A 111,120-nucleotide genomic window follows, 5' to 3' on the forward strand; every position below is an offset into this window, starting at 1 on the left:
GAAACCGTGCATAATGAACTGATCAAAGACATCCGTTTTGTCCTGATCGGGAGGGGGATATATGCGCTTTCGGAATGGGGTTATACTAAGGGAGTCGTGGCGGATGTCATCCGTGAGATCCTAAAATCTTTTGGCCGGCCGCTGACCCGGGATGAGATCATAACCGAGGTCATGAAGCGCCGTTTGGTGAAACGAAACACAATTTTGGTGGGCCTATCTAATCGGAAAAATTTCCAAAAGGTCGGCAAAGATAAATATGCATTGTCCCAAGGAGAACCAGTGAATTAATGTCAGTTTTAGGCGATTTTTTCCATTATTTGATAGATGTTGTTTTAATAAACTACTATGGGTGGACCCTGTTTGCGGGTTTGCTGTTCTGGATGATTTTTTATTTGAAGAGGGAAGAGAACAACCACGTCTATCTGTCCGGGATCGAATGGGTTTTTTTGGAGGTAAAAATTGACGAGCTGAACGAAAAATCTCCTTTGGCCATGGAACAGATTTTTACTGCCCTGCATGCGATCCATCAAAATTTTACGTTCGGCGAGAGGTTCAACGGCAGGTCCGTGCTCAATGTTTCCTGCGAAATTGTCAGTTTAGGCGGCAAGGTTTCTTTCATTTTTAGAATTCCCGCGCGCTTCCGCAATTTATTGGAAAGCGCGATCTTTGCCCAGTATCCGAAAGCGGAAGTTTTCGAGACTGAAGATTATCTCCGCAACTTGCCTCACGATTATGACCCCAAGCACGCGGATTTTGATTTTTGGGGTACGGAGTGGCTGAAAAAGAAGGACAACGCTTATCCGATCAGGACTTATATGCTGGACTCTTCGTTCGAACATGGAGCTCAAGAAACGTTCATTGATCCGCTTTCCAATGTCATTGAAGTTATGAGCAACCTTCAGCCTTATGAATTGTTGGTTTTTCAGCTCGTAATCAAACCCGTCGATGATTCTTGGAAAGAACACACAAAACATCTGGTGGACAAATTGAAAGGCGTTCCGGAAAAGCATGGAGATGATTGGGTTTTCAGGATCATGCATTTCATTCCTGATCTGCTGGCCCGGATTTTAGTCGGGATAGTGTCGGGCCCCGAGGAAGGACACACAGCTCCTGTCAAGGTCCAGGAAGAGCCTCCAACCTTGATGATACACAAAACCGACGTGGAGAAGAGCGTGATCAATGCCATCGAGCATGCCGTCTCAAAGATCGGCTATGAAGTCCGCATCAGGACATTTTATCTGGCTCCCAAAGATAAGATCAACAAAGCCGTGAGAATACCTGAGATAGTCGGCGCGTTCCGGAATTTCGACGAAGTGAATCTGAACGGTTTTAAGCCGGATATCGGCCACAGCTGGACAGAAGGGCCGAGTTATAAACTTTCGGAAAGGCTGGAGAGGCCGTATGTCGAAGCTAGCAAACTGACCCGGAAAAGACACATGCTGCACTGGATAACCTCGCGCAGCCATTGGCGCGGAGTGGGCAAGGTCATCATGAATACCGAGGAGCTGGCCACGATCTTCCATTTCCCGCAAGTGCCTCATACCCGCATTTCGCAGATGGAAAGAGTGCAAACGGTTAAATCAGCGCCTCCGATGGATTTACCAATAGGATAAAATAAAAAAATGAACGACGATAACGATATAACTTTATTTGCAAAAACGAATTTCCGGAACCGGGAAGTGTCTTTCGGCATACGCCGTGATGACCGCAGACGCCATATGTACATCATCGGGAAGACCGGTATGGGTAAAACTACGCTCATTGAAAATATGGTCATCCAGGACATTCAGGCCGGCCATGGCGTGGCCTTTGTGGACCCGCACGGAGACTCTATAGAGAAGATCCTGAATTATGTCCCGTCAAACCGGGTAAATGACGTGGTGTATCTCAATCCGGCAGACAGCGATTTTCCGATCGCATTCAATCCGCTGGAATCGGTTGATCCCAAATACAAGCATTTGGTGGCTTCAGGGTTGATGGGCGTATTCACGAAGATCTGGGCCGGGGTCTGGTCCGCTCGTATGGAATACATTTTGAACAATACTATTTTGGCCCTGCTTGATTCTCAGGGCAGCACTCTGCTCGGTATCGCCCGCATGCTGGTGAACAAAACTTACCGTAAACGGATAGTTGATAACATCAAGGACCCGGTGGTCAAGTCTTTCTGGGTTGATGAATTTGCCAACTACAACGACAAATTCCGTAACGAAGCCATAGCTCCGATCCAGAACAAAGTCGGGCAGTTCTTGTCTTCCGCAATCATCCGCAATATTGTCGGCCAGACAAAAAGCTCAATTGATCTGCGGGAGATCATGGATAAGAAAAAGATCTTTCTCATCAACCTGTCCAAAGGGCGCATCGGCGAAGACAACTCAGCTTTATTGGGCGCGATGATCATCACAAAGATCCAGCTGGCCGCCATGAGCCGCGTGGACATTCCGGAAGAAGAGCGGGAAGATTTTTATCTGTACGTCGATGAATTTCAGAATTTTGCCACTGAATCGTTTGCCAATATTTTGTCCGAGGCGCGCAAATACCGACTGAACCTGATCGTCGCGCACCAATATATCGGGCAGCTGGTCCAGGGCAAGGACACAGTGGTCCGCGATGCTATTTTCGGCAACGTCGGAACCCTGGTCTGTTTCCGGGTCGGCGCTGATGATTCGGAATTTTTGGAAAAAGAATTTGAGCCGACCTATATGATGCACGATCTGGTCAACCTGACCAAATATCATGTTTATCTCAAACTTATGATCAACGGCGTGTCCTCAACTCCTTTTTCGGCTACGACCTTGGCGCCAATTGCCGAATCAACCGGTAATGAGGAAAAAGTCATCAATGTTTCGCGCGAGCGCTATGCCAACAAGCGGGAAACAGTTGAAGAAAAGATCAACAGATGGATGGGTTCGGAATTCCATGTGGCTGCTGCGGAAGCCGAGAGCAGCGCCGTGGAGCAAGAAGATTTGCAGGAAAATCTGCGCTATCATGAAAAAATGGCCACTCAGCCGACTCCGCCGCAGGTCAGGCCCGCTGTGCAGCAACAGGCAAGTCCGATCGTCCAGACTCCGGTCAGAACCGAGCGAAGGCAGGAAGAGCGCCACGATGAAAGAAGGCAATTTGAGCGACGCACAAGGCAGGTAGATTCACACCCAAACAGGCGCGCGTCCGATAAAAAACCTGTAAACCCGGTTTGGGATACCGTAAATAAGATAACGGCCGAGAAAGTGACTGAGCGAGTGGAGAAAGCAACTTCAGCTATTGCAAATTTAAGCAAATCTTTGGAGCAGTCTCTGAATAGGAACCAACCAACGCCTCAAAACACTGCGCCAAAACCTGAATCCTTGCCCCAACCGCCGAAACAGCAAGCACCTAAAGTCCAAGAAGAAACTCCAAAACCGACACTCCAGGTACAATCCGGAACCATAAAACCCGGTGATAAGATCCAATTCTAGTTGTGGATAAATCGAATTTTGTAGAAAACAAGCCGACAAAAAGTCGGCTTGTTTTAGCAATAGATTGACTGTTGTAGGTAAAATTTTGACCAACCTGGTAAATACAAATAGGATGTAAAAGCAATTAATCGGAAATTTATGGAATTAAACAATCTTTTGGAAGAATTCGGTTTATCCGACAAAGAGACAAACGTTTATCTCGCGCTTCTGGAATTAGGACCGGCCCCGGCCAGGGTGGTTGCCCGCAAATCCGGCGTAAACAGGGGGACTGCCTATGATATCCTTAAAAAATTAGTGGATTTGGGCTTGGTCAGTTTTTATAGGAAGGGCAAACAGCACTTTGCAGCCGAACCGCCGGAACGCCTGGTGGAAGCCGTGGAGGACAAACAAACCCGGCTGCAAAGGCTGAAGGTCAGCATTTCCGAAAAACTGCCTGAGCTCAAGACCATGTTCGTGGCCCAAGGGGGCCGCCCGACGATCCGGGTCTACGAGGGGTTCAAAGGGGTTAAAAAAATACTGGAGGATGTGCTCAATACGTTAGGCGAGGCAGCGGAAAAGGAATATGTTGTGTATTCCGCAGCCACGGCTAAAGACCGTAAGAGCATTTACCAGGAGTTCCCGGCGTTCAACCAAAGAAGGGTAGAAAAGGGCATCCGTGTCCGCACTATCTCTCTTGGTGAGGGCGGCTTCCTTTCGGGCCTGGATGAACGCAAGTGGCTGAGTGGAGGTCGCAATCGCACAACAGCCACTCACGAGTTGATCTACGGAGGCAAGATCGCGCACATTGGCCTAGACTCTTCCGAGATAGCTTTCGGTGTGATTGTCGAAAATCGCGACATTTATTTCACACAGAAGCAGATCTTCGAAAGTTTGTGGGGCAAGCTTAAGAGCTAAAAATTTCGCGGAGGAACAATGAGGCAGCAAAACGACCAGAAAGCGCTGGTTAAGAAGGCTGTGGTAGCGAGTCACTTGGAGTTTTTTTCCTTGAGCGATTCACCGTCGGCGCCGTTGACCCAAGACGCAGTCAATCTGCATTTTGAGACGTGCTCAAACTGCTTTGCGCAGTTTCAGCATCTCGAAGCCCTCGGATTCAGCCCGCAGACCAGATACGAGCGCAGGATCATGGCGCGCGTTTCTATCCTAGAACATCGCCCGAACGTCGGTTTGCATGAGCTTCTGGAGTCTACATAAGATCCAGGCAGAGCGCACATCTTTAAAAAAGGTACGCTGCTCTGCCTTCTTTTTTTGCCTATTTTTTGATATACTTTCATGCATGAATGACAAGAAAAAAACAGTTGTAGTGGGAATGAGCGGGGGAGTGGATTCTTCTGTTACAGCAGCTTTGCTGAAAGAGCAAGGCTTTGATGTGATCGGCGTGTTTATGAAAAATTGGTCGGAAGATTTTGGCGATCACGGCTGCACCTGGGCCGAGGATTCGGAAGATGCCAGAAAAGTGGCGCAAATTCTGAACATTCCGTTTTATATCTGGAATTTTGAGAAAGAATATTATGACAAAGTTGTAGAGTATTTTTTCCGCGAGTATGCGGCTGGGCGCACGCCGAACCCGGACGTGATGTGCAACACTGAGATTAAATTCAAGGTTTTTCTGGAAAAAGCGCTGAGTTTGGGAGCAGATCATGTCGCAACAGGACACTATGCCCGTATTGAAAGGGGAAAGCTTTTGAAGGGGATTGACCTTTCAAAAGATCAAAGCTATTTTCTCTATACCTTGAAACGATCACAGCTTGAAAAGATCATGTTCCCGATAGGGCACTTGAAAAAGTCAGAAGTGCGCCTGCTGGCAAAAAAGTTTAACTTGCCGAATGCCGAGAAAAAAGATTCGCAAGGCATTTGTTTTATTGGGAAGATCAACGTCACGGAATTTTTGAAAGCTCACGTGAAAGCTGAGGTTGGCGAGATCGTAACGGCTACGGGAAAGGTTTTGGGAAGTCATGACGGATTGCCCTATTACACCATCGGCCAGCGCGAAGGCATGAAACTCGGCGGTTCGGGACCTTATTATGTAGTGAGCAAAGATTTTAGCGCGAACCGGTTGGTAGTAACAAATGATAAACAGGATGAACAGCTATGGAAAAAAAGCTTTACAGTTTCAGAATTATCATGGGTGAACACCAGTCCTGATCTTCCATTGCATACAGGTGTGACGATCCGGTATCACCACCCGGAATATTCGGCTAAGCTGGAACAGATATCAGGTAACAAATTGAAAGTAATTTTTGATCAGCCGCAAAGAGCCATAACGCCGGGACAGTCAGCCGTAATTTACCAAGGAGAAGAGTTGCTTGGCGGCGGCATCATAGAACAGATTTTTTAAAGTTACACAAAATTTTGGCATAAAAAAAGAAGAGGTTGACAAGTAGTGGGACTTGTCCGCCTCTTCTACACGATCATTTCTTCCGGTTCATCTTCAGGTTCGAGATTGTCTACTCCATCTTCGAACGGAAAGCCCATGAACGGCTGAAGATCCGCGATCATGGACACGTGCTCGAGAACCCAGCCGTTGTAGATGACGAAGATATAGACCTCCGGGCAGCTGGGATCCTCTTGAAGAAAAGAAACTTGGACATGCTTCTGCCAGTTCCGGAAACCGGAACCCGGTTTGCAGAAATCGCGGCTATCCACGCCTTCGCTGAACACGATCAATCGACATTGATCGCCGCTGCGAAGGGTGACGGCCGGATGCAGTCTTCCTGCATCATCCATGACGAGGTCAAGGTAGCGGGACGTGTGGGGCTTGGGCTCAATGCCAAAGTCGCAGTCGTCAGCAGAGAGTACCGTCTGACACTGACTCAACGTTAACCGTTGCCTCATTATCACCCTCCTGGGTAATTACGGGAACGAAAACAATTGCTACAAGTATAGCCTAAATATAAAAATCTTCCAAAACGAGCAAACGGATCAGGCCAAAAAACTGATTATAAGAAGAGCCACGATATTGATGATCTTGATCATGGGGTTGATGGCAGGGCCTGCAGTATCTTTGTAAGGATCGCCGACAGTATCACCCGTGACCGCGGCTTGATGCGCCAAAGAGTTCTTGCCGCCGTAATTGCCTTCTTCAATATATTTTTTTGCATTATCCCAAGCCGCCCCGCCGGAGGTCATGGAGATAGCCACGAACAGGCCGGTAATGATCGAGCCGACCAGTACGCCTCCCAATGCTTTGGCGCCCAAGAACGGGATTATGCCGACCAGGATCGGCACCACAACCGGCAATAAAGCAGGCACGATCATTTCTTTAATAGCAGCCTTGGTCACGATGTCGACAGCTTTGCCGTAATCGGGTTTGGCCGTGCCGGCCATGATGCCGGGAATTTCCTTGAACTGTCTGCGGACCTCTTCCACTACGGCGTGTCCCGCTTTACCTACTGCCTGCATGGCCATGGAAGCGAACAGGTACGGCAGCAAGGCCCCGATGATCAATCCGGCCAAAACTTTTACGTCAGACAGATCAAACGTCAGATGTTTGCCAAGAGCATTTAACTCTTCCGTGTAAGAAGCGAATAATACGACTGCGGCCAATCCCGCTGATGCGATCGCATAACCCTTGGTCACAGCCTTGGTCGTATTGCCCACCGCATCCAAAGCATCAGTTGATTCGCGTACAGATTCCGGCAGGCCCGCCATTTCCGCAATGCCGCCCGCATTGTCCGTGATGGGTCCGAAAGCGTCAATCGCTACGATAATGCCGGCCATGGAGAGCATGGAAACCACGGCGATGGCTGTGCCGTAAATACTGGAGCCGGGAAGGCCATCGAGCCCGCCAAAGTGATAAGAAAGCAAGATCCCGCTGATGATTGCAAGCACCGGCAGCGCCGTGGCTTGCATGGATACAGCCAGGCCCGTGATTATATTCGTGCCGTGCCCTGTTGTTGAGGCTTCGGCAATTGACCGGACGGGCTTGAATTTTTTTGACGTGTAATATTCGGTTATCAGGACCATGGCCGCGGTAACTCCCAAGCCGACTAGAGTTGAATAAAAAAAGCCTTTGCTGAAAAGCGGAATGAACAGGCTTTTGGTGACCCAGTAAAATCCGAGCGCCGCCAGAATAGCGGATACTGCCAGGCCCTTATAAAGCGCAGTCATGATGGCTTTGTCCACAAGCCGGACAAAGAATGTGCCGATAATGGAAGCAAAGATCGATACGGCGCCCAGTGCCAGAGGATAAAGAATGAAAAGAGAGTTGCCTTTAAATATAATGTTGCCCAAAAGCATGGCCGCGATGGTGGTCACGGCGTAGGTTTCAAACAGGTCCGCGGCCATGCCGGCATCATCCCCGACATTGTCGCCGACATTGTCCGCGATCACCGCAGGATTCCTGGGGTCATCTTCCGGAATGCCGGCTTCAATTTTTCCGACCAGATCAGCCCCGACATCCGCGCCTTTGGTAAAGATCCCTCCGCCAAGCCGGGCAAACACTGAGATCAGGCTCGCTCCAAAAGCCAGGCCGACCAGGGATTTGATGTCCCCTGTAAATTTATAAAATAAGGTCACTGCCAAAAGCCCTAAGCCCACAACAAAAAATCCCGTGACCGCCCCTCCTTTGAAAGCCAGCGAGAAAGCAGGCTCTAGCCCGGACTTGGCCGCTTCGGCTGTGCGGACATTGGCTCTCACGGCCACGAACATTCCGATAAACCCGGCGCATGCCGAGGCTATCGCTCCGACTGCGAATCCTTCCGCGGAATGAACACCCAGATATTTCCAGATTATCAGATCCAGGACCACTGCCACCACTGCCACAGTCGAATATTGGCGGAAGAGAAATGCATTTGCGCCTTCCTGGATGGCGGCTGCGATCTCCTGCATTTTTTTATCGCCCGTAGGTTTTCCCAGGACCCAATAAGTGATGATCAGTCCGTAAGCAATTGCAGCCAACCCCGCGACGACCGAAAGCATGAAAATACTTGATTCTGAGAGCATAGTAAAAAGATATTAAGTGTTAAACCTTAGCAATTATAGCATGCCCTGAAACTTTTCGGCCAGAAGTTTCTTAAGCTTTTCCTGCGCTTCCTGGTGGGCTTCCTTGATATTTTTTTCTATTTCCGGATGATGCAGATCTATTTCCTGGGAGATGTCGACCTTGATAAGTTCATGATTGCCGTTTAAGGTCACGCTGAAAAAGCCGTCTTTTGAAGAGCCTGTGACTTGTTCAAAAGCCATTTGTTTTTGGATCTCCTGCGCCTGCTTCCGCAGATTATACAGGTCTTTCAGCTGGTCAAACATGCGCTGATTATAGCACGTTGATTTGCCATCCCAAATCCTCTATAGTGTGGACAAGGAGCGGCAGTCAAGGGAGGAATGTTATGAACGGATTGTTTGCGGAACAAGCCCCTGTGCAGACGTCGGGTCAATGGAAGCGGATCGCGCTTACAGTCGTGCTGATCGTCATCATCGCAGGGCTGATGCTTTGGCTGGCTCTGGGGAACAGGGCGTCCAGCCAATCCAGCTCGCCGCAGAAGGCACCATCACCAAGCAGCGCGATCTTCTCACTGCCGTTCAACACCTGAAATTTCAGCCACGCAAGTGCAAGGTTGCCTGACCTGTGCGCTTTTTCTTTTTAATTCTATTCACCGGGTTGTGCTAAACTTAGGTTATGGACTATAAAAAAGTCAGCATAATCATCCCGGTTTACAATGAGCGCGCGACGGTCCAAATAGTTCTCGATCAGGTTAAAGCCGTTTCAATCGGCAATATGGAAAAAGAGATCATTTTAGTGGACGACCATTCTACTGACGGTACGACTGAGCTTTTAAAAAATTTGAATGACCCGCAAATAATAGTATTCACGCATGAAATAAATCTCGGAAAAGGCGGGGCACTCCACACGGGTTTTAAGCAAGCCTCAGGGGATATTGTGGTAATCCAGGATGCCGATCTGGAGTATGATGCCAGCGAAATAGAAAAAGTAATAGCGCCTTTTTTGGAACAGAATGCCCATGTGGTTTACGGCTCCCGGTATCTTGAAAAGCAAGGGTTAAGTTTTTGGCACAGTTTTTTTAACAGAATATTTACCGGGTTTTCCAACCGGTTGACAGGCCAGAACCTGACGGATATCATGACTTGCTACAAAGCCTTCAACCGGCAGGCGCTGAGCTCTGTAGTTGACAAACTGGAATCAAAACGATTCGGGTTTGAGCCTGAGGTCACAGCCAAACTACATCGGGCCGGGTTTACTATCATTGAAGTGCCGGTCTCATATCGGCCGAGATCGCGCGGAGAAGGCAAGCATATGAATTTTAAAGGCCAGGTAGAGTCGTTATGGGCCTTGGTCAAGTACTCACTATTAAAGAAATAATATGACTGAAATATTTTCCAGAAAAAAATATTATTATTGCCGCGGTTATTATACTCGTGGTATTAGCTGCAGTGTTTTTCAGATCCCAGATGGTTCCGTCGTCAGTAGTTTTGCAAGTACCGTTTACACCGCAGGCTCCTACGGACAATTGGAGCCGGAACGAAGACTGCGAAGAAGCCAGCGTTACCATGGCCAATGCATATCTTAATGGTCAGACTCAAGACCAGATGTCGGCGGACGACGCCCAGAATGCCATAAATCAGCTCAAGAATTGGGAAAATATCAATGCAGGCTATAATATGAACACTGGGGCTGATGCCACGACGCATATGGCGCAAGGTGCCTTTGGGATATTAGTCACGCCTATTCTAAATTACTCAGAGCAGGATTTAAAAAAAGCGCTGGCTGAAAAGCACGTGGTTTTATTGCCGCTGAACGCTAAAATATTAAATCCGGCAAAGTACAATGACAATGGCCCTTTGTATCATATGATCGTGGTCCGCGGCTATAATGAAAAAGAGTTCATTGTTAATGATCCGGGAACCAATTCGGGCGACGGTAATACGTATACATTTGATACTTTAAAAAAAGCTTCGGCAGACTGGGATCAGGCAGCCAAGGCTATGGATCCCAACAGAAAAGTCGCGCTGATATTATCTAAGTAACAGGTTGAAAACTTGGCCTAAAAATGATAAAATAAAAAAAACTGTGGGGAGTAGCCAAGTGGTAAGGCAATGGACTCTGAATCCATCATCGAAGGTCCGAATCCTTCCTCCCCAGCCAAAAAAACCAAAGAAAAATGAAAATCATCGCAGGACAATTCGTTCCCAAAGATCTGCCTAAAAGACGCGATGTTATTTTTCTTGGCGCGAGGTCTTCTAGAGCCAGAGAAAATTATAATACTACTGCTGCGGATTTTGTTCTGCAAAACTGGATCCGGAAATATTTTAAAAAATCCGGTGTTTGTGACTGACATGATCAAAACCAAAGGCAGAGCCGGCAAACGTTTCAGAGAATGGGAAAAAGATGCAACGTTCAAAAACATTCTTCTAAAAGAACTTAAAACTATAAACCCGCACATTATTGTCGTCATGAACCGTAAGGCTGAGGAAATATTAAAAAATGACCCGTTATTTTTAAAGTACAAAAAACGGGTCCGATCAATTTATCCGCCATATTATGTTGCGCGGTGGAATAAATTCAGGGATTGGGATTCTCAATTTAAAAATATTGTAAAAGCCTTAAAGTGAAACTATTTTTTGCTTTAGTCGTATAATTAATAAAACAATGAAAAAATATCTGATTTCGATTGCCGTGGTTCTGATTTTTGGGTTCTATGTCGCCTACGAGAGAGGCGTTTTTAAAAGAAATGATAACAATATAGCGGTTTATCCTGATCCGGTAAGCCAGGTTCCGCCCGCTCCGGCACCCTCTCCGACACCTGCACCAACCCCGACGCCGGTGGCGTCAGGGCAGTATAAGGATGGAGAATATACAGGTAATGTAGCTGACGCGTTTTACGGCCCTTTGCAGGTTAAAGCTGTAATCAGCGGCGGTAAGATCACTGATGTGCAATTTTTGCAGTATCCGAATGATAGGCCTGAATCAATCCAGGTCAATACTGCTTCTAACCCGATACTTAAGAAGGAAGCGATCGCAACCCAAAGCGCGAAAGTAGATATTGTGTCCGGAGCCACGCAAAGCAGCGAAGCGTTTCAGCAATCACTGGCTGCAGCGCTGGGTCAGGCCAAATAGCGCATGAAACAAACGAAGATAATAATGGGCATGCCGGTTACGGTTGAAATAATCGATGATAAAGACCCGGAAGTTTTAGGCCGGGTTTTTGATTATTTTACCGAAGTTGATGAAAGGTTCAGTACCTATAAAAAGGAAAGCGAAATCAGCAGGCTCAACTGCGGCGAAATTGCGCTTGCTGACGCAAGCGGAGAAATGAAGACCGTATTTGAACTGGCGGAAAAAACAAAAAATGAAACTCGCGGATATTTTGACATTAGAAAACCGGACGGCAATTTCGATCCATCCGGACTTGTCAAAGGCTGGGCGATCAATAATGCCGCAAAATTATTAGACCGGGAGGGAGTTAAAGAATTTTATGTTGAAGCCGGCGGCGACATCCAAACCGCGGGCAAGATCTGGAAAATCGGGATTAAAAATCCGTTCAATCAAAAAGAAATTATCAAAGTTGTTCATCTGCGCGGCCAAGGGATAGCAACATCGGGGTCATACGAGCGCGGGAACCATATTTACAACCCTCACCAAAAAGGGCAAAATATTGACGAGATCGTCAGTTTAACTGTCATCGGACCGAATGTGTATGAAGCCGACCGGTTTGCCACAGCCGCGTTTGCAATGGGCAGGGACGGGATTATCTTCATCGAAAACCTTTCCGGGTTTGAAGCATACATGGTAGATAAAAAAGGGATCGGTACAGAGACAAGCGGGTTTGGAAAGTATACAAATGCTTAATTTCATAGATAACTATCTGAACAAGATCACGATGTACCGTCTGGTGCTGTATTTTTTGGCGGCACTTATGATCTGGGCTATCGGTCTTTGTTTTTTTGGTGTTCTGGCGTTCAAACCACTTGATCTTATTTTTTCAGCCGTTATTTTGATAGCGGCCTCGTGGATAGCCAACGCCCTGTTCGCCGCGGCTTTTAAAGTTCCTGCCAACGTTGAATCAGATTATATTACAGCTCTGATTTTAGCGCTGATCATCACACCGCCGTCAGCCACCGGCTCTCATTATTTTTCGGGATTGGCTTTTCTGATCGCAGCAGCTGTGCTGGCGCAGGCTTCCAAGTATATTTTGGCTTACAAGGCAAAACATATTTTTAACCCGGCGGCATTTGCTCTGGTCGTAACCGCATTTACTATCAACCAGTCGCCCAGCTGGTGGATCGGAACGCTTTGGATGCTGCCGGTGGTGCTGATCGGCGGGCTTTTGGTCGCGCGAAAGATCCAAAGGTTTGACCTGGTTCTAAGTTTCCTGGTCATGGCTCTAGTTTCAATTATTGCCCTGTCTCCCTCCAAATCAGATCCGGTATTTTTGGTTCGCAAGATCCTTGTTGATTCACCGATCGTGTTTTTTGCCTTTATCATGCTGACCGAGCCTGTCACAACACCGCCGACCATGAGGCGGAGGATCTTTTATGGCGCATTCGTCGGGTTGCTGTTCGGCCCTTCGGTCCACATCGGCAATATTTACTCCACGCCTGAGCTTGCGTTAGTGGTGGGAAATGTTTTTGCTTATATTCTGAGCCCAAAAGTAAAGCACCTTCTAACCCTTAAATCTAAAGAAGCCGTTGGTGCGGATACTTATGACCTCGTCTTCCAATCCAAACACCCGATGAAATTTGAGCCGGGCCAGTATCTGGAATGGACCGTCGGCCATAAAAAACCCGACAATCGGGGCAACCGCAGATACTTTACTATCGCCTCGTCGCCTACGGAACCGGAAGTGCATCTTGGCGTAAAATTTTATCCTCAAGCAAGCAGCTTTAAACGAACTTTGTTCGATCTGCCTGCCGGCAGCCATGTTCTGGCCGGTCAACTAGCAGGTGATTTTACCTTGCCCCAAGATCAGGCGAGAAAACTGGCTTTTATCGCAGGAGGCATAGGCATCACGCCTTTTAGGAGCATGGTCAAATACCTGTCGGATAAAAATGAAAAGCGCGACATTGTCCTGTTCTATTCGAACAAAACCGAGGGAGAGGTCGCGTATAAGGACGTTTTATCGGCAGCTTCCGAAAAGATAAACTTGAAAACGATCTACCTGATAACGGAAAAAACAGGCTATTTGACTGCTGAAAAGATCAGGGCGGAAGCGCCGGATTTTTTTGACCGGACTTTTTATGTTTCCGGCCCGCGCGGCATGGTCCGGGCTTTTGAAAAGACCTTAAATGATATGGGCATTCCCAGAACGCAGATCAAGACAGACTTTTTCCCGGGTTTTGTTTGAGGGTTGTGGATAAAATCCGTTTGACTCAGAAACCATTTTTGCTAGTATAGGGCATAATTAAGAAAGAAATCTATGCCAAAAATAATGGCGGAATATATCTGGGTTGACGGGGGAAAACCGACGGCCAGCCTGCGCTCAAAGACAAAAATTTTGGATTATGAGGTCAGGATCTTATCTGACGCACCGGACTGGGGATTTGACGGCTCTTCCACTATGCAGGCCGAAGGCCCACAACAGCGATTGCGCACTGAAGCCCGTGTTCTTTGTCCCTGACCCGATCCGCGGTGCGCCGCACGTTTTGGTTTTATGCGAAGTTTTTGAAGCAAGCGGCATGGCGCATCCGAGCAATACCCGTGCGAGACTTCGAACTCTCGCAGAAACATACAAAGACCTGGAACCGTGGTTTGGCATAGAACAGGAATACACTTTATTTAAAAACGAGCGACCGCTGGGATTTCCCAAGGATGGGTTTCCTGCTCCACAAGGGCCATACTATTGCGGCGTCGGTGCGGAAAAGATCTTCGGCAGGGGATTGATAGAGGACCATATGGGCGTTTGCATAAGAGCCGGCCTTCAGATCTGTGGCATCAATGCCGAAGTTATGCCGGGGCAATGGGAATTTCAAATAGGTCCGTTGGGCTCTCTGGCGGTTTCAGATCACATGATGGTCGCCCGATGGCTTTTGGAAAGGCTGGGGGAGAACTACGGCATTGCGGTTTCTTTTTCACCCAAACCGGTCTTGGGCGACTGGAACGGTGCCGGGGGCTCACGTAAATTTTTCCACCAAGGCCATGCGAGCGCCGGGAGGAATAGAAGCCGTCAAAGAAGCCTGCGAGAAACTGAAATTGAAGCATACCGAGCATATTGCCGTTTACGGGGGCGGGAAATGGACACCAGGCTGACCGGAAAGCACGAAACCGCAAACATCAACGAATTTCGATATGGCGTTTCTGATCGCGGAGCATCGATCAGAATTCCCATGTCCACCGCCAACAATAAATCCGGCTATTTGGAGGACAGAAGGCCTGCCGCAAACATGGACCCTTATCAGGTTACGGCACGGTTGATCGAAACCGTTGCCGGCTGATGGGGAAATCTCAAAGTCGCCTAGTAGGCGGCTTTTTGGTATGATTATGTATATCGCAAGCGTAAGTATTTGAAACTCATGAAAGAAGACAAACTGGCCAAAGAACTGGAAACTTACAGGCAATTGGCCAAAAATGATAAAAAGATCGATGTTGCAAGCCTGGCGATAAGCGCCATGCTGCAGCAGGAATCCAACCGTGCTCACCGCTTAAAGAAAAGCGCTGGGCTTATCTGATCTCCATCGGCGTGCCGCCGTTTGGGCCTGTTCTTTGCCTTTAAGTTCTATTTCAGCGGCAAGGACGACGGGGAACAAGCCGCCTGGATCTGCGCGTTGCTGACAGCCGTGTCGCTTCTGTCATTTGTGCTGATCGGCAAGATCCTTTTATCATCAAGCGGCACAAATGTAAACCAGATCACGCCGTCGCTCATTCCGCAACTGCAGCAGATTACGAACTAGCACTTCCATTTCTAAATCGAAACTACCTAAAAACCCCGTCATAGGCGGGGTTTTTAGCAAAAAGGTTGACGTTTCCATTGTATGTAGGCAACACTCCTAATTAATTTATTAGGCCAAAGGCCTAGCCGGCCTGCTGGCTGGTTGCTACGAGGAAACGCATACTTGCGCTACTTCATTTAGCATCCTTATATCTCTCCCTTCAAAGTTATCTTAATACCAGGCTATTAATTGTCAATTAGTACGAATGCACAACTAGTAAGAATCCCGGTCATTGCGATAACTGATACGGTTCGAGTCAAAAGGCTTCCGGTGATTGGCATCAAAACCCTGGTCCTGCGGCGCTCCCGGCTTGTGCGCGGAAACTGCTCGCGTTGTTTGAAGCGGCTTTTGGATTTTCTGCCTCCTGAGGGGAAATTGCCTTGGCCTGTCGCTTCTTGGGAAGCGTTCATTCCTCTGCTGGGTTTGCCGCACATAACCGTGCCTTGGCTGTTCGGGCTGCGTAAACCCTGTTGCCAGGTCCGGGGATTGTTTTACGGGCAGATTGATCTTGATCAGGCGCTCAATGGACCGAACATCCTGCCTCTGGTCGGGAGTGGCAAACGACACAGCTTTGCCCGACATTCCTGCTCTGGCCGTTCGGCCGATGCGGGTGCACATAGTCCTCCGGATTTTCCGGCAGGTCATAATTGATAACCAGTTCAATTCCGGTGACATCAATGCCGCGCGCTGCAATGTCTGTGGCGACGAGAACTCTATGCCGGCCGATCTTAAATCCCTCCAAAGCTTCCTTTCGCTGGCCCAAAGATCGGTTTGAATGGATCTCTGATGCGGTATGCCCCATATTTCTTACGGCATGCGCGATCTTTTTTGCGCCGTATTTCGTCCGGGTAAAGATCAGCACCGAACCTTTATGTTCAGCCCAGAACTTTGGCAAGCAACGCCAGTTTTTTTTCGCGGTTAACAAAAAATACTTCTTGGGTCACATCGCTCGCAGTGGATCCGGCGGGGGCGACTTCAATCCTTATCGGAAGAGACATGTATGTTGTGGCGATCCGCACGATCGGATCAGGCATGGTGGCGGAGAACAGCATGGTCTGGCGCACCTTCGGGACCTTTGCCAGAATTTTCCGGATCTGCGGCTCAAAGCCCATATCCAGCATTCGGTCAGCCTCATCCAGGACCAGAATTGAAACGTTTGACAGATCTAGCGTGCGCTGTTCCAGATGGTCGTTCAACCGCCCCGGCGTGCCGATGACGATATGAGGGTTCTGCCTTAGCGCGCGGATCTGGCGGTTTATAGGTTCGCCGCCGATGAGCACTGCGGTTTTAAGCCCGAGCGAACGGCCGATCTTTTGTAATGCTTCGTCCACCTGGATGGCCAGTTCACGGGTCGGCAAAATAACCAGACCGCGGCCTTTATGCTGGACCAGCCGCTGGATCATAGGAATACCAAAAGCCAGGGTCTTGCCGGTCCCTGTTTGAGCAATGCCCATGACATCCTTGCCTGCGATCGCGATCGGTATTGATTGATGCTGGATCGGAGTCGGGGTAATAAATTTTAATTGCGCTAAAATCTCCAGAAGCTTAGGCGCAATTCCTAAGCCTTCAAATGAGGTAGTCTGCAACGCTTGAGCGTTCATAAAAAAATTCTTGACCCGAGCTCCAATGGGTCAAGAAAGACAATATTGGTTTCGAGTCGGTATAAATTGAATGACAACTAATTTTAACTTTTTTTGGCCGTTTTGTCAATACTTTGATAAAATGGCTAATATGGAACGAAATCAAAAATCTCTCGCGGTAGTAATCCTGATGCTTATCTTCACTGTTTGGTTTTTGCATAACACCAAATTGGATTTTCATTTGATCTTCCAAAAAGACCTTCTGGCGCAGGATGAGTCTTCCAATTCCGTGGTCGAAGCCAACATTACGCGCAAATTTTTTCCGCCCATGGTTCGGGTCAATCCGCTGAATGAACAGCAGGGGAACTGGATGGAAGGACCTTACTGGCAGCATATCCCGCCCCTGTTTGCATATGTGCCTTATTTATTTTTTAAACTTGACGGGCAGGTGACGATAGAGGTCAAAAGATTATCTTATGCGTTTGTAGTTTTGCTCACAGGCTTTTTGTTCATCTGGAGCATTTATCGGTTCAAAAAAAGTTTGCTCGCAGCCGGGGCTGCAGCCTTGGCAGCATTTTTTTGGATCAGCACGCCTTTCACGCAGGAACTGATCACAGGTTATGCATTTGGGGTGTCAGATATTGTTTTGGCGTTCACCGCAGTCTGCGGATTTTCTGCAGTTCTTTGGTATCTGGAAAGAGAGCGGGAAGAACGCATTAATTATCCTTTTTGGAAACTAGCTGCTATCGGTTTGATCGTTGCTTTGCCGATCATGGCCAAAAACATACTTGGGGCAATACCGGGCGCCGCATTTTTTGGCTTGCTTTTGTGGGATAGGAAAATGATCGACAAAAAAGTTCTTGCTGCAGCCGGCTCGTTTCTGGTTTTTTTGGCGCTTTATTTTCTGCCCCTATATTTCGCCTCGCCGCAAACTTTCAAAATAGAATTCTTAGTTTCATTCCTGCATTTCAAGCAGTTGGAAGGATGGGGCAGGCCCTGGCATTGGTATGTGACGAATTATCTGCCGCAAAGATACTTGGGGCGCTGGACATGGGTTTATTATCTTGGGCTGATGCTTGGAGTGATCTTAAATTATAAATTTGAAATTATAGATCGCAAAGACAGGATTCTTCTCTGGCTGTCCGGCGGCTGGTTTATTTGGAATTTAGTCGCAATTTCCTTGGTCACGTCCAAAGTCCCGAATTTTATTTACCAAAGCTATTTGTTCAGTTTATTTTTTGTAATTTACGCCATACTCGCATTTGCGAGGAGGGCAGCGACGCGGCAATCGGCTCTCGGCAGGATAGAGGGAGCTCCGCAGTTTAGACTGCCACGCCTCGCAAGCGAGGCTCGCAGATTCGTAAACAAAGCGATAGTCGCTGGTTTGATTTTATCAATGCTTGCAACCGCCTATGAAAGCGTCAGATTTATCCAGCAATTCAAGGTACAGCGCGCGCAAGCCTACGATTATCAGACCGAGCACGAGAAATTTTATCAAACCGCGGAAGAACTGCGGACTATGGGATTGAACACAAAGGATTTAATTATCGTCCGCGTTTCTGACAATGATTGCTGGTTCCGCTACTATCCGCTGTTTTTGACAGGCACAGAGTCAAAAACTCTGCTTGAGATGAATTTTGGTTATGATCCCGATGCCATCAAGCAGCAATATTCGCGCATGTTTTTTGTGGAAAATAAATCAGAGCCCGACTTTAACGAAAACCGCCGGATAGAATTAGCCGATTATTCGCTGCTTGAATTTGATCTGGGCCAGCTGAACCCCGGCCAAATAAAAGCATTGGTTGATTCATTTGTCAGTTTTCATGCTCAGGACATCCAGCAGGATATTTTACGCATAAAAAAAGACAAGACCTCTTGCCAGTGGCTGGTTCCTGATCCGATATTGAACGCCCCGTGATCTATTCTTCAGTAACCTTATCGATAAAGCAATATTTCCAATGCTCTCCCGGCTGAAATGACCTGATCACCGGGTGTTTGGTTTTTTGGAAATGCTTGGTCGCGTGCTTGTTTTTTGACTGGTCACAGCAGCCGACATGGCCGCAAGTCAGGCAAAGCCGCAGATGAACCCATTCATCCCCGGATTTGAGGCATTCCTCACATCCTTCGGGAGTTTTGGGAACAACATCGTCGTTTGCAACCTCCAGATGTTTGCAAGTATCCATAATCATTGCTTTTACTTGGAATTTTGTTTAAAAATCCAATTGATTTCTTACAGGATTATTTTAGCATAATATTATGGCAAAGTACGGAAAAAAAGCCCAACAAAAAGTCAAGCGCGCCATCCATGAATTCAAAAGAGGCGAGCTTGAATCCGGAGTGTCGGGAAGAAAAGTAAAAAGCCGAAAGCAGGCGATCGCTATCGGTCTTTCTGAGGCGCGAAAAAGAGGAGCAAAAGTTCCCGCGCCAAAATCCCGCGGTTAGACATTTCCGAATATCCTCAAGCATTGTTGACGCTGCTTGGGTCAACTGCTATATTTTGCGTGAAAGCTTTTTGAGGGAGGGCGGCATGGCACAGATGCACTCGCCATTTCAAAACAAAGGAAGGATTAAGAAAGGCACGCCAAAAAAAACAAGCTCAAGGCCGCCCCATCAGCAGTCCCGGCGGCCGGATCAGCGAGGGTATGCTGCAGATCGAAGAGCCAACTGCGCGTCCCCCAGCCGCGGGAAGCACCAGATGCTTCGAAAAGCTTCAGCCGCGTAGCACATGTTCACACAGGCGGCGGAGTGCGGTAACTTTTCGAGCCGCAGGAGAGCGGAAACACATAACAACCAGGCATCCGGCGCTATCGGATGCTTTTTCTTTTTGCTATAATCACAAAGCAATTAATCATATTCTTATGGAAACTAATATCAAACCATGGCTTTGGCAGACTTTAGCGGTTTTATTGAGCTTGTTTTTGGCTTTAATCGTCGTGGATAAACTTTATGCTGTTTATCAGGATTTTCATCCCTCCGTTTCGAAAAATACGATCTCTATGGCCGCGGACGGAAAGGCTTCGGCAGCGCCTGACCTGGCCACGATCAATATCGGGGTTATTTCCAGCGGTTCAACCGCCAAGCAAGTGCAGGATGATATGACCGCGAAAGCGAACAGCATCACGGATTTCGCAAAACAGCAGGGGATCGATCCAAAAGACATCACAACTTCCAATTTCAGCGTTTCTCCGACCTATGATTATCAGAACGGTAAAAATACGATCAACGGCTATCAGGGCAACCAGAGCATCACCGTGAAGGTCCACGGAGTGGACAAATCTACCGATACGCTGAGCAAGATCTTGGGTGGGGCTGCGACCAATGGCAGTAATCAGATCCAGGGCGTATCGTTCAGTTTTGAAGATCCGGATAACCTGAAACAGCAGGCCCGCCTTATGGCAGTGGCTAAAGCCAGGGCGAATGCCCAGGACTTGGCTTCGGCCTCCGGGTTAACGCTGGGGAAAGTTATCAGCATCTCGGAAGGCAGTTCAAATATCCCGGGCCCGATCCCGTACGGCATAAGCCCGGGAGTAGCTGCTGATGTCAAATCATTGCCTACGATCGAGCCCGGCAGCCAGGATGTAACAGTTACCGTAAATGTTACGTTTGAAATAAAATAATTAACTGGATTTATGGAAAAACATTATGTCTGTCCGGTTTGCGGCGGTGTATCATCTACGCCCAAGAATTGTGATACCCAGGGCTGCTCCTTAAAAGGACAACCCATGAGGCTTTGCACTTGCACGGACGGCAAGCATGAAGCCGTTATCAGCGACCAGCTTTAGGCATGGAGAATCGGGAAATTGAGGTTAAATTTTTAGAGATCGACAAAGCTGTTTTGATTGAAAGACTTTTGGATTTGGGATCTCAAGACCTGGGCGAGGAGCTAATTACCGAGCAGATCTTTTATGACAAGGAAAAAAAATGGATCAGTGAACATAAGTTTATCCGCATCCGCACAACCGGCAAGGGAATTTTTCTTACATATAAGCACAAGGAAGACAGGACTGCCACAGGCACTCTTGAGATAGAATTTCAAATAAATGAGCCGGGGAAAGCCTCTGCTTTTTTGACAGCGTTGGATCTGGTCATGTTCAGAACCCAGGAAAAAAAAAGGCACAAATTCAAGCTTGGAGATATAACCGTCGATATCGACACATGGCCTAAAATCCCGACGTATGTGGAGCTTGAGGGCCCTACAGAGGAGGCAATCATGGATGCATCAAAAAAATTAGGCTTTGATTGGAGCAAAGGAGTTTTCGGCACCGCCGCGTACATAATCGAAGAGGTTTACAATATACCGGTTCGTCAGCTGCGTTATTTTACTTTTGACCGCACGGAATAAAAAAAAGCGCGAGCTTTATGCTCAGCGCTTCTTAAGTATTATGAAGCATTTTGCTATAAGGATTTACGGCCAAGTGCAGGGGATAAATTTTCGTTGGAACGCCCGGAAGCAGGCGGAAAAATTAAAGATCACCGGCTATGTCAAAAACCTGCCGGACGGCTCAGTTTTGCTGGAAGCGGAAGGAGAGCCGGCAGGCCTCGCAGAACTGGTTAAATGGTGCAAAAAAGGCCCTTGGCTGGCAAAAGTGGGGGTCTGTGGAGGTTGTTGAAGGGCCGATCCTGGGTTATAATAATTTTGAAATTAAATCTTGAACATGAAACAAAACATCAAAAGGCCTATTTATTTGATCGCGTTCACTTTTTTGGGATTTTTGCTGGGATTATTGATCGAAGCCATAGTCGAGTTTTATTATACAACCCTGCTCTTGGCGGACTTCAACCGCTACAGCTTTGGTTTGAGCTGGGCGGATCTGACCCAGATCCGGGATTTTTTTGCGGTGCTGGTCTTCCTCGCAAGCGCTTGGTGGGGATACCGCGCAGGCATATATTGGTGGCATCAAATTTACGAACTAAATAAGTACGGGAGCAAGCAATGGTTTAAAAGGGACTACACGAAAAAACTGGGTTTGGTTTACGTGATCGCGATAATCGCGGCAATCCTTTTCGTTTATGTAAGCTCAAACAGCGAACTTACAGGAAATAATCCCGCTAAATATATCAACAACCATGAAAATCACCAGCACTTCGTTTACCGAGGGGGGCAATATTCCCGAAAAATATACCTGTAAAAATCCCAATCCTGTCAATCCGGAATTGAAATTTTCCGGGGTGCCGCTTGAGACGAAAAGTCTGGCTTTGGTCCTGCATGATCCTGATGCGCCGGTAGCCGGCGGATTTACGCACTGGGTAGTTTATGACATGCCGCCCCAGACCCGGATGATCGCGGAAAATTCCGCGCCGGCGGGCATGCAGGCAAAAAACGGAGCCGGAACAAACAAATATATCGGCCCGTGTCCGCCTTCGGGAACCCACCGCTACTTTTTCAAGCTCTACGCGCTGGACACAGTGTTGGCCGCCAATTCGATCCAAAACGAAGACAATCTTATCACAGCCATGCAGGGCCATATTTTATCGGAAGCGGAACTCATGGCAAAGTTCAGCCACTAAAAAATTCGGTTAAACAATCTAAAAGCCTTCTGCTATAATAAGAGGGCTTTTAATTTATCTCATAATATGAAACTTTCTGAAAAACGCTGCGTTCCCTGCGAAGGCGGAATGCCGGCGTTCTCAAAACAAAAAACTGCCAAATATATTTCAAAAATAAACAAAGCTTGGAAGGTCGTCGGGAATAAAAAATTGCGCCGCGAGTTCAAGTTCCTTAATTTCGTTGAAACCATGGGTTTTGTGAATGAAGTTGCTCTGATCGCACAGGCAGAGGACCATCATCCTGATATGCAGATTTCGTATTCCAACGCCGTCATCGAACTCTGGACCCATGCGGTCGGAGGATTGTCGGAAAATGATTTTATTCTGGCAGCAAAGATCGATGAATTATGAGAATCGGATTTTTTGACTCGGGTTTAGGGGGTTTATACATGCTTAGAAGCATGCTCGCTAGTCGCGACATGAGCAAATACGATTATGTTTTTTTTAGGCGATACAAAGAACCTTCCTTACGGCGAGAAAAGCCAAAAACAAATTTACGCACTGACTGCCAAGGCGGTTCAGTTCTTATTTGACCAGGACTGCGGTTTGGTCATAATCGCCTGCAATACTTCTTCTGCCCAGGCCCTGCGGAAGATCCAGCAGGAATACTTGCCAAAATATTATAAGGACAGAAAAGTTCTGGGCGTGATCCGACCGACTGTCGAGCTGATCAGAACGGGAAAGGTTTGCGTTTTGGCAACCACCGGCACGGTCAGGGCGCTTGCCTACACCAGGGAGCTTAAAAAGCTAAATCCCGGCCTGAAAGTTGTTGAAGTAGCCGCTCCGGAACTGGTGCCTTTGCTTGAATCAAACCAATTAGCTAAACTTAATAAAGCAGTGGCTAAGTACTCGCAAATAGTCGCAGATCATAAAGTTAAAAATTTGATCCTTGGCTGCACGCACTACGCCGTAATTAAGGATAAATTCAGCAAAAAGCTCGGCCGAGGCATTAAATTGATCAGCCAGGATGAGATCATGCCGGCAAAGCTGGCCAATTATCTGGACAGGCATCCGGAAGTAGAAAAACGGCTTTATAAAAAACGAGAAAGAAAGTTCTATGTGACGAAGCTTAATAAAGATTTTTTGGATGCTGCCAAAAAATGGTTTGGTGAAAAAATAAATTTAAATTTGGCGAGGTATTGATATGAAACCATCACTTAAAGAATCATTATTGGTCGGTGCCGGCATTGTTGTTTTATTGGGAATATTTTTCTTTTCTAGAAAAGTAGGTCCGGTAACCCAAGTACCGACTACGCCGTCCGACCAGGCCACTGCGCCTGCACCCGCGCCTAGCTCTGTTGTTCCATCTGCTAAGCCAGACCTAAATACAACCGGCTTGGGGTTGAAGCTTCCTGCCGGATTTTCAATTGAAACTTTTGCGAAAAACCTTTCCGGAGCACGGGTGATGGTGTTCGATCCATCGGGCAATATGTGGGTTTCCAGAACTTCCAAGGGAATAGTAAGCATGCTTGAAATAAAAGACGGGAAAGTCGCTTCGCAAAATGATGTTATGCACGGCCTAAGAAACCCTCATGGTTTGGCCTTTAACCCCAGTGAGCCCAATGTTCTATATGTTGCTGAAGAAACCAAGATAAGTAAAATTTTGCTTGGCACTGAAGCTGCGCCTAAAAAAATAGCTGATCTGCCCGACTCGGGCGGCGATCATATTACACGCACGCTCGGGTTCGGGCCGGACGGCAGGCTCTATGTTTCCATCGGTTCAGCCTGTAATGTCTGCAATAATACTGATGCGCGGCGCGCGGCGGTCTCTTCCATGAAACCGAACGGCTCGGATTTCAAAAGTTTTGCCACAGGCCTGCGCAATACCGTATTTTTTATCTGGGATAAAATGGGCCGGATGTGGGGCACGGATATGGGCCGGGATAACCTCGGCGACAATGTCCCTCCGGATGAAATAAATATCATCCAAGAAGGCAAGAACTACGGCTGGCCGATCTGTTATGACGACAATATTCACGACACGAATTTTGATAAGAAGCAATATTTCAGAGACCCGTGCGCTGATTCGGTAAAGCCGCAGGTGAAGCTGCAAGCGCATTCAGCGCCATTGGGCCTGGCTTTTGTCCCGCAAAAAGGCAACTGGCCCAAAGATTATCAGGGCGATCTGATCGTGGCTTTCCATGGTTCTTGGAACCGTTCTGTAGCCACCGGTTATAAGCTCGTAAAAGTTAATTTGGATGCCAATGGCAATTATTTGGGCGTGGAAGATTTTATCACCGGCTGGGCTAAGGGAAATTCAGCTAATACTGCGCTTGGCAGGCCTGCTGGTGTACTCATGGGGGCGGATGGGGCTTTGTATGTGTCTGATGACAAGGACGGCGTGATCTACAAAATAACTCACAGCTAATGGAAATTAAGGATAAAGTTTTTATTTTGACGGGCGCCGCACGGATCGGCGTGGATGTGGCCAAGGAATTGACTGCGAGAGGAGCAAAGTTTGACCCACGACATATCTTACCACCGAATCAGACGTCGGCGATCTGAAGATCAAAGCGGACGTATCCAAACCCGACGAAGTTGCAAGAGTGGTTTCTGAAACTAAGGCAAAATTTGGCCGAATAGACGGACTGATCCACATGGCAGCGATCTACCAAAAGACCCCGTGGAAATCCTTGGCTGAAGCGGACTGGAATAAAAATATGGATGTGATCGCAAAGAGCGCGTTTCTAATGTCCAAAGCTGCCGGCGACGAGATGACGATAGGCGAAGATCATTCTTATCTCAGACTGGTCAGTTTTGACCCAGCCGTACAAAGATTATTTACCGTACAACGTGGCAAAAAGCGCCATTGAAGGTTTAACTAAATCGCTGGCCAAAGAATTGGCGCCGAAAATTATGGTCAACTGCATAGCACCCCGGCCCTATTCTGAAACCGGCGGATCTTTCGGATGCGGATAACGCAGAGGTTTTAAAAAATACCCCTCTGGGAAAATGGGGCGGCGCTCATGAGATCACTAAAGCGGTCTTGTATCTTTTGGATTCGGATTTCGTCACCGGGCAAATTTTGTACGTTGACGGCGGACGGTCGATAGCTTAAATAAATAATTTATTCCCAAGCCTAAGCCCGTTCAGGAAATCTTTTCCGGACATGGCTTTTTTCCTTCAGGCTGAAGTTCCCCCGATCAGCATGCTCCCGTCAATGCATTTGACGGCGAGCTCTCCCGAATGAACATAAATTTTCCCGGGCAATTCTATTTTCGGCTCATTGATAATTTTTGCCGATAGAATCTTTATGGTTTTTCCGTCCAGGGTAGTCCAGGTTCCGGGCTCAGGGGTTTAAGGCCCGGATCTTTTGATCGATCTCTTTGACCGAAGTGGTCCAATCGATCCTGCCCGTCAGAATGATTTAGCAGTTTTGTATAGGGTTGCCTGCGCATGAATTTGCTCCGCGGTTTTGATCTTCCCTGCGAACCAGTCAGGCAGAGTATTGCTGACCAAGTCAGCAGCGGCGGCGAGGCTTAATTGGCTTATATAAACCGGTAAAAGTTTCATTGCCTTTAAGCCTAAGAACACTTTTGGCAATGATCTGACCGTGGTCCATCTTTTCATCCATCCTAATCAGCGTGATGCCTGTTTCATTATCGCCGTTCAATATCACAGCTTGGATGGGCGAAGCGCCCCGGTATTTCGGCAAAAGGGACCCGTGGATGTTGATCGAGCCAAACTTAGGGATGTCCAGGACTTCTTTGGGAATTATTTGGCCGTAGGCTGCAACCAGCAGAAGGTCAGGCGCCAGATCTTTGATCCGCGGAAGATCATCCAGGATTTTCGCAGGTTGAACTACCGGTATCTTATTTTTTTCCGCCCAGAGCTTGATCGGCGGGGGAGTCATAATCTGCTTTCGACCTACAGGTTTATCCGGCTGAGTTATGATCAGAACAAGCTCATGATCTTTTTTGAGCATTTCTAACGTAGGAATTCCAAACTCCGTTGTGCCTGCGAATATTATTTTCACATTTTTTCATCCGGGTTGCCGGATGTTTTTCTGTTCATTTTTGAAGTGAATAAGATTCCGTCCAAATGGTCCACCTCATGCTGGATGACGCGCGCCAAGAGGCCATCCGCCTTAAAAGCGTGGTTGACGCCTTGCAGGTTCTGAGCCTCAACTTTAATATTTTCCGGGCGTTTGACCATGCCGTATATTCCGGGGATCGAAAGGCAGCCTTCTTCCATTTCCACTTTTTTCCATGATCTTCTGGAAATTTTTGGATTGATCAGAGCAAATGGAGCCAATCCCAAGTGCTCCAGATTAATGATGCAAAGTCGGATCGATTTGCCGATCTGAGGGGCAGCGAGGCCTATCCCATTTGCAGCTCTGCAAGTTGCGATCATTTCAGCAACCAGTTTTTTAACCGAAGAGTCTACATCCTTGATCAAGGATGTTTTTTTCGTCAGTATAGGGTCCGGTATTGTAACGATCTTAAGCATTTCTTTCATTATTAGATTTTTTTATCAGGAAAGCAAACAAAGCGCCGGGTTTCTTTGGCTTTTGTTCCAAGACCTCGCCGGCCAGACGGCGCAAAAAATCATGGTTGTAACTTGTGGCCATCTTCAAATAAAAACCAAAATGTTTTCTATCCGAAAATTTATTTGAAAGTTCATCCGCCAGCGCGTGGGCAGGGGAGTGGATATGCTGTTCTTTGCGCTTTTTAAGATAATCTTTTTCAACTTTCATCGGCCTAATCATAACAGAATTGTGTTATAATTTAAAGACATTATGCGCATATTCACTGCAATCCCGCTGCCTAGGCAAACCAAAGACAGCATTTCGGAAATGCTTCGCGGACGTTTACCGATCCCGTATATTAACACGACCGACCTGCACATTACCCTTAATTTTTTTGGCGAGCTGTCGGATGCGCAGGTTGAGAAGGTCAAGAACGATTTTTCCCGGTTCACAAGTGATCAAAATGGATTTCAAATTGAATTTGACTCTATCAAAAAGATCAATCACCAATTGCACCTGGCGGTAAAGCCATCAAAAGAACTTATGGAACTTCAAACAAAGATGGAAAAGGAATATGTGTCAGTTGGGTTTACATTCCAGGACCGGGCTTTCTACCCTCATGTAAAACTGGGCAACCTCCATATGGATAATGTTATGAACCGGCAGCGCAAAATGGAAAATTTTCCCAATCAGGAACTGTCAAAGGTAAATTTCCGCGCAGTAGAAATCGCCCTTTACGAAAGCAAATTATTGCTTCACCATCCCAAGCATATTTTGCTGTTGGAGTCCCACCTGGCATGAAAATAAACGTCGGCGGCGTAAATATTGACAATGTCACCAAATCAGAAGCGATCGAGAGAATTGATGGGTTCATCAAAAGCGGCGAACCTCACTACGTAGTCACGCCGTACTCGGAAATGATCGTTTTCGCCTCAAACAGCGAAAACTACCGCCAGGTTTTGAATGCGGCTGACCTGTCGCTCGCTGACGGGGTCGGAATTTTATGGGCGGCAAAATATCTCTCGCTTAAAAACACATTTTTTTCAGTGTTCATAAGTTTGGCTGCTATTGTTTTTGATCCCAATTATATCCGTTCCGTCATCCGCGAACAGATCACAGGCAGCCGCCTTATTTACGACTTGGCAGAATTAGCGCAAGAAAAAAATTATAGCGTGGCCCTAGTAGGAGGACAGGGAAATGTCGCAGCGCAAGCGGCCTATGAATTGAAAAAACTTTACCCAAACCTGAACATCAAGCTGGCGCTCTCTGGGCGGCCTTTTGACGCACAGATCGTTAAAGAGATTACCGACAGCAATTCTGATATACTGCTAGTGGCCTACTCGCCGCCGAAACAAGAGATCTGGCTGGCCCAAAACCTGCAAAATTTGAACAATAAAGTGGCAATTGGGCTGGGCGGGACATTTGACTATCTGGCGGGAATTAGGCGGCCAGCGCCTAATTTTATGCATTATACGGGTTTGGAGTGGCTATGGCGGCTGATGACGCAGCCCTGGCGCTTCAAGCGGATGTGGAACGCGGTCCCTGTTTTCATTTGGAAGATCTATATATTTAAATTAAAACATAATGCCGCAAGAAGTACGAACTAGATTTGCCCCGAGCCCGACGGGATTTCTGCATGTTGGGGTGCTGCGCACCGCTCTGTATAATTTTTTATTTGCGCGGAAAAACAACGGCAAGTTTATTTTGCGAATTGAGGATACTGATCAGAAAAGAACGGTTCCCGGAGCTTTGGAAAACATCACTCAAACTCTGACTGATTTCACTCTCGTCCCGGATGAAGGCCCGTACTGGGAAAATAGCGTCAAAGAACGCGGCGACAAAGGCCCGTACTTCCAGTCAAAGCGCTTGGATATTTATAAAAAATTTGCTGAACAGCTGGTTGAAAGCAATCATGCCTATTTTTGTTTCTGTACGACCGAGCGGTTGGAGGAGCTGCACAAACAGCAGGAAGCAGCGCATGAACCTCCAAAATATGACAAGCTTTGCCTTAAGCTTTCAAAAGAAGAAATTAAAGCTAAGCTGGAAGCAAATCAACCGCACGTTATCCGGTTAAATGTCCCGGCTGACCAAAAGATCAGGTTTACTGATCTGGTGCACGGGGAAATAGAGATTTCCAGCAACGAGGTTGATGATCAGGTGCTTTTGAAATCGGACGGATTTCCGACCTACCATTTGGCGAATGTCATCGATGACCATCTCATGGAGATCACTCATGTCATCCGCGGCGATGAGTGGATCCCTTCCACTCCTAAACATATCTTATTGTACGCGGCTTTTGGTTGGGAATCTCCTCAGTTCGTCCATTTGCCTTTGCTTCTGTCAAAGACGCGGAAAAAATTATCCAAGCGCGAGGGAGATGTGGCAGTTAAAGATTTTCTTGAGCAGGGTTATTTGCCGGAAGCACTTTTAAATTTCGTCGCACTGCTTGGCTGGAATCCGAAAACCGAACAGGAAATTTTTTCGTTACTGGAGCTGGTCCAGCAGTTCTCGCTTGATAAAATAAACAAGGCTGGCGCCGTTTTTGACCTTGATAAACTGGATTGGCTCAACAGCATATACATCAGGCGGATGAAGGTAGAAGAACTGTTCGCGCGGATCGTTCCTTATCTGGTCAAAGCGGGAATCAAAACAGCTGATTATCCGAAGGAATTCCTTGAAAAGATCCTGCTTCTGGAACAGGAACGGCTGAAGAAGCTGTCCGAGATAGGGGAGAGGGTCAAATATTTCTTTGAGGAGCCGAAATACGAGCCCGCTCTCCTGATCTGGAAAAAATCCGACAAAAAAATAATTTTGAATAATTTGGAAAGTTTGCAGATTTTCCTGCAATCTTTGCCTGCAGAAAAATTCAAGAAAGAGATTTTGGAAGCTGAAGTCAAAAAATTCATTGAGACGAATCAGCTGAAAACCGGAGAAGTGCTGTGGCCCTTGCGAGCGGCTTTAACCGGACAGCAAGCCTCGCCCGGCCCTTTTGAGATCATGGATGCTTTTGCAGTTTTGCCCGGAGGCAAAGAAATCATCATAAAACGCATAAGCAACGCAACCGAAGCCCTGTTTTAGTCTTTACAAGGTTCGTTTAATCTGCTACAATATGCGGACAATGTTCAATTATTTGAAACAAAATAACAACTCATGGAAAACATTGATTTCATGCTTGCTGATTGTTGGCGTTGTTGTGGCTTTCAGCTCAGACCCTAAAGCCGCGGGTCAGACCGCTGATGATCTGTCCCAGCAAAAACAGGACAAGCAAGCGCAGCTGGATGCAGTTCTTAAAAAGATCGCCGATTATTCCACTGAGATCAAACAGGCCCAGTCCCAGGCCAACACGCTGAAAAACGCTTTGAACATCATAAATCTTCAGATCGCGGAAACCACAGCCCAGATCGAAGCCACTTCCGACAAGATCGACGCTGCAAATCTGGAGATCGCCGATGTCACGGATAAGATCGTTCAAACCCAAGCCAGTATCGCTAAAGAAAAAACCGTCCTAAAGACCCTGGTCTCTGATATCAATGACCTGGACCAGCGCAGCCCTCTGGAAATTGCCCTGGAGAATGATAATTTTCAGCAATTTCTGGATCAGGTGCAGTATGTATCCTCTATCCAGGAGCAAAGCCAGGAGGCGCTGACGAAGATCAAGCAGCTCGAAGCTGATCTGCAGATCCGCCAGGCAGATCTAAAAGCGGAAAAATCATCACTTGATGATCTTTTGGCTCAGCTTGACCTGACCAAATCCGGTCTTGCCGACCAGAGAACCCAAAAACAGCAGATTTTGGACCAAACCAAAGGTCAGGAAAAAGCATACCAGAGACTGCTTACCGATTCACAAGGCCAGGAAGAACAACTGGCAAAAGAGATCAATGATCTTGATGACGCGATCAGCGCCAAGCTCGGCAACAAGCGCTTGTCCGCCATTCATGGACTATTGGCATACCCGATGGAAGGTACGCTGACGCAAGGTTACGGCAATACTGGTTTTACCGCCTTAGGCTATACGTTCCATAATGGGATTGACCTTGCAGGACCGCCCGGCACTCCTATTTATGCTGCCGGCGACGGGACTGTAGCCGCGACCGGCACCGGCTCAGGAGCTTACGGCAACTGGGTTGCGATCAAGCATGACACGGGAAAATTTGCAGCGCATCCGATCATAACTTTGTACGGCCATATGGAAAGCTTCCGGATGAGTACCGGCCAGACAGTAAAACTTGGCGACCTTGTCGGGTTTGAAGGCAACACGGGCAATACCACAAGGCTGCTTTACGGGCCTCATCGCGGATACCATCTGCACTTCACCGTGTTCGACGCAGACGGATTTGGAGTTGCTGACGGAGCTTACCCAAAAATCTACGGCCCATACCAGGTGCCTTACGGCGCAACATACAATCCCCTAGATTTCCTCTAAACGGTAGGGGAGAGCAAGCAAAAGCCGACCAAGAAGGTCGGCTTTATTATTTTGAAATAAAAATATAAGAAATTAAAGTGCGGCGCGCCATTTTACGACAAGAGGCTAGGGAACAGTTAAAACTTATCGTAACAATGGCGCGTACGTTATGCGACAGCTTTAAAAGAAACTAATTTATGCTGTCGCATAAGGTACATTGTGCGACTATGTCTTATTCTCGAATTAGGGCCTTTTAAGGCCTTACCCCCTAAACCCGTCGTTACCTGTTTTCCCGGCTTATATCAGAAAAGCTAACCTTATATTTTATATTTATTTCTATATCCCCTATAGAATTTTTGATAAACAAAATGGAACCGTTTATTTCATGAAACTTTGTAGCCTTATTACCTTGAAATTATAAACGTTGTATAATGCTTTACATATTATGAGGAGGTTCGGGATGAGGCGTCCAAACCTTGGCCTAAGCAGATTTGCGGGAAACGAAAGGTTGAATTCCGCCAGCAGACTGTCGGAACAAGTCCTTTGGGAGGCTGAACAACGGGCACATCCTGACGACCCTTCGGTCATCGTGCTGGAGCGAATAAAGAGGCTTTCGACGCGGGAAGGCACACTCGCGAATCTACTTCGTCAGCTGCTGACCGCAGAAGACATAAAAGACCTCGATGCCGCAATTCCGTCGCTTACCGAGCGTTGCGCACGCTCCGGCAGAAAGATCAAACGAAGCCACGTCAGGCTTACGCTATCGCAATTGAAAGAAGAAGCAGGCTTATAGTCTCAACTATTGGCCTTTTTATTTCGTAACCACGATCATGGCCTTGGGCCGTCCGGCCTGGCTTTCATGATGTCCGCTGGGATAATTGACCAGCGCGTCGTAAAGAACTTGATATTTATAAGTATAATCTTTTCCATACTGCGTACCGGCATCATTAGTGATGAAAATGCCTTTGGAATCATCAAACCCTTTTATGACCATGAAATGGGTCAAGGGGCCGGGCGCCGTATAATGCGGGTTGCCCAGTTTTTGGCCATTGGCCGGAGCCAGGACCAGTTTGCCTGCACGCAGTTCATTTTTAATGTCGTCGATAGAAGGATCGATCTTAACTTCCAAATTTGTGTAGCCGTAATAATCGGTAAAGAATTTGGCCGTGTCCTGAGCATCAGTATCGTCGTAATTGCCGTAATGTGCTGTTTCAAAGGCAGACATATCAAGGATCGTCTTCAGCGCATCCGTGGGATTTAAGGGCTGGTCTTTTATCCATGACCAAGCCATAAGCACTGAGGCTTCTTCACAGCCGTCTTCTTCACGGGGGTCGGCCCAATTGCCGGTTGGGGCCTGGGAGGTAAAGGGCACATTTAATTTAACATAGCTGGCTTGTACTGCGTCCGGGACCGTGGGGTTAAAACTCGTGTCAGGCGGCGGAGGCGGAGTTCCCGTGATCTTATCTACTACTTTTTGTCCAAGCTGCGTTTTTGAGCGCAGCAAATAAACGGCAGTGAAAGCTGCTACTATTATAATGATAATTGCGAAAAATTTTATATAAGATTTATTCATTTTTATTGCGCAGTTTTAAAATTATCTTATTTAATGCTTTGACCGCATATTCAATGTCTGAGGTTTTTGTATAACTACTTATTGTAACACGAATAGTAGCCGCTTGTCCAGTGCCGGTTTTACCGAGCGCTTCAATCACATGTGAAGGCTCGGAAGAGCCCGAAACGCAGGCTGAGCCTGTTGAGGCAGCGATCCCGGCCAAATCCAGGGAAGTCATCAGCGCATCCTGATCCGCGCCGTAAATGGTGAAATTCACAATATCCGGCGAACGTAAATCCCCTATTGGCCCGTTCAATTCAGTTTTTTTTATCTTTTTTATTTCTGAAATAAAAGTATCGCGGAGCATGGAGATTTTTTTTCCGGATTTTTGCCGTTCTTCCAAAGAACCGAGCAGTTCCACAGCCTTGGCAAAGCCAATGATCCCAGCCGTGTTTTGAGTGCCCGGGCGCTTACCGTATTCCTGAGAGCCTCCATAAAACAAATTATTGAGTTTTTTGCCGGATGTGATGTAAAGAGCGCCGATTCCTTTCGGCCCATAGATCTTATGCGCGGAAAGCGTCATCATGTCACATCCGAGCTTATCCGCGTTGCAGTTAAAGAACTTTGCCGCCTGTACCGCATCAATATGGTACATGATCTGATATTTTTGGCGTTTATTGAGCTCCTCCAGCTTTTGTCCGATCTCCCTTACCGGCAGTACCGACCCGATCTCGTTGGAAACATAAACAACGCTAACTAAAATTGTGTAGGCGGTAATGGCTCGGATGATATCATCAGGATCTATCAAACCGTCCGAGGTCGGATCGACGAAAGTCGCGTCCACTATCCCCTGCTCGCTTAATTTTTTGACTGTGTTGTAAACTGATTGGTGTTCCAATTTAGTCGTGATTATATGAGGCTTCATTTGAAATTCTTTGATGTAGAAGGCTGCAGTTCCTTGAATGGCCAAGTTATTGGCTTCAGTTGCTCCGGAAGTAAAAATTATTTCCTGCGGCTTGGCATTGATAAAATCAGCAATCACGCCGCGCGCTGTGTCAATTCTGGCCCTTGCCGCTTGTCCTTCGCGGTGAGTGGAGCTGGGATTGCCAAAATATTTCAATTCAAAATCACGCATCGTTTTTTCGACGCGTTCATCGAGAGGTGTGGTGGCGGCGTAATCAAGATAAATTCGTTTCATAAACACAGTTTAGCAAATAAAATAAGGGGTCGGCTAACCAACCCCTCAGGTAAACGCTAGACCTCGGGGTCCTCATAAGTAACTTCCCACCACGGCAACTCGTCGACCGGGACCGTCGTTTCGCCCAGAGTTCTTGCGGCACGACAGCAACTGATGATGTTCAAAAGATTTTTCTCGTCATTTAACTGGAGAGAAACATGCCGTGACAGTTGTTCCAGGTTGCAAACAACGGTCTTCGCGATCTGAAGCTTAACGGTCTTGACCATTCACGCCTCCATTGGTATGGAATTTTTTAATCTTCAATTCATCGGCTTGATTTCCTAAATCCCGCGGCCTTGGCTTCAGCTTCCGTGGTAAAACAGCGGATGGGATGAGTTGTCTTATTATAAAAAGCTCCGCCGGGCATATGGTATATCATACTTGAGGAACCTTTGATCTTTCCGGTGCAGTTCAAACTGCCTGAGCTATTGGGTGCCGCAACAGTTTTCGTGCTCGCAGATTGTATTGACGGCTCGTTTGGATTATAATTATCAGGTATTGAGGCCGCTTGCTCAATATGTACTTGCGACACCGATGGTTGAACCGGAGACTTTGGTGAAGAAAATCTGCCCAGTCCGAATGCAAGCACCCCGACTAGCACATAACCTACTGACAATACGATTATGTGTTGGTGGGTTTTTATATAATCTTTCCAATTCATATGCAGTATGCCTTTATTTTAGGGAGGGTATATACGCTGTCCTTGGCCGAGCTCCTTGGCGTTTTAGCATTGCTCGGAGTAACGTCCAAAGTTTTGGCATGCTCGCCCGAGGTGGTAGTGATCGAAACGGACAAACCTCTTAGTGCTGACTCGCTTCAGGCCCGTTTGGGCGGAACCATTAAAATTATACGCTTATTCGACACTTTTCAAAAGAAAGGCAAGGAATACCCCACGGCTGTTCTGACCAACTATTTCACTTTTAAACGCATAAAAGAATATTTCCACGAATACACGGGCAAGAAACAATTCGGCGTGTCCATCTATTCGCTGGATCCCGCTATCCGGTTTCGCGAAGAACCGACCAGGATCGCTTTTTTGATAAAGAAAATTTTACAGGACCAGGCGCAAAGCGTGCGGGCGGTCCTTCCTCAATTCCCCTCTCAAGCTTTGTCCTCGGTCCAGGTCACGGAAAATCAGCTGCTGCAAAAGGGCGCTGAGGTTGTGGTCATCTCCGGCAATCAGCGCATCTTTGTCGGTAAAACTCTTGTGGTGCAAAACTACGAAGATTACGGCCGGCGCGATTATCAAAGACCGGCCAGGGACGAGAAGGTCGGCATGATCCCGCCGAAAGTGGCCCAGACCATGATCAATCTGGCCGGACCGCTCAAGCCCCTGGAATTTATTTTAGATCCGTTCGCAGGCTCGGGTACGATCCTGCAGGAAGCAATTCTTATGGGCTACCGCGCCATAGGCTCGGATATTGAACAGAAGATGATCGAGAACAGTGAAAAAAATCTTGAATGGTTTCGAAACCGTTATGATGTGGCTCCAAACCGATACAAACTGTTTAAGGCCAATGCTGCTGAAATTTCCATTCAGATACCCAAGCAAAAAGTGGCGGCTGTCGTGACTGAAGGTACCTTGGGCCCGATCTACGGAAAATTGCCGAAAAAAACTGAAATGCAAAGTAATTTTAAAGCCTTAAGCAAACTTTATGACCAGGTCTTCAAAGAGTTTAAAAAATTCCTGGCAGAGGGCTCGAAAGTAGTTATCTGTCTGCCGGCATATAAGCTGAACATGTCTGACTATGATTTCATGCCGAATCTTGACTTTATAGCCGAAAACGGGTATATTGTTCTGGAACCTTTGCCGGAATATTTAACAGTGAAATATAAGTTTCTGAAAGTTACGCCGAGAAGATCGATAATTTACGACAGAAATGACCAGCTGGTGGCAAGGGAAATATTCATGATCCAGTATGGTAAACAAGAAAATAATCAGGAAACTGTAATAGAAAACGCGGATGCGTTGGAGACAGGATCCGAAGAGAAAGGGTTGGAATAATACTGTTTTTACGAAAAAATTGAGTCGCAGTCCAGCTCTTGCACGCAAGGGCTGGGCGAGAACAATTTTTTCGGGAGGAGCAGTATGGATACCGTAGCGTATTTGCGAAGCAAATCGCGAAGTGTATCCCCAACTGCGACGAATGGCTCATAAGAAAGCCGGCGGCTCTACAGCTTTAGGCCGGGATTCGCAATCACAAAGACTAGGCATTAAATTATTCGGCGGCCAAACTGCCAAAGTTGGCTCAATTCTGGTCCGCCAGCGCGGCACCAAATGGCATGCCGGCAAAAATGTCCGCAAAGGCTCTGACGACACGCTCTATGCCGCTTCGATCGGCACCGTAAAATTCACAGGAAAAAAAGTCCGCGGCTTTGACGGCAACTTGCATCACCGCCGTTTTGTTCACGTAATTTCAAAATAAACCGCTTTCCTCTAAAAATTTCGGGAGGAACAATGTTTGTTGACAAAGCCTTGGTCAATATTGCCACGGTTGTGGTGGATATTACGCCGCTGCAAGCCATCCAGATCGCCGGCACCAAAAAAGAGCTCGCGCGCACACTTCAGAAAACTTCTGACCTGTCCAAGACAGGCAACTTTGAGAATTCCCGGGTCATGCTCTGCACAAATGCGCATTTGCACCGTCACGGCAACGAGCCGAATTTCCGCTACCAGATACAAGGATCAAGCCGAGAGGTCTCTCAGATAATCAGCCTGTTGGAGCTGGGCGAAACGAAGCTGTTCAAGTTTCAAAGGCCTAATTTCAATACGGCGACCCCGCAAACTTCGTCCACTACGCAAGACATTGCCTAGGAACCCTTCCCTGCTTCCCGAAGCCGGGTTTTTTATTTGCCAAAGACTCCGTTTAATGCTTAAATAAGCTTAGAATGAATTGTCCGAACGGGCACAAATTAGATCAGCAGATATCGCTCGGCGCAGTCAAAGTCGGGCGCTGTTCCAAATGCCTGGGATTATGGTTCGATCAGGATGAATTGAAAAAAGCCGAAGACAACCAAACCGATTATGTCGGCTGGTTTAATGATGAGCTCTGGGATGATCCGAATAATTTTAAAGGCGCCAAAGGGACCCGTGTTTGCCCCAAAGACAGCTCGGCTTTGTATAGTGTTCGTTATGGCGACTCCGATATTGTCATTGATGTTTGCCAAAAATGCCATGGCATCTGGCTGGATAAAAACGAGTTTGATAAGATCGAAGAATGGCTAAAGGGCAAATCATCTTACGATCTGCTCAATAATTATTTTAAAACTCTAGTGCACGCGGGAAAAGATATTTTTACCGGTCCTGAGGATCTGAAATCCGAACTGCATAATTTTATGATCGTAGCCAAATATCTCCAGTTCCGATTGGTTGCCGGCAGCCCGGGATTGACAAATCTTCTGATCAATCTGCCCCTGACTCCGGAATTGTAATTTATAAGTTGCAAAAGTTGGCGTTTAGTGTTTTAATATCAATAATGATTAACAAATAATCAACAATATATGAAGAAAATAGCTATTTTGAGCCTTGCTTTGCTGGCGTTTGCGTTTACGGCATCGGCTGCGGAATTTATTCAACCACCGAGCAAAATGCAGGGAAGCGTGTCCACAATGGAGCAGGATGTTCATAAGAACCTGTATATCGCAGGAGCCAATGTCACTGTAAACAGCAAGACACTGGACGATCTGGCTGCAGCCGGAGGAATGGTCACGATCAACGGGGATGTGGAAAAAGATCTTCTTCTGGCGGGAGGCAATCTGACCGTAAACGGCGCTGTGGGAGATAATGCGCGGATCGCTGGCGGCAATATTTCTATCAGCGGCCCGGTTTTGGGCGATCTTGTTGTAGCGGGCGGAAATATTACTGTCGCAGAGAAAGCAACAGTCGGCGGTGATTTGGTGGTCGGCGGAGGAAATATCACGGTTGACTCTGACATCAAGGGCAATGTGAAGATCGGCGGCGGAGCTGTCATGATCAACAGTACTATCACCGGCAATGTGGATGTCATGGCCAACAAAAGCCTGACCTTTGGCCCAAACAGCGTTGTAATGGGCAGGATCGTTTATAAAGGCCCAAGCGAGGCAATAATCCAGGACGGCGCCAAAGTCAGCACAATTGATTTTACAATGATCGCCTCTAGAAATGTCGCAGGCAAAATTGCGGCTTTGATCACAATAGCAACTCTGATCAAATTACTGGCATTATTTATCGCCGCCTGGGTGCTCAACAGGATTTTCAAAGGAACTTTCCAAACTTTATCCGAGCATATCTATGCCAAACCCTGGCATAGTATGGGTATCGGCGCATTGGTTCTGTTTGGCGTTCCGCTCCTCGCTGTGATCCTGATGATCACGGTTCTGGGCTTATACCTGGGACTCTTTCTGCTCGTATCCTACTGCTTGATCTTATTGACCTCAGCCTTGCTGATGCCTTATTTTGTCGGCGCATCTGTGGTAGCCATGTATAACAAAACTTCCAATCTCAAACTTGGCTGGCAGGAACTGGTCTACGGCTTGCTCATCGTCACGCTTGTAGGATGGATCCCGTTCATCGGCTGGCTGGCTGTGCTTCTGGTGTACCTGATGACGATCGGGGAAGTCGCCCTTCATTCTCTTCAAAAAGAGCACATAAATATTTAAAATTACGCAACAAAAAACCGCCCCGGATTGGGGCGGTTTTTTTAACTGTCATAATATTTTAACTTGTAGTCGAAACTTCTGTTGGTTTTTTCTTGATACTGTTTCTTGAGATTTTCTACTTCTGTTGAATCTTGATAACGGGAAAGATCTTGCATCAGTTCAACTCTTTTTTGTTCAGCAATTTTCAAGGCCTCTCCGCACTTTTGTCGGGTTTCTTTAATCTTGACTTGCAAATCATAATACCTCTGTTCTATTATCGGGACATTTTTAAGAATTACGGCAATTGCCTCTCTGTCACTGCCCGCAAAAGATCCAAGTGTCTTCCTTATTTTTTTCAAATTTTCTGAAACCAGCAACCAATTTTCTGAATCCACCATCCAATTACGATGGTGAATCATGTGGTTGAGAGTCTTACGTAAATCCTTGTTCACGGCTTTAGCGTTGGCAGATCTTGTAAGCAACAAGATTTCATTACTCATTTCACTGATTTTAGCCGTATCATTATTGACTTCCTGCCATAATGAGCGGGATTGTTCCAATAACTCTGCAATTTCATCGATGCGGCCGGTTGTTTCCGCAACTATTTCTTTAACATCCTGGACTTTTTCCGCTTCATTCTGCTCGGCTTTGGGAGACGGTTCAGCGCTTTCTTGATCTGTATGATTTGGTTCAGATTCTTTCATACTATTTTAAAGCTGGAAGATAATATTTAAAGTCAATCCCTATATTTATCTTTGAATTCTGCTTCGGTCATTTGCCCATTTATCACTTTTTCCCGGTCTTGCTGCTTACTTATTTCTTTTAATCTTTCGGTAGCCTGCGCATTCCCTTTGATGCTGCCATCGCGGTAAAATTCCCAAAGCTGTTCGGATGCGGCATCCTGCTCGGTTATGCCGGCTTCTCTTACCATAGCTTCCCAGCTTTTAAACTTATCCTGCTCAGCTTTGTCGGCTGCTTCAAATTCATTATGCGCGTCAACCGGAGGGCTTTCTGCAGCAGTATCCAGATCTTTTCTAAGATAGCTCTCTTCATGAGGCGCTTCGCTTTCAAAACTGATGGGCATTTATTTTTTGATGCTCGCTTTAATGAATTCGCGGAACAACGGCCCCGGATCTAAAGGACGGGATTTAAATTCCGGGTGGAACTGCACGCCTACAAAGAAAGGATGATCGGCAAGCTCGATTATTTCCACCAAATGTCCGTCCGGAGAAGTGCCAGAAAAGATCATGCCTGCATTTTCAAACATCTTGCGGTATTTATTATTGAATTCATAGCGGTGGCGATGACGCTCCTCTATTTTCCGGGTGCCATATGCCTTTTCCGCTCTTGAGCCTTGTTTCAGAACACAGGGCCAGGCGCCCAACCGCATGGAGGCGCCATAATCTTTTTTCAAAAGCTTTTTTTCCTGGTCAGGCATGATATGGATTACGGGGTGGGGCGTGTCATCATCAACTTCTTTGGTATTGGCATTTTTTAACTTTAAAACATTGCGCGCAAATTCTATGGTCGCCATTTGCATGCCGTAGCATAATCCTAAATACGGGATATGGTTTTCACGGGCGTAAGTGATGGACGAAATAAGCCCTTCTACTCCCCTTTTGCCGAAGCCCGGAGTGATGACTATGCCGTCCATATTATCTAACAGCTGAGTGCCTTCTTTTTCGATTTTCTCCGAATCGATCCAATGCAGGACCGGTTTGGCTTTGTTATGCCAGGAAGCGGCCTTCAGCGCTTCAATAATGGAAACATACACATCAGCAAGGTTGTAATTGCCGGTGCTGAAATATTTGCCGACAACTGCTATATGCACTTCTTTCTTAACGGTCTTCATGGTCTTCACCAGTTTCCGCCATGGCCCCAAGTCTTTTTTGCCCGGGGCAAAATCGAGCTTTTCCAGGATCTTCTCGCCCAATTTCTGCTTTTGCATGACCAGCGGCACTTCGTAGATCGAAGCCATGTCCGGGTTTGCGATGACATCTTCTTTTTTCACATTACAAAAAAGCGCAATACGCTCTTTGCGCTTATCGTCCACATAGTGTTCGGCCCGGGCAACTATAAAATCCGGCTCAATTCCAAGCGAGTTGAGCAGTCTGACCGACTGCTGGACAGGCTTGGATTTCATTTCGCCCAGGTTCCCCGGAATCGGCAGATAGGCCACATGAACCTGCAGAACGTCATCAGGCTCGCGCAGCTTCATGATGCGGGAGGCTTCAAAAAAAATGCCGTTTTGGTATTCACCCACAGTGCCGCCGAGCTCAATGATCACAATGTCCGCGTCCTTGCCGGCTTTTTTGAAACGGCGGATGATCTCGTCAGTGATATGCGGGATGGCTTCCACATCCTCGCCGTTGTATTCAAAAGCCCGCTCACGGCGCATAACCTCGGCGTAAACCTGCCCTGTGGTTATGTAATTGACCTTGGAAAGGTTTCTGTCCAAAAACCGCTCGTAATGCCCGAGGTCCTGGTCGGTCTCTATCCCGTCATCGGTGACAAAAACCTCGCCATGCTCCTGCGGCCTGATCGTGCCGGCATCAAAGTTCAGATACATATCCACCTTCACCGGAGAGATCTTGTAACCTTTGCCCTTTAAAATAGCGGCAATCGATGCCGCTGTGATGCCTTTTCCGAGGCCTGAGATAACGCCCCCGGAAACAAAAATGTACTTTGTTTTGCGAGTCTTTGCTTTTTTTATCATTTAAGTTGTCCTAGCTTTCCGCCACTACGTCTAATTTTACATCAGCTTTAAGCTTTTCCGCAAATCTAATCTGGACTTTGTGCAAACCCAAGCTTTTTATCGGTTTTTCTATCACAACCTGGTCAGGCGTCAGTCCCAGGTCCAGCTTCTCGTTTATGGCTTTCGCCACCTGGTCCTCATGAAGGGCGGCGAACAAGTTCTGCTTCTGGGCGCGGCCTTTGATCGTGAAGACCTTGCTTTCCATTTTGTTCTTCAAGGACAAAAATTTTTCTTCCTGCCGTTTAACTTTGGCTTGTAGTTCCTGTTCTTCTTTCTGCAGCCTGTCCAGCGCAGCTGCAGTGGCCGGCAGGACCAGGTGCTTGGGCAATAAAAAATTCCTGGCATGTCCGTCAGAAACTTCTTTCACATCCCCTGCACGGCCCAAGCCTGCAACATCCTTTGTTAGTATGACTTTCATATTATATTCGCAAATAGCGTCGGATGGCGATTGTAGATGCGATCAGGCACAAACAAACGCTGGCAGCAAGATTGATCAGCAAGATCTTCCAAAAAATGGCGTTGAACAAAGTTGTTCCCAGGCTTGAAATGGACAGAAATTGTTCGATCCTGCCGGAGAGCAGGAACAGGAGGACCAAAACCACGATAGAAACGAAAATTGTGGCAAACAACGCATATAAGATGCCTTCGATCATGAAAGGCCAGCGGATGTACCAATTGGTCGCGCCGACCAGGCGCATGATCTCCACTTCTTCGCGGCGATTGTAGATCGTCAGGCGGATAGTATTGAACGTCACCATGATCGTGACCAGGATGAATATGCCGGCCAGTATCAGGCCGAAGCGGGTGATGAAATTGATGATGCTGTGCAATTTATCTATGACCTTCTGATTATCGCGCACGGTTTGAAAATACGGAGCATAACGGTCCGAGGTCAGGGTGCTGTAAATCTGCGGATAATCCGACAGCTTGTCCGCGCGCACGGCCAAAGAGGCCGGAATCGGGCTGTCAGCGGCGGTAAATTCATTTAAAGTTTCAAGCAGAACCGGCTCGTTCTGATGCCTCTGCTTGAAAAGATCCTCAGCCTGGGCTTTGGAAATGTATCCTACGGAACTTACGCCCGGCAGAGCTTCAATTTCAGCCCTGACATTGGTGATCTCGCTGTCAGTGGTCGTGTCGTTAAAATAAGCTGTGACCACGCCGACCTTGTCAGTGGAATTCTGGATGGCCAGCACGGTCAGGGTATAGAAAACCAGAATGGTTGAAATGATAAAAAGAGTGATGGCCACCATGGAAGTCGCGGCAATAGACACCCAAATATTCCGGAAGAAATTGGTTACGCCAGATTTTATCAGGCGATTGGCGTTGGTGGCTGGCATTTAGTAATTAGAAATTAGAAATAAAAAATTTTATAAAACGTACTTTCCTTTTTCCTGGTCATAGACTATCTCGCCCTTTTCAATGGTCACGACGCGTTTTTTCACGCTGTTGACCAGATCTTTGGCGTGCGTGGCCAGGATCACAGTCGTCCCCGCCTTATTGATCTTCATCAGCACCTGGATAATGTCCCAGGCGTTGATAGAATCCAGGTTGCCTGTCGGCTCATCAGCTAAAAGCAGCACCGGATTATGCGACAATGCCCGGGCAATGGCCACCCGCTGTTTTTCTCCGCCTGACATTTCATTGGGAAACGCCTTGGCTTTATCCGTCAGCCCCACCAATTCCAAGATCCTCGGCACTTCTTTTTTTATGTGATTATGGTTTTCTCCGGAAACCTCAAGAGCAAAAGCCACGTTCTCATAAGCCGTTCTCCTTGGCAGGAGTTTGATATCCTGGAACACTACTCCGATCTTGCGGCGCAAGTAAGGGATGTCGGTGCGGCGGATCTGAGACACATCTATGTCATCGATCAGGATCCGACCCGAGTCTGCCCGTTCCTCGCCGATTATCAGAGATATCAGAGTGGACTTGCCGGCGCCGGATTGGCCGACAAGCGAAATAAACTCGCCTTTGTGGATGTCCAAGGTGATATCCTTCAGCGCCATGACTTTATTGTATGTTTTAGTTACTTGGTCGAATTGGATCATTTGAATACATTATAGCAGAAAATAGCATTAAACCTTAGCATTTCTGTTTTTCTCCAAGTATTGCTTCACAAATTCGGAAAGATCGCCTTCAAGCACCGATTCGGCATCCGAAGTCTCATAATTTGTGCGGTGATCTTTGACTAGCTTATAGGGATGCAGAACGTATGAGCGGATCTGGTTTCCCCACTCGGCGCTGTGGAATTCACCGCGGATCTGGAGCTTTTCTTCCTGCTGCCGCTGTTCTTCGAGCTGCGCCAGTTTGGCAGTCAGGATCTTCAGGGCCTGTTCTTTGTTCTGGGTCTGGGACCGTTCGTTTTGGATGGTCACAGTCAGGCCTGTGGGTTTGTGCGTGGCGCGGATGGCGGAATAAGTAGTGTTCACTGATTGCCCGCCGTGGCCGCGCGAGGTTTTGGCCTCTATTTCGATATCATCCATGTTCATTTTAAACTCGCCTTGCTCAATGATCGGCAAAACTTCAACCAAAGCAAAAGATGTTTCTCTGGTATGCGTAGAATTGAACGGCGATTGCCGGACCAGGCGATGCACGCCGGCCTCGCTTTTAAAATAGCCGTAAGCGAACGGGCCGGAAATTTCCACAACAACACTTTTGATCCCGGCTTCAGCTCCGCGGCTTTCGTCGATGACCGCGGCCTTAAAATTATTTTTTTCCGCGAAGCGCAAAAACATGCGCAGCAGCATCTCGGCCCAATCCTGGGCATCCACACCGCCGGCGCCCGCATGGATGGAGAGTATCGCGTCATGATTATCGTATTTTGCCGAAAGAAAGGTGGTCAGCCGGATTTGTTCGTACAAAGCCTTTAAAAGCTTAAATTTTGACTTTAAATCTGTCTCCAGAGCCTTATCCGTCTCTTTGACCGCCTCAGACGCAAAGGCCTCTAAATCGTGAATTTCCTGCTCAAATTTAAACCAGTCCTCAATTTGCTTTTTTAAGCTGGAAAGCTGTTTGGACTTGGCTTTGGCCGCGTTTTGGTCTGACCAGAACCCAGGATCAGACATTGCTTCTTCAAGTTCTAGGATCTTTTGTTTTTTTTGAGGCAGGTCAAAGATGCTCCTTCAGATCGAGCATCTGTTTTTTTAAACTTTTAATTTCTCTGAGAAGTTCTTCCATATGATTGTTTTAAGCTCCTTAAGGTTATGGATCAGGAAATCCGGCTTTGCTGCCTTAAGTCTCGCTGTGCTTTGGTAGCCTTGGGTCAATGCAACCGTAGTATAGCCGAATTTTCGCCCAATTTCTATTTCTTCAGTAGTATCTCCGACTGTCAAAACCTCACGCGGACGCAAACGCAAACCCTGAACATATCGACGAAGTTTTTCCGCTTTGCCTTGAGCCGTCATATGCGAAGAATCAGCAATTGAGCTTCTGGCCAAAATTCCGTCAAAATATCCGTCGATATGCAGCCGTCTGGCCTGCTTTTGTATGTGAGGAACGATGTGATTGCTGAAAATTATACTTTTGATCTTTTGTGACCGCAACCATGCCAATATGCCCCGAGTGCCTGACCTTGTGCGGCAAAAAGCTTCCCGCGGTTCATAATGCTTTTGGAACACTAAATGGATTTCGTGAGATTTAGCATTAAATACTTTTGGATCAAATCCCGCTTTGATCCAATACGTTTTGATCGGGATGTCATATTGGTCTTGGAACTCTTTGAGGTTCGTTGCCTGTAACCCAAAGTGCAAACGGGTCGCGCTTTCGGCGCGAACCACTGCATTCGTGTCTGATAAGATCGTGCCGTTCCAGTCAAAAGCAACTAATTTGATCATATTTATTTCCCGGCATTCGGGTCAGTCAGCCATTTGTTCATTTTCATATGCCATTGATTTGGATCTGAGGTTTGAATTTCATCCCAGAGTTTTTTTGCCGATTCAGTATATAGTTTTTCTTCCCGCACAAACTTTCTGTTCTCTTTCCATTTTCCGGGAAGCTTGGACCCCATCTCGTCGATCTCCTTTAGTTCCAGATCGATATCCAAATTATCTGCATCCTTTACGATCTTAGCCTCGATGGAATCCCTTTTTTCATAGTCCTCGATAATTTTCCGAAAATCCTGAACTATCGTTCCGGCAAACATATCATCAGCCGCCCTATGTTCGTCGGCTTTGACGTAGACTTTTTGCACATAACTTAGATCCGATGTCCTGGTTTCTGCCACATCATGCACGAGGGCCATTTTAATGATCGTATTTTCATCGCCTTTTTTCTCCATCCGTGAAATGATCAGCGCCAGCCAAATGAGGCGATAAGTATGCTCAAGATCGGAAGCCACGTCAAAACCCAAGTGCTGACGCCAGCCTCTCGGGACGTTCCGCAGGGACCCGATCTCGTATAAAAAATCTATATCCCGGTTCATATTATTTTATTCTTTCATAGGTTGTCCATGAAAATTCCTTATGCGGCTTTTCAGAAACCTTCTTCCATTTGGCCGGATCGATCTCGGGAAACAGAACATCGCCGTCAATTTCTCTATGGATGTGCGTAATAATTAATTTATCGGCCTGATCGATCAGTTGAGCGTAGATCTGTCCTCCGCCCGTCACCATCACTTCGTCCTCAGCCTGCAGATTCTCAAGCGCATCTTCCACACTGCTGTAAACCTCAACTCCATCCGGTACCTGCCAGTCGGTATGCCTGCTGATCACGACATTCTTCCGGCCTGGCAGAGGCTTGCCTAATTTTTGCATGATCGAATCAAAGGTATTCCGTCCCATCAGGCAGGTCTTGCCTATAGTGACATCCTTAAAATGCTTCAAGTCTTCCGGAATGTACCAAGGCATAGAGTTCTGGCTGCCGATCACGCCATTTTTGGCCACCGCGGCAACGAGTGTTAGTCTCATGGGTTTAAAAACTTAATTGCGGCATCTATTGCCTCTTTAACGTTCACCACTAAAGTCATTTCTTTTAGCTGATCTATAGGTACCCACTCGGGTATTGTTTCTTCAGAAGATTTTAATTCTCCCTGGTACTGTTTCACTAGAAAAAATCTTATAGAATATTCTACTTTGCCCTCTTTTCGGTCAAGCTCTGCAACGTAAAAATTATTTTCAAATTCTTCGAGACTATCTTCTGTTGTGTTTAAACCAGTTTCTTCTTTGAGTTCTCTTAACGCTGCTTGTTTTTCATTTTCATCTTCTTCAAGTCTACCCGCTGGTGCTCCGTATATTTCGTGAGCGTAACCAGACTTTTCAGTATTTTTTACTAGCAATACTTTATCGCCTGCCAACACAATCATGCCAACAGAATGTTTGCTCATTGCTTTTCAAAAAATCCGCCGGATACGCTTAACTCAGCTTTCAAGCCCGGATGAGGGTCATAATCAACAAGTTTAACAAGTTCCGGTTTGAAGTCATCAATGTTTTTGACGGACGGGTCCAGTTCGATCTTTGGGAACGGTTTCGGCTCGCGCTTGAGCTGTTCTTTGACCGGCTCAAGGTGCTTTTCGTAAATATGAAAATCTCCGAGCGTATGCACAAATTCTCCAGGCTCGTATCCGGTTACTCTCGATAAAATAATTGTGAGCAAGGCATAACTTGCGATATTGAACGGCACACCCAAGAACATATCCGCGCTTCTCTGATAAAGTTGCAAGTTCAATTTGCCCTTGATCAGATCGATCTGATACATATTGTGGCAGATCGGAAAACGAGACGCGTCCTCGTATGCGGCCATGGAATAAAGATATTCCGGGTTCCACGAATTCACTATCAAATTATGCGCGTTCGGATCGTCCTTGAGTTCTTGGATCGCCCAGGCCAACTGATCGATCGTACGTCCCGGCGTTCTCGTGGGCCAGCGGCGCCACATTTCGCCGTAGATTCTCGGCAATTCTCCGTGCTCTTTTGCAAATGCATCGTCATCGATCATTTTTTGGACAAATTCTTCTTTCGTCAGGCCGGGATTTTTTTTATTGTAAATTTTATAAGGATAATCGTCCCAGATATGAACGCCTTTTCGCGTCAGATACGAGACATTGCTTTGGCCGGATATGAACCAATACAACTCTTCGACCACGCCCTTCCAAAAAACTTTTTTTGTAGTCAGCATGGGAAAACCCATGGAGAGATCAAAACGCATCTGCGCGCCGAACAAGCTGAAAGACGCATCGCCCGTCCCGCGGTCGACCTTCCTGTCTCCTTTTTCCAGGATTTGTTTGAGCAAATCCAGATATTGATATTCCGGGTGTCTGTTTTCCATACTTATTCAATATTAAATGTTTTGTCAGTTCCGTAATAATCCTGCCAATGTTTGTTGTAGTAGTCAAACATCCGCGCCAGGCGCGCTTGATTCAGTTCTTGTAAGCCAAGCTCTTCGATAATTTCCCTTATCTTGGCTTTTGTCACGTCCGCTTTGGCTGCATCATCAATTACTGATTCGAATTCGGCCAGATAGCCGTAGCCTGCGTTTTTATCGACCGTAACACTCAATCCTTTATATTTATATTCTTCCCGCTCGCGCGACCATTTGGCCTGATATTCAAAACCGCAATCAACTAAAATCTGATCAAGCTCGTCAAGGGTCAAATATACTCCTGATTCAAATTCTTGCCGGGCCGTACCATTGCTTGAGGTCGTATCATCTATAGCTACTTTGATCACAAAGATGACTTTTCCGTCAGCTGAGCGCGTTCTTACGGAAAATTCTTTAAAGTCTTCTGCGTGAGCCAGCAGATCATCAAATTCTTGCTGTTTGTCAGCCATAAGATGCGGTTCCAATTTGCTGCGGAGCACCATAAGGTTGCCCTTTACGAAATAATGGTTGAGCTGGTTATGTTTGCCGGCAAAAAACAAGGCAGGATCGGACTGCTTCATTTTTTCAACAAGCGCCTGGGCCTGAAGTTTTCCGCCGACCAGGCTTTTAATTTCTATTTCATAATTTACCATGGAGATATTTTTTTACGATCGGATAAATTTTGTCGCTGACTTCCGCTGGGGTCAGTAATCTTCCGTCCACAAAGCTTTCAACCAATTTATAACCGAATTTTTTGGCGATATGGAGGTAGATGCTTTCTGCGATGATCAAATGCTTGGTATCTTTTTCGTGAATGTCCATGCGTTTGGCTCCTAAGTAATGCCTGGGCCCGCGCTGCCTGATCAGTTTCATGGATACTTTCGGCGGGAGATGCAAGATTATCTCCAGGTCAGGCTTCGGGATCTTCATGAAATTGTATTCAAAATCAGCAAGCCACTTGAAATATTTTTCACGCTGTATCGGACTTTTTATCTTGCCGCCCTGGTGGGCCATGTTTGCCGTGACATACCGGTTGGAGATTACAACGTACCCTTCCGACAAATGCTTTTTGATCCTTCGCGATGCGGCAAAACGGTCAACCGCGTAGAATATCGACGGGATATATGCACCCAGTTCTTCCGCAGAACCGTATTGCCCGGTCAGGTAATCTTCAACCGGTCCGGCAGATTTTTGACCATATTGCGGGAAATCTTCAATTTTGACCTTGACTCCGGTTTTTTCCAGGCGCTTGACCAAAAGTTTGGTCTGCGTGGCTTTGCCCGAGCCGTCCGTGCCGTCTATGACAATGAATTTGCCTTTTTTCATTAGATTTTTACTCCTGCTATTAAGCCGCGGTCCAATTGCAAATGCAGCCAGCCTGTTTTAAAACCTGCTTCATTCATCCAATGCATTTCGTCTTCCAAAGAGGCTGGATAGTCTTCTTTGGTGCTGATTTGCTCTTTATATTTATCAAAGGTCTTATTACTTTTCAATTTTGCCTGACGCTCCTGCCAGTTCCATGCGCCTTTGTAAATCTTGAACATCGGCTCCGCGTCAATCTTGAACCGGTCTAGAAGAAAATACATACCTCCCGGTTCCAATGCATCGGAGACAAATTTAAAAATCTGTTTCTTTTTTTCATGAGCAAGTTCATGCAGGACCTGGCAAGTGATTGCAAATTGGTACTTATTTTCCGGCAGAACCAGGGAATTTATCTCTTCCAGGTTATGTTTGATCATGGTCACCTGCGACAAAAAAGGTTCAAGGCGTTTTTTGGCTTTTTCGATCATTGCATCCGAAGAGTCAACGCCAACTATTTCCGCATGAGGGATTTTTTTCAGAATAAGGTCTTCGACCTGACCCGTGCCAAAGCCCAGATCTAAAATTTTATTACCTCTCTCGTAGTTATCAACAATTATTGAAGTCATCAGGTCCAGCTGGGCCAGGCGTGATGGATTTCCTTTGTGGGTGTCTGTATCCCAGTCCGTCGCAAATTCCTGATGGTGCCAATTATCTTTCATTATAGTCCTCCCAAAACGCTTCCGACTGTTTTATTCTGATGTTTATACTTGGAACTTTCACGGTCCGCGTATGCTTGAGAAACTTCAGAGCTGATCTGTTCAAAAAGAAGCTGGCAAATTCTCATCCGGGGATGAAGCACGATCGGCACCGTTCCGATATTAGTGATTTCTAAAACCAGATTTCCTTTAAAACCCGGGTCAACCTTTCCGGCGGTAGAATGAATGACCAACCCGAGTCTTCCTAATGAGGACTTCCCTTCTAATCTGCCGGACAGAGTGTTCGGCAATTCAATTTTTTCATAGGTCGACCCTAGTACGAAGTCTCTGGGCCGAATTACCAGCGTATCATTATCAGATATCGTGATTTGTTCTTCCAAACCTTCCGGGATCTTTTTATCTACGGCATCAATAAATGAATGCGAAGAACTTCTGTACAATATAAATTCATTTCCCAGCGTTAGATCAATAGACACTGTGCCAAGCACTTCTGCCAAGTTTGGCACCGGGTTTATTTTGATTTCTTGACTTTCCAGCTTAGCTTTTATGTCTTTGTCGGAGAGGATCATTGTCCAATAATTAATTCTTTTCTATTTTAGCATATTTTTGCCAAACAAAAAACGCGGCATAAAACCGCGTTTGGTTATCAAATTTTTACCTTAATGCCAGGCCCCATGGTGGCATGTACTGTCACTGCCATAATAAACTCTTTCTTCAGGCCGGCTGGTTTTGATTGATTTAAAGCGTCCATAAAAGTATTGAGATTCTCAACGATCTGCTCATCCGGAAAATTGCTTTTGCCCAGTATCATGTGAACATTGCCTGATTCGTCATTTTTAAATTCCGTTTTGCCGGTGGCGAATTCCTTGATCGCCTTGGCAATATCAGCGGCCACAGTTCCTGATTTCGGGTTCGGCATCAAGCCTCTTGGCCCCAAAAGTTTGGCAATCGCGGCCAATTTCGGCATCATGGCGGGCTCGGCCAAAGCGATGTCAAAATTCAACTGCTCCGTTTCCTTGATCTTTTTTATCAGCTCCTCGCCGCCAACAACAACTGCCCCGGCATCGGTTGCATCTTTTTCTTTGCCCGGCATGACGAAAGCGGCGATGCGCTTGGTCTTGCCCGTGCCGTGAGGCAATGTCACAGTGGCTCGCACAGTCTGGTCTGTTTTTTTCGGGTCGATCCCGAGCCGCACGTGGACTTCAATATTGCCGACAAACTTGGTGGTTGCGGTTTTTTTCGCCAAGGCCACGGCTTCGGCAATTGGATAAGACTTGGAAGCATCCACTTCCTTTAAAGCATTTTCTAATCTTTTGCCCATATATCTCCTTTGCGGTTCAAACGGCTTTTGGCCTTCCGCTTATTATTACTATTTAATCTCTACTCCCATTGATCGCGCGGTTCCTGCCACGATCTTTTCCGCGGCCTCAATAGTATTGGCATTGAGGTCAGGCATTTTTTGTTCGGCGATTGCGCGCAACTGAGCTTTGGAAATCTTGCCGACTTTATTTTTCAGCGGATTACCCGAGCCTTTTTCAATTCCGGCAGCTTTGGAAATCAGCGCCGATGCCGGAGGGGTTTTCAGAACAAAAGTATAAGTACGGTCCTCAAAGATCGTAATTTCCGCCGGGACCACGGTATCACCCATGGAGCCGGTGCGCTCATTGAACTCTTTGACGAATTGCCCCAGGTTCACGCCGTGAGGGCCCAGCGAAGTCCCCAATTGCTGGCCCGGAGTGGCTTTACCTGCAGGTAAGACGATCTTGATAATTGTTTTTACTTTCTTGGCCATTAGGTTTTCTCTCCATCAATGAATTTTTTAATATCCTGCACTGTGCCCATGAATTGGGCCGGGAAAATGATAGTGGAATTCTTCTCAACGCTGATCTCAGCCATGGTCTGTAAATTGCGCAACTGCAGAGCGATCGGATGGGCAGCCATGATGTCAGCAGTTTGGGCCAATTTTTCGGCGGCCAGCAGTTCCCCTTCGGCTGCGATGACTTTGGCCCGTTTTTCTCTTTCAGCCTCGGCTTGCTTGGCCATGGCCCGCTGCATATTTTCCGGCAGCTCAATATCCTTGATCTCAACAGTTGAAACGACCACACCCCATGGTTCAGTATGGCCGTCAAGCACGGTACGGATCTCGCCGTTGATGGAGTCGCGTTCGGAAAGTATCTCGTCCAGCTGGAACCTGCCGACTATATTACGAACAGTTGTTTGTGCGATCTGGTTGATGGCATTCATAACATTTTCAATTGCGATGATGCTCTTGATCGGGTCTGCCACGCGATAGTATGCCACCACCGAAACATCCACAGAGACATTATCTTTAGTGATTATCTTTTGCGGCTGAACCGGAAGAGTAATGGTCCTCAGGTCCACTTTTCTTACAATATCAATATATGGAATGACCCAATTCAAACCCGGCTGTTTGGTGCCGACAATTTTGCCCAAACGAAACACGACGCCGATCTGATATTGCTGGACAATGCGCAAACCCGGCAGGACCACAAAAATTATTATAAGTAAGATCCAATAAAAGATCATAAGTTCATAATTTCTTAATTTGCAAAAAATCCAATTCTATCGGGGTTTCCCGGCCGAAGATGGAGACCAAAACCTTGACTTTGCCTTTTTCGTCGTCGGTTTCGGAAACTTTGCCTTCGTAATCCTTGAACGGCCCGTCCATGATGCGCACCAGGTCATTGGCTTTCACATCGATCTTGTATTTCGGCTCCTCCACGCCCATGCGCTTCTGAAGCGAGGTAATTTCAGCGTCTGAGATCGGGGTCGGGACCGTGCCGGAACCCACGAAACCCGTGACATTGGGCGTATTCCGCACCACATACCAGGAATCATCGGTCACTATCATTTCTACAATAACATATCCCGGGAAAATTTTCTCCTCAACCGTCACGCGCTTGCCGTCCTTGATCTTGATCTTCTTTTCCTTCGGCACCAGGACATTGAAGATCTTATCCTCCATGCCCATGGATTCTATGCGCTGATTGAGGTTGAACGCCACACTATCCTCGTAACCGGAATACGTGTGGAGGACGTACCAATGTTTTTCACCTGTAACTTGCTGACGTGCCATTCTTATTTGCTGAGAATTAAAGTTATGAATGCGATGACAATAATAGCTGTTTCCAATTTAAATGAGATTAGTTTTGAATATTGTTTGACAAAATCCGTCCAGAAATCCCAAAACTTCCGGTCCACGAGAGGGATTTCCGGGTCCGGACTCAGCCCGAACCTTTTTTTACTGAAAGGATACAGCCACGCTATGCCGTCTGTGGTTATGGTGTCTATCACAAAATGCGACCATGTGCCGAGAATAAACGTAGTAGCTACGAGCCAAGTTTGAGGGAACAGGGCAAACCACGCCAGAAATACTGCCAGATACAGAAGCGGCGCATGGCTTACAAATTCATGGTGGTTGATCTTCTCATCCGCAATGAATTTACGTTTTTTGTAAAAAACATAGAAGAAATCCAGATCCGGAAAAAAACCAAAAAGTGCGCACAAGGCCAGATATTCCGGCTGGTTCAGCTGCGGGATCCAGATGGCGGCGACCTTGCCGGCCAGATAGCCGCCCGCAATATGTCCCGGTGGCAGCATGCTTATCTGTGGTTAACAATGTACTCAAACAACGCGGTCAGGCCGTAATCCACAGCCCCCAAAAATGCGGCGACTGCCAAAGAAAGCAAGACTACGGCAATCGTAATTCGGATGGTCTCTTTCCGCGATGGCCAGACCACTTTGGTCAGTTCCACGCGGGCTTCTTTAAGGAATTGGATAGGATTTGTCATTTTTGCCTTATTTAAAAGGCCTTTCAGGCCTTATGGATATTATAAAGTAGCTTACTTAAATTTGCAAACATCTAGAGTAGCCTAATCAATCTTTAAAGCGCAATCTATAAAATTAGGATCAACAGCATCAGCCACTCCCGCACCACAAGAACCAGAAGGTTCAACGCGGTAATTAAGATAAGCTCCGGTAACACCAGAGACGGTGGCAGGGTTAAGGTATAAATATCCGCCTGAACCTCTGTTTCCTTCCGGAGGATCCTGAGGCTTAAGCGGTAAACTTGGAGCCAAAAAAGCGTCCACAGTCGCATCTGCTGAATATCCGGACCAAGCGCCATCACAAGTCGCACTTACACAAACCCAAGTACCAGTGGTAGGCAACGGATTATTATCACTTAAGCTTAAATTAAATGCTTTTACCAAGAGCTCAATATCTGCCAGTCTTCTTGCGTTTCGAGCTTTTACGCGTGCATTGCCAAGATAAACCAATACAATGGTAGCCAAAAGACCGATGATCGCAATTACTACCAAAAGTTCAATTAAGGTAAATCCTTTTGTTTTTAAGCTAGGTTTCTCCGTCACTTTTTTATATTCAATTTTACCGGCCCAAAACTAATCAATTTTAATTTCACACCAAACATAATCTGAAGTAGAGGAAGAAACAAACCCCGAACCGCAAGAACCGGAAGGTTCGATCAAATATTGAAGAAAGGCTCCGGTTAATCCGGAAAAAGTAACTGGATTTATATATAAATATCCGCCATTGCCTCTAGTGCCTCCGACCGGATCTGAAGGCTTTAGGGTCAAGCTGGGTGCCAAAAAAGCATCTACCCCTGGATCTGCGGCAAATCCTGACCAGCCTTCGTAACACGTTGCGCTGACGCAGACGTTTGCCCCACCGGTGTCAGGCAGCGGACCGCCGTTATTTTGGCTTAAATTAAATGCCTTTTCCAATGTCTCAATATCCGCAAGCCTCCTTGCATTCCTCGCCTTTACGCGCGCATTGCCAAGAGCAACCAAAACAATTGTAGCCAAAAGACCGATGATCGCAATTACTACCAAAAGTTCAATTAAGGTAAATCCTTTGTTTGTTTTTGTTTTTCGCATAACTCTTTTTTTATATATCCAGATTTTTTACCATCTTGGCGTGAGTTTGAATAAAGTTCTTGCGCGGCGCCACTTCATCACCCATGAGCATTTCAAAGATCTTGCTTGCTTTCTCCGCGTCTCCCACATTGACCCTGAGCATGACGCGCCTTTGAGGGTCCATAGTGGTTTCCCAAAGCTGGCTCGGATTCATTTCTCCCAAACCTTTATAGCGCTGGACATTTGCACCTTTGATATTGACCGCTCCTTCGGCGCCTTCAGCTTCCGGCGCGGCAGCTTCTTCTTCTTTCTTTTGTTTGCCGGCTTTCTTTTCTTTGGCTTCTCGCAAGAATTTCTCAATTATCAGATCGCGTTCCTTTTCGGAAAAAGCATAGGCCGACGATTTACCGTGCTGGACCTTGAACAGCGGCGGTTGAGCGATGTACAGGTAGCCTCTGTTGATAATCTCGGGAAAATACCGGTAGAACAAAGTCAGAAGCAAGGTTCGTATATGGGCTCCGTCCACATCCGCATCCGCCATGATAATGATTCTATGATAGCGTATCTTTTCTATATCAAACTGATCGCCAACGCCAGCGCCCAGAGCTATGACCACGTTCTTGATCTGTTCTGAGGACAGCATCTTGTCCAACCGCGCCCTTTCCACATTCAAAATTTTACCGCGCAAAGGCAAGATAGCCTGAAACCGCCGGTCGCGGCCTTGCTTGGCGGAGCCGCCGGCTGAATCACCTTCCACAATGTATATTTCAGAAAGCGCCGGATCTGATTCCGAACAATCAGCAAGTTTACCGGGGAGAGCAAGCCCTTCCAAAACGCCTTTGCGGATAACAGCATCGCGCGCAGCTCTGGCCGCAAGCCTGGCTTTGGCGGCCAATAAAACTTTTTCCAAGATCTTGCCCGCGTCAGCCGGGTGTTCTTCCAGCCAAAATTCCAAGCCCTGTCCCACGACGTCTTCAACAATGCCGCGGACTTCTGCGTTGCCCAGTTTGGCCTTGGTTTGGCCTTCAAATTGCGGGTCCGGAAGTTTGACCGAAACTATGGCGGTCAATCCTTCGCGCATATCCTCGCCCGTAACTTTATCGGTTTCTTTGAAATAATTATTTTTTACTCCGTAGTTGTTCAGCGAGCGGGTCAGGGCCGAACGGAATCCGGTCAAATGCATGCCGCCCTCGGCAGTGTAAATGTTATTGGCAAATGTCAGCACGGTTTCGGTGAACTCGTCAGTATACTGAATAGCGCATTCCACCATGACATTATCAACCGTCTTGCTTACGAACATAGGCTGAGTTTTGACATTCTTGTTGCGGTTGATGTTCAGAATGTAGGAAACCAAGCCGCCTTCAAAATAAAATTGATATGAAAAACCCGAGCGCTCATCCCGGATGATCAGATGAACCCCGCGGGTCAGATACGCCTGCTGGCGGTAATGGTCCAAAACATATTTAATATCAAACTCCAGAACCGTGAACATTTCAGGATCCGGCTTGTAAGAGATCTTCGTCCCCTGTTGCCAAGGATCTTTGGAAGGCACTTTGCCGATCAATTTAACTTTGGTCGTCGGTTTGCCGCGTTTGTATTCCTGAACGTAAATATTTCCGTCACGCCGCACCTCAGCTTTGACCCATTCCGAAAGAGCATTGACCACTGACACGCCTACGCCATGCAAACCGCCGGAAACTTTGTACCCGGAAGCCTCGCCGCCGAATTTGCCGCCTGCGTGGAGAACGGTCAGAACTGTTTCGAGTGCGGATTTTTTCGTCTGCTTATGCACATCTACCGGAATTCCCCGGCCGTCATCCGTAACTGAAGCTGAGTTGTCTTTATGGATCACGATCTCGATTTTTTTCGCATGCCCAGCCATAGCTTCGTCAATGGCATTGTCCACGACTTCTTTCAGCAGATGATGAAAGCCTTCCTTGGCAGTATTGCCGATGTACATTCCGGGCCTTTTCCGGACAGGTTCAAGACCCTCAAGGACAGTGATCTGTTCAGAGGTATATGCTTTCTCTTTTTTTATATCTTTTTCGGGTGTTTTATCCTTTGCCATATGTATATATTATAGCATATAATAGGCCTTTTTAGAAGCGCTTTAATCCCTTATTTCAGCATGGAATTTGGATTTCAGTTCATTCAATATTTCTTTATGAATTTTGGTTACTTCCTCATCTTTCAGGGTTCGGTTATCGGCTTGGTAAACAATCCGGAAACCCAGGCTTTTTTTGCCGGGCGAAACATTTTTGCCCTGGTAAACATCAAACAAAGTTGCCGATTTTATCAGCTGCTTGTTTGATTTTAGGATCAGCTCTTTAATTTCTCCCCAAGGCAAGTCTTCGCGCACCAAGATCGCCGCATCCAACTCCTCTGCCGGATACTTGCTTGGAGGCACGAACTGCTTGGGTTTGATATGCTTGATCAATTTTTCAAAATTAAGTTCAGCCGCGGCCCATTTCAATTCCTCATTCACGGCACGGATCGGGCCCAATTTTTCGCCGTCGGCCGAAACTTCGCCCATCTCTTCGTCAACCTGCGCTATCGACATTTCTACTCCCAACCGCCCGAACAGCTCCCTGATGCTGCCGATCAGTTTGCCGGCCGGCTGCCGAGTTTTAGAAAAACAGATCAAGAACAAATTAGTATGTTCCTCCACGCTGCCGTTGGTCTTGCGATAAACATTCCCGATCTCGAACAGGCTTTCTTCGGAAACGTACCTGCCATTCTGCCCGATCAGCCGTTCGTAATTCATACCCAGACCCTGCCGCAAATACTGCTGATCCGAACTCATGGGGTTGGCGATCTCCACGGCCTGCTTGCGGTCGATGCCGTATTTATCAAAAATACTTTCAGGAACAAATGAATATGTATACGCTTCATTAAATCCCATACCCGTCAAAAGATCGGCAACACGTTCGTGCTCATCCACGATCTGATCGGTCATACCGGATGAATTCGGCAACGGAGCAAGAGCGTCAGGGATCTTATCCAAACCCTCGAATCGGACAATTTCTTCAGCCAGGTCCTCCCAGATCCGCACGTCAGGCCGCCAGAAGGGAACCGTAACTTGTAACGTGGAATGTGAAGCCTGTAACGCAAAGCCAAATCGCTTCAAGATCCTTTCCTGCTCACTGACGGAAATATCAGTGCCTAAAAGAGCGTTGACTTTTTTGGCATCAACTTTAACTGTAATCGGTTTTTCCTTTTTTATGCCGGCCTCGGCGTATTCCAGCGGTTTTGCGGATGCATATTTGACCAGCAACTCAACGGCATATTCAGCCGCAGCCATTGCCAAGCCCACCGGCAATGATTTTTCAAAACGGCTTGAAGCATCAGTGCGGAGCCCCAAATTTCTTGCAGTTCTTCTTATGGAGACGCTATTGAAATTGGCTGCTTCCAGAATAACTTCACCGGTAAAATCGATGACCGCACTTTCCGCGCCGCCCATAACGCCGGCGATGGCTAAGGGTTTTTTCGCATCCGCAATAACCAGCATATTGGTGGTCAATTTCCGTTCCACACCGTCAAGCGTTTTTAGGCTCTCATTAAGGTAAGCCTTACGGACATTGATCGGGCCGGTAACCATGGTTGCGTCAAAAGCATGCAAGGGCTGGCCTATTTCCAGCATGACATAGTTGGTAATATCCACCACGTTGTTTATCGGCCGCATTCCTGAAAGTTTCAACCGGTCTTGGATGAATTTCGGGGACTCTTTGATCTTTATATTTACCAAACGCACGCCGATATATTTACTGCAAAGAGCCGGGTCCGATATCCGAACTTTCAAGACTTTGGACGGTAAATTGGCCAGTTTTGATTTTTTATTCTTTATTTTATACTTGGCGCCGGTCAGAGCGCTGATCTCCCACGCCACGCCCCGATACGAAATAAGGTCCGGGCGGTTTGCCGGCACTGAAACGTCAAGCATCGGCTCGCTGGAACTATTTTTTATTGCAAACGGTTCTCCAAGCTTACTGCCGGAATCCAGGAGCAAAATCCCGCCGCCGTCTGCGCCCAGACCCAATTCTTTCGCCGAGCAGATCATGCCCTGCGACTCAACCCCGCGGATAATTGCTTTTGACAGCGTAAAAGGCTTTCCGTCCGGATCATGCTGATCATGGGGAATGATACCGCCCGGCAAGGCCAAAGGAACTGTAGCGCCAACATCAAAATTCCATGCGCCGCAAACCACCGGCCCGAACGTATTCCTGCCGTCAGTTAAAGTGATTATCCGCAAACGGTCCGCATTCGGATGTTTTTCTATTTTTGTTACTTTGGCGACTATGATCCCTGAAAATACTTTTTGATCTGCATCCGCTTCCGTTTCAAACGCATGCAATGACAAAAACTCAGCCAGTTTATCAGGCGATAATCTAATATCAACTAATTCTTTAAGCCATGAGTAGGCAAACTTCATTTAGTGAGCACGAAGCTGGAGAGCAGATGAATAAATATTGGATCGTTCACGTCGGTGGAAAGCGTCGTACCTTGTCGGGCACTGATTTCATAAACTTTTCCCGAACTGTAAACGTAACTGGCCAAGCCGCTTCTCAGCGTATACGCTGTTTGGCCGTTAATCAGTATTTTTGTGTAATTGTTCAAGCTTGGATCCTCGCTTAATCCACTAGAATTCTCGATCCATGCTTCAATTGAAGTTTGGGTAACATTTAGATAAACCCTGACCACATATGTAACAGTGCTGTTTGCAAAAGTGACAGCATCAATATTAGGGGAAGCGCTTGAGGGGTATTGGATCGATTGAGCGGGAAGAAGCGTTAAACTTTGGGCCGGATACTCGAACGTATATCCGATCGAAGAATTGGTATATGTCTTCCAGGCAGTCGTTTGAGCGGGACTCTGCGTTGATAACGTTGTGATGGTCGGCTCATGCAGGCTGTATTTAGCTGTATCGCTGGCGATCTGCTGGTTGCGGACGTCGGTAAATTTCAGGCCGGGTGTCAGCGGATCATATCCGCTATTGATCTGAAATCCGTCTGTCCAATCGTTTTGCGCTACGATGTCCCGCCTATCCGTATATTTCAACGTCGGCTCTGTCTTGTAAATATTGACCTCGTCGCCGTCAGCCAGCCCATCCGAGTCGCTGTCGGCGGTTACAGGATTGGTGCCTGCCACAAATTCATTGTAATTGCTCAGCCCATCATTGTCAGGATCCGCATCATCGCCGCAAACGGTTTGATTATCGCAGACCTCTTTATTGAAGTACTGATTCAGCCAGACCTTGGGTAATTTAGTGGTAACAGCCGTAACTACAGGCGCGGCGGTCTTTTTTGCGCCCAGCAGGAAGTAGGCAAGCAATCCCAAAACTATCAGCACGACAATCCCAACAACTATGTAAATCCACTTGCTCCGAAAGAAAGACGGTTCAGATTCTTCAGGCATAAGATTAGGCGAACCATATTCCGGCGGCGGCGGGACGGAGGGCACTGAAGCCGGCCTTGACGGCAAGGGCGAAGGGGCAATAGAAGATCTGACGGGAGCCGGAACGGGCGGCTGAACAGCCGGATCAAAGCGCCCTTCCTGCGGCATGACCTGAAAGGAAAGATCGGATGGTTCGACCGGCAAATTAGCTGGAGTTGGTTTTTGAGGGTCCATATTTATTTTTTAATTTTAATTAATTATTAATATTATTTTAAAACTGATTTAAAAAACGAACATCATTCTGGTAAAACATCCGGATGTCGGGAATGTTGTATTTCAGCATAGCAATTCTCAATGTTCCTAATCCAAAAGCAAATCCGCTATATTTGTCTTTTGGGTAGCCAGCATATTTAAACACTTTAGGGTGGACCATCCCAGAACCCAAAACTTCAAGCCAGCCGGATTGACTGCAAATTGAACAGCCTTTTTGGTTGCAAAAAATACAACTCATCAAAACCTCAATACTCGGTTCAGTGAAAGGAAAATATGACGGACGGAACTGGACTTTAATCCGATCGCCAAATAAGGACTTAAATAATCGCGTTAATGTGCCTTTCAAATCTGCTACGCTAATTTTTTCTCCAACAACCAAGCCTTCAACCTGATAAAAAGTATGTTCGTGCCGGGCGTCAGTTGCCTCATTGCGGAAAGTCCTACCGGGTATTATAACAGAAAAAGGCGGTTTGCGGTTTTCCATGATGCGCGCCTGCATCGGGCTGGTATGGGTGCGCAACAGCAATTTACTGTCCTTTAAATAGAAAGTATCAAACATATCCCGTGCAGGATGGTCACTCGGAATATTCAACGCTTCAAAATTATAATAATCGGTTTCGATCTCGTCACCCAACATCACGCCGAATCCCATAGACTTAAAAATATTCACAATCTCTCGTTGAGTCTGGGTGATCGGATGCAAATGGCCCAAGGACGGCTTCTCGCCGTCAATTGTCAGGTCAATAAACTCCTTCTTGCCGGAATTCTTAATGCTGCGGCGCTTTTGATCGATCAGGCGCCAGATCTCGATCTTAACTTCGTTGGCATCTTTGCCTAAAGATTTGCGCTGACGCTCATCAAGGTTTTTTAAGGAACGCAAAATATTCGTAAGTTTGCCCTGTTTCCTTCCAAAATACTTAACAACCAGCTCATCAAGACCGGCCAGATCTTTTACCGGCCCGAGCTCCTGGATCGCCTGGTCGTGAAGTTGCTTAAGACTTTCTATCATTTTTAGTCAATAAATAAGATTCCAAAAAAACCAGCGTTAGGACAAGCAATCCGCCGGAAAGCCAGCTGAATAAACCGCGGCTTAGCAGAAAAAGAGAAAGCACTAAAAGTATCGTAAACCACAATCCCTGCCTGGCGGCTTGCGTCAAATAGCGGTTCAGCAGTTCCCTTTGGCCGAGGCTCCTTCGGAGGAAGAATCCGGCTAGCGTTATTAAGGAAAAAATAAAACCCGCGAACAAAAAATAAAACAGAATTATATTGCCTGTCCGGTCGGGTCCCAGAGATCTTATCAGTACTATGAGCCCCGTTCCAAAACCCAGGCCGGCAATAATTAAGCCCAAAATAGATAGTTTGATTTTCTGCAATTTTTTATGTCCGAGTAAGTTTAATTATGCCAGTTTTAGCAATTTAATGCAAAACTACCCCTCCAAATGCCTAAATTTACGTTCGCGCCTTATGGCGCTCACCTTGGGCAGCGCCGGAAGCTACCGCACTCGCTTCCGTCGACGCTCGACGCAGGCTTAGGCCTCGTCTCGCTTCTGCCCGTGTAAATTCAGGCCACAATATTACTCTCCAAATGCCTAAATTTACACTCATGCGACTTTTCCATGTCTTTTTCCATAAAACCGTCGGTTTTTATGGTTTCCACGATCTCTTCAATTGATTCCAACAGCTTTACTTTAAGTTTTTCAATATCTTCTTTCGTTCCAAGGAATTTCAAGGGATCATCCAGCGCTTTAAAATACCAATAACTTAAGCTGTTGATCTTCTCCTTGAATCCTTCTTCGGCAGCCCATTGATAGATCAGAAGCTGGTCGCGGTCGACCTGTTCAAGTTTAACCCTGGGTTCGCCGGTTTTATAATCAATGATATCGATCGAACCGTCAGAATTCGCGTCAGCGCGGTCAATGCGGCCTTTGAACTTATATTCCCCCAGTTTCAGCCGGAACGATTGTTCCAAATATTTTGGGAGCTTTGGGTCATTACAGAATTTTTCGTAAAATTTATCAAGATATTTAAGGCCATCGGCGCGGTAGGCCTGCTTGTTGATCTTATCCGGATACCAATCATCCACCCAGGATTCGCTGTAAAACCTGACCAATGTTTCTTTTTTGGGTATCTGAATGCCGGTCTGTTTCTGGCCGAACAGGTCCTGCTGAGAAAAAGTGTTCAACTGAACAACATGCGTTAAAAACTTTTTGAGAGTATTGTGCATGGTTTGGCCGAACGACAACGCTGCCGCACCGGGCAAAGGCAATTTGTAAATATATTTATATTTGTATTCAAGCGGGCATTTTTTAAATGTGGAGATCTGCGAAAAATCAAATGTTTCCGGAACCTGAACCTGATATTCCGGTTTGAGGATCGGCAAGGCAGGCTGTTTTATAAAAAATACTTCCCCTGAGGGCTTGGATCTTTCAAACGGCTTCTCCAGGCCCAGTTCCACCAAGAATGAAGAAGGCTTTTTCTGAGCCGTTCCTCCATAATCGTCAGCCCATGTCAAAAATAAATATTGCTTTGCACGCGTGGCGCCCACATACAGCAGCCGGCGCTCCTCCATCAAGTGAGCATCCCCCTCGGGCAGGATCTCCTTTACCAAGGAATCCGGAAGTTCAATCTGCTCTTTGCGGTCTCTGGAAGGGAATCTTTGATCCACCATGTTAACAATAAATACGCAGCCGAACTCCAAACCCTTGGCTGAGTGGATGGTCATGACCTTCACGGCCTCAGGGCCCATCTCAGGCGATGCCGACAGAGTACCCTGATCGCCTGCTTCAATTTCCAGATCCAGATCAAGCAAAAACGCTTTCAAATTCTTCTGGTCGCTTTCACTTTCAAAATCCTGGACTTTGCGGTAGAACTGCTGCAGTAGGCCGCGGTTCTCCACGTTTTCGATTGTGTCATTCATCAGGTTGTCCCTAATTCCTAAATCTACAATAACTTCATACAAAAGCTGAGTAACAGGAGTTTCGGATATCTGCCGGCAATGCTTGTCCATCAGCCTGAGCAGCTCCGAGATTTTTGGGTTGAGCTTCAATTCCTGAAGCACTTCATAAACAGACAAGGCCTTTTTGTGGGCAGTATGCGAAATATCAATTAATGCATTATGGTCAAGCTTAAATTTAGGCAAAGTCAAAACCCGGAACATCAGATCATTCTTGTGATAGTTGTCCAGCAAGCGAAGATAGGCCAAAAGATCAAGGATCAGAGATTTTTTATACAAACCCCTGCTGGCCACAAAAATATACGGAATGCCCCTGCGCGAAAGCTCCAGCAAAAACGGTTCAGCATGGTCATTGGCGCGGACCAAGATCGCAAACTCGTTAAACCCCACTCCTTGAGACTCGTTAAGCTCCGCAATTTTATCCGCTACGGTTTTTGCCTCATCGTGTCCGGTCAGAGCATGAATAACGCTGATGCTTGCCGTCTCCGGCTTATGCGAGGTCAATTTTTTTGAGATCTTCAGTTTGGCCTCAAGCCGCTCGGGATTGTTTTGCTGGATGAACTTATACGACAGGTCCAGGATCTGCTGGCTGGAACGGTAGTTATCGGTCAGAGTGACTTCGGCGGCACCAGGAAAATCCTCCTGGAACTTCAAAATATTCGACACGGAAGCGCCGCGAAATTTGTAGATCGACTGGTCGTCATCCCCGACCATGGTGATATTATTTTGCGGCAAGGCCAGAAGCTTGATCAGCTCATATTGGGCCAGATCAGTATCCTGAAATTCGTCCAGCAAGATGTATTTATATTTATCCTGGTATGATTTCAAAACCTTTTGTCTGGCCCGGAACAATTTTAGAGTGTAACTGATCAGGTCGCCAAAATCCAGATAGCTGTTATCAAGCAAAAGTTTCTGGTATTTGTGATAAGCATTTGCCACTTCGGCAATTCTTGAAACTTCCGCAGGGTCTGCCTGCAGATCATCTTTGATGATTTTCTTTTTCCGCGCCTTTTTAGTTATCTCCACATTATCCAAGTTCATCTGCAGGCTTTGAGCGTACGCAAGATATTCTTCAGGCGAAATCTCTTCGCGTTTAGCTCTGTCAAAGTGCTTGAGCAGGGCATAAATAAATTTGTTCGGGTTGCCTTTGGGCAGATAATAATCCAGGTCAAAGTCATAAATATGCTGCTTGACGAGCATCCAGGCTTTGACATCAGTCAGAATTTTAAAATCACCCGGCAATCCTATATCCAAGGCATGCTGCAGCAGGATCTTTTGCGCAAACGCATGAAAAGTTGAAATTGTAATTTCGGAATAGCCCAAAGGCATGAGCAGATCCACTCGCTCCTCCATTTCGTTCGCTGCTTTTTCCGTGAAAGTCAGGGCCAGAATTTCATCCGGTTTTGCCAGGCCTTGCTCGATCAGCCAAACGATACGGCGGGTCAAAACCGTGGTTTTGCCAGTTCCCGCTCCGGCAATAATTAATAATGGACCATCGCCAAAAGTCACGGCTTTTTCCTGCTGCTCGTTCAAGCCTTCTAAAACTTGGGATTTTTCTTTCAAATTCGCTTTCATATGGATGATTATAACATTTTTGGCAAAAGAAAAAGGATCGGTATAAACCCAATCCTGTTTTAGTATTTTGGTATCTTTTCAGTTCATTTTAGGCTGGCGCACGAGCTTGCCGTTGACGGGTACGAATTCGGCCATCGTTTGGGCGATGGCCGCATCATAGGCCGCCGTGTGCTCAAAAGCCTTGCGCATCATCTCGAACCGGAATTCCAAGCGCACACCACCGGGCAGATCGCTTTCAAACAAGAACCTCGGATAATCCAACGGATCGACCAGAACCACGACATCGCGGGAGTTTTTGGCCGCCGCGCGTAAGAGCGTGGGACCGCCGATGTCGATATTCTCAATGAGATCGTCGTATCCGGCGTCAGGCTTGGCCGCCGTCTGCAAAAACGGGTAGAGGTTCACCACGACCAGGTCGATCGCCCCCATGTTGAGCTTTTCTTCCAGCTGTTTCATGTCCTGGGGATTATCGCGGCGGGCCAGAATGCCGCCTGCGATCTTGGGATGGATCGTTTTTACCCGTCCACCCAGCATTTCAGGCACGCCAGTGATGGATTCGATCTTGACCACCGGCACTTTCGCAACAGCCAGTGCTTCCTTGGTCCCGCCGGTGGAGATGATCATCCATTCTCTGGCCGTCAGCGCCCGGCCAAGCTCCGGCACTCCGGTCTTGTCCGAAACGCTGATGAGCGCGCGTCGCACTGATCCTCCCATAGCTCCTCCTTGCAAAGTTGAATGTATACTAACATCTTTGGCCAAAATAAAAAACAGCCGAAGCTGTTCTTTATTTGAGTTCCTGGTGCGCCTGGCAGGAATCGAACCGGCAGCCTTCTCCTTCGGAGGGAGACGCTCTATCCATTGAGCTACAGGCGCTCGTCAAAATGAATATTCTTGTACGCGCTTTGATTTTGTAAACTATCTTTTACCTCTGTTATTCCTTATCGGCATCAGGTACTTGCGCGGGTCAGTATCCAGGTCCAAATAACTGTCCACAAGGTCCCGCATCTTGGTTGAAGTGCTTTTGCCGAACGAGACCAATTCCACTCTTTGACCCAAAACCTGTAAGTATTCCAGAAGCGGAATAAAGTCGCCGTCGCCGGAAGCCAAAACCACCACATCCAGTTTCGGGTTCATTTTAATGATATCCATGACTATCCCGACATCCCAGTCGCCTTTTTTCGCTCCGCCGTAAAAACTCTGCAGGTCTTTCAGCCTGACCTCAAACCCGGCTTTTTCCAGAGCATCAAAAAATTTCTGCTCCTCAGGCATATCGGCCTTGATGCCGTATGCGATCGCTTTGACCAAGGGCCGTTCGCCCACTGCGTCCCTTAAAATATTGGTAAAATTCACCCGCGCGTTATAAACATTTCGCGCCGTATAATAAAGATTCTGCACATCCACAAACACTCCAACTCTCTGCTCGGCTTTCATTTATTTTGAGTTAATTATTTATAAAAGTTTATCCATGCTTGCTTGGGGCAATTCTTCCGTCTTTGTATCTAACTGCAGATTGGAAGCGTTCGTAATCTGGTTTTTCAACTTAGCATAGCTGTCAGTCACGGTGCCCATGGTATTATTGGTGTTTTTCACATGATTGGCAAGCGTGTCCAGGGTCCTATTAAATTTATCGCTCTCCTGCTTGATGCCGTTGATCATGGCCAAAACCTGCTGGGCTGCCTTGCTGATCTGCTGGCCTTTCAGCGACAAAAGGATGGCCCGCAAATTTATGTTCAAAGTATTCGGGCCCACGATCACGACTTTTTTGCCTCGCGCATAAGCCTGGGCATCCATATCTTCCGCCACCTCCATATATACTCCCTCGCTCGGAATGAACATAAAAGCATAGTCCAAAGTGCCTTCCTGGGGCAGGATGTATTTTTTATGAATTTCATCAATGCGCCTTTTTACATCTTTCAGGAATGATTTTTTCAGGCTATCCGCCGCTTCGTCTGTCTTGGCCTCTTTGTAAAGCCTATAATTCTCCATGGAAAACTTGCTGTCGATCGGGATGAGAATATCCCCGACCACCAGGGCTGCGTCCACGACATCGCCGTTCTTGAACCGATACTGGAATTTGCACAGTTCTTTCGGGAAAACATCGGTCAGAAGATTTTCCAAAATTTCTTCGCCAAAGTTGCCGCGCAGCTTGGGCGAAGTTAAAGTTTCCGTCAACCTGCGGATGTCCGGCCCTATCTGCGACACTCCGCCCAGTTCCTTGGTCAGCTGGGCGATCACTCGGCCCGCATTATCCAGCCGTTCATTGATCGCTTTGTTCGTTTCATCAATGCTTTTTTGCATGCCGACGCGGGTCGTTTCGGTTCCCTGCTTTATTTCCTTCATCCATTCCATCATGACCTTCAGCGAGTCGTCCTCTTTCTTTATTTCGTCTTTTTTCCGGAATTGCAAATATGCCAGGAAGGCAAATCCGGCAATAACCACGATTAGAAGTAAATTTGATTGGTTCATAAAACTATTTCCTGCGCCTCCGAATTAATAAGTTCAACGATTTTCGCGGCTACATCCTCGGGTTGATCCACCGAAGGCATGCCGCCGGGGCGCTTGGTGAAATCAGGTCTTTGGCCTACGGAATTGGCGCCAAAATCCGTCGCAGTCATTTTCGGCAGAATCGCGCTGACAATAATTTTATCCTCCGCCAGTTCGGCGCGGGCGGTGAAAGTCAGGGCATTCAGCGCGTGTTTGGTGGAGGCATATGCTGAAAGACCGGGAATAAACATTCGTGAGAGGCCGGAGCTGACATTTACAATCATCCCGCCGCCTTGCTTGCGCATCAGCGGTATCACAGCCTGCATCATTTCGACTACCGCAAAAATATTTAATTCCATGACCTGCCGGAAGTCATCTACATTGATGTTTTCTAAATTACCGTAAATCCCCTGTCCCGCGTTATTAATCAAAATATCAACCCGGCCAAATTTCTCGATTGTTTTTGCCGCTAAGTTTTTAATGTCCTTGAGTTTGCGCAAATCCGAAGGTACTGCCAAAGAACCAGACAGTTCCGCCTGGAGTTTCTGAAGTTTATCTGCAGAACGAGCCGCCAGAACAACTTTGGCTCCTGCCTGGCTTAGGATCTTTGCCGTGGCCAAACCGATCCCTTGCGAAGCACCCGTAATAATAATGACTTTGTCTTTTATTTGCATGGGCTAATTATACTTGATTTTGTGAACTAAGAGTAGTATAATCACAAAGCTACAGGATTTCGATTTTCGAGGTGACATAGGAAATCCGAACCTGTTTTTGTTTTAATAACGACGCGGGGTAGAGAAATGGCATCTCGCAAGGCTCATAACCTTGAGATTGTGGGTTCGAGTCCCACCCCCGCAACCAAAAAATAGAATACATAGGTTATAATATTTACGGAATAACTGAGTCGCAGGCCGAAGGCGATAACGGCTGGGTAGCTCAATCGGTAGAGCGTGGGACTCATAAGCCCGAGGTAGTGGGTTCGAAACCCACCCCAGCCACCATGGGTCCGTGGTGTAGCCCGGTTAACACGTCCCCCTGTCACGGGGAAGATCGAGGGTTCAAATCCCTTCGGACCCGCCACAAAGAGCATCTCATTTATTTTGAGGTGTTTTTTGTTCAATATTCTGCTCGTACGAGCAGAAAGTGGGACAAAAATCATTTCAAATAGGCGCGAAGTTCCTTCTCATTCTTTATTTTGCCTAAGACAATTTGGATTTTTACATCTTCAATTTTTTGTCCAACCTCAATACCGGGCTTAAGCTTGGTGTATTTCATGATCAAACCTCCCCGAGCCAGCTTATCTATTATTGCTTGCTTGCTTGCGACAAGACCAAAAAGTTTCTTACCAATTGTATAAGCTGACGAAACTTGATTCAAAAGCTTGCCTCTGATCGAACGCGTATTTGCCAGAGAGTCTACCCGCCACAATTCCAAAAGCAACTCAATGTTCGGAACCATCAAATATTTAAGCTGCTGACTCTCATTCCAACTTTTAAACGGGGATCTGTCATCGTGATGCTTAATAAGCCAGCTGGTCAAATTCGCTTGTTTGCTTGGAAACCTGAATTTCAACGCAAATTTATCAAAAATTTCTTTAGATAAATCAATATGCCCGATAAAAGAAAACCTTGTTTCATTATCTTTAAACACTTTCGTCGGCTTGATGATTTTTCCCGTATCATGGAATAGCGTTGCGTAAATAAGCTCGGTCGGGCTATTGTCCGGCAAGAGCTCCAATGCTCTATTCGTATGCGTAAGCACATCTCCTTCCAAATGATGGAGCTTGGATCTGTGCTGAACAGTTTTCAGTTTTTCAAATTGCGGGATAATAAATCTCAGCAACCCGCTTTTATCCAACAATCTCAGCCCTTCGACTCGGTTCTCTGAAAGCAAAATTTTATCCAATTCCGCTTTTACCCGCTCACCCGATATTTCCTGGATATATTTAGCCCGCGTTTTGACCGCGGCGAACGAATTTTTTTCCAGTTTGAAGCCAAGCTGAGTTGCCAATCTGACCCCACGAAGCATGCGCAAAGCATCTTCGTCAATGCGTTTCTTGGGATCACCCACAAATCGCAATATTTTGCCTTTCAAATCCTTCAATCCGTTTGCCGGATCATAAAGCTCTTTTTTGACCGGGTCAAAATATAAAGCATTGATGGTAAAATCCCGCCTTTTTGCATCATCCAAATATTCCCGGATAAATTGCACCTGGTCAGGGTGGCGTTTATCGGAATACCGCCCTTCGGAGCGGAATGTTGTGATCTCAATAGGAAACGAGTCAACAATTGCTAAAATCGAACCGAATTGTTTGCCGACAGGTTTAGTTTTTATGCCTGTCGCTTGAAGCGTTTTTTCGATCTCATCCGGCAGAGCGTCAGTGGCAATATCAACATTATCACTTTCGCGCTTCAGCATAATATTGCGGACAATTCCTCCAACCCAAAAGGCCTGAAAGTTGTTTGCGTGGAGGAACTTTACAACTTTCAGGCCTGCTTTATCTAATTCATTTCTTAATTTGAAACTGATTTTCATTATTCTTTCAGTACTCCTGATTCCAGATTCTGATGCGTATGCGTGCGGTGCTTTCTGGCCACGCGCAGGCGCGCGCTGTTTTTTGAGAGCTCGGCCGCTGCTCCCGCAAATGCTGTTTCATCTCTAACGGTTTTCTGCATCAATTTTTTGGCCGCTTCTCTTGCCTGTTCCGCTCTTTGAATATCTATTTCCGGGCCAAACTCCGCAGTGTCAGCCAAAACCACGACCTCGTTGCCGTTCTTGACCTCTATCACGCCCCCGGAGACCACGAAAAAATTCTCTTTGCCCCCGGATCTGTATCGGATCTCGCCTGCGGCCAAATTCGCCACCAAAGGAATATGATGAGGCAGGATCGTGATCTCTCCCATGGTTGTAGGCAAAGTTAAAGACTCAACCTCGGTTTCCAGCATGATGCGCTCTGGTGTGGCTATTTTGAATTTCATAGAATTTTTCTGTCATTCCCGCGAAAGCGGGGATCCAGTTATTAAGCCTAATATCTGGATCCCGGATCATGTCCGGGATGACATGCTTCGCATGTCATCTTAAACTTCATCAATTGAACCTTTCATATAGAATGAGCCGTCTTCTTTGGCATCGTGTTTGCCGTCAAGAATTTCGCGGAAGCTTCGGATCGTGTCTTTCAGAGGCACGTATTTTCCCGATCTGCCGGTGAATGTTTCGGCTACGAAGAACGGCTGGGATAAAAATTGCTGGATCTTGCGCGCGCGATTGACCGTAAGTTTATCGTCATCAGACAGTTCTTCTATACCCAAAATGGCAATGATGTCCTGCAGATCCTTATACTTCTGCAGAACTTTTTGCACACCGCGGGCAACATCATAGTGCTCTTTGCCGACAATGTTCGGGTCAAGCACGGTTGAAGTTGAATCCAGCGGATCCACAGCCGGGTAAATTCCGATCTCGGTCAGGGCGCGGGACAGCTGTACAGTGGAATCCAGATGGCCGAAAGTTGTGGCGGGAGCCGGGTCGGTCACGTCATCAGCCGGCACGTACACCGCCTGGATAGAGGTGATGGAGCCGTCGGTCGTGGAAGTGATGCGCTCCTGCAAAGCGCCCATGTCAGTGGCCAAGGTCGGCTGATATCCTACAGCCGAAGGAATACGGCCAAGCAGAGTGGATACTTCGGAGCCTGCTTGGGTAAAGCGAAAAATATTGTCTATGAACAAAAGCACATCCTGTTTTTCCACGTCGCGGAAATATTCCGCCATGGTAACGCCGGTTAGGCCTACGCGCGCGCGAATGCCCGGCGGTTCGTTCATCTGGCCGAAGACCAGGGAAGTTTTCGCCAAGACACCCGACTCCTTCATCTCATAATAAAGATCGTTTCCTTCGCGCGACCGTTCGCCGACGCCGGCGAAAACCGAAACGCCGCCGTGCTCCGCCGCAATGTTCCGGATAAGCTCGGTGATAATGACTGTTTTGCCGACCCCTGCGCCTCCGAATAAGCCGACTTTGCCTCCCTTAACTATCGGCGCGATCAGGTCAATAACTTTGATCCCGGTTTCCAAAAGCTCGGCTTTTGTGGATTGTTTGGCAAATTCCGGAGCCTGTCTGTGGATCGGATAATTGGTTTTGCTTTTTATGGCTTCCTTGCCGTCGATCGGCTCGCCAAGCGCGTTGAACATGCGGCCCAACGTCTCCTTGCCGACCCCGACAGTGATCGGCGCGCCCGTGTCCGTGACTTCCAGATTTCTTTGCAGCCCGTCGGTTGCGCCCATGGCGATCGTCCGGACCTGGCCGGCTCCAATGTGCTGCGCGACTTCCAGAACCAAAGTCTTATTTTCATTTAGAACTGTTAATGCATTGCGAATAGCCGGCAGGTCGCGCTCAAACTGCACATCCACAACCGCGCCCGTAACTTGTGTAACTTTTCCTTTTGACACTTGATTCCTTTCAGATTAATTTTATCATATATTGCCATGAAACAAATTGCGGATGAACGACGTTTCAATAATATGGCAAGCGCAGCCAAAGCACAATTTCATGGAGGTTCCTATGGCCAGTAAAGCCCCCGCCGGCCCCCTCGATAATTTCTGCCGGAAGTTGGCGGCGGCAGAAGGAAGCAAATCCACTCCCGAGAAATACCGTCAGGCTCTCGACGATATATTCGACGCTGCGGGACGCGATCCGCAGATCGAATTGGTGGTCATGCTCCGCAAAGGAAATGATGTCACTCTTCTGGGGGTAAAAAAGGGTGAGGTAATCGCCAACGACAGCAGCGAATTCAGGAAGATCCTTCGGCCGATCCTTACCCGGCTCATCGACGAGACCTTCTGACCTTAGGGCGCGGTTCGATTTTGGCTTTCAAAGCCATCAATCCTCTGCGCCTATTTTTTTACAAAAGAACTCACTCTTCCATCGCCAATTTAGCTGCGGAGATCTCAGATAATTCTCTTGTAATCCCCGCCTGTCTGGCCTGGTTAAAACTTAACGACAGATCTTCGATGAGATCCGCGGCCGCATCATTGGCGTTGCGCATGGCCACCATGCGGGCGGAATGTTCGGAAGCAGCCGCCTCAACCAGTGTCTGGTAAACCGCAAATTCTACGGTCCTGGTTATCAAACTTTCCAGCACTTCAGCAGGACTCGGCTCAAACAGCAGATCCTGCTTTATCTCCTCCCCTTCGGATGAAAACGGCAAAAGCTGGAGAATATTCGGGCGCTGAACCAGAGTTGAAACGAAATCCGTATAGATTATGAAAACTTTTTCGTATTTGAACGCCAAAAAATCCTGGATGGCGATCTGCGCGATGGCCTTTGAATCAGTGAAGCTGACCTTGTCTTTGGCCGGGAACGCGGCCACGATATTGTGCCCTGACCTTCTGATCGCATCCGCGCCTTTTTTGCCGATCGTGATAAAATCGAATTTTTCGGAACCGTTCTCTTTCAAAAGATCTAAAGCTTTACCGATGACATTGGCATTGAACGCTCCCGCCAGACCGCGGTCTGAGGAAACCAGAATGGCCAGGATCTTTTGGACCGGGATTTTTTGATCATCAGGCAAAACGCGGTTGATCAGCGGATTGCTGCTCAGATCGGATTTTGCCGCCAGATTTTTCAAAAGCTGGGACGACAAAGTCGCATACGGACGGGAAGAAGTGGCCGCAACCTGTGCTTTGCGCATTTTGGCGGCCGATACTAATTCCATAGCTTTGGTTATCTGGCCGATGCTGGTGACGGATTTTATCCGGCGTTTGATCTCCTTGGAATTAGCCATAAGATTTTTTAAACTCCTCGATCGCTTTCTTTAATTGCGTTTCGCTCTTTTCATTCAATTCCTTTTCAGTGGCAATTGATCGAAGCAGATCTTTTTTCTGGATATCCAGGAATTTGTGGAAATTAGTTTCCCAATCTTTGACCTTATCAACAGGGACGTCATCCAAAAGGCCGTTAACACCGGCATAAAGAACGGCTACCTGATGTTCCACCGGCATTGGCTGGTACTGATCTTGTTTCAAAATTTCGGTCATGCGCAATCCGAGCTCAATGCGGGCCCTGGTCTGCGGGTCCAGGTCCGAGGCAAATTGCGCAAAAGCCGCAAATGCACGGTATTGGGCCAGATCCAGGCGAAGTTTGCCTGCGACTTTTTTGATCGCCTTGATCTGTGCGGCCGATCCTACACGTGAGACCGACAAGCCTACGTTTACCGCAGGCCTGATGCCCTGGTAAAACAGGTCGGTTTCCAGATAGATCTGGCCGTCGGTGATCGAAATGACGTTTGTGGGAATGTATGCTGACATATCCCCGGCCTGTGTTTCAATGATCGGCAAAGCCGTGAGTGAGCCGCCGCCTTTGGCCTTGCTCATTTTGGCCGCGCGCTCAAGAAGGCGCGAATGCAGATAGAAAACATCGCCGGGATATGCTTCGCGGCCCGGAGGGCGGCGGAGCAACAGAGAAATCTCGCGGTAAGCCACGGCATGCTTGGACAGGTCATCGTAAATTATCAGGGCATGTTTGCCCTGATCCATGAAGTATTCGCCCATAGCACAGCCCGCAAACGGCGCGATGTACGAGAGAGCCGCGGGGTCAGAAGCGCCGGCCAGCACAATTATCGTGTGTTTGAGAGCATCGTGCTTTTCAAGTTCCGCCATGATCCTTGCAACTTTTGATTCCTTCTGCCCGATGGCAACATAAATGCAGATGACATCATTGCCTTTTTGGTTGATGATGGTGTCAATCGCGATGGCGGTCTTTCCGGTTTGCCTATCGCCAATTATCAATTCTCTTTGTCCTTTGCCGATGGGGATCATGGCATCGATCGCTTTAATGCCGGTCTGCAACGGCTCATTGACCGATTGTCTTTCAATAACCCCAGGCGCGATCTTCTCCACAGGATAGCGCTTATCGGCTTTTATCCCGCCTTTATTGTCCAAAGGCTCGCCCAGAGGATTCACAACGCGCCCAACCAAGGCCTCGCCCACAGGTACTGACAGGAGTTTGCCCGTGGCAGTGACCTTATCCCCTTGCTTGATGCTCGTGTCTGAACCAAGCAAGATCACGCCGATCGAATCCTGATCCAGGTTCAGGGCAACTCCGACAATACCTCCGGGAAACTCCAGCATTTCGGAGGCCTTAACGTTTGAAAGGCCCGCGACCTTGGCGATACCGTCACCGACGCTTAAAACAGTGCCTACTGTTTCCAGTTTGGCATTGGTCTGAAAATCTTCTATCCGGTTTTTAAGTTGTGCGATGATGTCGGGCATATTATTTGTTTAATTCATTCTTTAATTGTTCTAAATTATTTTTCACCGAAGCGTCGATCATTTTGTCGTCAAATTTTATGACCACGCCGCCTACCAACTGCTCATCCACCTTCTTTTTTAATTCGTAATGCCCTTTAGCGAGTTTGTTCAGTTCATCCAAGATCTGCTCTTCGTTTTCTTTGTTCAAAGGTTTAGCGCTGGTCACGTCCACTTCTTTGATCCCTTTTTTTGCCAGTTCCAGTTTATGAAACTCCGAAGCAATGTCATCAAACATCCTTAAATCATTGTTTTCCGACATGGCAGCGACGAAATTATCGAGAATTATATCTATGTGCTTGGGATCTGTGTCTTCCAATGATTCAAATAAAGCTTCGGCGTATTGCTTGGCTGTAAATTTCATAAATGCTTATTAATTTGCTTTGATATGCACTGCATATCAAAGCCCTTTCATGCTGCCTTCGATCAGCTCGTGGTCTTTTTTCGGGTCGAGCTTGCCGCGCAGGATTTTCTCCGATGCCGCTACGACCAAAGTCGCCAGTTCCGTCTTGGCTTCTTTCATCATCTGGACTTTCTCGCTCTCAATGTTGGACTTCGCCTGCTCCAAAACTTTATTGGCCTGATTTTGCGCTTCCACGATCGTTTCCTGCTTGATCTTATTCGCCGTATCAGTGGTGGTCCGCAAAATATGATCGGCTTCGCTGCGGACTTTTTTCATTTCAGATGTTTTCCATTCCTCGAATTTCTTTTTCTCCGCTTCCATATGTTCGGCATTCTTCAAGCCTTGTTCGATCTTTTCTGTTCTTTTCGTCAGAGTTGCTCCCAAAGGCTTGACCACCCATTTCCAGAAAACAAATAAAACGATGGCGAAGTTAACCAACTGCGCTAAAAATAATTTCCAATCTATTCCCAATGTGCCTAATACTGACATATTTATCCTAATAATTTTTAAACCTAGCCTTACCCAGCTCTTGCACGCAAGGGCTGGGCAAAAAAGATCTACAAAATAAATGCGATAACCAACGCGTAAATCGCGATAGCTTCGGCAAACGCCATGCCCAAAAGCATTGGCACGAACAGCTTGTCCGCAGCTTCCGGGTTGCGCCCGATGGATTCCATGGCTTTTGAAGCCGTTCGGCCGATCGCAATGGCCGGAGCAATACCGCCGATGGCGATTGTGGCGCCCTGGGCCATGATCTTGACCATTTCTGGGGTCATATTAATTTTACCTTTCTTCTTCAATTGCTCGACCGTTAATACTTTTGGTTTATTGGGTCGGCGTTGAATTCAAATTAATTAATGTGCATTCTCCGGCGCCAGAGTTTCTACGTTTGAGTCATGTCCGTGAAGCGGGGCTGTGGCCATGGTCAGATAAACCAAGGTCAGCATCGCAAACACTGTGGCTTGGACCAACCCGACCAACAGCTCCAGAAACATAAACGGCAGCGGCACGAGGAAAGCGATCAGGCTTGCCAGCACGGTCAACAGGACCTCGCCGGCAAAGACGTTGCCGAATAAACGCAAAGAGAGCGACACGACTTTTGCGACTTCGGAGAAGATCTCGATCAGGCCAACCGCGAATTCAATGAAAGCGACCATGATGCTGATGCCGCCTTTACTGAAAGATTTTACGATATCGCCAAGTTTGATAAATTTATTTGCGTAACGGAAAAACCCGATCGCCATGATCCCGAGAATGTGGGATGCGGCCACCGCAAATACCGCCATAGCCAGCGTCATGTTCAGGTCAGTGTTTGCCGGCCGGAACAAGGGCACTAATTCCATATGGCCCTCAACCAGCAAATGGCGGCCGATGGAACCCGTACCCGGAACCAAACCGATCCAGTTGGAAAACAGGATAAATAAAAATAATCCGCCCACGATGGGCAAGAATTTCAATGATTTTTTTCGGTCTTTCGTCACGCCATCCACATAGCCCAGGATAAATTCCAGGATCCCTTCAGCCACATTCTGTATGCCTCTGGGAATGAGCGCTGTTTTATTGCGGAGGATCAATCCCATGATGAAGAAAAAGACCACAGCCAAACACGAATTGATATACGTGTTAGTGACCGCGAAATTCCCGAGGTGAAAAATTGGTTCCGCGACTAGCGGCGGCAAAGCAAACATCATTTGATCAAGTCTTTAATTTTTCTGGTCAGCCAGATCGTGGTTGAAGTAATGGCTAGAAGTATTCCTAAAAGCGTAAACCAAGGCGTGGAATTATGCATTCTCGCATCCAGCCATTTGCCGCCAAGCGCAAATACGAGTAAAGGCAAGGCAATAATAAAGCCCATTTCAGTAGCTAAGCTCACCAATGCCCACTTGTTGGGTGTGTTATCAGGTTTAGGCTTTAAATCTGGCATGTCATTTTAAAGAAGCGCGTATACTTTAACAAAAAAAGCCACATTTGGCAAGCCGGGGGAAAAATAGGGGTCTTGACTTTTTACATCACTCTTCCGGGTCCGTTATCGTTTCCTTCATCATCAGAGTCATTCTCGACATCTTCAGTTGTTTTCTTATCACCATGCAGGCCGGTTCCGCCATGAGCATGTTTGCCGCCGGTGGTGGCATAATCCTCAATGACCTTGCAGGCATTGTCAAAAAGATTAGCATCAAAAACGCCGTATTTATCCGCCAACTCTTTTGAAAGATCAGAGATATTAACTTCGCCTTTTTCCAAAAGTCTTTTAATGATCTCAATTTTGTAAATAGCGTCAAATTGGGCTTCCGGCGCCTTAAATCTGTCCAATCGTCCCATATACTCCTCAAGCTTGCGCGCTATAACTTCCCGGTCTTCTGTTATTCTTATTATTGGCGGCTGTTCTAAACTGCTTTCTGGATTTTTCATGTTTTTGGTAATTCTGGAGCCGGCGGACAGGATCGAACTGTCGACCTCTGCTTTACGAAAGCATTGCTCTACCAACTGAGCTACGCCGGCCAACAACTAATTATATTTTATATCTGGACTTAATTCAAGATTTTAAAGTACCTTTCAAGTGTTTCAAAATAAGCGGCGGGATTCCTATTCATTTGTGTAAAATTATCCTTATTTACCCATTGGTATTCTTCGTGCTCTTCACTTAATTGTACTTCGCCGGAAAGGTACTTACATTTGTATCCAACCAGATAAATCTGCTGGCCTGGCCTTTTTTTATGGTCAGCTGGATATTCAAATAGCCAAGTAGCAAACGGTGACCCGACTTCAATCTCCAAACCCGTTTCTTCTCTAACCTCTCTCTTTAGAGATTCAACAAAATCCTTCTCACCCTCCTGCACTTTGCCGCCAGGAAAATCCAATCCCACAGGAGTGATCAAAATCAGCACCTCGCCATTTTTTTCAATAAAAGCTTTTTGTCCTACGAAAAATAATTTATCTTCTGGCATATTTATGGAGCGGGATACGGGAATCTCAGGCTCGCGCTTACGCGCTCGCGTCCGGGGCAGCGCCGGAAGCTGCGTTCCTCGCTCCCGTCGGCGTTCGCCATGCACTTATGTGCCGGCTCACTGCTGCCCGTTCGATTCCGATTGTTACTTAGTGAATTCTCTGGAGCGGGATACGGGAATCGAACCCGTGTCTAAACCTTGGGAAGGTCTCATACTACCATTGTACTAATCCCGCTCGTCGCAGTTAGTAGACGCTCCATCCCGATTCTGATCGGGACTACGGTCTACACACTGCTCCTCTCGAAAAAATTGTTCTCGACCCTGCGGGTCTGCGACTCAATTTTTTCGTGTTAATATTATATTCTATTTTATATGCCAGACCCAAAACCCTTTTAGCTTCGGGTTTAGCCAGTTGTCAAATCCCTTGGTTTCAACGAAAATATGTTTGACATGCCAGTTTTTCACTCCGTTTATATCCGCTGATTCAACAGGATAAATAATATGATAACCAAGCCTGCTGACCACTATATTGGGATCAACCTGACCCAGGCTGGCATTCATCACCGCTTTTTCCAATTCCGGCAGCAGCTGGCCTCGGCTTACAAACCCCAGATCGCCTCCCAACTGGCCTGTGACCTTGTCATCGCTTTCGGTTTTTGCCAGCTGGTCGAAAGACTGGCCGTTTTTGATCTGCGTTAAAATACTCGCCGCTTTGGCATAAGCATCAGCATTGGCGGTAAAATCGGAGTTATATTTCATCCGCAGCAACGCATCGTATACTTCCGGCTTAACTACAAATTGCGTAAACAAATTCTCGTTTGAATTGAAATCTTTTTCAAGCAAATTTTTGTATTGCTGCTCTTTACCCGTTTTGTAAAAGTTCAATTCATCATTTTGGTTCGGGCTGCTATAAGAAACTTTCAGACTATCAAGTAACAGGCTTTCTTCTTTAACTTTTACTAGCTGGTCTGAAACTTTTTGCGCACTGGCATTTGTGTCCAATCTTTGGGCAATAATATGGGCTTGATCCCAGTAAGCAACGGAGATCTGGCCGCTGCCTATGATAACTTGCGGATAGAGGTTTTTGAATAAAACCGAGACCGGATCGGAAAAATTGGTTCCATACGCCAAGAGCAGGGAAAGCAAAACCGCAGCAATTGCAACTGCGACCGGGTAGTGGATTTTTAAACGTTTTTTCTTCATCGCCCGGACGTCTGGCTGAAAAAATAATTAAACCATTTTTTATAATTAGAGCCGCTGCCGGTCTTGGTTTGAGTGCTTGGATTTGTTTCATCTTGCTGAGGCAAACCGACCACATATTCGCCGTTTTTTTGCAGGCTCAATTTTTCCCGCGCGGCTTTTTCCTCATAATCCTGCGAACCGTAATATTGGATAAGAGAGCTCAACTGCTGGTTATCCTGTTTGATCTTTTGGACCTGATTTTCCAGCTTGGCGGTTTCTTTATCCACTTGGTATTTCTGGATCAGGATTTTCGCCGCGAACACCATTACAAGCAACAGAACAATGCTCATGCCCCAGGTGGTCAGCCGCGATTTGAAAAAACCGTTCCAACTCATGAGAAAAACGGGATTAATGTGAACAAGATCATGGCCAGGATCATGAATACTGCAAATATTATTATTACTTTTTGGAATTTTTTTCGATTGAGCACGTTATTTTTTTAGAATGGCCAAAAATGCTTCTTGCGGGATGTCGACCTGGCCGATGCGCTTCAGGCGCTTTTTACCTTTTTTCTGCTTTTCCAAATGCTTCATTTTGCGCGTTACGTCCCCGCCATACAAACCCTTGGTCACATCCTTGCGCATGGCCGGGATCGTCTCACGGGCTATGATCTTACCGCCGATCGCGGCCTGAACGGCAATTTCGAACTGCTGGCGGGGAATCAGGCTTTTTAATTTTTCGGCCAATGACCTTCCCTCACTTTCCGCTATGTCCCGATGAACTAGCATGGACAATGCATCGACTTTTTCGCCGGCCACCAAAATATCCAGCTTCACCAGATCTCCGATCCTATAGTCAAGCAACTCGTAATTCAGCGAGGCATAACCTGAAGATACGCTCTTCAGCTTATCATAGAAATCTATGATGATGTTGGCAAGCGGCATTTCCGCTGTGATCAAAACCCGCTCATTGCTCAGATATTCCATATTCTTATAAATGCCGCGCCGGCCGGTGATCAAATCCAGGATGCCGCCGATATACTTTTGTGGCGCCAATATTTCTATATCGACCCAGGGCTCCTCAATGCTTTCAAACAAAGACGGGTCAGGCAATTCGGCCGGCGTGTGGATGATCTTTGATCTGTGATTTTTCAGATTGATCTTGTATTCAACCGATGGCGCGGTCAAAACCAGATCCAAACCGTACTCGCGCGTTAATCTCTCCTGCACAATGTCCATATGCAAAAGCCCCAGAAAACCCGTGCGGAAGCCAAAGCCCAAAGCCGGGATATTTTCCGGTTCAAATTCCAACGCCGCGTCATTGAGTTTCAGCTTATCTATGGCATCGCGCAGCAGCGGATAATCATCGCCTGCAGTCGGAAAGATAGACGCATAGACCATGGGTTTGATCTGCTTGTATCCCGGTAGCGGTTCAACTTTTGCCCCGGCAGTTGAGATAGTATCGCCAACGCGGGCTTTTCTGACATCGCGAAGACCTGTGACAATATAGCCGACCTCGCCTGTGTTCAATTCTTTTGACGGAAAATATTTCGGATGGAAAAATCCGACTTCCAAAGCCTCTGCCGTGGTTTTGGTTCCGAAAGTTTGGATCTTCTCATTTTTTATTAATTTGCCGTCGACCACGCGCACAAATGTCACCACGCCGCGGTGCTGATCGTAAGTGGAATCAAAGATCAAAGCGCGCAAGGGCTTATCAGGATTTCCCGTCGGAGCGGGAACTTTGGCAATAACCGCTTCCAGAATCTTTTCCACTCCCTCGCCGGTTTTGCCCGAGGCATACAAAATTTCTTCATCCGTGAAGCCGAACGCTTTTTTGATCTCCTCCGCGGTTTTTTCACGGTCAGAATTCGGCAGATCAATTTTATTTACCACCGGAATGATTTTCAAATTATGGGCCTGGGCCAAATGAATGTTGGCCAAAGTCTGCGCTTCAATTCCTTGAGTAGAATCAACCACCAAAATCGCGCCTTCACACGCTGCTAAGGAGCGGGAAACCTCGTACGTAAAATCCACGTGCCCTGGAGTATCAATCAGATTCAGAATATAACCCTTCCATTCCATGCGTACCGGCTGCAACTTGATGGTGATTCCCCGCTCGCGCTCCAGATCCATGGTATCCAGCAGCTGCTCTTTCATGTTCCGTTTTTCTACAGTTGAAGTAAATTCCAAGAACCGGTCAGCCAATGTGGACTTGCCGTGGTCTATGTGCGCGATGATACAAAAATTGCGGATCTTGTCTTGCATGTTCCTTTTTAATGAATAGTGAGGCACTTTGCAAAATTAGCCTTCGCTTCCTTTTCCCCTTCAGCGAGGGCGACGCTTTGCAAAAGAATTGCGAGGCCTTTCAATGGCCGAGCACTTAGTCCGTATAAACGGACGTCTTTTCAAAGCGGTGCCCGAGCGCCTAGCTCCACCAGTTCCAAATTATATTGATCGGACGGCCGATCTTGTTTCCGGTCGTTCTAAGAAGTTTAACCAAATCATGGGTTTCTGCCAAGCCTTCGAGCCAGCCAATCCCCAAGTATGCCCCGGCGCCAATCAGGCCTGCACTGACTCCCTGTATCAGCACGCCCCAATAGGTATGCATATTCACCAGAGGAGCTATCATATACAAAGAAACATAAGCCACTGCTCCGCCGATCAGGGACGCAATAATGATCTTCATACAATTCTCGATCAGATATTCGTCGTGGATATTGCCCAAGCGGCGGTGCAGTTCCATGATCAGAAGCGCAAGATTGATGATGTTGGTCACCGAATAGGCCAGAGCCATGCCCGCGATACCCAGCCTGCCGACCAGATAATAAGTTACCAGAACATTTGATGCGATAGTGATAAACCCGATGACCACGGGAGTGACGGTATTGTGCATGGCATAGAACGCCCGGGTGAACAAAGGGACCAGAGCCTGGGCAAAAAGCGAAATGCAAAACAATCCCAAAGATTCGGCCACGAGTCTGGTGTCGTCAAAAGTAAAGTGCGTGCCGGCGCCGATGCCCAAAACCAAGCGGACCACCTGGGCGCGCAGAACCAGCAGCAGGACGGACAACGGGATCATAAAAAATAAGATCTGGACCGTGGTTTTAGCAAAGACATCCTTGAACGAGGCGTTGTCTTTTGTGTTGAACAGATCCGAAAGCAAAGGAAACACGGCAATTGCAAACGGGATGGCAAAAACTCCAAGAAAAACAGCTTGCAGATTATTGGCATAATAAAACGCGGCAAGGGCGCCGGTGCCCAGAAATGAGCCGAATATCGTGACGATCAAAGCGCTGATCGGCTCCGTGCCCATGGAAAATATCCGCGGCCAGTAAAGTTTCCAGAACTTGATGAACCCGGCATCGTGTCCGTTGATCCCGAAAGAGAACTTGAACCCTAGGCGGAAGATCTGAGGCACCTGGATCACAAACATGATCAAAGCTCCCAATACCACTCCCCAGCCTAAACCCGCAGGCCCAAAACGCGGATACAGGAACAACGCGCCAAAAATGATCGAAACATTATAAAACAAAGGAGCTGCGGCCATCAGGGCAAAGCGCTTATAAGTATTAAGCATGCTGGAAACGATGGAAGACAGGGTCAAAAACAAAGGCGACAGCAGAAAAATTTTGGTAAAGAGCTTGGTCAGCTCAAAATCCGCACCCTTAAATCCGGGGGCGATCAGATGCACCAGCGGATTGATAAAAATATAAGCGACCGCGGTTAGGGCCAGCATCATCAGGATAGTGGTGTTTATGATGCTGGAAGCGATCTCGTCCGCTCTTTTCTTGTCCTGCAGAAGGTATTCGGAAAAAATCGGAATGAAAGCCACGGAAAAAGTTCCCAGAACCAGCAAATTATAAATAAAATCCGGGATGCGAAACGCTGCAAAATAGACCCCGATGATCCTCCCTAAGGCGAACTGGTGGGCAAACACCGCGTCGCGGACAAAACCCATGATCTTCGTTAAAAGTGAAAACACCGCGATGATCACGGTGGCGGTTCCTATCTTATTGTCTTGCAGGGATTTAATATTCAAGTGGATTCATTCATTTAGTTATGACAAGCGGCCAAAAATCATCGGTGTTGGTCGCGGATTGAAAATTTATATTACTGCCTGAAGACTGAACTCCGGGCCCCAGCCATTTCGTCTGAAATTGGCCTAAGGATATACTCCCGGTGAAGCTGTAAGGCTTTGATCCTGATTGTTTTTGAACCAGCAGACTGTAAGACTGGGCATTGCTCAAAGCATCAGCGTTAATTTTAAACGGGAGCATATACGTCAGCGTGATGCTGCGCTCTTCCCCGGGGTCCGTGGCCAGCCAGCCTGCAAATTCCGTTTTTCCGGCTTCGGTCCTGACATAAACATTGGAATGCATTTCCCCGACGTCCCAAGCTGCCAGGTCAGGATCCGTGCGCATGCCCTTCGCAGTAGAGTCAAAATACTGGTAATCGTCAAAGCCCTGCGCTGAAACAAATTGGCTTCCCCTTGGCACCAGCACGCGCAAATAATCTTTGTTGCTGGCGTCCGCAGAGTTTTTCCGGTCAATTGTCAGAGTATTGATGATCGACCCGTCTGACAAGATCTTGCTTTTCAGGTCAACGTTCTGATCCATGCTCAGATCGGTTTTAGTTCCGCCCAAATTGGAATTATTTACGGACAAATAATCGTAGTCCGTGGCCAGGACCTGACCGCCGAACCCCAGATCCTCGATCTGTTTTTCGGTAGCCTGATCTTTGGTATACAGGAGAACATTTCTTTGCCGCAAATTATCTTCAAAGATCTGCAGGATCTGGATCCACTGGTCTTTGTTCATGCCCATCAACCGGTCCAAAAGTTGCGGGGCCGCGTCAGCCAGGAACTTTTTCGGCTGGTTCAAGATTTTATCATAGTCAACGGAAGTTTTAAACTGCACCAGCTGCTGAAAATTATCCGCGGTGAGCGCAACTCCGTAAGATGGCATATCGATAGGTCCGGTGAGCCTCAAGATGTCTTCAAACATTTTCGGCGTGGCCGTGATCACGCCATCGGCAGTTTCTCCGCCTTTTTCAAAAAAATACAGAAGTTTTTGGGCTGAAGTCGGAAAGTCGGCAAACCAGTTAGCGTCGCGGGTTCCCCAGCGCTTGATCAGCGGCTGCATGGGCCCCGGAGCCGCTATCTGCTCGTAGATCTGACCGTCGAGCTGGTAAATACTTTCGATCTTAAGTTTGGTGATCGCCCCGTTATCCGTTCCCAAAACCCCATAAGTCCCGATAAACCCGCCGGTGGCCCTTTCCTCATCGTAATTTTGGAAGATCAACAGGTAGGTTTTTTGCTTGCTGAATAAACCCAAGTACAGATCCTCCAGACCGATGAGCTTGTCCAGGATCGAATTAAGGTCCGAGACCTGCTGTTTGGCAGCCTCCAGCGTTCCCGAATAATCCTGAGGAACACTCCCGGCCTGATTAAATTGCCCGGAAGCGGAAACGACCAGATCGCGGCTGGCACTCAGCAGCTCACGGTTGGTTTTTATCTTATCGTTAAAATTCGCTGTTTCCACCCCTTTGCTGGAAACCTTCAGCTCATCGAACAAATTCAGAGCATCGCTTAATTTGTTTCCGGCATTCGCCAATAATCCGGCCCCAGCCAGAACATGGTTCGCGGAATCGGCTACAGGCGCAACCCAGCTCAAAGCGCGGAAATCGTTCAATTTTTCCTGCGCCAGATTTACGTTGCCGCTGGCCGCATCAAACAATTGCTGAGCCGCGGCGAAGTTTTGCGTGCTCAAATTCTGTTCCGCCGTATGCAGGTCTGTGTATGCGGAAGTGGCCGCGCCCAAAATCTCGCCGGAAGCTTTTTTTGCCTGCGACAGATAAACCAGGCCCTGCAGAACACCGATCAAAATAATCCCGGCAAGGGCAAAAGAACTTATTTGGAACATTTGCCGGCTGTAATTCTTCCATTCAAACCGCTGTTTGGCAGTGAAGATCTTCGGTTTTATCAATGCAGCCGCGGCTGTTTTTTCTCTGGCCCGGCTGACGGCGTACATGAGTTCGGAACTCATAACTTCCCGCTTAATGACATTCCGAACTTTGGCGGCAGGCTTGGCCTTCCGCTTCATGGGCCCCATGTCAGTTTTAGAGAATCTTCTGGCGTTCATGATCTAATCAATTTGTGAATTTGAAAAACGTGAAATATTCAGCAGGATCCCCATTGAGGCCAAACTGATCAGCAGCGAGGTTGAACCGTATGAGATAAATGTCAGGGGGATGCCGGTCAAAGGGATCAAACCGGTAATGCCTCCGACATTGATCAAAGCCTGCAAAATAAGCCAGCTGGTGATGCCCGCGGCCAAAAGCTTGCCGAATGTATCAGGCGCTGTGCGGGCGACTTTAAAACCCCGGTACCCCAAAAACAGAAACAGCAGCAGGATGACGCAAACCCGGATGAAGCCCAATTCTTCGGCCATGATGGCAAAGATGGAATCGCCTATCGGCTCCGGCAAATAACCGTATTTCTGCCGTGACTGGCCAAATCCCAGCCCCCACCACCCGCCTGAACCTATTGCCAGTTTGGCCTGCTGGATTTGATAAGAAATACCCTGAGTATCCGCGGTCGGGTCCAAGAATGCCAAAAATCTTTTTGCCCGATAAGGGGCGGCCTTCACCAATATCCACAATACCAGCAATGCAGAAGCTGCCGTGGCAAAAATATACCGCAAGCGCACTCCTCCGATAAAAAACATCACCGCTGCGATAGACGCTAAGACCAGCATGGTGCCGATGTCAGGCTCCAAAATGATCAATCCCGCCACCACTCCGACGATCGCCAGGCTGGGCAAAAATCCGTAATACAGATCCTGGGCGTGGTGCTGGCGCTTATCAAACCAGCTGGCCAGATATATGATCATCGCCAGTTTTATAAATTCTGTGGGCTGAAAAAGAAATGAACCGAAGTTGATCCAGCGCCGAGCTCCACCGACTTTAAATCCGATACCCGGGATAAGCACGGCCACAAGCAGGCCGATTCCGGCCAAAATAAGGAACGGCGCGATCTTTTGCCAAAAATGATAATCCAGCCTGGCAAAGATGTACATAAAGATCAAACCGGGCACTGCGCCCAGCAAGACCTGGCGGATAAAATAATAGTAGTTGTTGTGAAAGCGCTGATAGGACAATACTGTGGAAGCGGAAGACAAGGTCAAAAGCCCGATGGTCAGCAGGATCAGCACCAGCCACATAATATACTTGTCAACTTTTGGCAATGTTTTCGTCATTTGCTGATTTCTTTTACAAATTGCTCGGCGCGTTCAGTCTCATTCTTGAACATGTCAAAACTGGAAGTTGCAGGAGAAAACAAGATCGTATCCCCGCTCACTGCCAAGGATCTTGCCTGAGTTAGGATTTCCTGCATATTTTTGGCTCCTGTCAGAATTTTGCCGACAAAGCCTTTCGCGGCATTTAAAATTTTATCAGTCACCGCGCCTATCACAACCAGACCTTTCAGATTTTTGGCAGACTTTATTTTTTCCCCCAAAGCGCCGAAGTCCAAGCCTTTATCAAACCCGCCGACGATCAATATCAAAGGGGCATTGATGGCATCGATCGCGGCGATCGTCGGGTCAATATTCGTACTGTAGCCATCATCGATAAAACTCACTCCGTTTATTTCCTTTACTTTGTTCAGCCGGTGCGGCAATGGTTCGAATTCGGCAACGGCTCTTCGAATGATCGGTTCCTCAATTCCCAAAAGCTTGGCGCAAGCAGCCGCCGCAGAAATATTTTCCAAATTGTGAGGCCCCAAAAGTTTTGTCGGATAGTCTGCGACATCCTTGCCTTCAAAAAAAATCTTCCTGCTCCCGCCCAGATCCTTAAACCATTTCGGCAGATTTTCGTGGAGAATAGCGAAATCTTTCTCCGACTGGAAAGCTATAATTGATGATTTCGCCGTAATATATTCCTCAACCGACTGGTGGTGATTCAGATGATCGGAAGTGATATTTAGAACAATTGCGATATGCGGGCTAAGATGCAGGTCCTGAAGCTGAAAACTGGACAATTCCAGGACAACGTAATCATTGAACTTCACGGAATCCAGGAATTCAAACGGATCGCGGCCGATGTTGCCGCCCAGCCAGACTTTTTTGCCGGCTGTTTCCAAAATTTTGGCGATCAAACTGGACGTTGTTCCTTTACCTTTGGTTCCCGTAACACCGATGATGGTTGCCGGACAAAGCTGGAAAAATAATTTGGTCTGGCTCGATATCTCAACGCCTTTTTTTTGGGCCTCCTGCACAGCATTTGAGAGCAAGGGAAGGCCGGGTGTGCGAAAAATCAAATTATAGTGGTCAAGCCGCCCTATAAGTTCATCCGGGTCCTTCCAGCCGTCGATCACGTCATAAGCTACGTTGTTGATTGTCAGATATTCCGCCAATTTTTTATTGTTTACGCCCAAACCGACAACTGCTATTCTTTTGCCTTGCAAATTTTCCAGCATCAGCGTCTGATCACCGTTCCGGCTGTGCTTAAAATCTGTTTTGGGGTATAGCTTATCCGGCCGTTCACCACAACCATATCAATGCCTTCCGAGAACAGATCGGGATTGACGTAATCAGCCTTGTCTGTGACCGTCTGCGGATCAAATACCACAATATCGGCAATGTTGCCTTTTGCGATCACTCCCCGATCAGCAATTCCGAGCAGGCTCGCGGGCTCGCTGGTCAATTTTTTGACCGCGCTTTCCCATTTCAGCAGTTTTTTCTCGCGGACCATTTTCAAAAACCTCGGCATGGTGCCGAAGCATCTGGGATGGAACAGCCCGGTTGATCTTTGGTTGATCCCGGCGCCGTCAGTGGCGATCATGGACAGAGGCGAGGCGCAAAACAGTTCAACCTGCTCCTGGGACAAATTATGGTCAAAAATAGTGACCTGGGCCTTGGTTGCCGTGATAACGTTCAACAAAGCTTCTTCCGCTGAGACATTTTGATTCTGGGCGATAAGGCCAAGGGTTTTGCCCACAAAATTATTGTTGTTCCAAGCCTCAGCTACAATGATGTTCTTGAAATCCTGATCCTGGTCGCGCAGATAATCAGTAATTTTTCGCCGAGATATGGGGTCGATGGCCATTTTTAGGATCTGGTCTCTGCCACCTTCGTATGCCCATTTCGGCAAATAGGTATAAAGCACTGACCATGATGTGCTGTACGGATAAACATCAAAGCTGATCTTCAGGCCTTTTTGATAAGCCGCCTCGAGCTTGCCTAACACGCTGTCAAACAGCGGCCAGTTCTTTTTGCCCCGGACTTTGATGTGCGAGATCTTGATCGGGATCTGATTCGCCGCGGCCAGCTCAATCACTTCATCAATGCTTTCAAGGATATGACTGGCTTCCGAGCGCAAGTGCACGCTCAGATATTTGTTGGTTGGTTTTAAATTTCCCACGATTTCCTGAAGTTCTGCTATCGAAGAATTAACCTCGTGCGCGTAGATCAAACCCAAAGACAAGCCCAAAGCCCCGGCTGACAGCGCATCCTGCAAAGTTTTATCCATAATTTTAATTTCATCGCCGGTAAGCGATCGTACCTGATCGCCGGCGAGCCCCCGCCGCAGTGTTGCGTGCCCGACCAAGGTGCCTACATTCACGCCCAGCGGCATTGCGGACAGTATCTGCAAAAATTCAGGCATGGATGCCCAGTTCAGATTGATGCCGGACAAATTATGCCATTTCTGAATGGTCTTGATCGATTCAGTATTCAGAAGCGGGGCCAATGATGCGCCGCAATTTCCGATGATGATCGAAGTTATCCCTTGCGACAGAAGGCTGGCCTGCTCCGGCTGGTCAAACAGGGTCCAGTAGGAATCCGAGTGGTTCTGGATATCAATGAAGCCCGGGGTCACGAATCTGTCCTGGGCATTGATCGTCTGCAGCGCTTTGCCGGATATATCCGCAGCCACCTCAACGATCTTTCCTTTTTCCACAGCCACATCCATTTTTTTCCCGGGCGCTCCTGTGCCGTCGATGACCGTGCCATTTTTGATGAGAATATCGTACATGTTTATCTTCCGATTAAATTCACTGCAACTCCGATCAGCCCTCCGACTGCGGCAATCACCCAGAACCTCATAGTGACTTTTGTTTCGGGCCAGCCTTCGGCTTCAAAGTGATGATGCAGAGGAGAGGATAAAAATATTTTCTTGCCGGTCAGTTTGCGTGAAAGCACCTGCAACAGGGTTGAGCCTGATTCAAGCACCAAAACAATACCGATAATGGGCAAAACCGCCACGGAATTGGTCAGGAAAGCAATAACGGCGAGCACAGTACCTAAAGACATGGCGCCTGTATCGCCCATGAAAAACCGCGCCGGAAAAATGTTAAACCAAAGGAATGCCAAAAGGCTTCCGGACAAAACCGCGGTCAGAGCGGCCAACTCGAACTTTCCCTGCATAAATGCGATCAAACCGTAGGATAAAAATGCTATAGCCAAAACTCCGCCGGCCAGGCCGTCCAAACCATCGGTTTGATTGACCGAAAAACTTGTGGCTACCACTATAAAAATAAATAAAGGCACATACCACCATCCGATCGTAAAATTGCCAAGGCCCGGAATATGCAAAGAATCAAACTGCAATTTGTAATAAAACCAATAAGCCCCGATCACTGCCACGAGCGTGTACAATAAGATCCGATGCCTCATGCGCAGGCCTCCCCCTTTGCCTCCGCCGGTTCCCTTCACACCCAAATAGTCATCCAGCAAACCAAGCAAGGCGGCAGCGCCCAGTGCTCCCAAAGGCAAAAGAGTTTGCATACGCGTCAGAAAATTCAGCCGGTGGAAAAAACTGACGTGTGCAACGCGGTCCAGAAACCAAAAAACCGCAGCCATAGCAACAGTGGTAAGCCAGACCAGAATACCGCCCATGGTCGGGGTCCCGGCTTTTTTCTCATGTAATTTGCTGTAAAAAGGCGTGTCGCCTTCAGCCCGGATCTTTTTACCGAATTTGTGTTCGTAGACAAAATTGGTAAAGATCGGGGTCAAACTCATCGCAACAATAAAGGAAATTGCAGCCAGGCTGAAGATCTTAATTACCGCCTCATTTATGGTCATTTTGTGTTTCTAAATATCAAATTAGCTCATCAATTATACCACAAACTGTCAGTATTGACAAAATCACAAAAAAGGAGTAAAATTATAAATTAGTATCGTAGGCATAGTTTCTGGAAGGAGGAGGAGGTGCGAAACCTTGTATTGGTTTCTCTGACAGTTCTGGTTGTGTCGTCGTTCTTCACGGCACTGTTTTCTCGCAAGAGGACAGAAGAAAGCAATTGGGCTTCGATCGTGTTCTGCGCCGACCTGTTCTTCGCCTTCGTTGGCATGATCATCGTTGGCTGGGCCAACGCTGCGGCGACAAACCAGTTCGCGAAGTACCAGGAAGGTTTCCCCGACGTGGACATGGGCGGCCTTCCAGTCGACGTCATCATCGGCAACATGCTGATCTTCTGTACTCCTCTGATCATATGGGGACTCGGCCGGCTCATAGGCGGCAGATTGAGACGCTCGCCGAGAACGATTACGATCTAGACAAGCCTATCGACTGACCGCTCGGCCGCAACCTAGCACAACCCGACGACATCTTGTCGCCGGGTTTTTCTTTTTGTTTCAATTTACCACTTATAAACCGCAAACACCCAGTCCAAAAGCTTTTGAGTGTCTGCTTCCCGATTGTCGCTTCCCAGCACCACGGTCACGATCTGGTTGCCCCCGTGGTTATCCAGAATGATCAAGTTACCCATGGCTTTGGAAGTGAAGCCGGTCTTAATACCGGTTACTTCCGGGTCATCCAGCAAAAGTTTGTTCGTGGTCAAAAGCTGGTGCACGTATTTGCCGTCCAGGGAAGAAACCGAAGCCTGGCGCGTACCTACGATCTTGCGCAGTTCATCGTGCTTCAGAAATTCCTGCACGATCTTGATGAGGTCAAGCGAGTTGGAAAAATTCGCCTGGCTGTCGAATGTATCCCAGCCCACGGGATTGGAAAAATGCGTATTCGCCAAATTCAGGTCTGTAGCTTCCTGATTCATCATTTCCGCAAATTTTTCGGGAGTGCCGGCCACAAAATTGGCAAGCGCCAAAGCCGCGTCATTGCCGGAAGGGATAAGCATGGCGGCCAGCAGGTCGGAAACGGTGATCTTTTCGCCCTCAACCAGCCCCACTGTGCTGCCGATCGGGGTTTCGTCGGCTTTTATTATCGTCACTACAGCATTGGGACCGACGTGATTGACCACGGTTAAGGCAGTCATCAGCTTGGTCAGGCTGGCTATGGGCAATTTTTCATCCAGATTATTGGAATAAAGAACAGTGCCCGAATCCAGATCATAAGCCAAAGCGGCACGGGCGGTCAGCTGCGGCTGGCTTAAATTGACTGCCATTTCCGGCGCAGTCTTTAAAGCATTATCGGCCGCTTGCGTGGAAATGCCGGCAACCACAGGTGTTTTTACTGCCTCTTTAGCAGGGTGAGGAAAAAATATCAAAGCCAGACTGATCCCCAGAGTTGTGTATAAAATTTTGTTTAACACTTTGTTTCAGTTTTTAACTTCAACACCATTATTTTAGCATATTTTTGACAAAACATCCTTCAGAACTCTATAATACCCAGAGTTACTTAAGGCGGACGGAAAGGAAAAACATGGAAGTTACTCTAACAGACGCTAACTTTGAAGCCGAAGTTTTGAAAGCGGACAAACCGGTACTTGTGGATTTTTGGGCGGAATGGTGCGGCCCCTGCAAAATGGTTTCCCCGGCAGTTTCGCAGATAGCCGAAGAGATGAAAGATCACCTGAAAGTCGGCAAACTCAATGTGGATGAAAATCCCAAAACCACTCAAACATATCAGATATTCAGCATTCCGGCCCTGAAAGTTTATAAAAACGGGAAAATTCTGGGCGAAATGGTGGGCGCAATGCCCAAAGCCGTGATTGAAATGAAATTGAAGGCCATACTTGGGATAAGTTAAAGGCAAAAGATCAAAAAATAAATCGCATTTGCGAGGAGTGAAACGACGAAGCAATCTGACCTTGGAATAGACTGCTTCGCTTCGCTCGCAGATGCGATTATTTTATTTATTTTTACTTTCTATGTATGTCTATCAGCAACCGACGAGGCCCCGTAAGAATCCGGTTTGGTCTTGACCGCAAACCCGTTGCCTTTTATCATGCCGACTATTTCGTGCATCATTTTCTTGGTCGCTCCGTTTGGTCCCACATCCACATGAATGGTCAGGTGAAAATCCGTTACATTCAAAATTTTAAGGCGCTCGATCAATTGTTCCGCCAGTTTTAAAGAATGGGTTGCTTCCTGAAATATCCGCTGGCGCAATGTGTGCAGTTTAGTTTCGTGCCTTTTTGACCAAAAATAAATTCCGCCGCGGTTTTTGCGGTGGACTACTATAGCAGACACAAATTCCGCTTCCTCGCCTGCGGGCATGGAGTCAGTGCCGATTATAAGTTCGTATTCCAAAGCAGGTTCGTTCCCGATATATTCCAAAAGTTTTTCCAAAACTTTATCAAAATCCAACTGGCCGTGGGTCGGGCTTTTGAAGTCATTAAAAAAGAGAGTTTCCTCCCTTACTTCCACAGGCTTCATTTTAAGCATATTCATATATTATTACTTTTCGGATTTTTTGGCAAAAAAAATGACCACTTTTCTGGCCGAAAAATGGTCAAACACGGTTAAGCCTCCTGACGCTCTTGCTTCCCGGCAGTCTCCCGCTCTTCTTCGCAGTCCACACATCGAACGGCGAATGGTAATGCACGAAGACGCTTCTCCTCGATTTCTTCTCCGCACTCCAGACAGTAACCGTAAGCATCTTTCTCGAGCCTGGCAATCGCTTCATCGATCTTGGCCAGCGTTTCCGTTTTCTGCTGAACAAGCGCGAACTCGAGCTCTTCGGCCATGTTATCTGACGCTGCGTCGAAGTTATCGGCGGACTTTGCGCCGCCTTGTTCTATTCGGCCGCGCCGCTGTGCTCCGACTATCAGTTGCAGCTCGTCACGGCGGCCGGTGAGGATCTTCCGAAGTTCTTCTTGTCGAGTCGAAAGTCCCTTTGGTTGAGTCCGCGGTATTTCCTTTGCCTTAGGATGCTTTGCCATATCACCTCATTCCGGTCTTGGCCTGAACAACGGCAGATCGCGTGAGACATAGCCTTCGTGCAACTGCCGGGCCAGTCTCTGGGCCAGCTTCTTTTGCTCCAGCAGATGACAGGCACCGCATCGTTTGAGCAAAGGCTGCACGGCCAGGTCTTCCAGACGCAGTTCTAACAGATGGCATTTTTTGCACTTGCCGTACTTACCGGTCTGCAGGTCGCCCTGCGCTTTTACCAGCTCTGCCAGCTTGCCGGCAAGTGCGGTGAGTAAGGCCCGGCGCCCCTCCGGTTTTGAAGCGTAAGGGTTTTGACCCTGCTCAATCAGCCAAATTTCCCGTTCGGTATCTGCAACGGCCTGGTGGAGTATTATGCACAAGGCCTTGAAACGGCGCTCCTCCATAGGCGGAGGAAACGCAAAACAACCTGCTATTTGCATGGTTTCCTCCCCTATGCTGTGAAAAGCCATTATATATATTAAAACCGAGCATTGCAAGCATTCGGCAAAATCAAAAAAGACCTTTGATAGTCGCTACTTTATTTCACTCAGTTGCTTTCTTAGGCTAGCCAAAGTTTCATCAATTTTTTCAATCTCTTTTTTAGTTTCTGCCTGCTTGCCGGTAGTGTCGTTCCGGATATTTTCCAGATATTGCGGGCTCAACTGCTCAAAGTTATCGCCGATATTGCTTTGTTTTTCGTTCTCTATATACTCCAGCAGACGTTCTTTTTCGGCTTTATTGTTTACGTTAGCTTCAATTGCATTTTCTAGATCCTTTTTTTCTTTTTCTCTGGAAGAGATGTCCTCCGGATTATTTTGTCCTTCATTAAATTCTGGCATTTTTGTAGGTTAATATTAAATAAACTATAAATTACTTTTACTCATACCGCAACGCTTCTATCGGACTTAATTTCGAAGCCTTGTTCGCAGGGTAAATCCCGAAGCCTAGGCCGAATAAAGCTGAGACGCCGACAGCCAGCAGGATGCCGTAAACTGGCACGGTCGGGCTCCAATTCCCGATCTTGGCAATAGCGATCGAGCCCAGGAATCCCAAAACCACGCCGATGATCCCGCCGATAATGGTCAGGGTGACCGCTTCAAACAAAAACTGCTGCAAAATATCTTTGCGCTTGGCGCCGATGGCTTTGCGCAGGCCGATCTCCCTGGTGCGTTCCGTGACCGAAACCAGCATGATATTCATGATGCCGATCCCGCCGACGACCAAAGAAATGCCGGCAATAGCCCCTAAGAACAGGGTCAGAGCAGAAGTAATGGTGCTCAAAAGAGTCAGCGCATCCTGCTGGTTGCGGATTGTGAAGTCATCCTTGTTCGGGTCTGTGATGTGATGGTTGCTGCGCAAAACTTTCGTCACTTCATCCTCTGCTGCGGGAAGCGAGGATGCGTCTTTGACCTGGATTTGGATCAGGCTGTAATAGTTGATGCCTAAAATAATTTTTTGCGCGGTGGATACGGGCACGGTGACCTGGCTGTCCTGATCCACTCCTCCCGGCCCGAGACCTTTTGGTTCAGCCACTCCGATGACGCGGAAGCTTAACTGTTTGATCTTTATCAGCTGGCCAATAGGATCCTGGTTGCCGAACAGATCGTCTTTGATGGTTGCGCCCAGGATAGCCACCTGCCCGAACCCGTCCACTTCCGACTTGGTAAACCACTCACCTTCACTCAGCGTGATTTGCCTGACAATGCCGAAATTTTCATCCTCTCCCGCCACCGCTGCCGTTTCATCCTGATTTCCAAAACCTACATCAAACTGGCCACGGACTTCGGGACTGACGTATTGCAGGTGGGGAGCCAGGTCTTTGTTTTGCAGAGCTTTCACATCCTCAGACGTAAGACTGGTGACTGTTGCCCCGGAAGCCTGCGCCGGAGCTGAAAATTGGCTTTTGCCGCTGCCTCCGGGAATGACAAACAACAAATTCGAGCCAATGCCTTCAACCTGATTGATGATCAGGGATTTGGCGCCGTTGCCGGCTGAGATCAGAATTATCACTGCTGTAATACCGATAATTATGCCGAGCATTGTCAAAAACGTCCTGGTCTTGTTCAGAAGCAGTGCCTTGAACGACATCTTTATGGTTTGCAGCATCATGACCGTTTTTTATCCTCAACTATTGCGCCGTCTTTGAGCCTGATCACGCGTTTGGCATAATCCGCAATATCTTCCTCGTGGGTCACGAAGATCAAACTATGGCCCTCTTTGTTCAATTTGTTGAATAACATCATTATCTCCAAAGATGATTTGGAATCCAAATTTCCCGTCGGTTCATCCGCGAAGATCACCTTAGGATTATTGATGAGCGCGCGGGCGATGGCCACTCGCTGCTGCTGCCCGCCTGACAGTTCCGAAGGATGATGACCGACCCGTTCCGACAGACCCACGGCAGCCAGCATTTTCAAGCCTGCCTCTTTCATCTCAGCGTCAGACCGTTTGTTCTCATAAAGCATGGGTAAGATGACATTGTCCAGAGAACTTGTGCGCGGCAGCAGGTTGAACGCCTGGAACACAAATCCGATCTCCTGATTCCTGATGTCAGCCAGATCGTTATCCGAAAGAGAAGTAACATCTTTATTTTCAAAAATATACTTACCCGAACTGGGCCGGTCCAAAAAACCCATGACATGCATGAGCGTGGATTTTCCCGAGCCGGACGGACCCATGATCGCAACGAATTCCCCCTGCTCAATGGTCAGGTTGATGTGGTTTATAGCGGCAACTTCATTATCCGAGCCGGGATAATAAACTTTCTGCAGATTTTCCAGTTTTATCAGGGACATTTTATTTGCTCACGACAACTACAGTATCGCCCTCGGACAAGCCGGAAATCACTTCCGAATAATTATCCCCGACCAGTCCGGTCTGGATCTCAATATCCTGCGGTTTGGAATTTTTCAGGACTGTCACGATCTTTTTATCGCCGTTGGTGTTTATCAGCCGGTTCGGAATAGCCAAAGTGTCGCTCTTTTCCGCAATTAGAATGCTTAAATTCACAGTCATGCCCGGTTTGATGCTCGGATCAACAGGCAATGATGAGATGACCCGGAACTCTATCACGCCTGAATCCACGATGGAGGCGGGATCAATAGATATAACTTGCCCGGTTAAATGCTTATCAGGTCCAAATGCGTCCAGGGTCATATCAATGCTCTGATCGGGCTGGACCAGATCTATAGACGATTCGGGAATATCTGATTCCACATGCAAAGAATTCTCATCCAGCAGAACGATAGCTTCTTTCAAAGCCGTGACCTGTTCTCCAAGTTTGATATCAACTGAGGTGATTTGCCCTGATATCGGCGCGCTGATGATATTATTCGAATAAGTATTGCGTGCGATCTGAAGAGAAGCTTGGGCTTGAGCCAGGCTTGCTTGCGCTGCATTCACATCCTCGGGACGGGCCTGAGCTTTTTTCTGATCAAGCGCAGCCTGGGCGGTTTTAACCGCCGAATCTGCAGAAGACACAGCCGAACTTTGCGTCTGAAGTGCAGACTGGTAAGCGTTGGAGTTCGCTGTGTAATTTGCCGCTTGAGTGTTGGGAATTTGCACAGTCCATATTGTTGAACTGGATATGGTGCCGGAGGCGCCAAAAGTTATGAACAGCCCCTTGCCGATAGGCTGCGGGACTCCGCGGGAAATAAGCCCGCTGTCGGCGCCAAGCCCCGAAACATTGTAATATTGCCCGCTGGGTACATCAGATACGGCAATTGTAAAACTTCCTTCCTGGGGGCCTTCGTAACTGCCGCTTATTGCGGCTTGCACCGTTGAAGTGGAATCGGATGGAGTTGCGGCAGGTGTGGAATTAAGCAAAGCTGAAAAAGCATTTGCAACTGATGTTGCCTGCTGCTGAACTGTATTGGTATAAGAAGCCTTGGCATTATCAAGCGCCACTTGAGCCACGTTGATATCGGGGCTGGATGCTCCACTTATTACTTTGTCCAAATTTGCCTGAGCCGACAAAACTTGGGCATTGGCCTGGGCAATTGAAGCGGATGCGTCTTTTTCGTCGAGCATGGCCAATGTCTGTCCGGATCTGACCTTATCTCCGACCTTAACATTGATTTGGGTTAAAATACCCGTGCCTTTGAACCCTAGACTTAAATTTGACTGCGAAGTAACCGTACCGGTTGAAATTACGGTTTCTTTTACGTCCTGTTTTGCAACCGTGTAAGACTCTTTATAAACTACGGGCTTCGGACGGAATATCAAATACCCAATGAATACTGCGGCGAGTATGACAATGGTCCAGATGATGTATTTTTTGGTAAAAAATCTCATAAATTAAATTTATTATATAGCTTTTCTATGATCCTGATAAGAGTTGCCCTTTCAACCGAGGTCAGATCAGCCAAAGCTGCACGGATCTTTTTCTTAAAAAATTGAGACCCGTTCTTTAATAATATCTGTCCTTTTTTTGTCAATTTCAGCTGCACGATCCTGCGGTCATTGCGCACCGCTGATCGGGCTATCAACCCTGATTTTACCATACCCTCGATCAATGAGGTAGCGGAAGGAGGGGTAACCCCGAACAGGTCCGCTATGTCTTTCATCACAGTCGGATGATTGTTCGAGATAAAATGCAGGACGCGCAAATGCAGAGGCGAATATGAAAAGCGGTGCTTGGGAACGTCATGTCCCAGCTTCTTTGCTTCAAACATCAGGTTGATTATCTGGTCGGTCTGGCTATCCGGCATATATAGTTAGGTAGTCTAAATATTAACTAGTCTAAGTATATAAGCTATAGCTGATTTTGTCAAGGATAAATCAAAAAAACACTGATCTTAAAATCGGTGCTTTGATTACTCAAACAATCTTTTAAAAGTTTCTTTGGCTGGGGAGGAAGGATTCGGACCTTCGAATGTCGCCTCCAAAGGGCGATGCCTTACCGCTTGGCTACTCCCCAACATGAACTTAACCCATAAAATATAACAGTTTATACGGGTTTACTCAAACCTTATTCTATTTCGCCGCCCAGGATCTTCAGCGCTGATTCAACTGTTTCATTCGGCTGCCCTTCGCTTGCAGCTTTAGGCCAGTCTTTGGCTATTACAGGCCTGACCATAAGTTTTACGCCTGTCACTTCTTCAATTACCTGGTCTACGATTATCCGGTTCTTCCGTGCTTCAATCGCATCCTTGTGGAATTTGTAGGGAAAAACCAGGATCAGTTCCTTGCCTTCAATAGCCGTGGGCACGGCAAGGTTCAAGCTTGAGATGAGGGAATGGTTGTAATCCTTGATCTTATCTAAAATTTGCGGCCAGCTTGCAATGACTTTTGATAATAACTCCCCCGCATTATCTGGAGCGTTTTCATCCCCTCTTACATTAAGAGGAGTTGGCGCGATAGCGCCAGTGGAGTTACTCTCCCAGGTCGCTTCAACCGCAGCCAGTTCCAAAGGCAGGCTTTGCACCACAGTCCATTTGATCTCTCCTTCCGCTTTCTGGAAGATATGGATGATCTTCGTTAAACGCGGTAAGGCAAGCGCTTCAGCTTGGCGCTTCAAAATTTCCTGCACGTCCTTTGTGAACCCAAAGTCAGAAATAGTGCCCACTTTTATCAGCAGGATTTTCCGCAGATATTCCAAAAAATCTTTTTCAAACTGGAAAAGATCGCGGCCGGCATACATCAGATCACTGATAAATCCGACGGCTTCCTGGGTTTTATTCTCAATGATCAGGTTCAGAAATTTGCTGGTCGTTCGAACTCCGGTCAGACCCAAAACCTGCTCAACCAGCTCTTCAGTAACCTCTCCTTCCGCATAATTGATGACCTGGTCCAGAAGCGACAAACCGTCCCGGAAACTGCCGTCTGCGGCGGTTGCGATCTCCATCAGAGCGCCTTCAGAAATGACGATTTTATTATCTTCTCCCACATATTTTAGGAGCCTGGTCAGATCCGCCACGCTGACCTTTTTAAAGTCAAACCGCTGCGTACGGGAAATTATGGTAGCCGGTACTTTGTTGATCTCAGTTGTGGCCAAAATAAACACGGCATGTTTGGGAGGCTCTTCCAAAGTCTTGAGCAAGGCGTTAAATGCGCCTTTGGACAGCATATGGACTTCGTCTATAATGATAACTTTGTAAGTGGCTTTGGTCGGCGCAAACTGCAAATGTTCTATCAGTTCGCGGATATTGTCCACGCCGGTATGGGACGCAGCATCGATCTCCAGCAAATCCAGGCTGGTGGCTTCAAAAAACGATTTGCACACATCGCATTGGTTGCAAGGTTCGCTTCCTTGGCGGTTCGTGCAATTGATGGCCCGCGCAAAAATCCGGGCCAATGTAGTTTTGCCCACGCCCCTAGGACCCGTGAACAGATAGGCGTGTCCCACGCGGTTGTTAGCCACGGCATTGGCAAGGGTGGATTTGATGTGCTCTTGATTTACGACAGAAGCGAAATTGAGCGGGCGATATTTACGATATAAAACTAAATTAGACATATATTTGGCTCCTTATTTTACCATAAAACAAAAACAGACCAAAATGGTCTGCTCAACTCAAAATTTAACTATTTTTTGAAAACAAAAAGCTTATAGCCGATGAAATTCCAGATGAGGCTGATGCCGGTCGCGGCTAGTGCCGCAACGTTCAGCCAAAGATGCTGCGACAGACCGAACATGGGAGAAATATGGGTTGTGATCAGGTAAACCGTGCCGGAGTTGATTCCGGCGCCAATGATGCTGACTATCAAAAACAGGCTGAACTTGCGCCCGGTATCGGTATGGGTTTGATCTTTAAAAGACCAGCGCTTGTTCCAGATATAGCTGTTGGTCGTGGCCACGGCAAAAGCCACAACAGCCAAGGGAATGATCTTGCCGCCGCTTGTTATGCCGGTTATCGCCGACAAAATATTTAAAATAATAAAATTGATCGCGGTATTGATGACTCCGACCACGACAAACTTCAAAAATTGATTGATCGTTGATTTGTATTTCTCGTACATGTTTTTGCAACACCCCAGCCTCAGATCTCGTCAAGCTCTGTTTCATCAGAAGCATCTGCCCGTGTCAGCGGTGCCAAAGACTGCCCAGCCTGGTCTTTTTTGATGACATTCTCAACCGCGCCCCAGTTCGCATCCCGGTCCTTGGGCAATACTATTGTCACCTGGTCTCCGGGCTCCGCCTTAAAGTAAGTCAGACTGGCCAGGAGGACTTTGAAAGGTTTGCCTTCAGCCACGACCTTATATTCGCCTTTTTCATCCTGGACCAAAACGCCCAAAATTTTGCGCCGTTCGATGGGCCCGATCTGTTTGTAGATGAACGAGCCGTCATCCGCAATGGTCAGTTTCAGCACATCGCCTTCCACCAGTTTACTTTTTGACGCATAATTTGCCGGCACCGGATACTGCTTGCCGTCAGGCCCGATCATATTTTGGCCGTCAAACATGCCCTCTACGACCTTGCCGCCGTCGGAAACATTCAGAACTTGCGCTCTTTTCATGATATCGGAAGAAACTTCAGCCTTGCCTCCCATCATTTCACGCAATAAAGCGCGGGCCGACTGAATATTCTTTTCAGCTGACTCGATCATCTGGGCAACAAGTGCAAGATTAGAAAGATTGTCCATATTCGTTTTAATTTCTGAGGCTGGGTATAAGATTACCTGGCAATTTTAACGATTTATCCACAGCCTGTCAAGGTTGATTTTCCCGAAAGTTTATACGATTTAAAGTTGTTTTTGGTTTCCTAAACGCTCTAAAAACAAATATATTATAGCAGACTCTATTTATCGTCTGCAAGCAGGGTTTTTACCCAGGCGATAAAGACCTGTAATGCCTGCTGGAAATTATTGTCGTGCGGATTTTCCAGCATTTCAATGCCCTGATCGTAGTGCTCGTCTTTTACTTCAGGGACCTCAAGCTTTTTTTCTACAGGCTGTTCGCGCTCCAGTTCGGTTTCCAATTTTTCCGGAGTGTTCATATTTTATCTTTTTCCAAAAATTGATTGAATTTGGGAAAATCTTTACGCAGATCCTCGGCTTTTATCTCTTCGCGGATAGCTTCCTGGAGGATTTCCAGGGCCATCTTCGTATCCTGCGGCAGAATATCAGCTACAAATTCCCGGACCTTCTCTTCCAGCTGTTTGCGCTGGGAGATTTGAATGCCGAATTGGATCCGCTCTTCCAGCTGGAACAGTTCGTCAAAATCGGAAGACAGATCCTTGATCAGCCGCAAAAAATCCTGTTCTGTGTCGATCAGATTGATGTTATCAACGACTTTCTGGGCAATTTCGGCAGCCCGGCTAAGGCTGATCTTCCGGATGCGCAGTTCCTCTGCCAAAAAATAGCACACTGATTTGGCATATTCATTTTTCTTTTCGGCAGCTGTGGTCATTAAATAAATACTTACGCTGTTTTTTCAACCACGGCAGGACCCGCGGCCAGCGGCGAACCGAGTTTGGTCCGTTCCAGGATCTCAGCTTCAATTTCGCTCCGGGCGCGGCCAAACTTCAAGCGCGACAAATTCCGGATAACCGCCGCAACCGTCAGATCAGCGCCCGGCGGTTTTGGATAAGTTTCCATATTGAACGGACGGGACGCGGTCCCATGGATCATAAGCTTGACGTAAGCGTTGTACCGGTCGATATTTATCACATCAAATTCGTTAAAAACAGGCGCAAATTCCTTGGCCATGATCTCCGCGTCCTCAACGCCGATCCGAAAACAGATCATGGTGCCGGTGTTGCCGAAGACGGCATTCTTCATTGAGGAATCAAGCGCAGATGAGCCTTCCTTTTCCACGGCCAGCTGGGAAATGAACTGATGGGCCATGATCAAATTCAGCCGGTATTTTCGGGCTTCGGACAGGATCGTGGCAAAACTGTCGGTCACAAAATTTTGGAACTCATCTACATACAGATAGAAATCCCGCCGCTGATCCTCGGGAATGTCGGCGCGCGCCAAAGCAGCCATCTGGATCTTGGAGACGATTATCAATCCCAAAAGCTTGGCATTGATCTCGCCGGTCTTGCCTTTGGACAAATTTATCAGCAGGATCTTGCCTTCATCCATGACCTTCCTCAGATCGAACGCGCTTTGCGTCTGGCCGATGATATTGCGCATCATTTCGTTTTCCACGAACCGGCCGACTTTCGAGATCAGATAACCCAGCATTTCCGATTTGTGAAAATCGGATGTCTTAGCCATTTCTTTTTCCCAAAAGCTGCGCACGATAGGGTCTTTGACCTTGGACACTTTGTATTTCTGAAAATCCGTATCCGTGAACATGCGCGGGATGTCCGCCAGCGTGCCCGGATACTGTTTGTCTTCCATCAGGGTCAGCATGACATTGCGCATGTTATGCTCGAACATGGGACCGATCATTTCCGGCGGGAAAAGTTTCATAAAGATCGCGATCATTTCCTGCACCGCAAAATCTTTTTGCTCGGGACCTGCAACTTGCAGCATGTTCAGGCCCAGAGGGCGCTCCATATCGAACGGTTCGAACAAGATCACGTCTTCCGCCCGCTCCTTGGGGATGTACTGCAGAACATCCTCGACCAGATCGCCGTGCGGGTCAACGACGCAGACTCCCTCGCCGGCGCGGATATCCTGGATGACCATATTTTTCAGCATCTCTGTCTTCCCTGTACCGGTGCGGCCGATTATGTACTGGTGCCGCCTGCGGTCGTCGCGCTCCAGATAAATCTTGGTTTCAATGCCGCGGTAAAAATTCCGCCCCAAAAGCACGCCTGTCGTCGGCGTATTCACCGGCGCGGGAGCTTTTTTTGCGGACAGCCATTTAATGTTCGGGGTATCCAGGAATCTGGTCGGCAAATGCCAGAGGCTGGCCAGCTCCTCGGTATTGAGGATCATCTTCGTGTTGCGGAAAACGCGGAAAATATAATCGGTCATCACAACCGATTGTTTTTTATTCAGGACTTTAAATCCGTTGAACGGCGGCATGGTGTATTGCATGAATGACGCCAGAATATTGCGCAGGTTTGCGTCTGCGGTCATTTGATCAGCGGAAGATGCGACCACCCGCAGATTGAACTTAAAACCCGATTTGGACGCTTTCTCTTCAAATTTCTTGATGATCTCCTGCTGCATCGGCGTCAGCTGCAGCGGCTTGTTCATGCCGGACTGGTCCATGTAGCCCGCGTGTTCCTGCTGCTTGTTCTTGGAAGAAAACAGCTGATCGAACGCGCTTCCCAAAAGGCGGAAGAAGCCATTGAAGATCTTTGAAGCGGTTGAGGAGGTGACAATATCGGGATGGCGGCCTTGCTGGATCTGAAGCGCGTATCCGCGGGGTTTTGACTGCCAGTGCTCGGAAGCCGGGCTGATCAAAAGCTGGATGGCCGCGCCTTCCTCCGCTGATAATTTCGACAAGCTGTTCGTCAGCGAGCTCAGCGGATCGGTTTCCATGGATTTGTACGTGCGCAGGGGGAACGAATAGTTTTTCTGCAAACTCAGTTCACTGGCTGCGACAAATGATTTCGGAGAAAAAATATTATACGGCCTGATGACGTCGATCTGGGCATCGGGATATTGCCCCTGCAGCTGCTTCTCCACGAGGTTCTGGAGTCTTTTCGGGACATTGATGTAAAACGAGATCTTTCTTTCGTGGGCAGCGATCTCAAAACTTATATATTCATTTATCCCCAAAAAATGCTTTAGGTCGCCGCCTTCGGTTGTGCCGATGGTGGCGAAGAACTGCTCCGCAATGCCAATGATGTCTTTTTCCTCTTTTTGCGCCTGCTGTTCCGGGTCGGAATTTTCCTTGGGGATCATAACTTCCAAAAATACGGAATCGAGCATCCGCGGGGCCCAGGTTTTTTTGCGCAGAGTATCCATAGCCAAAAAATACAAAAGCAGGCCGACGAGGCCCAGGATGGCTATAAGTATCAGCCAGAATAAAATTAGCGAACCGTTGAACAAACTCATTTTTATTTTTGATTTCCTAAAATAACTTTTCGGGTTATCCCAAAATCTCTCTTAAGGCCTCAGTCTGATCATTCCCGCTGGCTCCGGAGTTCATCATATCTTCGATCGCTTTCCTCTTCTGAGCTTCGGTTTTATATTCGATTTTCAGAGGCATACCTGCTTCGTTATGAACTTCTTCCGCGGATTGCTCTTTACTCGCATCAGGCGAAATGATTTTTTGAACCTTATCGGCGTTTTGTTCCCGTTCGGCTTCGGTCGGCCACGAGCGAGTGGTCTTGTCGCGTTGGCTATCCAAAAATTCCCCTGCCTCCTGATTGGGTTTCAAGGATTTTGTTTCCATATTTTCCGGGATATGCCCGGTTTCAATTGGTTTTTCAGGTATTTCTGCCATATTTGTAATTAGTTTATAAGTTAACTGCTAAGTTTACTACATATTCAGGATTTTGACAAGGGTTGGTTTCAGATCCAAGATTTATAAAAGTAGCTATATTATAACATAAATTTCATGATTTTGACGAATTGGCGAACAAATGGTAAAATTTAGGCATTCCGGTCGGTTATTTTGAAACAAAATGTCACTGAAAATCATACATACGAAAAATTTGCGCTGGGTTGATATAGTCAATCCCGATGAAAAGGATTTGAACTATCTTAAGGAAAATTTTAAATTCCACCCCTTGGATTTCGATGATATCGTGGTTTCAGCCACGCGCACGAAAATCGATGAATACGACCACTACCACTTTCTGGTCTTGCTTTTTCCGCTCCTCAACCGCGAGACCGGCGAGATCAGACCTGCGGAAGTGGATTTTTTTGTCGGCAAAGATTTTTTGGTGACAATACATGACGGGTCCATGCGCACGCTGAACAACCTTGTTCACAATGTGCATCAATATGACAACAGCCGCATAAGCTATCTATCCGCAGGGCCGGGCTATCTTCTGTTCTCAGTTCTGGAAATACTTTTTAAAAGAAGTTCCCCCATCCTGGACAGGATCAATCATGACGTTAACGAGGCCGGTAAAAATATTTTTCAGCTGGATATCCAAACCCTGCAAAAGCTGTCGGAACTGAAGAAAAATATAATTATTTATCGGCGCATCATGAAAATGCATGCGTATGTTCTGGTCAAGCTGGAGCGGAGCCGGAAAGACTACATGCAGTTCAAGGATTCCAAAGGTTATTTCCAGGGCCTGATAGAATACGCGGATAATAACTGGGAAGTGCTTTCTTCCGACAAGGAAAGCGTGGAAAGCTTTGAGCAGACCAATCAGTCGCTGGGCACGCACAAGCTCAATGACATCGTGCAGGTCTTAACCGTGCTTTCGGTCATTATTTCCGTGCTGGCCCTGGTCACTGACATCCTGATATTTTTTGAACGCACAAATATTGAAAAAAATTACGGGCTTTCCACGGATTTTCAGCTGTTCCTGTTTATCACAACAGTGCTCGTTGTCATAACGACCGTAATGCTGAGTTTCTTTAAGAGTCGCAAATGGCTATAATGAGCCCATGCTCAAGCTTTATAACTCGCTGACCCGCAAAATTGAAGAATTCAAGCCTATCAAAGCTGATGAGGTCGGTTTTTATATTTGCGGCCCTACGGTTTACGACAATGCGCACATCGGCAACCTGCGGACCATGATCATGGGTGATCTCATGCGCCGGACTTTGGAATACAACGGATTCCGGGTCAATCAGGTCATGAATATTACGGATGTAGGCCACCTGACGTCTGACGGAGATGTCGGCGAGGATAAAATGGAAAAAAACGCCAAAAACCTGGAAGAATATTTGGCCGTTGCACAAAAATACACAGACAGCTTTTTAAGCGACTTAAAAGCGCTTAATATTGAACTGCCGTCTGTGATGCCTAAGGCTTCGGAGCACGTCAATGAGCAGATCGGCATGATCAAAACCTTGATCGAAAAAGGATTTGCATACGAATCAGATGAAGCAGTTTACTTTGATGTTTCCAAATTCCCCGCTTACAACAAGCTCACCGGCCAGAAACTTGTTGATATGAAACTTGGGGCTCGGCAGGATGTGGTAATGGACATGAAGAAAAAAAATCCTTACGATTTTGTTCTTTGGTTCAAGACCATTGGCCGGTACGCCAGCCATATCATGCGCTGGGATTCTCCGTGGGGCGAAGGGTTTCCCGGCTGGCACATTGAATGCTCCGCCATGAGCAAAAAATATCTGGGCGACCGCTTTGATATCCATGCCGCGGGCATTGACCTGAAGTTCCCCCACAATACGAATGAGATCGCGCAGTCAGAAAGCGCCAACGGCAAGCCTTATGTAAATTATTGGGTCCACGGCGAACACTTGCTTTTCGACAAAGCCAAAATGGCCAAGTCTGAAGGCAAAGCTTTAACTTTGCAAAACCTTATTGACAAAGGATTCAATCCACTGGCTTTCCGCTATCTGGTTTTGACCGCCCATTACCGCTCCAAACTGAATTTCACCTGGGATAGCCTGCAGGGAGCCCAGAATGCTCTAAATCATCTCTACGAAGAGGTTTCGGCTTTTGACGCGCCGGAAAATGAAATTGAAGAATTTGAGCAGACATTTCTGGAAACCGTCAATAATGATCTGGATACCCCGCAGGCTATTGCAGTGATGCAGGATCTGATCAAAGCCGAACAGCCAAGTTCCGCCAAACTCGCCACCCTGATCAAATTTGATAAAATTTTCGGACTTAAGATCAAGGAGGTATGGCAAACGGCAAAAGTCATCCCGGAAAACGTGCGCAAATTGATTGATGAACGGGAACAAGCGCGTAAAGCAAAAGATTTCAAAAAATCCGATGAGCTCCGCCACGCGATCGAATCCGAAGGCTTCGTTGTTGAAGATACGATCGACGGGTTTAGAATCAAAAAAAGTTTTGAGACCAAAAAAAAGACGGATTGACATTGAAATTCAATTCGTCCCGTACGTTACATCCCTCTGTTCGTACCGTAGGTTATAGTCCTCTGTGAAGTCAGCCTTCGCAGGGTTTTGATTTTTCTCTCGCAGACTTCGCAAACCATGAGATGCAAAGCCGTGGATTGGCGCTCCTGTTCGCCCATCACGTCGCGGACCAGCCGGCCGAGGTCCTCATCGCTCGGGCATCCCTTGCCGTCGTATGGCATAGGTTCTCCTTAATTGGATTTCTGCCGCTGCGGTTTGTAATTGCGCAGATCAATGATCTTGAGTCCCGGACCCATTGTCCGCAACTCACGAACAAGCTTTTCAGCCATCTCTAGAGTGAAGTGAATTTCGTCCGGGTTGGTATTCTGATTCGGCATTTGCGCTCGCGCCATATTCCACTTGATCACCAACTGCCTGGTCGCTTCATCCACATCCTCATCCCGAAGCGGCAATCCTGACTGCTTGATCTGGCGGAAGAGCTCATGGGCGTCCGTGGATTTGAGCGTGTCCTGCTGGATGCCAACCTCGACCATATAACGGCCGTAGACCTGAGACCAGACCTCACACGAATAGAATCCATCAGCGCCCACGATCCGGCCATGCTTGCGGCAAGTATTGCAGAGCTCAAATTTTGGCCCTGTCATTGTTCCTCCTCACAGAATATAGCGGTATGATACACAATTTTAGACAAAATTAAATTGATTTGTCAAAGCTGAAACTTGGGCTTATAATGACTTTGGCGGCAAATTTTGCCGTTTTTTTTTGTTATCAACATTGTCCCCAGTGTCCACACCCTTGCGGGAAGCATTTGTATAAACTTATAATAGATTACCTCTTTAAACGACAAAAATGCCAAAAAAACAGGCTGAAACCAAGCCTTCTGAGAATTTCATCAACCGCATTCCGCCGCAAAACCTGGAAGCCGAGCAGTCGGTATTGGGTTCTCTTCTGCTTGACCGCGAAGGGATCATCAAAATTGCCGACCTCATCAGCGCCGATGATTTCTATGACGATCGCCACCGCATCATCTTCATGGGAATCATCAGGCTTTATGACGAGCGCGCGTCCATTGATATTCTGACGGTCTCCAATGTTCTGGAAGAAGGTCATTCTCTGGAAAAAATCGGCGGAATTTCTTACCTCACCACCTTGGTCAATTCCGTGCCTTCTGCGGCTCACGTTGTCCACTATGCCAACATTGTCCGGCGCAAAGGAACGCTGCGGAGGTTGATCTCTTCCGCCACTGATATCGTGGGATTGGGTTATCAGGAAGAGATTGACCTGGAAAGCCTGCTTGACCAGGCTGAACAGAAACTTTTTTCCGTTTCGCAAAAATACCTCAAACAGAACTTTGTGGCGCTGTCCGAGATCCTCCACGAGACATTTGACCGCATTGACGAACTGCACCGCGAAAAAGGCAAACTGCGCGGCGTGTCCACCGGCTTTGCGGACCTGGACAATAAATTAGGCGGCCTGCAAAAATCCGATCTGATCATTCTGGCCGCCCGCCCGTCCATGGGCAAAACTTCGCTGGCTCTGGATTTTGTCCGGCATGTGGCCATGAATGAACATAAGGCGGTGGGAATTTTTTCGCTTGAAATGAGCAAGGACCAATTGGTCGACCGCCTGCTTGCTGCGGAAGCTGATGTGGACCTGTGGAAAATGCGCACCGGCAAGCTCAATGATCTCGGGCCTGACAATGATTTTGAAAGGATCGGACATGCTTTGGGCAGATTATCTGAAGCGCCGATATTTATAGACGATTCCGGTGCGGTCAATATCATGGAATTGCGCACCAAAGCCAGAAGACTCCAATCAGAGCATGAGCTGGACCTGATCGTGGTGGATTATTTGCAATTGATGCAGGGCCGCAATACGGAAAACCGCGTGCAGGAAGTGTCGGAAATTTCCCGCTCGCTAAAAATACTGGCCAAAGAATTAAATCTGCCTGTTTTGGCCTTATCCCAATTATCCCGCGCAGTGGAACAGCGCGGCGGGGACAAAAAACCGCAACTCTCCGACCTTCGCGAATCAGGGTCCATTGAGCAGGATGCGGACGTGGTTATGTTCATTTACCGCGATGAGATGTACACCGGTAAAGAATCGCGCAAGCCGCATATTGCGGAGATCCTCATCCGCAAGCACCGCAATGGCCCGACCGGCGACATTGAACTGTTCTTTGATCAGGAAAAAACAAGTTTCAAGAACCTGGCCAAACAACCGCCCTCCATGGAAGAAGCCATGATGAACCAGATAATGGAATAAGCCGGCCGGTTCTGCTATAATAACTTCAAATATTTAACCATAAACATTATGTTCTTAGGACTTTTTTTGGTGATTTTGGGGGCGCTTTTGCTCTTCAAAAACCTGGGTCTGATCGTTTTGCCAGCCTCAGTTTGGTCTATTCTTTACCCTGTCATCCTGATCGTGCTGGGGCTTTGGCTCATTTCCATAGTCCAGCGGGGCCGCGCTTACAAGCACTGGATGATGAACCGCTACTGGGGACGCCGGGACGACGAAGAACAATAAAAAAAGCCGTGCTTGGAAATAATTTCCATACGACTTAATTGCCAACCCCCTCCTCGCCCAGATAGCCGTCCGGATACGGAGAGTCATCCTCTTGTTCCATCATCCTGAGACGCTCCTGTTCATAGTCGTTCAAGCGGCAACCGAACAGGCTTCGCGAAGGTCTGCCCTTTAACGACTTGGCGGGTTTTGAACTCGCTATCCTCTGATGCTTTCGGTTTTTCCCCGAATTGATCTTCGTGCCGTTCGGCCGTTTCTTGCCCATCGACCCTCCATGGGTTTCTTTTTCAAAAAACCAGTGTCTAGTTGAATTGCGGGCCGGGGAATAAAGCACGCGTACCGAAGCGAGATGAAGCAGCGACTGGCTGCCGGAGAATCTCCCGGAGCCCTTCTTGGAGATCACAAACTACCAATGGCTGAATACCGAAAATGAAAAGGGCTTTGACCAGAAAATCCACATCGCCGTCGTCATAAACGATGACATCGTCGAACGGCCGATCTTCGCCGGCCTCGGTCGACAGCGTAGCGATGACATCCTCACGGGGTACCCACCAAAGCTTGATTTTAGCAGGGTTAACTATCGGAAGCTGTTGAAGCTGCCTGACCTGGCAAACGATCAGAATCTTCATGTCTCCTCCTTTTCACTATCGAATACCCGAGCGATTATTTCACTGCATGCCCTCCGAATTGTTCCCGCATGCTGGACACTAGCTTGCCTACAAAACTCTGGGTCTTTTTTGACTTTACGCGGAACCGGAATGATTGTTCAATGATCTGCGCCGGTATCTTTAATTCTTTGGCTGTTTTGGCGGTCCATTCGCCTTCTCCCGTGTAACCGACCACGCCTGTAATTCCTCTTAAATTCTGGCCGCGCATCAGGAAAGCGTCCTTCAGCCAGCCGACCAAACGGGACTCCACCACACTGCCGTGATTATACAGGGCCGCGACATCAACCAAGTTTAATTTGAAGGGTGATTTTTTAAGGATGCCAAACCCTTCGGCCAAGGACTGCATCATGCCGTACTCAATGCCGTTGTGGACCATTTTGACAAAGTGCCCGGACCCGTACCCGGGAAAAAACTTATATCCGCCAAAAACTGAAATGCCTCTGAATAAAGATTCTAATTTCAAATACGTTTTGCGGTTCCCGCCTATCATGAGGCAGGCTCCCCGGCGCGCCCCGCCGGGGCCGCCGGAAACTCCGATGCCCAAAAATTCTATCCCCCGTTTTTGCAGAAATTTGCCGCGGCGGATGGAATCTTTATAAAAAGAATTGCCGCCGTCAATGATTATATCCCCGCGCCGCAAGTGCTTGGACAGGCCGTTTTTCCCGAACAAGACCTCATCCACACTGGCATGCGGCACCATGAGCCAGACCACCCGCTGTTCCGGCAGGCCTGCCAATAACTGTCCGTAACTTTCCGTTACCGTGAATTGGGGATTCTGAGAAAGTTCTTTTACCGCTTCCGGCGAATGGT

At 47.3% G+C, this 111,120-nt stretch carries 135 protein-coding genes, 8 tRNA genes and 1 pseudogene (2 of these 144 running past the window's edge); 51 read left to right on the top strand and 93 right to left on the bottom strand.

From position 1 onward, the window contains the following. The 6 genes from WDN47_00600 to mnmA all read left to right on the top strand — a co-directional run. Nucleotides 1-288, top strand: the final stretch of a protein-coding gene (locus WDN47_00600) for a sigma factor-like helix-turn-helix DNA-binding protein (GenBank protein MEJ0021065.1). It extends 870 nt beyond the left edge of the window; only the last 288 of its 1,158 coding nucleotides appear in the window; the start codon falls outside the window, past its left edge; it ends in the stop codon at nt 286-288. Next, nucleotides 288-1,613 (top strand): hypothetical protein, encoded by a 1,326-nt coding sequence (locus WDN47_00605; GenBank protein ID MEJ0021066.1) that lies wholly within the window; start codon nt 288-290, stop codon nt 1,611-1,613. Before WDN47_00600 ends, WDN47_00605 begins: the two co-directional genes overlap by 1 nt. A gap of 9 nt (nt 1,614-1,622) precedes the next feature. Then, a complete protein-coding gene (locus WDN47_00610; GenBank protein ID MEJ0021067.1) occupies nt 1,623-3,452 on the top strand; it encodes a type IV secretion system DNA-binding domain-containing protein in 1,830 nt (609 codons plus the stop codon). Between the two features lie 138 nt (nt 3,453-3,590). Next, complete coding sequence (locus tag WDN47_00615; GenBank protein ID MEJ0021068.1) at nt 3,591-4,346, top strand: helix-turn-helix domain-containing protein; 756 nt, start codon at nt 3,591-3,593, stop codon at nt 4,344-4,346. Between the two features lie 18 nt (nt 4,347-4,364). Then, a complete protein-coding gene (locus tag WDN47_00620; protein MEJ0021069.1) occupies nt 4,365-4,643 on the top strand; it encodes a hypothetical protein in 279 nt (92 codons plus the stop codon). Between the two features lie 82 nt (nt 4,644-4,725). Continuing rightward, a complete protein-coding gene (gene mnmA / locus WDN47_00625) occupies nt 4,726-5,787 on the top strand; it encodes a tRNA 2-thiouridine(34) synthase MnmA (GenBank protein ID MEJ0021070.1) in 1,062 nt (353 codons plus the stop codon). A 65-nt stretch (nt 5,788-5,852) separates the two neighbouring features. Here the strand turns inward: mnmA and WDN47_00630 are convergent, their stop codons facing one another. From WDN47_00630 to WDN47_00640, 3 genes are all read right to left on the bottom strand, one after another. Next, nucleotides 5,853-6,266 carry a hypothetical protein gene (locus WDN47_00630; GenBank protein MEJ0021071.1) on the bottom strand — a complete coding sequence of 138 codons (414 nt, stop codon included), beginning with the start codon at nt 6,264-6,266 and terminating at the stop codon, nt 5,853-5,855. 105 nt (nt 6,267-6,371) lie between these two features. After that, nucleotides 6,372-8,393 (bottom strand): sodium-translocating pyrophosphatase, encoded by a 2,022-nt coding sequence (locus tag WDN47_00635; GenBank protein MEJ0021072.1) that lies wholly within the window; start codon nt 8,391-8,393, stop codon nt 6,372-6,374. 33 nt (nt 8,394-8,426) lie between these two features. Beyond that, nucleotides 8,427-8,684, bottom strand: a complete 258-nt coding sequence (locus WDN47_00640; protein ID MEJ0021073.1) for a YbaB/EbfC family nucleoid-associated protein — start codon at nt 8,682-8,684, stop codon at nt 8,427-8,429. 92 nt (nt 8,685-8,776) lie between these two features. Between WDN47_00640 and WDN47_00645 the strand changes: the two genes are divergently transcribed. The 12 genes and pseudogenes from WDN47_00645 to WDN47_00700 all read left to right on the top strand — a co-directional run bounded on the left by WDN47_00645 (nt 8,777) and on the right by WDN47_00700 (nt 15,293). Continuing rightward, nucleotides 8,777-8,980, top strand: a complete 204-nt coding sequence (locus tag WDN47_00645) for a hypothetical protein (protein MEJ0021074.1) — start codon at nt 8,777-8,779, stop codon at nt 8,978-8,980. Between the two features lie 86 nt (nt 8,981-9,066). Beyond that, the gene (locus WDN47_00650; protein MEJ0021075.1) at nt 9,067-9,768 is read left to right on the top strand and encodes a glycosyltransferase family 2 protein; all 702 of its coding nucleotides are present in this window, start codon (nt 9,067-9,069) and stop codon (nt 9,766-9,768) included. A gap of 56 nt (nt 9,769-9,824) precedes the next feature. Beyond that, nucleotides 9,825-10,433 carry a C39 family peptidase gene (locus WDN47_00655; GenBank protein MEJ0021076.1) on the top strand — a complete coding sequence of 203 codons (609 nt, stop codon included), beginning with the start codon at nt 9,825-9,827 and terminating at the stop codon, nt 10,431-10,433. A gap of 44 nt (nt 10,434-10,477) precedes the next feature. Then, a tRNA-Gln gene (locus WDN47_00660) sits at nt 10,478-10,551 on the top strand. 16 nt (nt 10,552-10,567) lie between these two features. Continuing rightward, complete coding sequence (locus WDN47_00665) at nt 10,568-10,741, top strand: hypothetical protein (GenBank protein ID MEJ0021077.1); 174 nt, start codon at nt 10,568-10,570, stop codon at nt 10,739-10,741. A 1-nt stretch (nt 10,742) separates the two neighbouring features. Continuing rightward, the gene (locus tag WDN47_00670) at nt 10,743-11,018 is read left to right on the top strand and encodes a hypothetical protein (GenBank protein ID MEJ0021078.1); all 276 of its coding nucleotides are present in this window, start codon (nt 10,743-10,745) and stop codon (nt 11,016-11,018) included. A 37-nt stretch (nt 11,019-11,055) separates the two neighbouring features. After that, the gene (locus WDN47_00675) at nt 11,056-11,523 is read left to right on the top strand and encodes an FMN-binding protein (protein ID MEJ0021079.1); all 468 of its coding nucleotides are present in this window, start codon (nt 11,056-11,058) and stop codon (nt 11,521-11,523) included. A 3-nt stretch (nt 11,524-11,526) separates the two neighbouring features. Then, nucleotides 11,527-12,255 carry an FAD:protein FMN transferase gene (locus WDN47_00680; GenBank protein MEJ0021080.1) on the top strand — a complete coding sequence of 243 codons (729 nt, stop codon included), beginning with the start codon at nt 11,527-11,529 and terminating at the stop codon, nt 12,253-12,255. After that, nucleotides 12,248-13,750, top strand: a complete 1,503-nt coding sequence (locus WDN47_00685) for an RnfABCDGE type electron transport complex subunit D (protein MEJ0021081.1) — start codon at nt 12,248-12,250, stop codon at nt 13,748-13,750. Before WDN47_00680 ends, WDN47_00685 begins: the two co-directional genes overlap by 8 nt. Nucleotides 13,751-13,822: 72 nt before the next feature. Further along, a pseudogene (glnII, locus tag WDN47_00690) lies at nt 13,823-14,837 on the top strand (glutamine synthetase GlnII). 78 nt (nt 14,838-14,915) lie between these two features. Beyond that, complete coding sequence (locus WDN47_00695; protein ID MEJ0021082.1) at nt 14,916-15,071, top strand: hypothetical protein; 156 nt, start codon at nt 14,916-14,918, stop codon at nt 15,069-15,071. A gap of 21 nt (nt 15,072-15,092) precedes the next feature. Continuing rightward, nucleotides 15,093-15,293 carry a hypothetical protein gene (locus WDN47_00700; GenBank protein MEJ0021083.1) on the top strand — a complete coding sequence of 67 codons (201 nt, stop codon included), beginning with the start codon at nt 15,093-15,095 and terminating at the stop codon, nt 15,291-15,293. Nucleotides 15,294-15,545: 252 nt separating this feature from the next. Here WDN47_00700 and WDN47_00705 read toward each other — a convergent pair whose 3' ends face one another. The 3 genes from WDN47_00705 to WDN47_00715 are packed head-to-tail and all read right to left on the bottom strand — an operon-like array spanning nt 15,546 to nt 16,933. Next, nucleotides 15,546-15,914 (bottom strand): hypothetical protein, encoded by a 369-nt coding sequence (locus tag WDN47_00705; protein ID MEJ0021084.1) that lies wholly within the window; start codon nt 15,912-15,914, stop codon nt 15,546-15,548. Continuing rightward, nucleotides 15,853-16,194 (bottom strand): C-terminal helicase domain-containing protein, encoded by a 342-nt coding sequence (locus WDN47_00710; protein MEJ0021085.1) that lies wholly within the window; start codon nt 16,192-16,194, stop codon nt 15,853-15,855. Before WDN47_00710 ends, WDN47_00705 begins: the two co-directional genes overlap by 62 nt. 13 nt (nt 16,195-16,207) lie before the next feature. Then, nucleotides 16,208-16,933, bottom strand: a complete 726-nt coding sequence (locus tag WDN47_00715; protein MEJ0021086.1) for a DEAD/DEAH box helicase — start codon at nt 16,931-16,933, stop codon at nt 16,208-16,210. Nucleotides 16,934-17,063: 130 nt separating this feature from the next. On the opposite strand from WDN47_00715, the gene WDN47_00720 reads away from it, so the two are divergent. After that, the gene (locus WDN47_00720) at nt 17,064-18,830 is read left to right on the top strand and encodes a hypothetical protein (protein ID MEJ0021087.1); all 1,767 of its coding nucleotides are present in this window, start codon (nt 17,064-17,066) and stop codon (nt 18,828-18,830) included. Nucleotide 18,831: 1 nt separating this feature from the next. On the opposite strand, the gene WDN47_00725 is transcribed toward WDN47_00720, so the two are convergent. Then, nucleotides 18,832-19,095, bottom strand: coding sequence for a UBP-type zinc finger domain-containing protein (locus WDN47_00725; protein MEJ0021088.1), 264 nt, complete (start codon nt 19,093-19,095; stop codon nt 18,832-18,834). 73 nt (nt 19,096-19,168) lie between these two features. Between WDN47_00725 and WDN47_00730 the strand changes: the two genes are divergently transcribed. The 12 genes from WDN47_00730 to WDN47_00785 all read left to right on the top strand — a co-directional run bounded on the left by WDN47_00730 (nt 19,169) and on the right by WDN47_00785 (nt 25,272). Next, nucleotides 19,169-19,354 carry a DUF6496 domain-containing protein gene (locus WDN47_00730; GenBank protein ID MEJ0021089.1) on the top strand — a complete coding sequence of 62 codons (186 nt, stop codon included), beginning with the start codon at nt 19,169-19,171 and terminating at the stop codon, nt 19,352-19,354. A gap of 416 nt (nt 19,355-19,770) precedes the next feature. After that, on the top strand, nt 19,771-20,529 hold the full coding sequence (locus WDN47_00735) for an SIMPL domain-containing protein (protein MEJ0021090.1): 759 nt from the start codon (nt 19,771-19,773) through the stop codon (nt 20,527-20,529). Between the two features lie 12 nt (nt 20,530-20,541). Then, a complete protein-coding gene (locus WDN47_00740) occupies nt 20,542-20,694 on the top strand; it encodes a hypothetical protein (protein MEJ0021091.1) in 153 nt (50 codons plus the stop codon). Between the two features lie 2 nt (nt 20,695-20,696). Further along, entirely contained in the window at nt 20,697-21,254 is a 558-nt protein-coding gene (gene cyaB, locus WDN47_00745) for a class IV adenylate cyclase (GenBank protein MEJ0021092.1), read from the top strand. Nucleotides 21,255-21,294: 40 nt separating this feature from the next. Further along, entirely contained in the window at nt 21,295-21,522 is a 228-nt protein-coding gene (locus tag WDN47_00750) for an acylphosphatase (GenBank protein MEJ0021093.1), read from the top strand. A gap of 45 nt (nt 21,523-21,567) precedes the next feature. Continuing rightward, nucleotides 21,568-22,041, top strand: a complete 474-nt coding sequence (locus WDN47_00755) for a hypothetical protein (protein ID MEJ0021094.1) — start codon at nt 21,568-21,570, stop codon at nt 22,039-22,041. Continuing rightward, nucleotides 21,980-22,420, top strand: a complete 441-nt coding sequence (locus tag WDN47_00760) for a YbhB/YbcL family Raf kinase inhibitor-like protein (protein ID MEJ0021095.1) — start codon at nt 21,980-21,982, stop codon at nt 22,418-22,420. The genes WDN47_00755 and WDN47_00760 overlap by 62 nt, the downstream gene beginning before the upstream one ends. Before the next feature lie 66 nt (nt 22,421-22,486). Then, on the top strand, nt 22,487-22,810 hold the full coding sequence (locus WDN47_00765; protein MEJ0021096.1) for a 4a-hydroxytetrahydrobiopterin dehydratase: 324 nt from the start codon (nt 22,487-22,489) through the stop codon (nt 22,808-22,810). An 84-nt stretch (nt 22,811-22,894) separates the two neighbouring features. After that, a complete protein-coding gene (locus WDN47_00770; GenBank protein MEJ0021097.1) occupies nt 22,895-23,602 on the top strand; it encodes an aspartate/glutamate racemase family protein in 708 nt (235 codons plus the stop codon). Between the two features lies 1 nt (nt 23,603). Then, a complete protein-coding gene (locus WDN47_00775) occupies nt 23,604-24,827 on the top strand; it encodes a PQQ-dependent sugar dehydrogenase (GenBank protein ID MEJ0021098.1) in 1,224 nt (407 codons plus the stop codon). Then, nucleotides 24,827-24,964, top strand: coding sequence for a hypothetical protein (locus WDN47_00780; GenBank protein ID MEJ0021099.1), 138 nt, complete (start codon nt 24,827-24,829; stop codon nt 24,962-24,964). The genes WDN47_00775 and WDN47_00780 overlap by 1 nt, the downstream gene beginning before the upstream one ends. Nucleotides 24,965-24,966: 2 nt before the next feature. Then, the gene (locus WDN47_00785) at nt 24,967-25,272 is read left to right on the top strand and encodes an SDR family oxidoreductase (protein MEJ0021100.1); all 306 of its coding nucleotides are present in this window, start codon (nt 24,967-24,969) and stop codon (nt 25,270-25,272) included. Between the two features lie 647 nt (nt 25,273-25,919). On the opposite strand, the gene WDN47_00790 is transcribed toward WDN47_00785, so the two are convergent. From WDN47_00790 to WDN47_00800, 3 genes are read right to left on the bottom strand one after another with little or no spacing between them, the layout of a single operon-like run. Further along, nucleotides 25,920-26,435, bottom strand: a complete 516-nt coding sequence (locus WDN47_00790; protein MEJ0021101.1) for a methionyl-tRNA formyltransferase — start codon at nt 26,433-26,435, stop codon at nt 25,920-25,922. Then, complete coding sequence (gene def / locus WDN47_00795) at nt 26,432-26,917, bottom strand: peptide deformylase (GenBank protein ID MEJ0021102.1); 486 nt, start codon at nt 26,915-26,917, stop codon at nt 26,432-26,434. The genes WDN47_00790 and def overlap by 4 nt, the downstream gene beginning before the upstream one ends. Next, the gene (locus WDN47_00800) at nt 26,901-27,155 is read right to left on the bottom strand and encodes a hypothetical protein (protein ID MEJ0021103.1); all 255 of its coding nucleotides are present in this window, start codon (nt 27,153-27,155) and stop codon (nt 26,901-26,903) included. The genes def and WDN47_00800 overlap by 17 nt, the downstream gene beginning before the upstream one ends. Before the next feature lie 42 nt (nt 27,156-27,197). Between WDN47_00800 and thpR the strand changes: the two genes are divergently transcribed. The 5 genes from thpR to WDN47_00825 all read left to right on the top strand — a co-directional run bounded on the left by thpR (nt 27,198) and on the right by WDN47_00825 (nt 32,122). Continuing rightward, nucleotides 27,198-27,728 carry an RNA 2',3'-cyclic phosphodiesterase gene (gene thpR / locus WDN47_00805; protein MEJ0021104.1) on the top strand — a complete coding sequence of 177 codons (531 nt, stop codon included), beginning with the start codon at nt 27,198-27,200 and terminating at the stop codon, nt 27,726-27,728. Further along, on the top strand, nt 27,725-28,534 hold the full coding sequence (locus WDN47_00810) for a WecB/TagA/CpsF family glycosyltransferase (protein ID MEJ0021105.1): 810 nt from the start codon (nt 27,725-27,727) through the stop codon (nt 28,532-28,534). Before thpR ends, WDN47_00810 begins: the two co-directional genes overlap by 4 nt. After that, entirely contained in the window at nt 28,512-30,005 is a 1,494-nt protein-coding gene (gltX, locus tag WDN47_00815; protein MEJ0021106.1) for a glutamate--tRNA ligase, read from the top strand. The genes WDN47_00810 and gltX overlap by 23 nt, the downstream gene beginning before the upstream one ends. A gap of 40 nt (nt 30,006-30,045) precedes the next feature. Then, nucleotides 30,046-31,350 carry a peptidoglycan DD-metalloendopeptidase family protein gene (locus WDN47_00820; protein ID MEJ0021107.1) on the top strand — a complete coding sequence of 435 codons (1,305 nt, stop codon included), beginning with the start codon at nt 30,046-30,048 and terminating at the stop codon, nt 31,348-31,350. 439 nt (nt 31,351-31,789) lie between these two features. Then, entirely contained in the window at nt 31,790-32,122 is a 333-nt protein-coding gene (locus WDN47_00825; GenBank protein ID MEJ0021108.1) for a hypothetical protein, read from the top strand. An 18-nt stretch (nt 32,123-32,140) separates the two neighbouring features. On the opposite strand, the gene WDN47_00830 is transcribed toward WDN47_00825, so the two are convergent. From WDN47_00830 to WDN47_00845, 4 genes are read right to left on the bottom strand one after another with little or no spacing between them, the layout of a single operon-like run. Further along, nucleotides 32,141-32,902, bottom strand: coding sequence for a C39 family peptidase (locus tag WDN47_00830; protein MEJ0021109.1), 762 nt, complete (start codon nt 32,900-32,902; stop codon nt 32,141-32,143). Further along, nucleotides 32,895-34,079, bottom strand: a complete 1,185-nt coding sequence (locus WDN47_00835) for a cysteine desulfurase family protein (protein ID MEJ0021110.1) — start codon at nt 34,077-34,079, stop codon at nt 32,895-32,897. The genes WDN47_00830 and WDN47_00835 overlap by 8 nt, the downstream gene beginning before the upstream one ends. Before the next feature lie 56 nt (nt 34,080-34,135). Continuing rightward, nucleotides 34,136-34,345 carry a hypothetical protein gene (locus WDN47_00840; GenBank protein ID MEJ0021111.1) on the bottom strand — a complete coding sequence of 70 codons (210 nt, stop codon included), beginning with the start codon at nt 34,343-34,345 and terminating at the stop codon, nt 34,136-34,138. A gap of 38 nt (nt 34,346-34,383) precedes the next feature. Beyond that, nucleotides 34,384-34,779: a hypothetical protein gene (locus tag WDN47_00845; GenBank protein MEJ0021112.1), complete on the bottom strand. Its 396-nt coding sequence runs from the start codon at nt 34,777-34,779 to the stop codon at nt 34,384-34,386. 42 nt (nt 34,780-34,821) lie between these two features. Here WDN47_00845 and WDN47_00850 point away from each other — a divergent pair, with 42 nt between their 5' ends. From WDN47_00850 to WDN47_00870, 5 genes are all read left to right on the top strand, one after another. Further along, entirely contained in the window at nt 34,822-36,123 is a 1,302-nt protein-coding gene (locus tag WDN47_00850) for a DNA methyltransferase (protein ID MEJ0021113.1), read from the top strand. A 142-nt stretch (nt 36,124-36,265) separates the two neighbouring features. Further along, nucleotides 36,266-36,544, top strand: a complete 279-nt coding sequence (gene rpmA, locus WDN47_00855; protein MEJ0021114.1) for a 50S ribosomal protein L27 — start codon at nt 36,266-36,268, stop codon at nt 36,542-36,544. A 32-nt stretch (nt 36,545-36,576) separates the two neighbouring features. Continuing rightward, on the top strand, nt 36,577-36,933 hold the full coding sequence (locus tag WDN47_00860) for a hypothetical protein (GenBank protein MEJ0021115.1): 357 nt from the start codon (nt 36,577-36,579) through the stop codon (nt 36,931-36,933). A gap of 74 nt (nt 36,934-37,007) precedes the next feature. Next, nucleotides 37,008-37,550, top strand: coding sequence for a zf-TFIIB domain-containing protein (locus WDN47_00865; protein ID MEJ0021116.1), 543 nt, complete (start codon nt 37,008-37,010; stop codon nt 37,548-37,550). Between the two features lie 69 nt (nt 37,551-37,619). Next, nucleotides 37,620-38,756, top strand: a complete 1,137-nt coding sequence (locus tag WDN47_00870) for a hypothetical protein (protein ID MEJ0021117.1) — start codon at nt 37,620-37,622, stop codon at nt 38,754-38,756. A 41-nt stretch (nt 38,757-38,797) separates the two neighbouring features. Here WDN47_00870 and WDN47_00875 read toward each other — a convergent pair whose 3' ends face one another. From WDN47_00875 to WDN47_01040, 34 genes are all read right to left on the bottom strand, one after another. Then, complete coding sequence (locus tag WDN47_00875; GenBank protein ID MEJ0021118.1) at nt 38,798-39,439, bottom strand: hypothetical protein; 642 nt, start codon at nt 39,437-39,439, stop codon at nt 38,798-38,800. Between the two features lie 32 nt (nt 39,440-39,471). Then, a complete protein-coding gene (locus WDN47_00880) occupies nt 39,472-39,819 on the bottom strand; it encodes a hypothetical protein (protein ID MEJ0021119.1) in 348 nt (115 codons plus the stop codon). After that, nucleotides 39,820-41,451, bottom strand: coding sequence for a CTP synthase (locus WDN47_00885; GenBank protein MEJ0021120.1), 1,632 nt, complete (start codon nt 41,449-41,451; stop codon nt 39,820-39,822). Nucleotides 41,452-41,461: 10 nt separating this feature from the next. Beyond that, nucleotides 41,462-41,908, bottom strand: a complete 447-nt coding sequence (gene rplI / locus WDN47_00890) for a 50S ribosomal protein L9 (GenBank protein ID MEJ0021121.1) — start codon at nt 41,906-41,908, stop codon at nt 41,462-41,464. 1 nt (nt 41,909) lies between these two features. Continuing rightward, nucleotides 41,910-42,827 carry a permease-like cell division protein FtsX gene (locus WDN47_00895; protein MEJ0021122.1) on the bottom strand — a complete coding sequence of 306 codons (918 nt, stop codon included), beginning with the start codon at nt 42,825-42,827 and terminating at the stop codon, nt 41,910-41,912. A gap of 30 nt (nt 42,828-42,857) precedes the next feature. After that, nucleotides 42,858-43,535, bottom strand: coding sequence for a cell division ATP-binding protein FtsE (gene ftsE, locus WDN47_00900; protein MEJ0021123.1), 678 nt, complete (start codon nt 43,533-43,535; stop codon nt 42,858-42,860). Nucleotides 43,536-43,562: 27 nt separating this feature from the next. Then, on the bottom strand, nt 43,563-44,603 hold the full coding sequence (prfB, locus tag WDN47_00905; GenBank protein MEJ0021124.1) for a peptide chain release factor 2: 1,041 nt from the start codon (nt 44,601-44,603) through the stop codon (nt 43,563-43,565). Nucleotides 44,604-44,630: 27 nt separating this feature from the next. After that, entirely contained in the window at nt 44,631-45,320 is a 690-nt protein-coding gene (locus tag WDN47_00910; protein ID MEJ0021125.1) for an HAD family hydrolase, read from the bottom strand. Between the two features lie 2 nt (nt 45,321-45,322). Then, the gene (locus WDN47_00915) at nt 45,323-45,907 is read right to left on the bottom strand and encodes an HD domain-containing protein (protein ID MEJ0021126.1); all 585 of its coding nucleotides are present in this window, start codon (nt 45,905-45,907) and stop codon (nt 45,323-45,325) included. Nucleotide 45,908: 1 nt separating this feature from the next. Beyond that, complete coding sequence (locus WDN47_00920; GenBank protein MEJ0021127.1) at nt 45,909-46,391, bottom strand: dihydrofolate reductase; 483 nt, start codon at nt 46,389-46,391, stop codon at nt 45,909-45,911. After that, entirely contained in the window at nt 46,388-46,807 is a 420-nt protein-coding gene (locus WDN47_00925; protein ID MEJ0021128.1) for an NUDIX hydrolase, read from the bottom strand. The genes WDN47_00920 and WDN47_00925 overlap by 4 nt, the downstream gene beginning before the upstream one ends. Further along, nucleotides 46,804-47,748 (bottom strand): thymidylate synthase, encoded by a 945-nt coding sequence (gene thyA, locus WDN47_00930; GenBank protein ID MEJ0021129.1) that lies wholly within the window; start codon nt 47,746-47,748, stop codon nt 46,804-46,806. The genes WDN47_00925 and thyA overlap by 4 nt, the downstream gene beginning before the upstream one ends. Before the next feature lie 2 nt (nt 47,749-47,750). Continuing rightward, nucleotides 47,751-48,434: a CYTH domain-containing protein gene (locus WDN47_00935; GenBank protein MEJ0021130.1), complete on the bottom strand. Its 684-nt coding sequence runs from the start codon at nt 48,432-48,434 to the stop codon at nt 47,751-47,753. Next, nucleotides 48,421-49,107, bottom strand: a complete 687-nt coding sequence (locus WDN47_00940; GenBank protein ID MEJ0021131.1) for a deoxynucleoside kinase — start codon at nt 49,105-49,107, stop codon at nt 48,421-48,423. The genes WDN47_00935 and WDN47_00940 overlap by 14 nt, the downstream gene beginning before the upstream one ends. Then, nucleotides 49,107-49,802: a class I SAM-dependent methyltransferase gene (locus WDN47_00945; protein MEJ0021132.1), complete on the bottom strand. Its 696-nt coding sequence runs from the start codon at nt 49,800-49,802 to the stop codon at nt 49,107-49,109. Before WDN47_00945 ends, WDN47_00940 begins: the two co-directional genes overlap by 1 nt. Continuing rightward, nucleotides 49,802-50,368: a dCTP deaminase gene (gene dcd / locus WDN47_00950; protein ID MEJ0021133.1), complete on the bottom strand. Its 567-nt coding sequence runs from the start codon at nt 50,366-50,368 to the stop codon at nt 49,802-49,804. The genes WDN47_00945 and dcd overlap by 1 nt, the downstream gene beginning before the upstream one ends. Nucleotides 50,369-50,445: 77 nt before the next feature. Beyond that, a complete protein-coding gene (gene rplA, locus WDN47_00955; GenBank protein ID MEJ0021134.1) occupies nt 50,446-51,120 on the bottom strand; it encodes a 50S ribosomal protein L1 in 675 nt (224 codons plus the stop codon). Between the two features lie 48 nt (nt 51,121-51,168). Further along, nucleotides 51,169-51,591 (bottom strand): 50S ribosomal protein L11, encoded by a 423-nt coding sequence (gene rplK / locus WDN47_00960; GenBank protein MEJ0021135.1) that lies wholly within the window; start codon nt 51,589-51,591, stop codon nt 51,169-51,171. Further along, nucleotides 51,591-52,346, bottom strand: coding sequence for a slipin family protein (locus WDN47_00965; GenBank protein MEJ0021136.1), 756 nt, complete (start codon nt 52,344-52,346; stop codon nt 51,591-51,593). Before WDN47_00965 ends, rplK begins: the two co-directional genes overlap by 1 nt. Nucleotides 52,347-52,350: 4 nt before the next feature. Further along, the gene (gene nusG / locus WDN47_00970) at nt 52,351-52,896 is read right to left on the bottom strand and encodes a transcription termination/antitermination protein NusG (GenBank protein MEJ0021137.1); all 546 of its coding nucleotides are present in this window, start codon (nt 52,894-52,896) and stop codon (nt 52,351-52,353) included. Between the two features lie 2 nt (nt 52,897-52,898). Further along, nucleotides 52,899-53,420 (bottom strand): metal-dependent hydrolase, encoded by a 522-nt coding sequence (locus tag WDN47_00975; GenBank protein ID MEJ0021138.1) that lies wholly within the window; start codon nt 53,418-53,420, stop codon nt 52,899-52,901. Nucleotides 53,421-53,422: 2 nt separating this feature from the next. Further along, nucleotides 53,423-53,611, bottom strand: coding sequence for a preprotein translocase subunit SecE (gene secE, locus WDN47_00980; protein ID MEJ0021139.1), 189 nt, complete (start codon nt 53,609-53,611; stop codon nt 53,423-53,425). Between the two features lie 81 nt (nt 53,612-53,692). Continuing rightward, nucleotides 53,693-54,190 carry a prepilin-type N-terminal cleavage/methylation domain-containing protein gene (locus tag WDN47_00985; protein ID MEJ0021140.1) on the bottom strand — a complete coding sequence of 166 codons (498 nt, stop codon included), beginning with the start codon at nt 54,188-54,190 and terminating at the stop codon, nt 53,693-53,695. A gap of 30 nt (nt 54,191-54,220) precedes the next feature. After that, nucleotides 54,221-54,715, bottom strand: coding sequence for a type II secretion system protein (locus WDN47_00990; GenBank protein ID MEJ0021141.1), 495 nt, complete (start codon nt 54,713-54,715; stop codon nt 54,221-54,223). Nucleotides 54,716-54,725: 10 nt separating this feature from the next. Next, a complete protein-coding gene (gyrB, locus tag WDN47_00995; protein ID MEJ0021142.1) occupies nt 54,726-56,762 on the bottom strand; it encodes a DNA topoisomerase (ATP-hydrolyzing) subunit B in 2,037 nt (678 codons plus the stop codon). 42 nt (nt 56,763-56,804) lie between these two features. Beyond that, nucleotides 56,805-59,123 (bottom strand): phenylalanine--tRNA ligase subunit beta, encoded by a 2,319-nt coding sequence (gene pheT / locus WDN47_01000; GenBank protein MEJ0021143.1) that lies wholly within the window; start codon nt 59,121-59,123, stop codon nt 56,805-56,807. After that, nucleotides 59,120-60,319 (bottom strand): hypothetical protein, encoded by a 1,200-nt coding sequence (locus WDN47_01005; GenBank protein MEJ0021144.1) that lies wholly within the window; start codon nt 60,317-60,319, stop codon nt 59,120-59,122. The genes pheT and WDN47_01005 overlap by 4 nt, the downstream gene beginning before the upstream one ends. A gap of 37 nt (nt 60,320-60,356) precedes the next feature. After that, on the bottom strand, nt 60,357-61,367 hold the full coding sequence (pheS, locus tag WDN47_01010) for a phenylalanine--tRNA ligase subunit alpha (protein ID MEJ0021145.1): 1,011 nt from the start codon (nt 61,365-61,367) through the stop codon (nt 60,357-60,359). Between the two features lie 552 nt (nt 61,368-61,919). Beyond that, nucleotides 61,920-64,886, bottom strand: coding sequence for an ATP-dependent DNA helicase (locus WDN47_01015; protein ID MEJ0021146.1), 2,967 nt, complete (start codon nt 64,884-64,886; stop codon nt 61,920-61,922). Nucleotides 64,887-64,964: 78 nt separating this feature from the next. After that, nucleotides 64,965-65,600: an IMP cyclohydrolase gene (locus tag WDN47_01020; protein MEJ0021147.1), complete on the bottom strand. Its 636-nt coding sequence runs from the start codon at nt 65,598-65,600 to the stop codon at nt 64,965-64,967. 83 nt (nt 65,601-65,683) lie between these two features. Further along, a tRNA-Arg gene (locus WDN47_01025) sits at nt 65,684-65,759 on the bottom strand. 42 nt (nt 65,760-65,801) lie between these two features. Continuing rightward, nucleotides 65,802-66,317: an NYN domain-containing protein gene (locus WDN47_01030; GenBank protein MEJ0021148.1), complete on the bottom strand. Its 516-nt coding sequence runs from the start codon at nt 66,315-66,317 to the stop codon at nt 65,802-65,804. An 18-nt stretch (nt 66,318-66,335) separates the two neighbouring features. Further along, on the bottom strand, nt 66,336-67,352 hold the full coding sequence (locus tag WDN47_01035) for a DNA recombination protein RmuC (GenBank protein MEJ0021149.1): 1,017 nt from the start codon (nt 67,350-67,352) through the stop codon (nt 66,336-66,338). Next, on the bottom strand, nt 67,349-68,044 hold the full coding sequence (locus WDN47_01040; GenBank protein ID MEJ0021150.1) for an SDR family oxidoreductase: 696 nt from the start codon (nt 68,042-68,044) through the stop codon (nt 67,349-67,351). Before WDN47_01040 ends, WDN47_01035 begins: the two co-directional genes overlap by 4 nt. Nucleotides 68,045-68,156: 112 nt before the next feature. Here WDN47_01040 and WDN47_01045 point away from each other — a divergent pair. The 3 genes from WDN47_01045 to WDN47_01055 all read left to right on the top strand — a co-directional run bounded on the left by WDN47_01045 (nt 68,157) and on the right by WDN47_01055 (nt 68,450). Beyond that, a tRNA-Met gene (locus WDN47_01045) sits at nt 68,157-68,231 on the top strand. A 64-nt stretch (nt 68,232-68,295) separates the two neighbouring features. Then, nucleotides 68,296-68,371, top strand: a tRNA-Met gene (locus WDN47_01050). Nucleotide 68,372: 1 nt separating this feature from the next. After that, nucleotides 68,373-68,450: transfer RNA gene (locus tag WDN47_01055), tRNA-Asp, on the top strand. A gap of 75 nt (nt 68,451-68,525) precedes the next feature. Here WDN47_01055 and WDN47_01060 read toward each other — a convergent pair. From WDN47_01060 to atpD, 3 genes are all read right to left on the bottom strand, one after another. Further along, nucleotides 68,526-69,905 carry a CCA tRNA nucleotidyltransferase gene (locus tag WDN47_01060; GenBank protein ID MEJ0021151.1) on the bottom strand — a complete coding sequence of 460 codons (1,380 nt, stop codon included), beginning with the start codon at nt 69,903-69,905 and terminating at the stop codon, nt 68,526-68,528. Then, entirely contained in the window at nt 69,905-70,348 is a 444-nt protein-coding gene (gene atpC / locus WDN47_01065) for an ATP synthase F1 subunit epsilon (protein MEJ0021152.1), read from the bottom strand. Before atpC ends, WDN47_01060 begins: the two co-directional genes overlap by 1 nt. A gap of 99 nt (nt 70,349-70,447) precedes the next feature. Further along, nucleotides 70,448-71,809 (bottom strand): F0F1 ATP synthase subunit beta, encoded by a 1,362-nt coding sequence (atpD, locus tag WDN47_01070; protein ID MEJ0021153.1) that lies wholly within the window; start codon nt 71,807-71,809, stop codon nt 70,448-70,450. 112 nt (nt 71,810-71,921) lie between these two features. Between atpD and WDN47_01075 the strand changes: the two genes are divergently transcribed. After that, nucleotides 71,922-72,203 (top strand): hypothetical protein, encoded by a 282-nt coding sequence (locus WDN47_01075; protein MEJ0021154.1) that lies wholly within the window; start codon nt 71,922-71,924, stop codon nt 72,201-72,203. A 70-nt stretch (nt 72,204-72,273) separates the two neighbouring features. On the opposite strand, the gene atpG is transcribed toward WDN47_01075, so the two are convergent. From atpG to mraY, 20 genes are all read right to left on the bottom strand, one after another. After that, nucleotides 72,274-73,143 carry an ATP synthase F1 subunit gamma gene (gene atpG, locus WDN47_01080; protein MEJ0021155.1) on the bottom strand — a complete coding sequence of 290 codons (870 nt, stop codon included), beginning with the start codon at nt 73,141-73,143 and terminating at the stop codon, nt 72,274-72,276. Further along, nucleotides 73,136-74,629: a F0F1 ATP synthase subunit alpha gene (atpA, locus tag WDN47_01085; GenBank protein ID MEJ0021156.1), complete on the bottom strand. Its 1,494-nt coding sequence runs from the start codon at nt 74,627-74,629 to the stop codon at nt 73,136-73,138. The genes atpG and atpA overlap by 8 nt, the downstream gene beginning before the upstream one ends. Nucleotide 74,630: 1 nt before the next feature. Next, entirely contained in the window at nt 74,631-75,029 is a 399-nt protein-coding gene (gene atpH, locus WDN47_01090; GenBank protein MEJ0021157.1) for an ATP synthase F1 subunit delta, read from the bottom strand. Between the two features lie 36 nt (nt 75,030-75,065). Further along, nucleotides 75,066-75,557, bottom strand: a complete 492-nt coding sequence (gene atpF / locus WDN47_01095; protein MEJ0021158.1) for a F0F1 ATP synthase subunit B — start codon at nt 75,555-75,557, stop codon at nt 75,066-75,068. A gap of 68 nt (nt 75,558-75,625) precedes the next feature. Continuing rightward, nucleotides 75,626-75,844, bottom strand: coding sequence for an ATP synthase F0 subunit C (gene atpE, locus WDN47_01100; protein MEJ0021159.1), 219 nt, complete (start codon nt 75,842-75,844; stop codon nt 75,626-75,628). A gap of 78 nt (nt 75,845-75,922) precedes the next feature. After that, nucleotides 75,923-76,759: a F0F1 ATP synthase subunit A gene (gene atpB, locus WDN47_01105; GenBank protein ID MEJ0021160.1), complete on the bottom strand. Its 837-nt coding sequence runs from the start codon at nt 76,757-76,759 to the stop codon at nt 75,923-75,925. Continuing rightward, a complete protein-coding gene (locus WDN47_01110) occupies nt 76,756-76,992 on the bottom strand; it encodes an AtpZ/AtpI family protein (GenBank protein ID MEJ0021161.1) in 237 nt (78 codons plus the stop codon). Before WDN47_01110 ends, atpB begins: the two co-directional genes overlap by 4 nt. 80 nt (nt 76,993-77,072) lie before the next feature. Further along, a complete protein-coding gene (locus tag WDN47_01115; GenBank protein MEJ0021162.1) occupies nt 77,073-77,477 on the bottom strand; it encodes a hypothetical protein in 405 nt (134 codons plus the stop codon). Between the two features lie 14 nt (nt 77,478-77,491). Beyond that, nucleotides 77,492-77,567, bottom strand: a tRNA-Thr gene (locus WDN47_01120). Nucleotides 77,568-77,596: 29 nt separating this feature from the next. After that, nucleotides 77,597-78,013 carry an NUDIX domain-containing protein gene (locus tag WDN47_01125; protein ID MEJ0021163.1) on the bottom strand — a complete coding sequence of 139 codons (417 nt, stop codon included), beginning with the start codon at nt 78,011-78,013 and terminating at the stop codon, nt 77,597-77,599. A gap of 161 nt (nt 78,014-78,174) precedes the next feature. Next, a tRNA-Gly gene (locus tag WDN47_01130) sits at nt 78,175-78,248 on the bottom strand. Nucleotides 78,249-78,376: 128 nt separating this feature from the next. Further along, nucleotides 78,377-79,216: a peptidylprolyl isomerase gene (locus WDN47_01135; protein MEJ0021164.1), complete on the bottom strand. Its 840-nt coding sequence runs from the start codon at nt 79,214-79,216 to the stop codon at nt 78,377-78,379. Next, nucleotides 79,213-79,590: a septum formation initiator family protein gene (locus WDN47_01140; protein MEJ0021165.1), complete on the bottom strand. Its 378-nt coding sequence runs from the start codon at nt 79,588-79,590 to the stop codon at nt 79,213-79,215. The genes WDN47_01135 and WDN47_01140 overlap by 4 nt, the downstream gene beginning before the upstream one ends. Nucleotides 79,591-79,686: 96 nt before the next feature. Beyond that, nucleotides 79,687-81,459, bottom strand: coding sequence for a translation elongation factor 4 (gene lepA, locus WDN47_01145; GenBank protein MEJ0021166.1), 1,773 nt, complete (start codon nt 81,457-81,459; stop codon nt 79,687-79,689). Between the two features lie 160 nt (nt 81,460-81,619). Next, nucleotides 81,620-83,233 (bottom strand): murein biosynthesis integral membrane protein MurJ, encoded by a 1,614-nt coding sequence (gene murJ, locus WDN47_01150; GenBank protein MEJ0021167.1) that lies wholly within the window; start codon nt 83,231-83,233, stop codon nt 81,620-81,622. A 10-nt stretch (nt 83,234-83,243) separates the two neighbouring features. Then, a complete protein-coding gene (locus WDN47_01155) occupies nt 83,244-85,334 on the bottom strand; it encodes a DUF4012 domain-containing protein (protein MEJ0021168.1) in 2,091 nt (696 codons plus the stop codon). Nucleotides 85,335-85,337: 3 nt separating this feature from the next. Continuing rightward, complete coding sequence (gene ftsW, locus WDN47_01160) at nt 85,338-86,450, bottom strand: putative lipid II flippase FtsW (protein ID MEJ0021169.1); 1,113 nt, start codon at nt 86,448-86,450, stop codon at nt 85,338-85,340. Continuing rightward, on the bottom strand, nt 86,447-87,670 hold the full coding sequence (gene murD, locus WDN47_01165) for a UDP-N-acetylmuramoyl-L-alanine--D-glutamate ligase (protein ID MEJ0021170.1): 1,224 nt from the start codon (nt 87,668-87,670) through the stop codon (nt 86,447-86,449). The genes ftsW and murD overlap by 4 nt, the downstream gene beginning before the upstream one ends. Continuing rightward, nucleotides 87,670-89,226 carry a D-aminoacylase gene (locus tag WDN47_01170; protein MEJ0021171.1) on the bottom strand — a complete coding sequence of 519 codons (1,557 nt, stop codon included), beginning with the start codon at nt 89,224-89,226 and terminating at the stop codon, nt 87,670-87,672. Before WDN47_01170 ends, murD begins: the two co-directional genes overlap by 1 nt. Nucleotides 89,227-89,228: 2 nt before the next feature. Further along, entirely contained in the window at nt 89,229-90,275 is a 1,047-nt protein-coding gene (mraY, locus tag WDN47_01175; GenBank protein ID MEJ0021172.1) for a phospho-N-acetylmuramoyl-pentapeptide-transferase, read from the bottom strand. A 126-nt stretch (nt 90,276-90,401) separates the two neighbouring features. Between mraY and WDN47_01180 the strand changes: the two genes are divergently transcribed. Continuing rightward, nucleotides 90,402-90,749 (top strand): hypothetical protein, encoded by a 348-nt coding sequence (locus tag WDN47_01180; GenBank protein MEJ0021173.1) that lies wholly within the window; start codon nt 90,402-90,404, stop codon nt 90,747-90,749. Between the two features lie 83 nt (nt 90,750-90,832). Here the strand turns inward: WDN47_01180 and WDN47_01185 are convergent, their stop codons facing one another. After that, entirely contained in the window at nt 90,833-91,741 is a 909-nt protein-coding gene (locus WDN47_01185; protein MEJ0021174.1) for a serine hydrolase, read from the bottom strand. 110 nt (nt 91,742-91,851) lie between these two features. On the opposite strand from WDN47_01185, the gene trxA reads away from it, so the two are divergent. Then, nucleotides 91,852-92,178: a thioredoxin gene (gene trxA / locus WDN47_01190; protein MEJ0021175.1), complete on the top strand. Its 327-nt coding sequence runs from the start codon at nt 91,852-91,854 to the stop codon at nt 92,176-92,178. A 119-nt stretch (nt 92,179-92,297) separates the two neighbouring features. Here trxA and WDN47_01195 read toward each other — a convergent pair whose 3' ends face one another. From WDN47_01195 to WDN47_01270, 16 genes are all read right to left on the bottom strand, one after another. Further along, nucleotides 92,298-92,816, bottom strand: a complete 519-nt coding sequence (locus WDN47_01195) for a ribonuclease H-like YkuK family protein (protein MEJ0021176.1) — start codon at nt 92,814-92,816, stop codon at nt 92,298-92,300. A 77-nt stretch (nt 92,817-92,893) separates the two neighbouring features. Further along, complete coding sequence (locus tag WDN47_01200) at nt 92,894-93,313, bottom strand: TraR/DksA family transcriptional regulator (protein MEJ0021177.1); 420 nt, start codon at nt 93,311-93,313, stop codon at nt 92,894-92,896. Between the two features lie 6 nt (nt 93,314-93,319). Next, complete coding sequence (locus WDN47_01205; protein ID MEJ0021178.1) at nt 93,320-93,742, bottom strand: hypothetical protein; 423 nt, start codon at nt 93,740-93,742, stop codon at nt 93,320-93,322. 93 nt (nt 93,743-93,835) lie between these two features. After that, nucleotides 93,836-94,141 carry a hypothetical protein gene (locus tag WDN47_01210; GenBank protein ID MEJ0021179.1) on the bottom strand — a complete coding sequence of 102 codons (306 nt, stop codon included), beginning with the start codon at nt 94,139-94,141 and terminating at the stop codon, nt 93,836-93,838. Between the two features lie 37 nt (nt 94,142-94,178). Continuing rightward, on the bottom strand, nt 94,179-95,411 hold the full coding sequence (locus tag WDN47_01215) for an ABC transporter permease (protein MEJ0021180.1): 1,233 nt from the start codon (nt 95,409-95,411) through the stop codon (nt 94,179-94,181). Further along, complete coding sequence (locus WDN47_01220) at nt 95,408-96,097, bottom strand: ABC transporter ATP-binding protein (protein ID MEJ0021181.1); 690 nt, start codon at nt 96,095-96,097, stop codon at nt 95,408-95,410. The genes WDN47_01215 and WDN47_01220 overlap by 4 nt, the downstream gene beginning before the upstream one ends. Nucleotide 96,098: 1 nt before the next feature. Continuing rightward, entirely contained in the window at nt 96,099-97,595 is a 1,497-nt protein-coding gene (locus WDN47_01225; GenBank protein ID MEJ0021182.1) for an efflux RND transporter periplasmic adaptor subunit, read from the bottom strand. Further along, nucleotides 97,592-98,011 carry a MarR family transcriptional regulator gene (locus tag WDN47_01230; protein ID MEJ0021183.1) on the bottom strand — a complete coding sequence of 140 codons (420 nt, stop codon included), beginning with the start codon at nt 98,009-98,011 and terminating at the stop codon, nt 97,592-97,594. The genes WDN47_01225 and WDN47_01230 overlap by 4 nt, the downstream gene beginning before the upstream one ends. 134 nt (nt 98,012-98,145) lie before the next feature. Continuing rightward, nucleotides 98,146-98,220 (bottom strand) — tRNA-Gln (locus WDN47_01235). A gap of 51 nt (nt 98,221-98,271) precedes the next feature. Further along, complete coding sequence (gene dnaX, locus WDN47_01240; protein ID MEJ0021184.1) at nt 98,272-99,756, bottom strand: DNA polymerase III subunit gamma/tau; 1,485 nt, start codon at nt 99,754-99,756, stop codon at nt 98,272-98,274. A 68-nt stretch (nt 99,757-99,824) separates the two neighbouring features. Then, the gene (locus WDN47_01245; protein ID MEJ0021185.1) at nt 99,825-100,259 is read right to left on the bottom strand and encodes a GtrA family protein; all 435 of its coding nucleotides are present in this window, start codon (nt 100,257-100,259) and stop codon (nt 99,825-99,827) included. A gap of 20 nt (nt 100,260-100,279) precedes the next feature. Then, nucleotides 100,280-100,882 (bottom strand): hypothetical protein, encoded by a 603-nt coding sequence (locus WDN47_01250; protein MEJ0021186.1) that lies wholly within the window; start codon nt 100,880-100,882, stop codon nt 100,280-100,282. A 155-nt stretch (nt 100,883-101,037) separates the two neighbouring features. Further along, on the bottom strand, nt 101,038-101,235 hold the full coding sequence (locus WDN47_01255) for a hypothetical protein (GenBank protein MEJ0021187.1): 198 nt from the start codon (nt 101,233-101,235) through the stop codon (nt 101,038-101,040). Then, nucleotides 101,232-101,648: a hypothetical protein gene (locus WDN47_01260; GenBank protein MEJ0021188.1), complete on the bottom strand. Its 417-nt coding sequence runs from the start codon at nt 101,646-101,648 to the stop codon at nt 101,232-101,234. Before WDN47_01260 ends, WDN47_01255 begins: the two co-directional genes overlap by 4 nt. 11 nt (nt 101,649-101,659) lie before the next feature. Then, nucleotides 101,660-104,200 (bottom strand): type IV secretion system DNA-binding domain-containing protein, encoded by a 2,541-nt coding sequence (locus WDN47_01265; GenBank protein MEJ0021189.1) that lies wholly within the window; start codon nt 104,198-104,200, stop codon nt 101,660-101,662. A gap of 34 nt (nt 104,201-104,234) precedes the next feature. Then, a complete protein-coding gene (locus tag WDN47_01270) occupies nt 104,235-104,591 on the bottom strand; it encodes a hypothetical protein (protein ID MEJ0021190.1) in 357 nt (118 codons plus the stop codon). 181 nt (nt 104,592-104,772) lie between these two features. Between WDN47_01270 and WDN47_01275 the strand changes: the two genes are divergently transcribed. Both WDN47_01275 and cysS read left to right on the top strand, forming a co-directional pair. Beyond that, nucleotides 104,773-105,705 (top strand): CorA family divalent cation transporter, encoded by a 933-nt coding sequence (locus tag WDN47_01275; GenBank protein ID MEJ0021191.1) that lies wholly within the window; start codon nt 104,773-104,775, stop codon nt 105,703-105,705. A gap of 7 nt (nt 105,706-105,712) precedes the next feature. Beyond that, the gene (gene cysS / locus WDN47_01280; protein MEJ0021192.1) at nt 105,713-107,116 is read left to right on the top strand and encodes a cysteine--tRNA ligase; all 1,404 of its coding nucleotides are present in this window, start codon (nt 105,713-105,715) and stop codon (nt 107,114-107,116) included. Between the two features lie 26 nt (nt 107,117-107,142). On the opposite strand, the gene WDN47_01285 is transcribed toward cysS, so the two are convergent. Both WDN47_01285 and WDN47_01290 read right to left on the bottom strand, forming a co-directional pair. Beyond that, nucleotides 107,143-107,337, bottom strand: a complete 195-nt coding sequence (locus tag WDN47_01285) for a hypothetical protein (protein MEJ0021193.1) — start codon at nt 107,335-107,337, stop codon at nt 107,143-107,145. Nucleotides 107,338-107,346: 9 nt separating this feature from the next. Beyond that, nucleotides 107,347-107,760: a hypothetical protein gene (locus WDN47_01290; GenBank protein ID MEJ0021194.1), complete on the bottom strand. Its 414-nt coding sequence runs from the start codon at nt 107,758-107,760 to the stop codon at nt 107,347-107,349. Between the two features lie 205 nt (nt 107,761-107,965). On the opposite strand from WDN47_01290, the gene dnaB reads away from it, so the two are divergent. Next, nucleotides 107,966-109,381, top strand: a complete 1,416-nt coding sequence (gene dnaB / locus WDN47_01295; protein MEJ0021195.1) for a replicative DNA helicase — start codon at nt 107,966-107,968, stop codon at nt 109,379-109,381. Between the two features lie 48 nt (nt 109,382-109,429). After that, nucleotides 109,430-109,645, top strand: a complete 216-nt coding sequence (locus tag WDN47_01300) for a DUF5668 domain-containing protein (protein MEJ0021196.1) — start codon at nt 109,430-109,432, stop codon at nt 109,643-109,645. Between the two features lie 34 nt (nt 109,646-109,679). Here WDN47_01300 and WDN47_01305 read toward each other — a convergent pair whose 3' ends face one another. The 3 genes in view from WDN47_01305 to zwf are tightly spaced (at most 37 nt apart) and all read right to left on the bottom strand, a layout consistent with a single transcriptional unit that may run on beyond the window. Then, nucleotides 109,680-109,907 (bottom strand): hypothetical protein, encoded by a 228-nt coding sequence (locus WDN47_01305; protein MEJ0021197.1) that lies wholly within the window; start codon nt 109,905-109,907, stop codon nt 109,680-109,682. A 37-nt stretch (nt 109,908-109,944) separates the two neighbouring features. Beyond that, complete coding sequence (locus WDN47_01310; GenBank protein ID MEJ0021198.1) at nt 109,945-110,271, bottom strand: hypothetical protein; 327 nt, start codon at nt 110,269-110,271, stop codon at nt 109,945-109,947. Nucleotides 110,272-110,305: 34 nt separating this feature from the next. After that, nucleotides 110,306-111,120, bottom strand: the final stretch of a protein-coding gene (gene zwf, locus WDN47_01315) for a glucose-6-phosphate dehydrogenase (protein ID MEJ0021199.1). It continues 1,513 nt past the right edge of the window; 815 of the gene's 2,328 nt are visible here — the last part of the coding sequence; its start codon lies off the right edge, out of view — the gene reads right to left on this strand; its stop codon occupies nt 110,306-110,308.

It is taken from the genome of Candidatus Doudnabacteria bacterium (assembly GCA_037200925.1).
Taxonomy (GTDB): Bacteria; Patescibacteriota; Doudnabacteria; order UBA920; family O2-02-FULL-48-8; genus JBDTSL01.

Coding starts and splice junctions, on each gene's coding strand:
- WDN47_00825 (MEJ0021108.1), top strand. CDS start 31,790: ATGAGGCGTCCAAACCTTGGCCTAAGCAGATTTGCGGGAAACGAAAGG.
- trxA (MEJ0021175.1), top strand. CDS start 91,852: ATGGAAGTTACTCTAACAGACGCTAACTTTGAAGCCGAAGTTTTGAAA.
- WDN47_01110 (MEJ0021161.1), bottom strand. CDS start 76,992: ATGCCAGATTTAAAGCCTAAACCTGATAACACACCCAACAAGTGGGCA.
- WDN47_01170 (MEJ0021171.1), bottom strand. CDS start 89,226: ATGTACGATATTCTCATCAAAAATGGCACGGTCATCGACGGCACAGGA.
- thpR (MEJ0021104.1), top strand. CDS start 27,198: ATGCGCATATTCACTGCAATCCCGCTGCCTAGGCAAACCAAAGACAGC.
- WDN47_00720 (MEJ0021087.1), top strand. CDS start 17,064: ATGGAACGAAATCAAAAATCTCTCGCGGTAGTAATCCTGATGCTTATC.
- WDN47_00870 (MEJ0021117.1), top strand. CDS start 37,620: ATGAAGAAAATAGCTATTTTGAGCCTTGCTTTGCTGGCGTTTGCGTTT.
- WDN47_01135 (MEJ0021164.1), bottom strand. CDS start 79,216: ATGAAGAAAAAACGTTTAAAAATCCACTACCCGGTCGCAGTTGCAATT.
- WDN47_00840 (MEJ0021111.1), bottom strand. CDS start 34,345: ATGGTCAAGACCGTTAAGCTTCAGATCGCGAAGACCGTTGTTTGCAAC.
- WDN47_00845 (MEJ0021112.1), bottom strand. CDS start 34,779: ATGAATTGGAAAGATTATATAAAAACCCACCAACACATAATCGTATTG.
- WDN47_01310 (MEJ0021198.1), bottom strand. CDS start 110,271: ATGAAGATTCTGATCGTTTGCCAGGTCAGGCAGCTTCAACAGCTTCCG.
- ftsW (MEJ0021169.1), bottom strand. CDS start 86,450: ATGACGAAAACATTGCCAAAAGTTGACAAGTATATTATGTGGCTGGTG.
- WDN47_01205 (MEJ0021178.1), bottom strand. CDS start 93,742: ATGCAAATAGCAGGTTGTTTTGCGTTTCCTCCGCCTATGGAGGAGCGC.
- WDN47_01125 (MEJ0021163.1), bottom strand. CDS start 78,013: ATGCCAGAAGATAAATTATTTTTCGTAGGACAAAAAGCTTTTATTGAA.
- WDN47_00685 (MEJ0021081.1), top strand. CDS start 12,248: ATGCTTAATTTCATAGATAACTATCTGAACAAGATCACGATGTACCGT.
- WDN47_01075 (MEJ0021154.1), top strand. CDS start 71,922: ATGGCCAGTAAAGCCCCCGCCGGCCCCCTCGATAATTTCTGCCGGAAG.
- atpF (MEJ0021158.1), bottom strand. CDS start 75,557: ATGTCAGTATTAGGCACATTGGGAATAGATTGGAAATTATTTTTAGCG.
- WDN47_01115 (MEJ0021162.1), bottom strand. CDS start 77,477: ATGAAAAATCCAGAAAGCAGTTTAGAACAGCCGCCAATAATAAGAATA.
- WDN47_00740 (MEJ0021091.1), top strand. CDS start 20,542: ATGGAAAAACATTATGTCTGTCCGGTTTGCGGCGGTGTATCATCTACG.
- gltX (MEJ0021106.1), top strand. CDS start 28,512: ATGCCGCAAGAAGTACGAACTAGATTTGCCCCGAGCCCGACGGGATTT.
- WDN47_00635 (MEJ0021072.1), bottom strand. CDS start 8,393: ATGCTCTCAGAATCAAGTATTTTCATGCTTTCGGTCGTCGCGGGGTTG.
- WDN47_00775 (MEJ0021098.1), top strand. CDS start 23,604: ATGAAACCATCACTTAAAGAATCATTATTGGTCGGTGCCGGCATTGTT.
- lepA (MEJ0021166.1), bottom strand. CDS start 81,459: ATGCAAGACAAGATCCGCAATTTTTGTATCATCGCGCACATAGACCAC.
- WDN47_01210 (MEJ0021179.1), bottom strand. CDS start 94,141: ATGCCAGAATTTAATGAAGGACAAAATAATCCGGAGGACATCTCTTCC.
- WDN47_00755 (MEJ0021094.1), top strand. CDS start 21,568: ATGAAACAAAACATCAAAAGGCCTATTTATTTGATCGCGTTCACTTTT.
- WDN47_01255 (MEJ0021187.1), bottom strand. CDS start 101,235: ATGAACACTCCGGAAAAATTGGAAACCGAACTGGAGCGCGAACAGCCT.
- WDN47_00885 (MEJ0021120.1), bottom strand. CDS start 41,451: ATGATAAAAAAAGCAAAGACTCGCAAAACAAAGTACATTTTTGTTTCC.
- cyaB (MEJ0021092.1), top strand. CDS start 20,697: ATGGAGAATCGGGAAATTGAGGTTAAATTTTTAGAGATCGACAAAGCT.
- WDN47_00935 (MEJ0021130.1), bottom strand. CDS start 48,434: ATGGTAAATTATGAAATAGAAATTAAAAGCCTGGTCGGCGGAAAACTT.
- WDN47_00735 (MEJ0021090.1), top strand. CDS start 19,771: ATGGAAACTAATATCAAACCATGGCTTTGGCAGACTTTAGCGGTTTTA.
- secE (MEJ0021139.1), bottom strand. CDS start 53,611: ATGACAAATCCTATCCAATTCCTTAAAGAAGCCCGCGTGGAACTGACC.
- ftsE (MEJ0021123.1), bottom strand. CDS start 43,535: ATGATCCAATTCGACCAAGTAACTAAAACATACAATAAAGTCATGGCG.
- dcd (MEJ0021133.1), bottom strand. CDS start 50,368: ATGATCCTCTCCGACAAAGACATAAAAGCTAAGCTGGAAAGTCAAGAA.
- WDN47_01230 (MEJ0021183.1), bottom strand. CDS start 98,011: ATGCCGGATAGCCAGACCGACCAGATAATCAACCTGATGTTTGAAGCA.
- WDN47_01260 (MEJ0021188.1), bottom strand. CDS start 101,648: ATGACCACAGCTGCCGAAAAGAAAAATGAATATGCCAAATCAGTGTGC.
- WDN47_00925 (MEJ0021128.1), bottom strand. CDS start 46,807: ATGAGCAAACATTCTGTTGGCATGATTGTGTTGGCAGGCGATAAAGTA.
- WDN47_01245 (MEJ0021185.1), bottom strand. CDS start 100,259: ATGTACGAGAAATACAAATCAACGATCAATCAATTTTTGAAGTTTGTC.
- WDN47_00800 (MEJ0021103.1), bottom strand. CDS start 27,155: ATGAAAGTTGAAAAAGATTATCTTAAAAAGCGCAAAGAACAGCATATC.
- WDN47_01140 (MEJ0021165.1), bottom strand. CDS start 79,590: ATGAGTTGGAACGGTTTTTTCAAATCGCGGCTGACCACCTGGGGCATG.
- WDN47_01225 (MEJ0021182.1), bottom strand. CDS start 97,595: ATGAGATTTTTTACCAAAAAATACATCATCTGGACCATTGTCATACTC.
- atpC (MEJ0021152.1), bottom strand. CDS start 70,348: ATGAAATTCAAAATAGCCACACCAGAGCGCATCATGCTGGAAACCGAG.
- WDN47_01155 (MEJ0021168.1), bottom strand. CDS start 85,334: ATGAACGCCAGAAGATTCTCTAAAACTGACATGGGGCCCATGAAGCGG.
- WDN47_00615 (MEJ0021068.1), top strand. CDS start 3,591: ATGGAATTAAACAATCTTTTGGAAGAATTCGGTTTATCCGACAAAGAG.
- WDN47_01285 (MEJ0021193.1), bottom strand. CDS start 107,337: ATGCCATACGACGGCAAGGGATGCCCGAGCGATGAGGACCTCGGCCGG.
- WDN47_01200 (MEJ0021177.1), bottom strand. CDS start 93,313: ATGGCAAAGCATCCTAAGGCAAAGGAAATACCGCGGACTCAACCAAAG.
- rpmA (MEJ0021114.1), top strand. CDS start 36,266: ATGGCTCATAAGAAAGCCGGCGGCTCTACAGCTTTAGGCCGGGATTCG.
- WDN47_01290 (MEJ0021194.1), bottom strand. CDS start 107,760: ATGACAGGGCCAAAATTTGAGCTCTGCAATACTTGCCGCAAGCATGGC.
- WDN47_01040 (MEJ0021150.1), bottom strand. CDS start 68,044: ATGCAAATAAAAGACAAAGTCATTATTATTACGGGTGCTTCGCAAGGG.
- WDN47_01195 (MEJ0021176.1), bottom strand. CDS start 92,816: ATGCTTAAAATGAAGCCTGTGGAAGTAAGGGAGGAAACTCTCTTTTTT.
- pheS (MEJ0021145.1), bottom strand. CDS start 61,367: ATGATAGAAAGTCTTAAGCAACTTCACGACCAGGCGATCCAGGAGCTC.
- WDN47_00975 (MEJ0021138.1), bottom strand. CDS start 53,420: ATGCTGCCACCGGGACATATTGCGGGCGGCTATCTGGCCGGCAAGGTC.
- murD (MEJ0021170.1), bottom strand. CDS start 87,670: ATGCTGGAAAATTTGCAAGGCAAAAGAATAGCAGTTGTCGGTTTGGGC.
- WDN47_00750 (MEJ0021093.1), top strand. CDS start 21,295: ATGAAGCATTTTGCTATAAGGATTTACGGCCAAGTGCAGGGGATAAAT.
- WDN47_00860 (MEJ0021115.1), top strand. CDS start 36,577: ATGTTTGTTGACAAAGCCTTGGTCAATATTGCCACGGTTGTGGTGGAT.
- WDN47_00730 (MEJ0021089.1), top strand. CDS start 19,169: ATGGCAAAGTACGGAAAAAAAGCCCAACAAAAAGTCAAGCGCGCCATC.
- rplK (MEJ0021135.1), bottom strand. CDS start 51,591: ATGGCCAAGAAAGTAAAAACAATTATCAAGATCGTCTTACCTGCAGGT.
- atpG (MEJ0021155.1), bottom strand. CDS start 73,143: ATGGCTAATTCCAAGGAGATCAAACGCCGGATAAAATCCGTCACCAGC.
- WDN47_00725 (MEJ0021088.1), bottom strand. CDS start 19,095: ATGGATACTTGCAAACATCTGGAGGTTGCAAACGACGATGTTGTTCCC.
- WDN47_00880 (MEJ0021119.1), bottom strand. CDS start 39,819: ATGCCCATCAGTTTTGAAAGCGAAGCGCCTCATGAAGAGAGCTATCTT.
- rplA (MEJ0021134.1), bottom strand. CDS start 51,120: ATGGGCAAAAGATTAGAAAATGCTTTAAAGGAAGTGGATGCTTCCAAG.
- nusG (MEJ0021137.1), bottom strand. CDS start 52,896: ATGGCACGTCAGCAAGTTACAGGTGAAAAACATTGGTACGTCCTCCAC.
- WDN47_00865 (MEJ0021116.1), top strand. CDS start 37,008: ATGAATTGTCCGAACGGGCACAAATTAGATCAGCAGATATCGCTCGGC.
- WDN47_01020 (MEJ0021147.1), bottom strand. CDS start 65,600: ATGGGAGGATCAGTGCGACGCGCGCTCATCAGCGTTTCGGACAAGACC.
- cysS (MEJ0021192.1), top strand. CDS start 105,713: ATGCTCAAGCTTTATAACTCGCTGACCCGCAAAATTGAAGAATTCAAG.
- WDN47_01300 (MEJ0021196.1), top strand. CDS start 109,430: ATGTTCTTAGGACTTTTTTTGGTGATTTTGGGGGCGCTTTTGCTCTTC.
- WDN47_00610 (MEJ0021067.1), top strand. CDS start 1,623: ATGAACGACGATAACGATATAACTTTATTTGCAAAAACGAATTTCCGG.
- WDN47_01220 (MEJ0021181.1), bottom strand. CDS start 96,097: ATGTCCCTGATAAAACTGGAAAATCTGCAGAAAGTTTATTATCCCGGC.
- WDN47_00875 (MEJ0021118.1), bottom strand. CDS start 39,439: ATGAAAGAATCTGAACCAAATCATACAGATCAAGAAAGCGCTGAACCG.
- WDN47_00760 (MEJ0021095.1), top strand. CDS start 21,980: ATGAAAATCACCAGCACTTCGTTTACCGAGGGGGGCAATATTCCCGAA.
- dnaB (MEJ0021195.1), top strand. CDS start 107,966: ATGCCAAAAAAACAGGCTGAAACCAAGCCTTCTGAGAATTTCATCAAC.
- WDN47_00780 (MEJ0021099.1), top strand. CDS start 24,827: ATGGAAATTAAGGATAAAGTTTTTATTTTGACGGGCGCCGCACGGATC.
- WDN47_00670 (MEJ0021078.1), top strand. CDS start 10,743: ATGATCAAAACCAAAGGCAGAGCCGGCAAACGTTTCAGAGAATGGGAA.
- WDN47_00920 (MEJ0021127.1), bottom strand. CDS start 46,391: ATGAGACTAACACTCGTTGCCGCGGTGGCCAAAAATGGCGTGATCGGC.
- WDN47_00915 (MEJ0021126.1), bottom strand. CDS start 45,907: ATGAACCGGGATATAGATTTTTTATACGAGATCGGGTCCCTGCGGAAC.
- WDN47_01005 (MEJ0021144.1), bottom strand. CDS start 60,319: ATGGACCCTCAAAAACCAACTCCAGCTAATTTGCCGGTCGAACCATCC.
- WDN47_00675 (MEJ0021079.1), top strand. CDS start 11,056: ATGAAAAAATATCTGATTTCGATTGCCGTGGTTCTGATTTTTGGGTTC.
- WDN47_00830 (MEJ0021109.1), bottom strand. CDS start 32,902: ATGAATAAATCTTATATAAAATTTTTCGCAATTATCATTATAATAGTA.
- WDN47_00820 (MEJ0021107.1), top strand. CDS start 30,046: ATGTTCAATTATTTGAAACAAAATAACAACTCATGGAAAACATTGATT.
- dnaX (MEJ0021184.1), bottom strand. CDS start 99,756: ATGTCTAATTTAGTTTTATATCGTAAATATCGCCCGCTCAATTTCGCT.
- mnmA (MEJ0021070.1), top strand. CDS start 4,726: ATGAATGACAAGAAAAAAACAGTTGTAGTGGGAATGAGCGGGGGAGTG.
- WDN47_00645 (MEJ0021074.1), top strand. CDS start 8,777: ATGAACGGATTGTTTGCGGAACAAGCCCCTGTGCAGACGTCGGGTCAA.
- WDN47_01250 (MEJ0021186.1), bottom strand. CDS start 100,882: ATGGACAATCTTTCTAATCTTGCACTTGTTGCCCAGATGATCGAGTCA.
- WDN47_00705 (MEJ0021084.1), bottom strand. CDS start 15,914: ATGTCGGGCAAAGCTGTGTCGTTTGCCACTCCCGACCAGAGGCAGGAT.
- WDN47_00715 (MEJ0021086.1), bottom strand. CDS start 16,933: ATGAACGCTCAAGCGTTGCAGACTACCTCATTTGAAGGCTTAGGAATT.
- WDN47_01015 (MEJ0021146.1), bottom strand. CDS start 64,886: ATGAAAGCGAATTTGAAAGAAAAATCCCAAGTTTTAGAAGGCTTGAAC.
- WDN47_00765 (MEJ0021096.1), top strand. CDS start 22,487: ATGAAACTTTCTGAAAAACGCTGCGTTCCCTGCGAAGGCGGAATGCCG.
- WDN47_00910 (MEJ0021125.1), bottom strand. CDS start 45,320: ATGATCAAATTAGTTGCTTTTGACTGGAACGGCACGATCTTATCAGAC.
- WDN47_01030 (MEJ0021148.1), bottom strand. CDS start 66,317: ATGAAAGCCGAGCAGAGAGTTGGAGTGTTTGTGGATGTGCAGAATCTT.
- WDN47_01035 (MEJ0021149.1), bottom strand. CDS start 67,352: ATGAACCAATCAAATTTACTTCTAATCGTGGTTATTGCCGGATTTGCC.
- WDN47_00695 (MEJ0021082.1), top strand. CDS start 14,916: ATGAAAGAAGACAAACTGGCCAAAGAACTGGAAACTTACAGGCAATTG.
- WDN47_00810 (MEJ0021105.1), top strand. CDS start 27,725: ATGAAAATAAACGTCGGCGGCGTAAATATTGACAATGTCACCAAATCA.
- gyrB (MEJ0021142.1), bottom strand. CDS start 56,762: ATGGCAAAGGATAAAACACCCGAAAAAGATATAAAAAAAGAGAAAGCA.
- WDN47_00990 (MEJ0021141.1), bottom strand. CDS start 54,715: ATGCGAAAAACAAAAACAAACAAAGGATTTACCTTAATTGAACTTTTG.
- WDN47_00770 (MEJ0021097.1), top strand. CDS start 22,895: ATGTTTTTTTTAGGCGATACAAAGAACCTTCCTTACGGCGAGAAAAGC.
- WDN47_01275 (MEJ0021191.1), top strand. CDS start 104,773: ATGTCACTGAAAATCATACATACGAAAAATTTGCGCTGGGTTGATATA.
- WDN47_01305 (MEJ0021197.1), bottom strand. CDS start 109,907: ATGGGCAAGAAACGGCCGAACGGCACGAAGATCAATTCGGGGAAAAAC.
- WDN47_00650 (MEJ0021075.1), top strand. CDS start 9,067: ATGGACTATAAAAAAGTCAGCATAATCATCCCGGTTTACAATGAGCGC.
- atpA (MEJ0021156.1), bottom strand. CDS start 74,629: ATGCCCGACATCATCGCACAACTTAAAAACCGGATAGAAGATTTTCAG.
- WDN47_00965 (MEJ0021136.1), bottom strand. CDS start 52,346: ATGATCTTTTATTGGATCTTACTTATAATAATTTTTGTGGTCCTGCCG.
- WDN47_01270 (MEJ0021190.1), bottom strand. CDS start 104,591: ATGGCAGAAATACCTGAAAAACCAATTGAAACCGGGCATATCCCGGAA.
- WDN47_00605 (MEJ0021066.1), top strand. CDS start 288: ATGTCAGTTTTAGGCGATTTTTTCCATTATTTGATAGATGTTGTTTTA.
- rplI (MEJ0021121.1), bottom strand. CDS start 41,908: ATGAAAGTCATACTAACAAAGGATGTTGCAGGCTTGGGCCGTGCAGGG.
- WDN47_00895 (MEJ0021122.1), bottom strand. CDS start 42,827: ATGCCAGCCACCAACGCCAATCGCCTGATAAAATCTGGCGTAACCAAT.
- pheT (MEJ0021143.1), bottom strand. CDS start 59,123: ATGAAGTTTGCCTACTCATGGCTTAAAGAATTAGTTGATATTAGATTA.
- thyA (MEJ0021129.1), bottom strand. CDS start 47,748: ATGGAAAACAGACACCCGGAATATCAATATCTGGATTTGCTCAAACAA.
- WDN47_01215 (MEJ0021180.1), bottom strand. CDS start 95,411: ATGATGCTGCAAACCATAAAGATGTCGTTCAAGGCACTGCTTCTGAAC.
- WDN47_00940 (MEJ0021131.1), bottom strand. CDS start 49,107: ATGAAAAAAGGCAAATTCATTGTCATAGACGGCACGGACGGCTCGGGC.
- atpB (MEJ0021160.1), bottom strand. CDS start 76,759: ATGATGTTTGCTTTGCCGCCGCTAGTCGCGGAACCAATTTTTCACCTC.
- WDN47_01265 (MEJ0021189.1), bottom strand. CDS start 104,200: ATGAGTTTGTTCAACGGTTCGCTAATTTTATTCTGGCTGATACTTATA.
- WDN47_00680 (MEJ0021080.1), top strand. CDS start 11,527: ATGAAACAAACGAAGATAATAATGGGCATGCCGGTTACGGTTGAAATA.
- WDN47_00665 (MEJ0021077.1), top strand. CDS start 10,568: ATGAAAATCATCGCAGGACAATTCGTTCCCAAAGATCTGCCTAAAAGA.
- atpH (MEJ0021157.1), bottom strand. CDS start 75,029: ATGAAATTTACAGCCAAGCAATACGCCGAAGCTTTATTTGAATCATTG.
- WDN47_00835 (MEJ0021110.1), bottom strand. CDS start 34,079: ATGAAACGAATTTATCTTGATTACGCCGCCACCACACCTCTCGATGAA.
- WDN47_01060 (MEJ0021151.1), bottom strand. CDS start 69,905: ATGAAAATCAGTTTCAAATTAAGAAATGAATTAGATAAAGCAGGCCTG.
- WDN47_00620 (MEJ0021069.1), top strand. CDS start 4,365: ATGAGGCAGCAAAACGACCAGAAAGCGCTGGTTAAGAAGGCTGTGGTA.
- WDN47_00945 (MEJ0021132.1), bottom strand. CDS start 49,802: ATGAAAGATAATTGGCACCATCAGGAATTTGCGACGGACTGGGATACA.
- mraY (MEJ0021172.1), bottom strand. CDS start 90,275: ATGACCATAAATGAGGCGGTAATTAAGATCTTCAGCCTGGCTGCAATT.
- def (MEJ0021102.1), bottom strand. CDS start 26,917: ATGAAAGAAATGCTTAAGATCGTTACAATACCGGACCCTATACTGACG.
- atpE (MEJ0021159.1), bottom strand. CDS start 75,844: ATGACCCCAGAAATGGTCAAGATCATGGCCCAGGGCGCCACAATCGCC.